103 protein-coding genes and 4 tRNA genes (2 of these 107 only partly in view) are annotated in these 114841 nt (G+C 63.0%); 75 read left to right on the top strand and 32 right to left on the bottom strand.

Annotated features, from left to right (window positions below; all coding sequences use genetic code 11):
* On the bottom strand, positions 1-368 hold the beginning of the coding sequence (locus ACDH77_RS13170) for a M13 family metallopeptidase (RefSeq protein ID WP_218488694.1). 1729 nt of this gene lie to the left of the window's left edge; the window shows 368 of its 2097 coding nt (coding positions 1-368); it begins with the start codon at positions 366-368; its stop codon lies off the left edge, out of view.
* A gap of 384 nt (positions 369-752) precedes the next feature.
* Positions 753-2855 (bottom strand): M13 family metallopeptidase, encoded by a 2103-nt coding sequence (locus tag ACDH77_RS13165; RefSeq protein WP_031423362.1) that lies wholly within the window; start codon positions 2853-2855, stop codon positions 753-755.
* A gap of 448 nt (positions 2856-3303) precedes the next feature.
* Here ACDH77_RS13165 and ACDH77_RS13160 point away from each other — a divergent pair, with 448 nt between their 5' ends.
* Positions 3304-4899, top strand: coding sequence for a phytoene desaturase family protein (locus ACDH77_RS13160; protein WP_031423360.1), 1596 nt, complete (start codon positions 3304-3306; stop codon positions 4897-4899).
* A 107-nt stretch (positions 4900-5006) separates the two neighbouring features.
* On the opposite strand, the gene ACDH77_RS13155 is transcribed toward ACDH77_RS13160, so the two are convergent.
* Entirely contained in the window at positions 5007-8099 is a 3093-nt protein-coding gene (locus tag ACDH77_RS13155) for a TonB-dependent receptor plug domain-containing protein (RefSeq protein WP_014090548.1), read from the bottom strand.
* Positions 8100-8460: 361 nt separating this feature from the next.
* The gene (locus ACDH77_RS13150; RefSeq protein WP_218488692.1) at positions 8461-11451 is read right to left on the bottom strand and encodes a TonB-dependent siderophore receptor; all 2991 of its coding nucleotides are present in this window, start codon (positions 11449-11451) and stop codon (positions 8461-8463) included.
* A gap of 335 nt (positions 11452-11786) precedes the next feature.
* On the opposite strand from ACDH77_RS13150, the gene apbC reads away from it, so the two are divergent.
* A complete protein-coding gene (gene apbC, locus ACDH77_RS13145) occupies positions 11787-12638 on the top strand; it encodes an iron-sulfur cluster carrier protein ApbC (protein WP_031423356.1) in 852 nt (283 codons plus the stop codon).
* A gap of 91 nt (positions 12639-12729) precedes the next feature.
* Complete coding sequence (dcd, locus tag ACDH77_RS13140; RefSeq protein ID WP_008577495.1) at positions 12730-13299, top strand: dCTP deaminase; 570 nt, start codon at positions 12730-12732, stop codon at positions 13297-13299.
* A 22-nt stretch (positions 13300-13321) separates the two neighbouring features.
* Here the strand turns inward: dcd and ACDH77_RS13135 are convergent, their stop codons facing one another.
* The 4 genes from ACDH77_RS13135 to ACDH77_RS13120 all read right to left on the bottom strand — a co-directional run bounded on the left by ACDH77_RS13135 (position 13322) and on the right by ACDH77_RS13120 (position 14950).
* Complete coding sequence (locus ACDH77_RS13135) at positions 13322-13507, bottom strand: LiaI-LiaF-like domain-containing protein (protein ID WP_029819764.1); 186 nt, start codon at positions 13505-13507, stop codon at positions 13322-13324.
* Positions 13508-13661: 154 nt separating this feature from the next.
* Positions 13662-13829 (bottom strand): LiaI-LiaF-like domain-containing protein, encoded by a 168-nt coding sequence (locus ACDH77_RS13130; RefSeq protein WP_008577498.1) that lies wholly within the window; start codon positions 13827-13829, stop codon positions 13662-13664.
* A 27-nt stretch (positions 13830-13856) separates the two neighbouring features.
* A complete protein-coding gene (locus ACDH77_RS13125) occupies positions 13857-14291 on the bottom strand; it encodes an HIT domain-containing protein (protein ID WP_008577500.1) in 435 nt (144 codons plus the stop codon).
* Positions 14288-14950: a dienelactone hydrolase family protein gene (locus ACDH77_RS13120; RefSeq protein WP_011347964.1), complete on the bottom strand. Its 663-nt coding sequence runs from the start codon at positions 14948-14950 to the stop codon at positions 14288-14290. Before ACDH77_RS13120 ends, ACDH77_RS13125 begins: the two co-directional genes overlap by 4 nt.
* 180 nt (positions 14951-15130) lie before the next feature.
* Between ACDH77_RS13120 and rimO the strand changes: the two genes are divergently transcribed.
* Positions 15131-16507: a 30S ribosomal protein S12 methylthiotransferase RimO gene (gene rimO, locus ACDH77_RS13115; RefSeq protein ID WP_008577504.1), complete on the top strand. Its 1377-nt coding sequence runs from the start codon at positions 15131-15133 to the stop codon at positions 16505-16507.
* 323 nt (positions 16508-16830) lie between these two features.
* Here the strand turns inward: rimO and greB are convergent, their stop codons facing one another.
* Positions 16831-17337, bottom strand: coding sequence for a transcription elongation factor GreB (gene greB / locus ACDH77_RS13110; protein ID WP_011347962.1), 507 nt, complete (start codon positions 17335-17337; stop codon positions 16831-16833).
* A gap of 111 nt (positions 17338-17448) precedes the next feature.
* Here greB and ACDH77_RS13105 point away from each other — a divergent pair, with 111 nt between their 5' ends.
* Positions 17449-18915: a rhomboid family intramembrane serine protease gene (locus ACDH77_RS13105; protein ID WP_008577508.1), complete on the top strand. Its 1467-nt coding sequence runs from the start codon at positions 17449-17451 to the stop codon at positions 18913-18915.
* Between the two features lie 137 nt (positions 18916-19052).
* On the opposite strand, the gene ACDH77_RS13100 is transcribed toward ACDH77_RS13105, so the two are convergent.
* Positions 19053-20327, bottom strand: coding sequence for a DUF4013 domain-containing protein (locus ACDH77_RS13100; RefSeq protein ID WP_008577509.1), 1275 nt, complete (start codon positions 20325-20327; stop codon positions 19053-19055).
* Positions 20328-20679: 352 nt separating this feature from the next.
* Here ACDH77_RS13100 and nudK point away from each other — a divergent pair, with 352 nt between their 5' ends.
* A complete protein-coding gene (gene nudK, locus ACDH77_RS13095; protein ID WP_014090544.1) occupies positions 20680-21300 on the top strand; it encodes a GDP-mannose pyrophosphatase NudK in 621 nt (206 codons plus the stop codon).
* A gap of 50 nt (positions 21301-21350) precedes the next feature.
* On the opposite strand, the gene ACDH77_RS13090 is transcribed toward nudK, so the two are convergent.
* Complete coding sequence (locus ACDH77_RS13090; protein ID WP_031423349.1) at positions 21351-22856, bottom strand: helicase HerA-like domain-containing protein; 1506 nt, start codon at positions 22854-22856, stop codon at positions 21351-21353.
* Between the two features lie 292 nt (positions 22857-23148).
* Here ACDH77_RS13090 and ACDH77_RS13085 point away from each other — a divergent pair, with 292 nt between their 5' ends.
* Positions 23149-24732, top strand: a complete 1584-nt coding sequence (locus ACDH77_RS13085) for a transglycosylase SLT domain-containing protein (protein WP_011347957.1) — start codon at positions 23149-23151, stop codon at positions 24730-24732.
* A 411-nt stretch (positions 24733-25143) separates the two neighbouring features.
* On the opposite strand, the gene asd is transcribed toward ACDH77_RS13085, so the two are convergent.
* Positions 25144-25986, bottom strand: coding sequence for an archaetidylserine decarboxylase (gene asd, locus ACDH77_RS13080; RefSeq protein ID WP_008577516.1), 843 nt, complete (start codon positions 25984-25986; stop codon positions 25144-25146).
* A complete protein-coding gene (locus ACDH77_RS13075; RefSeq protein ID WP_008577518.1) occupies positions 25983-26633 on the bottom strand; it encodes an SCO family protein in 651 nt (216 codons plus the stop codon). Before ACDH77_RS13075 ends, asd begins: the two co-directional genes overlap by 4 nt.
* Positions 26634-26713: 80 nt before the next feature.
* On the opposite strand from ACDH77_RS13075, the gene prmB reads away from it, so the two are divergent.
* The 8 genes from prmB (at position 26714) to ACDH77_RS13035 (ending at position 35573) form a co-directional block, all read left to right on the top strand.
* Positions 26714-27640, top strand: a complete 927-nt coding sequence (gene prmB, locus ACDH77_RS13070; RefSeq protein WP_008577520.1) for a 50S ribosomal protein L3 N(5)-glutamine methyltransferase — start codon at positions 26714-26716, stop codon at positions 27638-27640.
* Positions 27641-27650: 10 nt separating this feature from the next.
* On the top strand, positions 27651-28754 hold the full coding sequence (gene aroC / locus ACDH77_RS13065; RefSeq protein ID WP_008577522.1) for a chorismate synthase: 1104 nt from the start codon (positions 27651-27653) through the stop codon (positions 28752-28754).
* The gene (locus ACDH77_RS13060; protein ID WP_014090539.1) at positions 28747-29820 is read left to right on the top strand and encodes a 2-hydroxyacid dehydrogenase; all 1074 of its coding nucleotides are present in this window, start codon (positions 28747-28749) and stop codon (positions 29818-29820) included. The genes aroC and ACDH77_RS13060 overlap by 8 nt, the downstream gene beginning before the upstream one ends.
* Positions 29821-29903: 83 nt before the next feature.
* Entirely contained in the window at positions 29904-30929 is a 1026-nt protein-coding gene (locus tag ACDH77_RS13055) for an aspartate-semialdehyde dehydrogenase (protein WP_011347954.1), read from the top strand.
* Positions 30930-31639: 710 nt separating this feature from the next.
* Complete coding sequence (locus ACDH77_RS13050) at positions 31640-33568, top strand: FimV family protein (RefSeq protein WP_218488736.1); 1929 nt, start codon at positions 31640-31642, stop codon at positions 33566-33568.
* Positions 33565-33972, top strand: coding sequence for a VOC family protein (locus ACDH77_RS13045; RefSeq protein WP_031423343.1), 408 nt, complete (start codon positions 33565-33567; stop codon positions 33970-33972). The genes ACDH77_RS13050 and ACDH77_RS13045 overlap by 4 nt, the downstream gene beginning before the upstream one ends.
* Positions 33973-34134: 162 nt before the next feature.
* Positions 34135-34908 (top strand): tRNA pseudouridine(38-40) synthase TruA, encoded by a 774-nt coding sequence (gene truA, locus ACDH77_RS13040; RefSeq protein ID WP_008570951.1) that lies wholly within the window; start codon positions 34135-34137, stop codon positions 34906-34908.
* Positions 34905-35573: a phosphoribosylanthranilate isomerase gene (locus tag ACDH77_RS13035; RefSeq protein ID WP_008570953.1), complete on the top strand. Its 669-nt coding sequence runs from the start codon at positions 34905-34907 to the stop codon at positions 35571-35573. The genes truA and ACDH77_RS13035 overlap by 4 nt, the downstream gene beginning before the upstream one ends.
* A 191-nt stretch (positions 35574-35764) precedes the next feature.
* Here ACDH77_RS13035 and ACDH77_RS13030 read toward each other — a convergent pair whose 3' ends face one another.
* A complete protein-coding gene (locus ACDH77_RS13030) occupies positions 35765-36691 on the bottom strand; it encodes a LysR family transcriptional regulator (RefSeq protein WP_031423341.1) in 927 nt (308 codons plus the stop codon).
* Between the two features lie 105 nt (positions 36692-36796).
* Between ACDH77_RS13030 and trpB the strand changes: the two genes are divergently transcribed.
* The 10 genes from trpB to ACDH77_RS12980 all read left to right on the top strand — a co-directional run bounded on the left by trpB (position 36797) and on the right by ACDH77_RS12980 (position 47354).
* Complete coding sequence (gene trpB / locus ACDH77_RS13025) at positions 36797-38014, top strand: tryptophan synthase subunit beta (protein WP_014090534.1); 1218 nt, start codon at positions 36797-36799, stop codon at positions 38012-38014.
* 42 nt (positions 38015-38056) lie between these two features.
* Positions 38057-38437: a hypothetical protein gene (locus ACDH77_RS13020; RefSeq protein ID WP_031423339.1), complete on the top strand. Its 381-nt coding sequence runs from the start codon at positions 38057-38059 to the stop codon at positions 38435-38437.
* A gap of 43 nt (positions 38438-38480) precedes the next feature.
* Positions 38481-39287: a tryptophan synthase subunit alpha gene (trpA, locus tag ACDH77_RS13015; protein ID WP_031423335.1), complete on the top strand. Its 807-nt coding sequence runs from the start codon at positions 38481-38483 to the stop codon at positions 39285-39287.
* 240 nt (positions 39288-39527) lie between these two features.
* Positions 39528-40415 (top strand): acetyl-CoA carboxylase, carboxyltransferase subunit beta, encoded by an 888-nt coding sequence (gene accD / locus ACDH77_RS13010; protein ID WP_008570957.1) that lies wholly within the window; start codon positions 39528-39530, stop codon positions 40413-40415.
* A complete protein-coding gene (gene glmM / locus ACDH77_RS13005; protein ID WP_011347948.1) occupies positions 40412-41761 on the top strand; it encodes a phosphoglucosamine mutase in 1350 nt (449 codons plus the stop codon). The genes accD and glmM overlap by 4 nt, the downstream gene beginning before the upstream one ends.
* Positions 41762-41883: 122 nt before the next feature.
* Positions 41884-42822, top strand: coding sequence for an isopenicillin N synthase family dioxygenase (locus ACDH77_RS13000; RefSeq protein WP_011347947.1), 939 nt, complete (start codon positions 41884-41886; stop codon positions 42820-42822).
* 188 nt (positions 42823-43010) lie between these two features.
* The gene (locus ACDH77_RS12995) at positions 43011-43694 is read left to right on the top strand and encodes a methylamine utilization protein (protein ID WP_011347946.1); all 684 of its coding nucleotides are present in this window, start codon (positions 43011-43013) and stop codon (positions 43692-43694) included.
* Positions 43691-46057, top strand: coding sequence for a putative bifunctional diguanylate cyclase/phosphodiesterase (locus tag ACDH77_RS12990; protein ID WP_372353491.1), 2367 nt, complete (start codon positions 43691-43693; stop codon positions 46055-46057). Before ACDH77_RS12995 ends, ACDH77_RS12990 begins: the two co-directional genes overlap by 4 nt.
* Positions 46054-46926 carry a DUF3034 family protein gene (locus ACDH77_RS12985; RefSeq protein ID WP_029819751.1) on the top strand — a complete coding sequence of 291 codons (873 nt, stop codon included), beginning with the start codon at positions 46054-46056 and terminating at the stop codon, positions 46924-46926. Before ACDH77_RS12990 ends, ACDH77_RS12985 begins: the two co-directional genes overlap by 4 nt.
* Positions 46926-47354, top strand: a complete 429-nt coding sequence (locus tag ACDH77_RS12980; RefSeq protein ID WP_008570964.1) for a group I truncated hemoglobin — start codon at positions 46926-46928, stop codon at positions 47352-47354. Before ACDH77_RS12985 ends, ACDH77_RS12980 begins: the two co-directional genes overlap by 1 nt.
* A gap of 204 nt (positions 47355-47558) precedes the next feature.
* On the opposite strand, the gene ACDH77_RS12975 is transcribed toward ACDH77_RS12980, so the two are convergent.
* On the bottom strand, positions 47559-48359 hold the full coding sequence (locus tag ACDH77_RS12975; RefSeq protein WP_008570965.1) for an SDR family NAD(P)-dependent oxidoreductase: 801 nt from the start codon (positions 48357-48359) through the stop codon (positions 47559-47561).
* Positions 48360-48471: 112 nt separating this feature from the next.
* On the opposite strand from ACDH77_RS12975, the gene tpiA reads away from it, so the two are divergent.
* The 25 genes from tpiA to pnp all read left to right on the top strand — a co-directional run bounded on the left by tpiA (position 48472) and on the right by pnp (position 74428).
* Positions 48472-49227, top strand: a complete 756-nt coding sequence (gene tpiA / locus ACDH77_RS12970; protein ID WP_031423330.1) for a triose-phosphate isomerase — start codon at positions 48472-48474, stop codon at positions 49225-49227.
* A gap of 33 nt (positions 49228-49260) precedes the next feature.
* Positions 49261-49734 (top strand): preprotein translocase subunit SecG, encoded by a 474-nt coding sequence (gene secG, locus ACDH77_RS12965; RefSeq protein ID WP_014090525.1) that lies wholly within the window; start codon positions 49261-49263, stop codon positions 49732-49734.
* Positions 49735-49783: 49 nt separating this feature from the next.
* Positions 49784-49868: transfer RNA gene (locus ACDH77_RS12960), tRNA-Leu, on the top strand.
* Positions 49869-49970: 102 nt separating this feature from the next.
* The gene (locus ACDH77_RS12955) at positions 49971-50327 is read left to right on the top strand and encodes an NADH-quinone oxidoreductase subunit A (protein ID WP_003485539.1); all 357 of its coding nucleotides are present in this window, start codon (positions 49971-49973) and stop codon (positions 50325-50327) included.
* On the top strand, positions 50318-50872 hold the full coding sequence (locus tag ACDH77_RS12950; RefSeq protein ID WP_005914280.1) for a NuoB/complex I 20 kDa subunit family protein: 555 nt from the start codon (positions 50318-50320) through the stop codon (positions 50870-50872). The genes ACDH77_RS12955 and ACDH77_RS12950 overlap by 10 nt, the downstream gene beginning before the upstream one ends.
* A gap of 36 nt (positions 50873-50908) precedes the next feature.
* Positions 50909-51661: an NADH-quinone oxidoreductase subunit C gene (locus ACDH77_RS12945; protein WP_011347939.1), complete on the top strand. Its 753-nt coding sequence runs from the start codon at positions 50909-50911 to the stop codon at positions 51659-51661.
* Entirely contained in the window at positions 51658-52965 is a 1308-nt protein-coding gene (locus ACDH77_RS12940; RefSeq protein WP_008570969.1) for an NADH-quinone oxidoreductase subunit D, read from the top strand. The genes ACDH77_RS12945 and ACDH77_RS12940 overlap by 4 nt, the downstream gene beginning before the upstream one ends.
* Positions 52962-53489 (top strand): NADH-quinone oxidoreductase subunit NuoE, encoded by a 528-nt coding sequence (gene nuoE, locus ACDH77_RS12935; protein WP_003485548.1) that lies wholly within the window; start codon positions 52962-52964, stop codon positions 53487-53489. The genes ACDH77_RS12940 and nuoE overlap by 4 nt, the downstream gene beginning before the upstream one ends.
* Positions 53490-53492: 3 nt before the next feature.
* The gene (gene nuoF / locus ACDH77_RS12930; protein ID WP_003485551.1) at positions 53493-54827 is read left to right on the top strand and encodes an NADH-quinone oxidoreductase subunit NuoF; all 1335 of its coding nucleotides are present in this window, start codon (positions 53493-53495) and stop codon (positions 54825-54827) included.
* Positions 54824-57058 carry an NADH-quinone oxidoreductase subunit NuoG gene (gene nuoG, locus ACDH77_RS12925; protein WP_372353490.1) on the top strand — a complete coding sequence of 745 codons (2235 nt, stop codon included), beginning with the start codon at positions 54824-54826 and terminating at the stop codon, positions 57056-57058. The genes nuoF and nuoG overlap by 4 nt, the downstream gene beginning before the upstream one ends.
* Positions 57055-58146 carry an NADH-quinone oxidoreductase subunit NuoH gene (nuoH, locus tag ACDH77_RS12920; RefSeq protein WP_008570972.1) on the top strand — a complete coding sequence of 364 codons (1092 nt, stop codon included), beginning with the start codon at positions 57055-57057 and terminating at the stop codon, positions 58144-58146. Before nuoG ends, nuoH begins: the two co-directional genes overlap by 4 nt.
* Before the next feature lie 3 nt (positions 58147-58149).
* Entirely contained in the window at positions 58150-58638 is a 489-nt protein-coding gene (nuoI, locus tag ACDH77_RS12915; RefSeq protein WP_003485557.1) for an NADH-quinone oxidoreductase subunit NuoI, read from the top strand.
* 4 nt (positions 58639-58642) lie between these two features.
* Complete coding sequence (locus tag ACDH77_RS12910; protein WP_008570973.1) at positions 58643-59305, top strand: NADH-quinone oxidoreductase subunit J; 663 nt, start codon at positions 58643-58645, stop codon at positions 59303-59305.
* On the top strand, positions 59302-59607 hold the full coding sequence (gene nuoK / locus ACDH77_RS12905) for an NADH-quinone oxidoreductase subunit NuoK (RefSeq protein ID WP_005914274.1): 306 nt from the start codon (positions 59302-59304) through the stop codon (positions 59605-59607). The genes ACDH77_RS12910 and nuoK overlap by 4 nt, the downstream gene beginning before the upstream one ends.
* Before the next feature lie 7 nt (positions 59608-59614).
* Positions 59615-61774 carry an NADH-quinone oxidoreductase subunit L gene (gene nuoL / locus ACDH77_RS12900; protein WP_218490030.1) on the top strand — a complete coding sequence of 720 codons (2160 nt, stop codon included), beginning with the start codon at positions 59615-59617 and terminating at the stop codon, positions 61772-61774.
* A 20-nt stretch (positions 61775-61794) separates the two neighbouring features.
* Positions 61795-63297 (top strand): NADH-quinone oxidoreductase subunit M, encoded by a 1503-nt coding sequence (locus tag ACDH77_RS12895; RefSeq protein ID WP_031423322.1) that lies wholly within the window; start codon positions 61795-61797, stop codon positions 63295-63297.
* 36 nt (positions 63298-63333) lie between these two features.
* Positions 63334-64794, top strand: coding sequence for an NADH-quinone oxidoreductase subunit NuoN (nuoN, locus tag ACDH77_RS12890; protein WP_031423320.1), 1461 nt, complete (start codon positions 63334-63336; stop codon positions 64792-64794).
* Positions 64795-64994: 200 nt separating this feature from the next.
* Positions 64995-65071, top strand: a tRNA-Met gene (locus tag ACDH77_RS12885).
* 197 nt (positions 65072-65268) lie between these two features.
* The gene (gene rimP, locus ACDH77_RS12880; protein WP_008570977.1) at positions 65269-65859 is read left to right on the top strand and encodes a ribosome maturation factor RimP; all 591 of its coding nucleotides are present in this window, start codon (positions 65269-65271) and stop codon (positions 65857-65859) included.
* A gap of 4 nt (positions 65860-65863) precedes the next feature.
* The gene (gene nusA, locus ACDH77_RS12875) at positions 65864-67375 is read left to right on the top strand and encodes a transcription termination factor NusA (protein WP_005914268.1); all 1512 of its coding nucleotides are present in this window, start codon (positions 65864-65866) and stop codon (positions 67373-67375) included.
* 95 nt (positions 67376-67470) lie between these two features.
* Entirely contained in the window at positions 67471-70185 is a 2715-nt protein-coding gene (gene infB, locus ACDH77_RS12870) for a translation initiation factor IF-2 (protein ID WP_011347934.1), read from the top strand.
* A 144-nt stretch (positions 70186-70329) separates the two neighbouring features.
* Entirely contained in the window at positions 70330-70722 is a 393-nt protein-coding gene (rbfA, locus tag ACDH77_RS12865; RefSeq protein ID WP_031423318.1) for a 30S ribosome-binding factor RbfA, read from the top strand.
* Between the two features lie 79 nt (positions 70723-70801).
* Entirely contained in the window at positions 70802-71728 is a 927-nt protein-coding gene (truB, locus tag ACDH77_RS12860) for a tRNA pseudouridine(55) synthase TruB (protein WP_031423316.1), read from the top strand.
* Positions 71729-71884: 156 nt separating this feature from the next.
* Entirely contained in the window at positions 71885-72145 is a 261-nt protein-coding gene (gene rpsO, locus ACDH77_RS12855) for a 30S ribosomal protein S15 (protein WP_003485583.1), read from the top strand.
* 168 nt (positions 72146-72313) lie between these two features.
* A complete protein-coding gene (gene pnp, locus ACDH77_RS12850) occupies positions 72314-74428 on the top strand; it encodes a polyribonucleotide nucleotidyltransferase (RefSeq protein ID WP_005914260.1) in 2115 nt (704 codons plus the stop codon).
* Between the two features lie 417 nt (positions 74429-74845).
* On the opposite strand, the gene ACDH77_RS12845 is transcribed toward pnp, so the two are convergent.
* The 3 genes from ACDH77_RS12845 to ACDH77_RS12835 form a co-directional block, all read right to left on the bottom strand.
* A complete protein-coding gene (locus ACDH77_RS12845) occupies positions 74846-75898 on the bottom strand; it encodes a DUF2272 domain-containing protein (RefSeq protein WP_218196516.1) in 1053 nt (350 codons plus the stop codon).
* A gap of 63 nt (positions 75899-75961) precedes the next feature.
* Complete coding sequence (nadC, locus tag ACDH77_RS12840; RefSeq protein ID WP_029819741.1) at positions 75962-76849, bottom strand: carboxylating nicotinate-nucleotide diphosphorylase; 888 nt, start codon at positions 76847-76849, stop codon at positions 75962-75964.
* Positions 76846-77115, bottom strand: coding sequence for a Trm112 family protein (locus ACDH77_RS12835; protein ID WP_008570984.1), 270 nt, complete (start codon positions 77113-77115; stop codon positions 76846-76848). Before ACDH77_RS12835 ends, nadC begins: the two co-directional genes overlap by 4 nt.
* Positions 77116-77173: 58 nt before the next feature.
* On the opposite strand from ACDH77_RS12835, the gene purE reads away from it, so the two are divergent.
* Positions 77174-77677 (top strand): 5-(carboxyamino)imidazole ribonucleotide mutase, encoded by a 504-nt coding sequence (gene purE, locus ACDH77_RS12830; RefSeq protein WP_031423309.1) that lies wholly within the window; start codon positions 77174-77176, stop codon positions 77675-77677.
* A complete protein-coding gene (locus tag ACDH77_RS12825; protein ID WP_031423307.1) occupies positions 77674-78819 on the top strand; it encodes a 5-(carboxyamino)imidazole ribonucleotide synthase in 1146 nt (381 codons plus the stop codon). The genes purE and ACDH77_RS12825 overlap by 4 nt, the downstream gene beginning before the upstream one ends.
* A gap of 142 nt (positions 78820-78961) precedes the next feature.
* On the opposite strand, the gene ACDH77_RS12820 is transcribed toward ACDH77_RS12825, so the two are convergent.
* Complete coding sequence (locus ACDH77_RS12820; protein ID WP_031423305.1) at positions 78962-79540, bottom strand: superoxide dismutase; 579 nt, start codon at positions 79538-79540, stop codon at positions 78962-78964.
* A 121-nt stretch (positions 79541-79661) separates the two neighbouring features.
* On the opposite strand from ACDH77_RS12820, the gene grxD reads away from it, so the two are divergent.
* The 12 genes from grxD (at position 79662) to ACDH77_RS12760 (ending at position 93812) form a co-directional block, all read left to right on the top strand.
* Entirely contained in the window at positions 79662-79982 is a 321-nt protein-coding gene (gene grxD / locus ACDH77_RS12815) for a Grx4 family monothiol glutaredoxin (RefSeq protein WP_003485599.1), read from the top strand.
* Entirely contained in the window at positions 79979-80722 is a 744-nt protein-coding gene (locus tag ACDH77_RS12810; RefSeq protein WP_031423303.1) for an SDR family NAD(P)-dependent oxidoreductase, read from the top strand. The genes grxD and ACDH77_RS12810 overlap by 4 nt, the downstream gene beginning before the upstream one ends.
* On the top strand, positions 80719-81318 hold the full coding sequence (locus ACDH77_RS12805; RefSeq protein ID WP_003485603.1) for a YhgN family NAAT transporter: 600 nt from the start codon (positions 80719-80721) through the stop codon (positions 81316-81318). Before ACDH77_RS12810 ends, ACDH77_RS12805 begins: the two co-directional genes overlap by 4 nt.
* Positions 81319-81946: 628 nt before the next feature.
* Positions 81947-85171 carry a carboxypeptidase regulatory-like domain-containing protein gene (locus tag ACDH77_RS12800; RefSeq protein WP_372371836.1) on the top strand — a complete coding sequence of 1075 codons (3225 nt, stop codon included), beginning with the start codon at positions 81947-81949 and terminating at the stop codon, positions 85169-85171.
* A gap of 106 nt (positions 85172-85277) precedes the next feature.
* On the top strand, positions 85278-86663 hold the full coding sequence (ppnN, locus tag ACDH77_RS12795) for a nucleotide 5'-monophosphate nucleosidase PpnN (protein WP_031423299.1): 1386 nt from the start codon (positions 85278-85280) through the stop codon (positions 86661-86663).
* A 124-nt stretch (positions 86664-86787) separates the two neighbouring features.
* Complete coding sequence (locus tag ACDH77_RS12790; RefSeq protein ID WP_042773913.1) at positions 86788-87306, top strand: Tfp pilus assembly protein FimT/FimU; 519 nt, start codon at positions 86788-86790, stop codon at positions 87304-87306.
* The gene (gene pilV, locus ACDH77_RS12785; RefSeq protein ID WP_011347923.1) at positions 87303-87782 is read left to right on the top strand and encodes a type IV pilus modification protein PilV; all 480 of its coding nucleotides are present in this window, start codon (positions 87303-87305) and stop codon (positions 87780-87782) included. Before ACDH77_RS12790 ends, pilV begins: the two co-directional genes overlap by 4 nt.
* Before the next feature lie 5 nt (positions 87783-87787).
* Complete coding sequence (locus ACDH77_RS12780; protein WP_080721142.1) at positions 87788-88948, top strand: PilW family protein; 1161 nt, start codon at positions 87788-87790, stop codon at positions 88946-88948.
* Positions 88949-88980: 32 nt separating this feature from the next.
* Positions 88981-89478, top strand: coding sequence for a PilX N-terminal domain-containing pilus assembly protein (locus ACDH77_RS12775; protein WP_370486285.1), 498 nt, complete (start codon positions 88981-88983; stop codon positions 89476-89478).
* Between the two features lie 10 nt (positions 89479-89488).
* Entirely contained in the window at positions 89489-93235 is a 3747-nt protein-coding gene (locus ACDH77_RS12770) for a pilus assembly protein (protein WP_031423295.1), read from the top strand.
* Between the two features lie 32 nt (positions 93236-93267).
* The gene (locus ACDH77_RS12765) at positions 93268-93675 is read left to right on the top strand and encodes a type IV pilin protein (RefSeq protein ID WP_031423294.1); all 408 of its coding nucleotides are present in this window, start codon (positions 93268-93270) and stop codon (positions 93673-93675) included.
* 60 nt (positions 93676-93735) lie between these two features.
* Positions 93736-93812: transfer RNA gene (locus ACDH77_RS12760), tRNA-Asn, on the top strand.
* 46 nt (positions 93813-93858) lie between these two features.
* On the opposite strand, the gene ACDH77_RS12755 is transcribed toward ACDH77_RS12760, so the two are convergent.
* A complete protein-coding gene (locus tag ACDH77_RS12755) occupies positions 93859-94401 on the bottom strand; it encodes a GspH/FimT family pseudopilin (protein ID WP_011347918.1) in 543 nt (180 codons plus the stop codon).
* A gap of 140 nt (positions 94402-94541) precedes the next feature.
* On the opposite strand from ACDH77_RS12755, the gene uvrB reads away from it, so the two are divergent.
* Together uvrB and ACDH77_RS12745 are read left to right on the top strand one after the other, a co-directional pair.
* Complete coding sequence (gene uvrB, locus ACDH77_RS12750) at positions 94542-96563, top strand: excinuclease ABC subunit UvrB (RefSeq protein ID WP_065627958.1); 2022 nt, start codon at positions 94542-94544, stop codon at positions 96561-96563.
* A gap of 98 nt (positions 96564-96661) precedes the next feature.
* Positions 96662-96736 (top strand) — tRNA-Val (locus ACDH77_RS12745).
* Positions 96737-97455: 719 nt separating this feature from the next.
* Here the strand turns inward: ACDH77_RS12745 and ACDH77_RS12740 are convergent.
* The 11 genes from ACDH77_RS12740 to ACDH77_RS12690 all read right to left on the bottom strand — a co-directional run bounded on the left by ACDH77_RS12740 (position 97456) and on the right by ACDH77_RS12690 (position 104292).
* Positions 97456-97935 carry a hypothetical protein gene (locus ACDH77_RS12740; RefSeq protein WP_372353489.1) on the bottom strand — a complete coding sequence of 160 codons (480 nt, stop codon included), beginning with the start codon at positions 97933-97935 and terminating at the stop codon, positions 97456-97458.
* A 14-nt stretch (positions 97936-97949) separates the two neighbouring features.
* Positions 97950-98558 (bottom strand): tail assembly protein, encoded by a 609-nt coding sequence (locus tag ACDH77_RS12735; protein ID WP_372353488.1) that lies wholly within the window; start codon positions 98556-98558, stop codon positions 97950-97952.
* Positions 98559-98560: 2 nt separating this feature from the next.
* Complete coding sequence (locus ACDH77_RS12730) at positions 98561-98863, bottom strand: hypothetical protein (RefSeq protein ID WP_372353487.1); 303 nt, start codon at positions 98861-98863, stop codon at positions 98561-98563.
* Positions 98863-100326 (bottom strand): phage portal protein, encoded by a 1464-nt coding sequence (locus ACDH77_RS12725; protein ID WP_372353486.1) that lies wholly within the window; start codon positions 100324-100326, stop codon positions 98863-98865. The genes ACDH77_RS12730 and ACDH77_RS12725 overlap by 1 nt, the downstream gene beginning before the upstream one ends.
* A complete protein-coding gene (locus ACDH77_RS12720) occupies positions 100313-100639 on the bottom strand; it encodes a hypothetical protein (protein WP_372353485.1) in 327 nt (108 codons plus the stop codon). Before ACDH77_RS12720 ends, ACDH77_RS12725 begins: the two co-directional genes overlap by 14 nt.
* The gene (locus ACDH77_RS12715) at positions 100636-101628 is read right to left on the bottom strand and encodes a hypothetical protein (RefSeq protein WP_372353484.1); all 993 of its coding nucleotides are present in this window, start codon (positions 101626-101628) and stop codon (positions 100636-100638) included. The genes ACDH77_RS12720 and ACDH77_RS12715 overlap by 4 nt, the downstream gene beginning before the upstream one ends.
* 59 nt (positions 101629-101687) lie before the next feature.
* Positions 101688-102098: a terminase small subunit gene (locus tag ACDH77_RS12710; protein WP_166764916.1), complete on the bottom strand. Its 411-nt coding sequence runs from the start codon at positions 102096-102098 to the stop codon at positions 101688-101690.
* Positions 102099-102522: 424 nt separating this feature from the next.
* A complete protein-coding gene (locus ACDH77_RS12705) occupies positions 102523-103308 on the bottom strand; it encodes a helix-turn-helix domain-containing protein (protein ID WP_372371834.1) in 786 nt (261 codons plus the stop codon).
* Between the two features lie 166 nt (positions 103309-103474).
* Positions 103475-103678 (bottom strand): hypothetical protein, encoded by a 204-nt coding sequence (locus ACDH77_RS12700; RefSeq protein WP_372353483.1) that lies wholly within the window; start codon positions 103676-103678, stop codon positions 103475-103477.
* On the bottom strand, positions 103675-104001 hold the full coding sequence (locus ACDH77_RS12695) for a hypothetical protein (RefSeq protein WP_372353482.1): 327 nt from the start codon (positions 103999-104001) through the stop codon (positions 103675-103677). The genes ACDH77_RS12700 and ACDH77_RS12695 overlap by 4 nt, the downstream gene beginning before the upstream one ends.
* 84 nt (positions 104002-104085) lie before the next feature.
* Complete coding sequence (locus ACDH77_RS12690) at positions 104086-104292, bottom strand: helix-turn-helix transcriptional regulator (RefSeq protein ID WP_371887631.1); 207 nt, start codon at positions 104290-104292, stop codon at positions 104086-104088.
* 155 nt (positions 104293-104447) lie between these two features.
* Here ACDH77_RS12690 and ACDH77_RS12685 point away from each other — a divergent pair, with 155 nt between their 5' ends.
* On the top strand, positions 104448-104858 hold the full coding sequence (locus tag ACDH77_RS12685; protein ID WP_372353481.1) for a hypothetical protein: 411 nt from the start codon (positions 104448-104450) through the stop codon (positions 104856-104858).
* Positions 104859-105302: 444 nt separating this feature from the next.
* Here ACDH77_RS12685 and ACDH77_RS12680 read toward each other — a convergent pair whose 3' ends face one another.
* Positions 105303-106448, bottom strand: coding sequence for a tyrosine-type recombinase/integrase (locus tag ACDH77_RS12680; protein ID WP_372353480.1), 1146 nt, complete (start codon positions 106446-106448; stop codon positions 105303-105305).
* Positions 106449-107152: 704 nt separating this feature from the next.
* Here ACDH77_RS12680 and ACDH77_RS12675 point away from each other — a divergent pair.
* The 8 genes from ACDH77_RS12675 to ACDH77_RS12640 form a co-directional block, all read left to right on the top strand.
* Entirely contained in the window at positions 107153-107395 is a 243-nt protein-coding gene (locus tag ACDH77_RS12675) for a hypothetical protein (protein WP_029819735.1), read from the top strand.
* A 36-nt stretch (positions 107396-107431) separates the two neighbouring features.
* The gene (locus ACDH77_RS12670; protein WP_031423289.1) at positions 107432-109105 is read left to right on the top strand and encodes a type IV secretory system conjugative DNA transfer family protein; all 1674 of its coding nucleotides are present in this window, start codon (positions 107432-107434) and stop codon (positions 109103-109105) included.
* 332 nt (positions 109106-109437) lie between these two features.
* Positions 109438-109848, top strand: a complete 411-nt coding sequence (locus ACDH77_RS12665; RefSeq protein WP_005914237.1) for a TcpQ domain-containing protein — start codon at positions 109438-109440, stop codon at positions 109846-109848.
* A 125-nt stretch (positions 109849-109973) separates the two neighbouring features.
* A complete protein-coding gene (locus tag ACDH77_RS12660) occupies positions 109974-111005 on the top strand; it encodes a virB8 family protein (protein ID WP_181388280.1) in 1032 nt (343 codons plus the stop codon).
* Entirely contained in the window at positions 111002-111769 is a 768-nt protein-coding gene (locus ACDH77_RS12655; protein WP_008571003.1) for a TrbG/VirB9 family P-type conjugative transfer protein, read from the top strand. The genes ACDH77_RS12660 and ACDH77_RS12655 overlap by 4 nt, the downstream gene beginning before the upstream one ends.
* Positions 111766-112935 (top strand): TrbI/VirB10 family protein, encoded by a 1170-nt coding sequence (locus ACDH77_RS12650; RefSeq protein WP_042773909.1) that lies wholly within the window; start codon positions 111766-111768, stop codon positions 112933-112935. Before ACDH77_RS12655 ends, ACDH77_RS12650 begins: the two co-directional genes overlap by 4 nt.
* Positions 112936-112940: 5 nt before the next feature.
* A complete protein-coding gene (gene virB11 / locus ACDH77_RS12645; RefSeq protein ID WP_031423280.1) occupies positions 112941-113990 on the top strand; it encodes a P-type DNA transfer ATPase VirB11 in 1050 nt (349 codons plus the stop codon).
* Positions 113991-114052: 62 nt separating this feature from the next.
* Positions 114053-114841, top strand: the 5' portion of a protein-coding gene (locus tag ACDH77_RS12640) for a lytic transglycosylase domain-containing protein (protein WP_031423278.1). The gene runs 42 nt beyond the window's last position; only the first 789 of its 831 coding nucleotides appear in the window; it begins with the start codon at positions 114053-114055; its stop codon lies off the right edge, out of view.

The following is a 114841-nucleotide window of genomic DNA, read 5'->3' as shown; positions in this document are numbered from 1 at the left end:
AGCATGCCGATCTTGTGGGCGACAGGATTGGTTTGGGTGTCCGCCTGCCTTGCGGCGTCTTCGGCAATCTGGCGTTGGGTGGTCAGGCTGTTCTCCACGAGCACGTCGGAGACCCCCCAACTGGTGCGGTCGGCCGGGATGGGATTGGCTTTTTTCCAACGGCCATTGACGAAATCGTCCAGGTTCTGGCACGCGTTGGTAGCTGCATCCAGTTCGCCGATGTCGAATGCAGGTTTCGCGGCCGCTGTCGCTGCAGGTGCCGAGGTCGCGGTTTTTTCCGGCGTGCTGCTGGTTTGCGCTTCGCGTTGGCAGCCTGCCAGGGCGACCAGCAGGGCAAGGGCAAGCGTGGAGGTCTTGGTGTGTGACATGGGCGCCAGTGGCTGGGATAAACGCCGAGCATAAGCGGACCCATCACCAGGGGGCGCGTGCGTTGAGTTTTGTTGAGGCTTGCATGCAGGCGCGATTGCAGATCGCACCGCATTGCAGCTGGTGTTTGCGGGTCTTGCGTCGCTGCGCTTGTGGCCAGCGCAGCGACGGCGTCGCAGCAGGATGCGCGTTCTACCCGTTGGTCGGCATCGGTCTGGCAGCGCGTGCGTGCAGGAAAGATCATCCACTGCAGGAGCATGGCCTGCCTCGGTCGTTGGTGCCGGCTGGCGGATTTGGAGGAAGGCACTGCGGTAAATACGGGGTGCACAACGAAAACGGGCGGCCATCTTTCGATGGCCGCCCGTGGTTTTACCGCGCTTGCGCAGTTACCAGATCACGACCTGCTTGTCGCCCTGACGCACCATCGCATCGCCCGCCTTGCACGAGAACGCGGCGGCGAATGCCGGCATGTTCGACGGTGCGCCGATGGCGCGGAAGTTCGCCGGTGCATGCGGGTCGGTCTTCAGGCGTACGGCCAGTTCTTCCGGGGTGAAGTTGCGACGCCACACCGTGGCCCAGTTGAGGAAGAAGCGCTGGTCGCGGGTGATGCCGTCGGTCTTGGGGTCGTCCTTGCCGGCAGTGGCGGCCTTCATGGCGTCGTAGGCGGTGTTCAGGCCACCCAGGTCGGCGATGTTTTCGCCCAGGGTCAGGTCGCCCTTGACCTTGTCGCCGGCCGGCGTGCGGTAGCCGTCGAACTGCGCCACCAGCTTGCCGGTGCGTGCCTTGAACGCGTCCAGGTCCTTCTGCGTCCACCAACCCGGATCGGGGATGAAGTTGCCATCGGCGCCGAAGCGGCTGCCCTGGTCGTCGTAACCGTGGGTCATCTCATGGCCGATCACTGCACCGATGCCGCCGTAGTTCATTTCCTCCGGCGCATTCGGGTCGAAGAACGGCGGCTGCAGGATGGCGGCCGGGAACACGATCTCGTTTTGCAGCGGGTTGTAGTAGGCGTTGACCGTCTGCGGGCTCATGCTCCATTCGGTCTTGTCCACCGGCTTGCCGATCTTGGACAGGTTCCACTTGTAGTTGAATTCCTGCGCGGCCATCACGTTGCCCAGGTAGCTGTCGCGGCCGGTGCTCAGGCCGTTCCACTCACGCCACTTTTCCGGGTAGCCGATCTTGGGCGTGAAGCTTTCCCACTTGGCGATGGCCTTGGTCTTGGTCTCCGGGCTCATCCAGTCCAGCTTTTCGATGCGGGCCTTGAGCGCGGTACGCAGATTGGTCACCAGGGTTTCCATCTTGGCCTTGGAATCGGCCGGGAAGGCAACCTTGACGTACAGCTGGCCCAGCGCTTCGCCGGCCTGGCCGTTGATGGTGGCCAGCACGCGCTTCCAACGCGGCTTGATTTCCTTCTGGCCGCGCATGGTCTTGTTGTAGAACGCGAAGTTCTCATCGACGAACGGCTGGCTCAGGAACGGCGAAGCGCCATCGACGGTGTGGAAGCGCAGGTACGCGCGCCAGATCGTCGGGTCGGTATCGGCGATCATCTTGCTCACTTCCTGATGGAAGGCGGGGATCGCCAGCGAGAACATCTCCGGTGTGGCCACGCCCTGCGACTTGAAGAACTCGGTCCACGACCAGTTCGGGGTCAGCTTGTCGGCCTCGGCGGGGGAGATCGGGTTGTAGGCCAGCGAGGCGTCGCGCGACAGCTCGGTGCTGGTCTTGGACACCTTGGCCAGGCGGGTTTCGAACGCGACCACTTGCTTGGCCTGCGCGGCGGCATCGGCCGCGGCCACGCCCGACAGCTCCAGCACCTTGGCGATGTGCGCCTGGTAGGCCTCCAGCTTGGCCTTGTTGGCGGGGCTGGTGTAGTACTCCGGGTCCGGCAGGCCCAGGCCTCCCTGCATGGCATAGGCGATGTTCTGGCTGGACTTCTTGAAGTCCGCTTCGGCGCCGAAGCCGAAAAGGACGTTGTTGCCCTTGGCCGCGCTGCTGCGCAGGTAGTCCACCAGCTTGGCCTGGTCGCTGATCGCGTCGATGGCGGCCAGTTCCGGCTTCAGCGGCTCGATGCCCTGCGCGTTGATCTTGGCTTCGTCCATGCCGGTCGACCACAGGTCGCCGACGATCTTTTCCACACCGGTGGCCTTGCTGTCGGCTGCGGCCTGTTCCACCAACTGCCGCTGGATCGCATTGGAGCGCTCGTCGAGCATCTCGAACGCGCCCCAGCTGGTGCGGTCGCTCGGCACCGGGTTGGCGGCCAGGAACTTGGCATTGGCGTAGGCGTTCAGATCGGTACAGGCGTTGCTGTTGGGGTCCAGGTCGGCCGCGGTGAACTGGTTCACTGCCGGCAGCTTGCTCTGGTCCAGGGTCAGCGTCTTGGGCGCTGCCGGGGTAGTGGCCGCGGTGTCGCCCGCAGGGGCGGCAGGTGCGGTGTCTTCGGACTTCTTGCAACCGCTCAGGGCGGTGGCCACGGCCAGGGTCAGCGTCAATAAATGAGGTGTACGAATCACAAAGGACTCCGGAAGCATCGATGGGAAGCCCCGTCGCCGGGGCCGTGGCCGGCACTCTACGCCTCGCCAGCCGGATGGCATGGTGTCGAAGGTCATGGGTGCGGGGCGTAGAGGGCCGGGGGAGGCACCAGCTTTTGGGGCGCGGGGGTACCGAACATCCAGTGAGCCGGCCCGCGATGGCCAGTAGGCAACGGCGGTACTGTCGATGTCACACAACCTGCAGCTGTCGGCTGGAGGTGTCGGCGTGGTCACCCCCGAATCACCCAGCGGGGCACTTGCTGGCAACCACTAGCGGCACTGTGCAGCGACCGTTCTTCGCCTACCACCTGCGCGCGCCGCCGCAGTGCTGCATTGTTAGCGGCGGGCAGGCTCATACGCTGCCGTTGACAGATGGTGGGCGCAGATGAGCGGTGCTATATACCAGTGCATGCCCGTCGCCTCTGAACCCCTGGATGCACTGATCATCGGCGCCGGCCACAACGGGCTGGTGTGCGCTGCCTATCTGGCCAAGGCTGGTAAAAGGGTGCTGGTGTTGGAAGCGCGCGACGTGGTTGGCGGTGCGGCGGTGACCGAGGAGTTTCATCCAGGTTTCCGCAATTCGGTGGCGGCGTACACGGTGTCGTTGCTGCAACCCAAGGTCATCGCCGATCTCGCACTGGAGCGCCATGGCCTGCACGTGGTGCCGCGACGTCTCAACAATTTTCTGCCGTTGCCGAACGGTGACTATTTGCTTGCCGGGGCAGGGCGCACGGCGCAGGAAGTTGCCAGGTTTTCAGCGCGTGATGCGGCCGCATTGCCCGCCTACGAAGCGCGGTTGGAGCAGTTGGCCGACGTATTGCGTGCGCTGGCCTTGCAGCCACCGCCTGATGTCACCGATGGCGGCTGGCTACAGGCATTGCCGCAGCTATGGCGGGCAGGCAAGCTCGGGCTGCAGTTGCAGGGCCTGCCGCTGACACTGCGCCAGGAGCTGTTGGACCTGTTTACGATTTCAGCGGCCGAATATCTGGATCGCTGGTTCGAAAGCGCGCCGATCAAGGCCTTGTTCGGCTTCGATGGCATTGTCGGCAATTACGCCAGTCCCCACACGCCGGGTACCGCATACGTGTTGTTGCACCACGTGTTCGGGCAGAGCAACGGGGTCAAGGGGGCATGGGGCCACGCCATCGGTGGCATGGGCGCGATCACTCAGGCCATGGCCGCCAGCGCGCGCGAACACGGCGTGCAAATCCGTACCGGCTGCGTGGTGGAGCGCGTGTTGGTGGAGCAGGGGCGTGCGGTCGGTGTCGTCACGACCGGCGGTGAGACGATCCACGCCCGCGCGATCGTGGCCAACGTCAACCCGAAACTGCTGTATCAGCGCCTGATGCGGCCAGGCGACGTGCCTGCGACAACGCGCGAACGTATTGCCCATTACCGCTGCGGGTCGGGCACCTTCCGCATGAATGTCGCACTCTCGCGCCTGCCGGACTTCACCGCGTTGCCCGGCGACGGCGATCACCTGACCGCCGGCATCATCCTGGCACCGAGCCTGGACTACATGGACCGCGCCTGGCATGACGCGCGCGCGTTGGGATGGTCGCGTGAGCCCGTGGTCGAACTGCTCATTCCCAGCACCCTGGACGACACCCTTGCGCCGCCTGGTCAGCATGTCGCCAGCCTGTTCTGCCAGCACGTGGCACCGCAACTGCCCGATGGCGGGCAGTGGGACGATTATCGCGACGAGGTGGCCGATCTGATGATCGCAACGGTCGAGCGCTACGCGCCCGGATTCGCGGCCTCGGTATTGGGCCGGCAGATCCTCAGCCCGCTCGATCTGGAACGCATCTTCGGCCTGGTTGGCGGCGACATCTTTCACGGCGCCCTCAGCCTCAACCAACTTTTCAGCGCGCGCCCGCTGCTGGGGCAGGGTGCCTATCGCGGCGCGGTGCCGGGGTTGTATTTGTGTGGATCCGGGACCCATCCCGGTGGAGGTGTGACGGGTGCGCCTGGACATAACGCGGCGCGGGTGATTCTCCGCGGCTGAGCCAAACCTCTACCGATCTGCAAAAAAAGCCCCGAACTAGCCGGGGCCTGGAGCAAATACCGATGACGGATCGAAGACGTCGTGACGTCTTCGATCCTCTTCTCTCATCAGAAATCGTACGAGGCGGTTAGGCGTACATAGCGTGGCGTGTTGTAGTTGTAAGGCTGCAGACCTACCCGGTAGGTGTTGGAGACGTTGAAGGGAACATCGCCTTCGTAGACGCCATCGACACGATTGACCGTTCGATCGTTGAGGACGTTGAAGATCTGCACGCCAAAAGCCAGCTTGTGATCGGCGAACGTCGGGCGGTAGGTCAAGCCCAGATCGAGGTTCTTGATCCACGGCGTACGGCCTGCGTCGCCAGGAGACGATGGTTGTAGGCCGCAATAGTGGTACGAAGAGCCGTAGCCGATCGGGTCGTAGTCGACCGCCGCCGCATCCGGGCCGCCGTAGAAGCCCAAGCAGCTGATCGGTGTGCCCGACATCACACGAAGGGTAGCGGAGGCCATCCATTCCGGGTTGATCTGGTAGGCACCGAACGCCTTGATCTGGTGGCGCCGATCATTAGCAAGGCTGCCGCCGGCGTAATACATCAGCTCGGCCGAATCCCAATCCTGCGTTTTGGATACGTCGGCCTGGCCGAGGTCGGACTTCACCTGACCTTCGGTGTTGCCGTAGCTATGCGACCAGGTGTAATCGATGCGGCCGTACCACTTCTCATCGAACGGGTGTTCCAGGAACAGGTCGACCGACACATAACTGCGCTTGGCCTTGTCGGTGAAGCCCCAGTCCGACTGCGACATGGATACTTGGGTATATCCGGAGCCATCCACGTTAGCGAGATTGTAGGTGTTGGTTTTACCTGGGTTGAACATTACGCAGCCGGGAATGTCTACCGCATCCGGGTTGCCGCCGCTAGCTTCTAACTTGTCTGCAATACGTCCGGTATCGCAAACATCGTCGATGGCGGCCTGCAATTTGCGGTAGGTGACTTTTGCGCCCGAGTTCCAGCTTTCGCCTAACGTCTTCTCGAAGCCCAAGATGAATTCATCCTGATACTGAGACTTCAAATCGGTTGGCGCAAAGGCATTCGGATCCGGAGCCTGGCCGTATTCCCCATTGCTCGACACTGGACCAGGGCCGATTGGCCGCAGGCCCGTCGGTTCGCCGTTGGCATCGATACCGGTATAGGCGAAATACTCGTCCGTGTAGGTCGAAGCAGACGCACCGCGAATCGCGACCTGATTAGGCAGGGCGAGGTAGTAGCGTCCCAAATTGGCGAAAATCTTCAGCGAGGAGTCGCCGAACACGTCCCAGCTAGCGCCCAAGCGTGGTGCCCACTGGTCGCCGCTGTCGACATAGGGCACATGATCGCTATTGAAGTTGGTGAACTTGTCGTTGCGGATACCCAGCGTCAGCAACCAATGGTCGTTGACCTGCCAGCGGTCTTCCAGGTAGTACGCCTTCTGCTCCACCGCCATGCTGGTGGTGGTAGTGAAGATACGTCGTTGCGCGTAGTAGCCGTCGGTGCCCGGGCCGGTGGCGCCCACGCCCAGCGTTCCGCGAACTGGCGAAACTTCGTCACCCGCGCTGCCGTAGATCCACTGATATCCTGGACCAGTCGTGCGCACGCCTTCGTCGTAAGCGTTGAAGTACATGTTGTCCACACCAGCGGTCAGGTCGTGGTCGCCTAGCCGGTAGTTCAACTCCAGACGCAGATTGCGGGTCTTGTTAATCGGGTCATCCGCTTTGGAGCGGTTGGTCGCCTGATTGTTGGAGATCGGCGTGCCACCGGTGATGGCCGGATTTTGCAAATTCAAGCCAGCGATGAAGGGCAGCGAAGATACCAGCGGGTTGAACTGTTGGTTGTGCTGCGTGCTGCGGCCCCAGGTAGCGTTCACCGTTAGGTCGTCGGTGATGTAGCCGGTGTACTTGAAGATGTCGTAGCTATCTTTGATTTTGTAAGTATCCGCGTAGAGGCCGGACGGACCACCATCGGATCGTGTCTCGTAGTCATAGTTGCTGTAAGCGCCAGCACGACGATCCGTGTTCTCGATACGGGTGTACTCAAGAATATTGTTGTCGTTAATGTTCCAGTCGATCTTTCCGTAGAATTTTGGCGAGCTGTACTCGTAATGATTGCGTCCTTGCGCGGTAGCCGCAGTCGCTGTGTTGGTTGCCGCACCGTCGGTCTTGTCGGTTTCGCCAGCAACGAAGATAAACAGTTTGTCTTCAATCAGCGGGCCACCGGCATAGGCGCTATAGACCGTGCGGCTTTGCACGTCGCCCTTGCCGCTGCGATAGATCGTGCCCGGCAGATCAGGATCCTCATACTTGTAGCGCGGATTGGAGTTGAGTGTATTGCTTGGGTACCAAACATCGCCGACCGAACTCGCTAGGTTCTTCGGCTCCCACACCGCCTGTGCACCGAAGTGCCATTCGTTGGTGCCGCGTTTACCGACCTGGCTGATCACGCCGCCCGTAGAACGGCCGTACTTGGCGCTGTAACCGCCGGTATAAGTTTCCTGCTGGTCGATGGCGCCATATGGCAAGCTCACGCCGCCGAGGTTGCTCAATGGGTTGCTAACGTTGAAGCCGTTAATGTAGTAAGCGTTTTCGGTGACGCCCGAGCCACCGAAAGACACCACCGAGCGCGAGCCATTGTTGAATGCGCCTGCACCAGCCACCGCACCCGGCGCAAGCAACGCAATCGCTTCGGCGCTACGCCCCAGCGGCAAGGTGGCCAGCTGCTCGGAGGTAATGACCGAGCGCGAGCTGGTCGAGCTGACATCGATCTTCGGTGCGTTGGCGGCGGTGACGGTGATCGCACCGAGCGTGGTTGCATCGGCATTGCTGCCCGATGCGGCCGTGCCGGCGAAGGAGACTTCAGTGCCCGAGCCAACGCGCAGCTGCACGTTCTTGCGGGTGTCGACGACCTGGTCGCCGCGCTTCAGGGTGACGGTGTAGGCACCCACCGGCAGCGAGCCGAGGTTGTAGCGGCCATTGGCATCCACCGTAATGGTGCGGCTGAGCCCGGTGTCGCTCTGCACGACGATCGTGCTGCCGGCTTCAGACGGGGCGCTGCCGTAAATGCTGCCCGTGGTGCTTTGCGCGTAGACCGCGCCGTTGGTTAGGCAAGCACCGAGCACGACGGCGAGAGCGGTGCGTTTGAGGACTTGGCGACGAAACTGATTGCTCATTCCTGACCTTTCAACTGGAGTTCGGATAGGGCGGTCATCGGGGAGTCAGATGGCCTTAACCCGAACGTAATGAATGCCTGCTACCGAGTGCAAGCATCTGACATGATTTGTTAATGAAATAGCCCAAATCCGCATCGAAAATGAGGAATTCGGCACAAAGTGGCGTTATGTTGCACACCTGGGCAAACGACCTGGAGCGGCGCTCGTGAGTTAATGGTTACGTTCGATACAGATTGCCTGATGTAATCGGCGTGTTCGAAGGTTGTTGGGTGGTCTGCGCAGCGAGTAATGATCCATCGCGTTGCCAAACCACAAAAAAAAAGCCCCGACAAGCGGGGCTCTTTCTACACGCGTGAGGCCATCAGAATCGCACTGTCGTGCCCAGGTAGAAGAACCGGCCCACGTTGTCATACAGCGCAGAGGTGAAATCCGAGCCGAAGTAGTTGCGCGGCGGATCCTTGTCGAAGGCGTTGTCGATGCCCAGGTATACGTCGATCTTCGAGCCGGGGAATTGATAGCCGAACTGGAAGTTGTGATAGACGTACGAGCCGTTCTTGATCGGGCTGGCCGAGCCAGGGTTGCTGTTATAGCTCTCCGGGGTCACCCGCAGATTGCCGTCCACATAGTTCATGTCCCACGATGCGCGCCACTCGTTCCAGTTGTACTTGGTCTGGAACTGCGCACGCCAGCGCGGGTCGGTCACGTAGGTCACGTACTCGTCGTATTCGGCCGGGAAGTCCTGGAATACCCATTCGCGCGACTGGATCAGGCGGGTGCCGACGAACCGCAGCACGGTATTGCCTCCGCCGATCTGGAAGCGGTAGTCCATTTCCAGATCCACGCCTACGCGACGCGAACGGGCAAGATTTTCGTTGAGCGCCTGCCACCCGATGATGCTGTGTTCGGGATAGATGCGCCCCTGCGGATCGGTGAAGCCACCCAATGGTGCGCGTTGCACGAAGCCGCAAAAACTGTTGCCGATACCGCCGGGGTTGTCCACGCAACGGGTGGCGTTGGTTTCGGCGGTCACCGTGCCGATGGCATCGCGCAGGTCGATGCGCCAATAGTCGATCGACATGCCGAATCCTTCGAAGAATTCCGGCTGCCACACCAAACCGTACGAGAGGCTACGCGCGCGCTCCGGCTTGAGCTCCGGATTGCCGCCGCTCACGCCGGGACGCGTGGAGGTAAAGGTGTCGATCCAGCCCACCGGAATCCCCAGCGCGCTGCAGTTGGCCTGACGCAACGCCACATCGCCGGCGGTGCCGGGACGGTTGATATTGGTGGGCAGGTAATTGCAGGGGTCGTTGATGGTGGCGAAGTTTTCGCTCTGCGAGTCGTACAGCTCGCCAATGCTGGGTGCGCGCACGGCCTGTGCCAGCGTGCCACGCAACCGCAGCGACGGGATAATGGTCCAGTCAAGACCGATATTCCAAGTCTTGGTCGAGCCGATACTGCTGTAGTCCGAATAGCGCCCTGCAACGTCCAGCGCCAAGCGATCCACGCCCGGCAGGCCGGCCAGCAACGGGATGGTGCTTTCGACGAACACTTCCTTGACGCTGTAGTCGCCGCCACTGTTCGGGATGGCGTTGAGGAAGGTCGCGCCCGACGCAGCCAACGGGTCGGTGACTTCCTCGCTCTGTTCCTTGCGGTATTCCACGCCGCCAGCGAAACCGATGTCGCCCGCCGGCAGCGACAGCATGTTGCTGTTGGCCACCGAGGCGCTGAATACGGTCTGCTGGATCTTGGCTTGCGAGCGCGCGGTGGTGTTGAACCATGCAGCCGCTTCCGGAGTGACCGCGCCGTTACCGAAGACACTGAAGGGCACGCAACCTTCGCGGGCCAGCGCCGAGTACACGCGGCCGGTGTTGGGGTTGACCGCAGTCGGATCCAGCGTGGTGCGGCAGACGATGTTGCCGCTGGCATCGCGTGCGGCGTCGATGCCAGCCTGCCAACGTTCATTGATGCGGTTGTTGAGGTTGAGGCGGTCCACCGTGGTCTTGCCGTAATTGGCAGACACATCGTAGGTCCAGTTGTCGGTCAGGTTGCCTTCGGCGCCGAGAACCGCGCGGTAGGTCTTGCGTTCGATGTTTTCGCCGCGGCGGCCGGCATCGACGTTGAAGCGGTTCATCAGGATCTGCGTGGCGCCGCGCGAATCCATCAGGGCGCCGAGCTCGGGGCTGACGTACGGGTTCTGGCGGCGCACGCGCAGCGAGCTGTCGAATGCCGGTTGGCCGAAGAATTCCGAATCGGTTTCGCTGTACTTGCCTTCGAAGAACACGCGATGGTTTTCGCTGATCTCGAAGTTGACCATGGTGTTGACGCTTTTGCGGTCGAAGCCCGGCTGCAGGTCGGCTACCGCATTGAGGTCGACGAAATCGCAGTCCACGCACGAGGTGTTGCTCACCACGGTGCCGTCGTAACGGTTGCGCCGGAAGCTGCCGTCGTCGTTGAACAGATAGCGGTTGCCGTAGCTTGCCGGGTTACGGAAATCGAACGTGCCCAGATTGAAGGTGCCGCCGTAGGAGGTCGAATGATTGCCACCGGGGCCGCTGAGCACGTTTTGCGGATTGCTTTCGCTCGGCGGACGGGTGGGGTCGAAACCGGGGTTGGGCACACTCACCAGATACTCGCGGCCGATGGCGCGGTTGCCGCGACCGAAACGATCTTGTTTGCTGTATTCGCCGGACACCGCGATGTTGCCGCGACCGCCTGCGAAATCGGTACCGGCAGAAAAGCTGGCAAATGAGCGGTTGTAGTTGCCTTCGTCGGCCAGGCCGGTCTGCGCGCGCGTTTCGAAACCGGTGAAGGATTTCTTGAGGATGAAGTTGACCACGCCGGCCACCGCGTCGGCGCCATACACCGCCGATGCGCCGCCGGTGATGACTTCCACGCGCTCGACCCATTCCACCGGAATGGTGTTGACGTCCACCGCAGTCGAGCCTGGGCTTGAGCCTACGTGGCGACGCCCGTTGACCAGCACCAGCGTGCGATCCACGCCCATGCCGCGCAGGTCGAGCAGGCCCAGGCCGGCGGTGCCGATGAAGCGGGTGGAATTGCCCAGCGTGTAGCTCGGTGCCAGTGCCGGCATACGCGCCATCAGGTCGCTGATGGTGGTCGCACCGGTGGCGCGGATTTCTTCGGCGCTGATGGCCGTCACGGGCGAGGGCGTGACAAAGCCGGTACGCGCAATGCGCGATCCGGTGACGGTGACCTTGTCCAGATCGGTCGTATCAGGCGCGACGCCATTTTCGGATTGGGCGGCAGCATTGCCCGCAGAGGCGGCTAGTACGCCGAAAAGTGCAGTGCTGAGGCGATGGCGACGGGTGCGTTGCGAGGTACGGCTCGACATGATTTCGCGGATTCCTTGCTGGGATTCGACTTGCACAGTTGGGTTCGCTGAGCGCCAGCTGAACCGATTTTCGACCGTAACAATTCTTTAATCTTGTGTCCATCTCTGCGAAATTTGCCAGTGAATGTCACGTGCGAGCTACACGTGCGTCTGTGTCGCGTTGGCAAACAGGGCGGCTGCGTCTGATCGAGCCGGTACACTCACGCCCTCTTCGATGCGGCGCAAGGCGATGCTTGAGTCGCTCGCGGTAGCACACGACAACCCGGGTAGGCGATGAACACGATGGCGAAAAGTGGTTTCTTGGCGACGCGCGCGGTTGCGCAGGCGGTTGGCGCATGACGGGCGAACGCAGAATCGCCGCGCACGCGGTGCAGGGCACGTTGGCGCCGCATCCGCGCATCCGCAATGTGATTGCGGTGGGGTCGGGCAAGGGCGGCGTGGGCAAGTCCACCACTGCGGTGAATCTGGCACTGGCGCTGCATCGGTTGGGCGCGCGCGTCGGCGTGCTGGATGCCGATATCTACGGCCCCAGCGTGCCGGCAATGCTGGGCCTGAGCGGGCGGCCGGATAGCCCGGACAATAAGTCGATCGAACCGCTGCGTGCGTTCGGGATCGAGGCGATGTCGATCGGCCTGTTGGTCGACCAGGACACCCCCATGATCTGGCGCGGGCCGATGGCGACGTCCGCGCTGACCCAGTTGTTCAACGACACCCTGTGGGACGACCTGGACTATCTGCTGATCGACCTGCCGCCGGGCACCGGCGACATCCAGTTGACCCTGTCGCAGAAGATTCCGGTGGCCGGTGCGGTCATCGTCACCACGCCGCAGGACATCGCCACGCTGGACGCGCGCAAGGCCTTGAAGATGTTCGAAAAGGTCGAGGTGCCGGTGCTCGGCATCGTCGAGAACATGGCGGTGCATACCTGCGGCAACTGCGGCCACCGCGAGCATCTGTTCGGCGAAGGCGGCGGTGAGCGCATGGCGGCGCAGTACGGCGTGCCGTTGCTGGGGTCGTTGCCGCTGGAGATCGCAATCCGTGAGCAAGGCGATGCCGGCCAGCCGGTTGTGGTGGCCGCGCCAGAGTCGGTGGCAGCCAAGGCCTACCTAGCGGCGGCGACGCGGCTTGCCGAGGAACTGGGCAAGCGCCCACGCGCCAGCATCCCGATCTCTGCATCCCTGCTGTAGCGCATCGGGCCGGCGATGCCGGCCGCTGGTAGAATTCGCCGTCTTCGCGCGGGCCGCTCGGCCCGCCGCCTTCCGTCTTCAAGGAACACGCATGAGCATCAAGAGCGACCGCTGGATCAAGCGCATGGCCGAACAGCACGCGATGATCGAGCCGTTCGAACCCGGCCAGGTCAAGCACGATGCTGCCGGGCAGCGCATCGTCAGCTTCGGCACTTCCAGCTACGGGTACGACGTACGCTGCTCGCGCGAGTTCAAGGTCTTTACCAACATCAACTCGACGATCGTCGATCCGAAGCACTTCGATCCCGGCAGCTTTGTCGATATCGAATCGGATGTCTGCATCATTCCGCCGAACAGCTTCGCGCTGGCGCGTACGGTGGAATATTTCCGCATCCCGCGCGACACGCTGGTGGTATGCCTGGGCAAGAGCACCTACGCACGTTGCGGCATCATCGTCAACGTGACCCCGCTGGAGCCGGAGTGGGAAGGCCACGTGACCCTGGAATTCAGCAATACCACGCCGCTGCCGGCGCGCATCTATGCCAACGAAGGCGTGGCGCAGATGCTGTTTTTCCAGTCCGACGAAGTGTGCGAAACCTCGTACAAGGACCGCGGCGGCAAGTACCAGGGCCAGACCGGCGTGACCCTGCCGCGGACCTGATGAGGTGGCGCGGCCGTGGCCTTCAGCAGGTCGCGGCCGCCTTCTCGCGGTAGCGCAGCAATTGGCGCACACCGGCGGCGATCAGGAACACCGGCCACCAGGTCGCGATCAGGTTGCCCACATCCATATGCGCCAATCCCAGATTGTCCAGCAGAAACAACGCGCCCAGGACGATCAGGAACAGGGCAGGAATCAGACGGTAGTTCATGGCGACATCCTCGGTTGGTGTGAGGCCATGCTGCGCTCGATGCGCCCGTCAATCAGGTGCCGGAAGTCAACAGTTGCGGATGACAGTCGTCATGTTGCATCGCCAGTGAGTGCCTCAAGTGCGGTGATGCCCGACTCCCGAATCCCCGCCCGACCTACTTCCCGCGCCCGAACAGCATGCCAATTCCGCACGCAACCAGTGCGGCCGGCCACCAGGTGGCGATCAAGCGACCGATACTGAGATTGGTCCAGCCCAGGTTATTGGCCAGGAACAGCAGGCCGACGAGGATCAGGATCAGCGCGGCGACGACATTGGATTTCATGCGGGAGACTGGTTGAAAGACAGGTGCCTATCGTAGCCGTTGCGCCCACGCCGCGACATGCTGCTGCAACGCCTCGGCCGCAAAGCGCTGCGCACTGCCGCTGCCCCAGACGGGCCCGGGCCAGGCGGCATCGCCGGGGTGGCGGCCGACCAGATGCACATGCAGCTGCCGCACGATGTTGCCCAGCGCGCCGATATTGAGCTTGCCCACCCCGGGTTCGGCGCGCAGCAACTGCGAGAGCTGGTTGATTTCGGCCAGCAACAAACGCTGCTGGCCGCCATCCAGATCGATCCATTCACTGACATCGGCCACCCGTGGCACCAGCACCAGCCACGGGAAGCGGGTGTCGTCCATCAGCCGCACCTGCGACAGCGGCCCGTCGGCCACGAACACACTATCGGCCGCCAGGCGCGGGTCGAGCTGGAAGTCGCCCGCAGGCCTGTCCGGTGCGGTGTCGCTCATCCCAGGTGCGCCGCGAAGAAGCCCAGGGTGCGCTCCAGTGCGCGCTCGGCACTGTCGGCGTCGTAGTGGGTGGGGTCGATGCTGCGGTTGAAGGCGTGCCCGGCCGGGTAAACGAAGGTTTCCATCTGCGGCAGCTTCTCGCGATGGGCCTGGATCGCCTCGGGCGGAATGCTGGCATCGCGCTCGCCGAAGTGGAACATCACCGGCGCCTTGGGGGTTTCGTCCAGCAGCTGGGTGTTGCGGCCGCCGTAGTAGCTGACCGACGGCAGCCCCAGGCGAATGGCCGACAGCAGCGCGACGGAGCCGCCCCAGCAGTAGCCCACCGTACCGACCTTGCCGGCGCGGGTGAGCAGGGTGGCGGCAGATTTCACCACCTCCACGGCGCGCTCCAGGCCGACCGCGTTGGCCAGCGCCAGGCCCCGCTGCAGGCTCTGCTGGTCGTACGGCAACTGCACGTCCTTTTCTTCCAGGTCGAAAAAGGCCGGTGCCAGCACCTCATAGCCGCGTGCGGCGTAGTCGTCGGCCACTGCGCGGATATGTTCGTTGACGCCGAAGATTTCTTGAATCACCACCAGGCCGCCGCGCGGGCTGGAAGCGGGTGTGGCGTGCCAGGCGGCGACCTGGCCGTCGGGGGTGTCGAGCGTGGTCCAGTGACCCATGGAAACTCCTGCTGCAGTCCGGGGAGGCGCGCATTATCGAACGGATCGGCGGGGGCGAAGGTGAGGGTTCCGCTAAGATGACCCCGCTTGCGCGGCATGCGGTTCAGAGCGTCGCCCCCGCGCCGCTATAATTGGCCCGCTCAGGCCCCAGGCCGCTCCGCTTCCCAGGCTCCTGCTTCCATGTCCCAGCTGAACCCTAAAGTCGGCTTCGTCAGCCTTGGCTGCCCGAAGGCGCTCGTCGATTCCGAACGCATCCTCACCCAGCTGCGCGTGGAGGGGTACGACATCGTGCCCAGCTACGACGCTGCCGATGTGGTGGTGGTCAATACCTGCGGCTTCATCGATTCGGCAGTGACCGAATCGCTGGACGCAATCGGCGAAGCGATGAACGCCAACGGCAAGGTCATCGTCACCGGCTGCCTGGGCAAGCGCCCGGAGCAGATTCGTGAGGCGTATCCGCAGGTGCTGGCAGTATCCGGCCCGCAGGACTACCAGAGCGTCATGGAGGCAGTGCACGCCGCATTGCCGCCGCGTCACGACCCGTTCGTGGATCTGGTGCCGGACTACGGCATCAAGCTGACCCCGCGCCATTACGCTTACTTGAAGATTTCCGAAGGCTGCAATCACCGGTGCAGCTTCTGCATCATTCCCTCGATGCGCGGCGATCTGGTCTCGCGTCCGGTCGATGAGGTGCTGCGCGAAGCCGAGCGGTTGGTGCGCGGTGGCGTCAAGGAATTGCTGGTGGTGTCGCAGGACACCTCGGCCTACGGCGTGGACCTGAAGTACGCCGAGCGTCCGTGGCGCGACCGCATGTACCAGACCCGCATGAAGGCGCTGTGCGAGGGGTTGTCGGAGCTGGGCGTGTGGACGCGCCTGCATTACGTGTACCCGTATCCGCACGTGGACGATGTGATTGGGCTGATGGCCGAAGGCAAGCTGTTGCCGTATCTGGACATCCCGTTCCAGCACGCCAGCCCGCGCATCCTCAAGTTGATGAAGCGCCCGGGCGCGGTGGAAAAAACCCTGGAGCGCGTGCAGCGCTGGAAGGCGATGTGCCCGGAGATCACCGTGCGCTCGACCTTCATCGTTGGTTTCCCCGGCGAAACCGATGCCGAATTCGAATCCTTGCTGGACTTCCTGGATCAGGCGCAGCTGGACCGCGTCGGTGCGTTTGCGTATTCGCCGGTCGATGGCGCCAGCGCCAACGCATTGCCGGATCAGGTGCCCGAAGAAGTGAAACACGAGCGCCTGGCGCGCTTCATGGCCAAGCAGGCGCAAATCTCTGCGTTGCGCCTGGAATCCAAGATCGGCAGCGTGCAGCAGTGCCTGGTGGATGTGATCGAAGACGACATCGCGGTGGCCCGCTCGCGTGCCGATGCGCCGGAAATCGATGGGCTGGTGCATATCCAGAACGGCGGCGAGCTCGGCTTGAAGGTGGGCGATCTGGTCGATGTGGAAATCACCGACAGCGACGAGCACGATCTGTTTGGCGATGCATTGCCGTCTGGCCCTGCGGTGCAGCAGCCAGGGCGGACATTGAACCTGCAGATCGTTTAGCCGCAGCAGGATGCCGGCTGGCCGATGGCGTCGGCGCTCCCGACTGTGCCGAACCGTCGGCGTACATGCCGCGGTGGGCACGCCAAGCCGTAGGAGCGTGCCTGAGCGCGACGAGGCTGGCGACGCGCAGCCGCCCCCGGCACGACGCGCTGCGCACCAACATCGCCTGTGGGCATGACATCGCCGCATGAGGGTGGCCGGGGCGCGAGCGTATCAGCAGGTCACGCGGCAGTCCTGGGGCACTGGGTGTTCGGTTCTCTGTGCCTCGATCACCGCCGTTGCCGATACACGGCGCCAGAATCGCTTCGCGCGCTGTATATCCCTTACAGCGGCACGTACTGCACCGACACCACCACAAACGTGTGCTTGCCGGCCGGCAAGTGCGCGTCGAATTCGTCGTCCACGCGCTTTTTCAGCAGTGCGCGCGCCAGCGGCGAATCGATGCTGATCCAGCCGCGTCCGGCATCGGTTTCGTCCGGGCCGACGATGCGGTAGCGCAGTAACTCGCCGCTGTCGGCATCTTCCAGTTCCACCTGTGCGCCGAAGAACACCGCGTTCGCGTCGGTGGGTGCGGTGTCCACCACGCGCAGCGCTTCCAGCCGCTTGCTCAGATAGCGTACACGCCGATCGATTTCACCGAGCTGCTTCTTGCGATAGGTGTATTCCGCATTTTCAGAGCGGTCGCCTTCGGCGGCGGCCGCCGCAAGGGCACGGACCACTTCGGGCCGCCGCACGCGCCACAAGTCGTCCAGCTCGGCCTTGAGGCGGGCATGGCCTTCGGGCGTGATCAGCGCAGTGCTTTTCTCGGCAGGCGGGCGCCAGCGGCTCATGGGGCAGGCAGTTTCCAACGGCGGGGCCGCGATGCTAGCGCGCATGACGTGCTTGCGCATCTGCCGCCGCACAGCGAAGCTTTGCGCCATTCTTAAGACACGGATGTTGTCATGCTGATCATGCCGCTGCACAAACCCTGGTCGCGACAGAACATCCCCTGGGTGACGCTGCTGCTGGTGCTGATCAATGTGGCGGTCTACCTGGGCTACCAGCGCAAGGACGACAGCCTGGTCGAGAGCGCCGTGCACTACTACGTGCACTCCGGCTTGGGCGCGCTGGAGGCCGATGCGCATGCGCGCTACCTGCAGCAGACCGCCAACGCCAAGCTGCGCGCGGCACGCCAGGCAAAGCTGGACAGCGTGCCTAAACCGCAACGCATCGCGTATCTGGCGCACCTGACGATGCACGATGTCGCCTTCGAACACGCCCTGCGCAGCGGCACGTTGTTCAACGACGACGCGCGTCTGCGCGAGTGGCGCGCATTGCGTGCGCCTTACGACACGCGGCTGTCCAGGATATTTACGCTGCGCCATGTGCAGCGCAGTTCCGAATGGTCGCCAGCGCGCATGCTGACTGCCACGTTCCTGCACGGCAGCTTCGATCATTTGCTGGGCAACATGCTGTTCCTGCTTGCCTTGGGTACCTTGCTGGAAGGCGCCATCGGCAGTGGCTGGTTCCTGGTGCTGTATCTGCTCGGCGGATTCGGCGCCAGCCTGGCCAGCTTGTGGTGGCGCTGGGGCGAGCCCGGTGGCGGTCTGGGTGCCTCCGGTGCCATCGCCGCGCTGATGGGTGCGTTCTGCGTGGTCTGGGGCAGGCGCAGGGTGCGTTTTTTCTATTGGTTTTTCGTCGTCTTCAATTACGTGCGCGGGCCTGCGATCCTGCTGTTGCCGCTGTGGCTGGGCTGGGAGTTGTATAGCCTGGCATCCAGCGACGACGGCGCAGTCGCCTTCGAGGCGCATGCCGGCGGACTGGTGAGCGGTGCGTTGCTGGGCGCCTTGCTAGTGGTGCTGCGGCAAACTCGGCCAGAATTTATGCAGGAGGGCGACGCGGTTGCGGTGGACGATCGCTGGGAGCGTGCGCAGCGCCATCTGGGCCGGATGGAAAACGCCGAGGCCGAACATTTGCTGGCGGAGTTGGCGAGCGAGCAGCCGCACAATCTGGAGGTTGCGCTTGCGCGCTATCGCGCTGCGCGTCATGCAGGGCGCAGCCAGGACAGCCTGCGCCATGCCGAGACGCTGCTGGCCCTGCAGACCCATAGCGCCGAACAGACACGCATCCAGCTGGCAGTTGCCGCCGAACTCAGTAAGGCCAGGATTGCCTGCAGCCCGACGGCGCGCAGGGCGCTGATCGCTGCGTGCATGCGTAACGGCCTGTTGGCCGATGCCGAGCGTCTATTGAAGGAAAGCGAATTGAGTACGCCGCGCGATGAATTGGCCCAACAATGGTTCGTGCTTGCCTTGCGTCACGGTGAGCTGCAGGACGGTGCGCAGCGCACGCGCTTGCTGCGCCAGCTGCTGGATCAGTTTCCAGAGCAGGGACAGGCCAACAAAGCGCGCTTTTTGCTCGAAAACGGTTGAGCGGTTTCTGCCCAACGCATGCTCTTTGACCGCGCGGCGCCGGGCGGGCAAGGGCCGGTCGCGCTGGCTGGCATGCATGGGTCGGAGCTTGATGGGAATCTGTCTACCTGGAACCTGCAGAACGGTTCCTCAGCCGATCACGCCGGCTGAATCGTCACCGCTTTCAGTGCCGCGTCCAGCTTCGCGCGCAGTGCTTCGTCGTCGCAGCGATCCTTTGCGTTCTGCAATACGGCGCGCGCCTGATCATCGCGCCCGAAGCGCTCGGCCAGCAGCACGCCGGCGTCCAGCGACCAGGCAGGCAGCATCGGGTCGCGCGGCCACGCAGCAATGGCGGCCAGCAGGCCATCGGTGACCAGTTGGAACTGCCCGGCCATCCTTGCGCGCTCGGCCAGCAGGTTGGCCTGCTCGGGCGTCAGCGGCGTAAACGTGGGGTCGATGTCCAGCGCTTCGCGCTGCAGCGCGAGTGCACGCCGTTCCTGCTTTTCCTGCAACAGGCGATTGATGTATTGGCGAGTGTGTTCGCGCAGCTCGTCGTTGCGATGGTGTTGGCGCAACAGGCGCTGATACAGCTCGTGCACCGCCAGGCTCACCGCGCGCGAGCGCACCGCACCGCGCAGGGCCTGAAAGGCTTCGTCGGAATGCCCGTCGCGCACGTACTGTTCCGCTTCGTCGAGCAGGCGCTGGTCCGGGTCGCTACGTTCGTGCGCATCCGCGCCACTGGGCACATAGCCCAGCTCCTCGTGGTACTGGTACACCAGATACCCGAGCAGGTGAAAGCTGGCGAACAGCGTCCAGATCGAGGTCACCATGACCGTCGCTTCGCGCACGAGCGGCGGTAGGTATTTGGTAGCGAAGAAGACCGCTGCCGTGCCGCTGCCCTGGATCACGTAGAGCAGGCCGTAGGCGGCCAGATACGGCCAGCCGATCCGTAGCGCCATGTCGATGGAGACGGCGGGGTTGAGCGCGCGGCGCAGGCTGCCGTCGATGGCCAGCGAGATCAGCATGCCAGGCAGCAGCAGCATGGTGCCCAGATAGGCGATGGTCAGGCCGAACGGGCCGGCGATCACGGCTCCTACGCCGATCACGATGCCCAGCGCGACGGCCAGCAGGATCAGGCGCAGTACCGCGCTGTCGAAGCTGTTATAGCCCAGGCGTGGCGCATCGGTCTGGCCATCGGCGGTGTGGCGCAGAATGTCGAAGGCATAGGTATAGGTCGCCATGCCCAGCACACCGGCAATCACCAGTTTCAGGATGCCCGGCAGCACCAGCAAGGCGCTGCACAGCGTCAATGCGATCAGCGCATACAGCGCCGAGCCACGCAGCGGGTAGGTGGCGATGGCGGGAATGCGGGTCCAGAACGGTGCAGGCGCAGCCAGCGCGGCCACCTTGCGTGCGCGAAAACGGTCTTCCATGACGCTCCCCAGGCGTGTGATGTGAAGGGATTGTGCGGGGCCGTGCGCCGCCACGCAATTGGGGGAGGGCAAGCCGGCGAACCCGGATCGCCAGCGACCGGCGACGTGTTGCGGGCATGGTCTGGATACTGCTGGCCAGGCCGTGCGTCAGTGCCGGCCCTACATCGAAGCATGCTGTGTCAGACATCACCCTAAGCGCATCGGCAGACCGCCGACGCGGTGCGTGCGTGACTGCCTGAGGTGCCAGCTGAGCGACAGGTAAAATGGTGGCCCGCCGCACTCTCGCGGCCCTACGAGCGACCGTGCGCGCCGCAACCGTGGCACTGCTCGCTTGCACCACAAGGAGTGTCGCTTGATTCCCTCTGCCACCGGCAACCCGCAGGTCCGCATCCGCAGCATCGATGTGCTCTCGGACAATTGGTATGTGCTGCGCAAGGTCACGTTCGATTTCCAGCGCAAGGACGGCCGCTGGCAGACCTTGTCGCGCGAGGCCTACGATCGTGGCAATGGCGCCACCATTCTGCTGTACAGCCGCGCCAAGCAGACGGTGATGCTCACCCGCCAGTTCCGCCTGCCGACGCTGCTCAATGGCAACCCGGATGGCATGTTGATCGAAGCCTGTGCCGGCCTGCTCGACCAGGACGATGCGCTGACCTGCATCCGCAAGGAAACCGAAGAGGAAACCGGCTACCGGATCGACAACGTGCGCAAGGTATTCGAGGCCTTCATGAGCCCTGGCTCGGTCACCGAGCGCCTGTACTTTTTCGTCGGCGAATACGTCGACGGCGACAAGGTCAGCGGCGGCGGTGGACTCGAAGAAGACGGCGAAGAGATCGAAGTGCTGGAGCTGTCACTGGATGCAGCGCTGGCGATGATCGGCTCAGGGGAGATCGCCGATGCCAAGACCATCATGCTGTTGCAGTACGCCAAGTTGCATGGCGTGTTGGAGTCCGTTCACGCCAACACGCGGTAGCCCTTCACGGCGGCGGTGCCATCGAGACGTGGCAGCGGCGATCAAGCAGATCATCGCTTCCCGCCAAAAATGCTACCGAAGATGCCGCGCACGATCTGCTGCCCGATCTTGTTGCCCACCGTGCGCGAGGTCTGCTTGGCCATCGCTTCCAGCATGCCCTGGCGGCGGCGGGTGCCGAAGATCGCGTCCTTGACCGCCTGACCGAAGCCGCTGTCGTGCGCGTCGTCATCTTCGCGAGTGCGGGCAGGTGGGGCTGCGTTGTGTTCGGCGGCCTGTTCGACGCGGCGCGCCAGCAGTTCGGCAGCCGATTCGCGGTTGATCGCGGTGTCGTAGCGGGTGCCGACCGGGCTTGCCGCGCGCACCTGCGCGCGTTCGGTTTCGCTGATGGCGCCCATGCGGCAGCGCGGCGGTGCGATCAACGTCTGCTGTACCGGCGCCGGCACGCCCTTGCCCTGCAGCGGCGACACCAGCGCCTCGCCGGTGCCCAGGCTGGAGATGGCGGTGGCGACATCGAGCTTGGGATTGCCGACGAAGGTCTGCGCGGCAGTCTTGACCGCCTTCTGGTCGCGCGGCGTGTAGGCGCGCAACGCGTGCTGCACGCGGTTGCCGAGCTGGCCAAGGATATTGTCGGGAATGTCGTCGGGAAACTGCGAGCAGAAATACACGCCCACGCCCTTGGAACGAATCAGGCGCACCACCTGCTCGATGCGCTGCACCAGCGCCGCCGGCGCATCGTCGAACAGCAGGTGCGCCTCGTCGAAGACGAACACCAGTTTGGGTTGTTCCAGGTCGCCCACTTCGGGCAAGCGTTCGAACAGTTCCGACAGCAGCCACAGCAGAAAGGTGGAATACAGCTTCGGCTTGAGCACCAATTGGTTGGCAGCCAGGATGCCGATCACGCCACGGCCATCCGGCGCGACGCGCATCAGTTCGGCCAGCTCCAGCGCAGGCTCACCGAAGAACTGTTCGCCGCCGTCCTGGGACAAACGCAGCAAGGCGCGCTGGATGGCGGCAACCGATTGGCTGGACACCAGTCCGTAACTGGTGGAGAGCTCCTTGCGCTCTTCGACCACCAGCGCGAGCAGCGCGCGCAGGTCGTCCAGGTCCAGCAGCAGCAAGCCGCGGTCGTCGGCCAGCTTGAACACGATGTCGAGTACGCCGGACTGGGTGTCGTTGAGTTCCAGAATCCGGGCGAGCAGGGTGGGGCCCATCTCGCTGACCGTCGTACGTACCGGGTGCCCCATCTGGCCATACAGGTCCCAGAACACCACCGGGTTGGCGGCCGGGGCGTAGTCGGTCATGCCCAAATCGTTGGCGCGCTGCAGCACGCCGGGCGCGCCATCGCCAGCCACGGCCAGGCCGGCGACATCGCCTTTCACGTCCGCCAGGAACACCGGAACGCCCAGCCGCGAGAAGCCTTCGGCCAGCGTCATCAAGCTCACGGTCTTGCCGGTCCCGGTGGCGCCGGCCACCAGCCCGTGGCGGTTGCCGAAGCGTCCTTCCAGCACTACAGGGATGTCGTCGGTGACGCCTTTGCCGAGCAGGAACGAGGCCATTGCGCTGATCCGGTAGGAAAGGGCCGATTCTAGCGGGCAATCCCAGCGGGCAATGCCAACCGGCAACGCGGCAGATCCTGGCAGGCAGGCTGGGTCGAACGGGCGACGCACGCACGCCGCGCGGCAGCCGCAGACGCACTCGATCGTTCGCGTCGGTGCGCCGGTTTGCAGGTACTGCACGCATCGACCGCGCCCACCAAGCTAACGGCCCACTGACCCCGGTGGCCTCGCTGCCTTGCCCCGATGTTGCCCCGGCAGCTACCCTGCCTGCCTTTCCGCTGTACTGCCTACGATGCCGCTCGCTCATTTTGGTTTGCGCCCATGGCCTGTCCTGGCTGTGGTGGCGCTGATGTCTGTCGTCCCCGCCGCCCACGCCATCTCCAAACGCGACACGGAGAAGGCCGCCGCGCTCGATGCGCGCATGGCCGCCGCCGAAAAGCGCTATCGCGATGCGCTGGTGCTGGTGAACAACTCCGACCCCAAGGGCACTGCCGAAGGCGATGCTGCGCTGGAGGACATGGAAGACATCATCGACGCCTGCATCAAGCAGCGTGGTTGCCTGGTGTCCAATCAGTTGGCCACCTACAAGCGCCTGCTCAAGGCGCGCGCCGATGCCGAGGCGCCGGCCGCCGAAGATCCGGAAGACGACGACACGCTGCTGCAAGCCGACCCGGACCATCTGGGTCCGGCGTCGAACGGCGTGCCCGAGGCCGCGCGTGCCGCCACGCTGCTCAACGACCAGCGCCACGAATTCGACAAGATGGTGCAGTACAACCCGGCCGTGCAGGCCGGTATCCGGCGCTGGCTCACCGATATGCGCCCGGCGCTGCTGACCAGCTACGAGAACTACAGCAACCTGCGCGGCGTGATGTGGCCGGAATGGCAGAAGCGCGGCCTTCCAGAAGCGCTGCTGTTCGGCATCATGGCCAAGGAATCCAACGGCAAGGTGCATGCCAGCTCGCGCGCTGGTGCCGCCGGGTTGATGCAGTTCATGCCCGCCACCGGACGTCGCTTCGGGCTGGGCCCGGACGGCACCGGCTTCGACACCCGCTTCGATGCACGCAGCGCCGCCGAAGCCAGCGCCGCCTACCTCAACGAACGCATGGCCGGACTCAACCGCAGCATCGAACTGGCACTGGCCGCCTACAACGGTGGCGAAGGCCGTGCCGCGCGCGTGTTCGCGCAGAGCGGCGGGCGCGGCTTCTGGGACCAGGACGTCTATAACCAGTTCCCGGCCGAAACCAAGGACTACGTGCCAATGGTGATCGCGGCGGCGTGGATCTTCCTGCACCCGCGTCAATACGGGGTGGACTTTCCCAAGCTCGATGCGCAGCCGGCCACGCTCAAGCTGGCCAAGTCGACCACCATCTACGAACTCACCATCTGCCTAGGCAGCATGGGCACACGCGACGGCTACATGCGTGCGTTGCGCAATCTCAACCCACGTTACGAATCCGATGGCTGGATTCCGGCCGGCACGGTCATCAATGCCACCAACCGCATCGTCAACCTCTACACCCGTTACTGCGTCAATGGCCCGCGTGCGGATCTGGCGCGCACCCTGATCACTGCCGATCTCAACAGCGCGATCGTGCGTAGCAGCAGCGCGCCCGAGTACGTGCCCAGCGTGGCGGTGGGCGATGTCAGCCAGATGGCCGGCGTCCCGACCACCGTCGCCACCGGTCAGCCGGCAGTGGCCAAGCCCAAGGCAAAGCAGGTGCGCAGCTACACCATCGCCAAGGGCGACACGCTCGGTCGCGTCGCGCAGAAGTACCAATGCGAGATCAAGGAGCTGGCCAAGGCCAACGGCTTGAAAGCGCCGTCGTATGCGCTCAAGCCGGGGCAGAGCATCAGGTTGGCGGGGTGCGATCGCTGAACCGGGCGCTGGTGGAGCGTTGCTGATGTCCGCACCCTTCAAACGGCGGTGCGCATCGGCCTGAACCCGCTGGCGTGGGGCAGGCCAGGCTGTGCCAAAGCCGTTCCGGTAGCCCCGGCACGCGCAGCGTGTCGTCAGTCGAAGGTTGGAAAACGGTGCGCGGGGGTGCGAGGCATTGTGGGGAAGGCCTCGTCGCGGCCAGGTTCGCTGCTACGTTGGCAGCGAGCGCACGACAAGCCTGGTGGTTGCCGTGGGAGCGGACCCGGTCGCAACCAAACCATCCAAACAGCCCGTTTTATGCCGGATGTTCTTCATCCGAGGCTGAGCAGGATGGCGTGCGCGTAGGGGCGGCGTATCACCGGAAACGCCTGGTCGCGGCCAGGTCCGCTCCTACGAGGGCAGCGTTGCACTTCACTGACGACGCGCGAGTGCCTGGCCAAGACGAACCGATGCTTCGGCCGCAAGTCTGCCATCGAGCGTGGCCACACCCGGCGGCAGCAACACGATGACGGTCGAGCCGTAATTGAACCTGGCCATCTCCGCGAACTTCTCCAGCACGATGCCCTTGCCGCGGTAGTCCTTGCGCGTGATGCGGTCGCCATAGCGCGGAATCTCCACGCCGCTCCAGACCGTCTCCACGCCGGAGACCAGCAGTGCCCCCACCATCACCGAGGCCATCGGGCCGAAATCGGTGTCGAAGTGGCAGACCAGCCGCTCGTTGCGCGCGAACAGGCGCGGCACGTTGCGTACGGCGTCCGGGCCCACGCTGAACAGCCGCCCTGGCACGTGCACGGTCTCGCGCAGGGTGCCGGTCCACGGCATATGCACGCGGTGGTAGTCCTTGGGCGACAGATACACGGTGGCGAACAGGCCGTCGTTGAACGGCGCCGCCGCGGCCTCGTCGCCAAGCAATTCTGCAGCAGTGAACGACTGCCCCTTGGCCTGGAAAATGCGGCCGTTCTCGATCGGGCCGAGCTGGCTGATGCGGCCGTCGGCGGGCATCAGCAACGCAGCCGGGTCGGCATCCGGCACGCGTGCGCCGGGCTTCAAGGCGCGGGTAAAGAACGCATTGAAGGTGGGATAGGCGCGCGGATCCGGCTCCTGTGCCTCGCTCAGGTCCACGCCGAACTTGCGTGTGACCGTGTCGATCAACCACTGCTTGGTGGCGGGTCTATCCGAGTAGGCCAGCGCGCGCGCCAGCGAGGACAGCAACCGGTGCGGCAGCACGTAGGTCAGGGAAGTGACAAGACTCACGGAGCGGTTACCTTGGTCAGCTGTTGGAGGTCGGCGGCAATCGCCTTCGGATCGAGCGGGGGGCGGATCAGCCCGGCCAGGCGGCCTTGCGGATCGAGCACGGCAATGCCGGCGGAGTGGTCCATGCTGTAGTCGTTGGGATTTTGCGCATAGCCTTTGCCCGGGACCTTCTGGAACACGAAGCCCAGCGCGGTGGCGAAGCGCTCCAACGCCGGCACGTCCGCCGTGGCGGCCAGGGTGTCCTTGTGGAAGGCATGTGCGTACTCGCCCAGGCGCGCGGGCGGATCGCGCTGCGGGTCCACCGACACGAACAGCACGCGCGGGCGCAGGCCATCGGGAATGCTTTCCCATTGCTGTTGCGCCACTGCCAGATCGGTCAAGGTGGTGGGGCAGACATCGGGGCAGAACGTGAAGCCCAGAAACACCAGCGTCCAATGCCCCTTGAGTTCGCCGGGCACCAGCTGGGTGCCGTCGGACTGGCGCAGGCTGAATTGCGGCAGCGGGCGCGGCTGCGGATAAAAGGTGATGGTCTTGGTGGGCGGCCATGGCGAACTGGGCGCGCCGCCAAGGAACTTCTGGCCCAGCAACATCCCCAGGCCAGCGGCCAGGGCCACCAGCAGCACGATGCCGGTATTGCGATTGAACATGGCGGTTTCCAGTGCAACGGACGCTCATGATACCGATCCGACCTCTATAATCGGGGGCCGATTCCTCTTTAGTTGTTGCCATGACTGCCGCCGCGGCCGACGAACTGCACACCATCATCGACCTGATCCGCTACGGCACCAGCCGTTTCAACGCAGCCGGTCTGACCTTCGGCCACAGCTACGACAATGCGTTGGACGAAGCCACCCAGCTGGTCCTGCACAGCCTGCATCTGCCGCACGATCTGGGCCCGGCCTACGGCCAGGCGCGCTTGCTGCGCTCGGAAAAAGAGCAGGTGCTTGGTCTGTTCGAGCGCCGCATCACCGAGCGCGTGCCGGCCGCTTACCTCACCGGCGAGGCCTGGTTTGCAGGCCTGAGTTTCAAGAGCGATGCGCGCGCCCTGGTGCCGCGTTCGCCGATCGCCGAATTGATCGAAGCCGGCTTCGAGCCCTGGCTGGGCGGGCGCGAAGTGACCCGCGCGCTGGACCTGTGCACCGGTTCGGGCTGCATCGCCATCGCGATGGGCCACTACAACCCGCAGTGGGATGTGGACGGCGTGGACATCAGCGACGATGCGCTGGCGCTGGCCGCAGAAAACAAGGCGCGCCTGCATGCCGACAATGTCACCTTGCTCAAGTCGGACCTGTTCAACGGTCTGGGCGGTCGCCAGTACGACCTGATCGTCACCAACCCGCCGTACGTCACCAACGAGGAAACCGACGCGCTGCCGCAGGAGTATTCCTACGAGCCCGAACTCGGCCTGCGCGCCGGCGACGATGGCCTGGACCTGGTGTTGAAGATCCTGCGCGATGCGCCGCAGCACCTGAGCGAAGACGGCTTGCTGATCTGCGAAGTGGGCGAGTCCGAGCAGCACCTGGTCAAGCTGCTGCCGGAAGTGGATCTGGCCTGGGTCGAGTTCAAGGTCGGGCAGATGGGCATCTTCGCCGTGGAATGCCGCGAATTGATCGCCCACGGTGCCCGCATCGCCGAGCTGGCCGCGCAGCGATGAGCCTGCGCGCATGAGTGCCAATTCGTTCGGCAAGCTGTTCACTGTCACCACCTTCGGCGAGTCGCACGGGCCGGCGATCGGTTGCGTCGTCGACGGCTGCCCTCCCGGCCTGGAGCTCGCGCCGGAAGAGTTCACCCACGATCTGCAGCGCCGCGCCAGCGGCAAGAGCCGGCACACCTCGGCGCGCCGCGAGGCCGACGAGATCGAGATCCTGTCCGGCGTGTACGAAGGCCGTACCACCGGCACGCCGATCGGCTTGCTGATCCGCAATACCGATCAGCGCAGCAAGGACTACAGCAACATCGCCCAGCAGTTCCGTCCCGGCCATGCCGATTACACCTACTGGCAGAAGTACGGCATTCGCGATCCGCGCGGCGGCGGGCGTTCGTCGGCGCGCGAAACCACCATGCGCGTGGCCGCCGGCGTGATCGCCAAGAAGTGGCTCAAGCAGCGCTATGGCGTGCTGGTGCGCGGTTTCCTGTCGCAGCTGGGCCAGATCCGTCCCGCTGGTTTCGATTGGGATGCGGTGGAAGACAACCCGTTCTTCTGGCCGCATGCGGCGCAGGTGCCGGAGCTGGAAACCTACATGGACGCGCTGCGCAAATCCGGCGACTCGGTCGGTGCGCGCGTGGACGTGGTGGCCGGCGGCGTGCCTGCGGGCTGGGGCGAGCCGATCTACGGCAAGCTCGATGCCGAACTTGCGGCGGCGTTGATGAGCATCAATGCGGTCAAGGGCGTGGAGATCGGCGACGGCTTCGCCAGCGCGGCGCAGAAGGGTACCGAACACCGCGACCTGATCACCCCGGAAGGCTTTCTCAGCAACCATGCCGGCGGCATCCTGGGCGGTATTTCCACTGGCCAGGCGGTCACTGCTTCGATGGTGCTCAAGCCCACTTCCAGCCTGCGCCTGCCCGGCGCGACGGTGGATGCCGATGGCAGCGTGGTCGATGTCATCACCACCGGCCGGCACGACCCGTGCGTGGGCATCCGCGCTACCCCGATCGCCGAGGCGATGATGGCGCTGGTGCTGATGGACCAGGCGTTGCGCCATCGTGCCCAGTGCGGCGATGTGGGCGAGGTGTCGCCGCGCATTCCCGGTCAGGTCGATGTCTGACGGACGTCGTCCCAGGGTGTGGGTGAGCCAGCCGCTGTTCGACGATGTCGTCGCGCAGCTGGGCGAGCATTTCGAGCTGACCACCACGCAGCGCGTCAGCGCATATTCGCCGGCCGAGCTGGCCGCGCAACTGGCACCGTTGGACGGCGCCCTGATCACCCTCAACGAGCGCATCGGCGCGGCCGAAATCGCCGCCGCGCCGCAGCTGCGCGCCATCGCCAATGTCGGCGTGGGCTACAACAATCTCGACATCGAGGCCTTGAGCGCGGCCGGCATCCTGGCCAGCAACACGCCGGACGTGCTTACCGAAACCACGGCCGATCTCGGCTTTGCGTTGCTGATGGCCACCGCGCGCCGCATCACCGAATCCGAGCGCTGGCTGCGCGACGGGCAGTGGGGGCAATGGTCGTTCAAGACCATGCTCGGCGCCGATATCCACGGCAGCACGCTCGGCATCCTGGGCATGGGCCGCATTGGCCAAGGCATCGCCCGGCGCGGTGCGCACGGTTTCGGCATGCGCGTGCTGTACCACAACCGCAGCCCGTTGCCGGCCGCTACCGAACAGGCGCTGGGCGCACGGTATGTGGATTTCGAGACGTTGCTGGCGCAGTCCGATCACCTGGTGCTGGTATTGCCGTACACCAGGGACTCTCACCACATCATCGATGCCGCGGCGTTGGGCAAGATGCGCGCCACCGCCACGCTGGTGAACATCGCCCGCGGTGGCATCGTCGATGAGCTGGCATTGGCCGATGCGCTGGCCAACGGCCGCCTGGCCGGTGCCGGCCTGGATGTCTACGAAGGCGAGCCGCATGTGCGTCCGGAGCTGCTGGCGCTGAACAACGTGGTGCTCACCCCGCACATCGGCAGCGCCAGCCTGGCCACGCGCCGCGCGATGGTGCAACTGGCGGTGGACAACCTGATCGCTGCGCTGGGCAAGGGCCCGCATGCCGGCAACCCGCCGAGCGCCCTCAACGCCGATGCAGTTGCCGCTACCAAACGTGGCGGCACCGGCGTGGACGCGAAAAAAAACGGCGTCACCGGCAGCATTTCGACCAAACGATAGGGAACCTCCGCGGCCAGCGTTGGAGGTTCCCCGAACCCAGCGCGCAGTGCTTCCTCATTTCCCCTTTCGATAAAGACAAACTCATGAGCAACGAAAACCGTCGTTTCAACGTCGCCGTCGTGGGCGCCACCGGCGCTGTCGGCGAGACCATGCTGAGCATCCTGGCCGAGCGCAACTTCCCGGTCGCCACCCTGTACGCGCTGGCGTCGTCGCGCTCGGCGGGCGGGCAGGTGGAGTTCAATGGCGGCAAGGTCGATGTGCTGGACCTGGCCGAGTTCGACCCCGCCGGCGTGGACATCGCGCTGTTCTCCGCCGGCGGCAGCGTGTCCAAGGAATACGGCCCCAAGTTCGCCGCGGCCGGTGCGGTGGTGATCGATAACTCCTCGGCCTTCCGCTATGACGACGACGTGCCGCTGGTGGTGTCCGAGGTCAACCCGGAAGCGCTCAAGCAGCGCCCGCGCGGCATCATCGCCAATCCCAATTGCTCGACCATGCAAATGCTGGTGGCACTGGGCCCAATCCACCGCCAGTACGGCATCGAGCGTATCAACGTGGCGACCTACCAGTCGGTCTCCGGCGGCGGGCGTTCGGCGATGGAAGAACTGGGCAAGCAGACCAGCGAGTTGTTGAGCTTTCAGGACATCGACCCGCAGCGGTTCCCGGTGCAGATCGCCTTCAACCTGATCCCGCACATCGACGACTTCCAGGACAACGGCTACACCAAGGAAGAGATGAAGCTGGTCTGGGAGACCCGCAAGATCCTCGGCGACGACAGCATCCAGGTGAACCCCACCGCGGTGCGCGTGCCGGTGTTCTACGGCCATTCCGAAGCGGTGGCGATCGAGACCCGCGACAAGATCACCGTGGAGCAGGCGCGCGCGCTGCTGGCAGCGTCGCCTGGCGTGGAAGTGGTGGACGAGCGCAAGCCCGGCGGCTACCCGACGCCGGTCACGCATGCTTCCGGCAAGGATGCGGTGTTCGTCGGCCGCATCCGTGAAGACTTTTCGCATCCGCGCGGCCTGAACTTGTGGATCGTCTCCGACAATATCCGCAAGGGCGCTGCGCTCAACGCCGTGCAGCTGGCCGAACTGGTCGCACAGGAAGGCTAAGCAGCACGACAAAGACGACCGCGCAGCCGCCATGCGTGCGCGCGGCCGGCGCCTGGTGCAGCAGGCGTCACCCGGCCACTGCGATGCTGAGCGCGCCGTTCGCGCCTGCATGGGGACGGCTCGCGACGTGCGGTTGGCGCTCTCAACCGCCGTGCACGTGCTGGAGCATCCCGGCGCGCGGTGATGCTTCCCAGAGAGGCGCACCGCGCGCAAGCGCTCCGGCAGGGTGCGCACCGACACATGGAACGTCGGCTCGATTCTCAACCGAATTCCACCTCAACCGAATTCCACCTGCAGGCGCGCTGCCCATCGCGCGTCTGCGGGCATGCGCACGTGCGCGTATCGCCTCATGTGGCATTGGAGGACCTTGCAGCTTGCAGTGCGCAGACCTGTCGCCAGCCGCTCGCACACACTCCGTGCCTGCTCAGGCGACACGCCATTGGCGCCATGTCATGGCATCCCGCAGCGCGTGACTTTGCACCACGCAATCTGCCGACAGGCCGTTGCGCGCTTGAGACCTCGCGCAGTGAGAGCGCCCATCAGCACTTGCCGGTTTGCATTGGCCACGCATGCATGCCGCACTGCGGCAGTGTCGCTGGCACAGCGCTCTGCATCACGGCGCCGACTTTTTCGCTCATCCAGCGGCTATATTGATGCCCATGAAACATAGGGGCGGGGGCGCGATGCGTCCGATACAAGGGATAGGTGCGTTGCTGCTGATGGCCTGCAGCGGCGCTGCAATGGCGTTGGGACTGGGCGATATCCGGGTGCTGTCCAAGCCCGGGCAACCGCTGGTGGCCGAGATTCCGGTCATCTCCAACGAGCCGGGCGAACTCGACAACGCGCGCGTGGCATTGGCATCGGCCACCACGTTTGCGCGCGTCGGCCTGGAGCGCCCGCAAGGGCTGGTCAGCAATCTGCAGTTCCAGTTCGCGCAGGACGCACGCGGGCGTGCGGTGATCCGCGTGACCAGCAGCCAGGCGGTGGACCAGCCGGCGATCAACTTCCTGATCGAGGTGGAGTGGGGCCAGGGCCGGCTGGTGCGCGAATATTCCGCCTTGGTCGATGCGCCCAACACCGCGGCCGCCATCGCCGAGCCGGCCATCGAAGCGCCGCGTGCCGGTTCCAGCAATGCGATTGCACGCGAGCCGGCGCCGGTCGCCGCGCCCGCCGCGCAGGACAACGCCAGGGCCGAACCGGCTGCGCGTGCAGCTGGCAGTGCGTCTGCTGCGTCTGCGACGCAGGCCGGCGACACGTTGCCGGCCGTGCGCGCGGGCCAGACCTTGTCGGAGATCGCCGCGGCGGTGGCGCGTTCCAGCGGGCACTCGCTGGACCAGACCATGCTGGCGTTGCTGCGCACCAATCCGGACGCCTTCATCAACGGCAACATCAATCGCCTGAAGCAGGGCGCGGTGCTGCGCACGCCGCAGGAAGACGCGCTTGCCCAGGTCGGTGCGGCCGAAGCGGCGGTCATGGTGCGCGAGCAGGCCGCCCAGTGGCGGCAGGCGCGATCGGCGGTGCCGCAACCGGCCGAGGCCGGCGCCGCCGCTGCCGCAACGCCGCCGCCCGCCACACCTGCCGCAGCGGCTGGCAACGGCGCGCGGCTCGAAATCGCCCCTGCAGTGGCGAGTCAGACCAACAAGGCCGGCGTCACGTCCGGCACCAGTGCCGAAGGCGAGGGCGAGATGGCGGCCAATCAACAGTTGCAACAGGCCAAGGAAGACATCGCCACCCGCGATGCGGAATTGCAGGACCTGCGGACCCGCGTGGCGGATCTGGAAAAGCTCAAGCAGCAACAGCAAGCGCTGATCGCCATGAAGGACAGCGACCTGGCGGCTGCACAGAAGCGTCTGTCGGAAACCCCGGCGGCCGCACAACAGGGTGGCGGTTTTCCGCTGTGGTTGATCGGCGGGCTGGTGTTGATCGTCGCGGCCGTGGTGGCGTGGCTGGCCGCGCGCCGTCGCAAACCCTCGCCGCTGCCGCCGTTGCCGCGTCGGCAGTTCGACTTCGTCCTGCCTGGCGCGCCGGTGCAGGCCGCCGAGCCGCAAGAGGCGACGCAAGCCACTGAGCCCAGCGAGCGCGATGTGGTGCACGAGACCGAATTCGAGCAGGCCGATCTGCGCGACGAAGAGCGCGCCCATGACGCGCAGCAACCATTGTCGGACGTGCTGCGTCGCGAGCCGCTGCCGTCCGAGCCGGCTGCTGCGCCCATGGCGGTCAACAGCGACGATTGGCGTGCGCTGCGGGCCGCACCGCCGGTGGTGGCAACGCCGCCGCAGGACGGCGCCCCCGTCGACGCGGCGCAGGCTCCGCCGCACCCAGCGTTCGAGGCCGTGGAGGCGAGCCACGCAGATGTCGCACCCACGATCGGTGATGTCCCGTCTACGGCTTCCCCGGTAGCGGCGGCCACGCAAGACAGCCTGGATTTCGAGCGTCCGCCTGCGGCGCCGAGCGCTGCGCCCAGCCCCTCGGCCAGCCGTGACGTCGCCTCGGCCGGGCGCGATCGCCTGGAACTGGCGGTGGCTTACATGGACCTGGGCGACAAGGACACCGCGCGCGGCCTGCTGCTGGAAGTTGCCGCCACCGGCGACGACGCCACGCGCGCCGAAGCCGCCGAGCTGCTGGAACGCCTGGCATGAGCCCGGCGATCGATCGCCTTGCCGCGCAGGAAAGTGACGTACGCGAGCGCCGGATCGACTATGTGGAGTTCGCCTCCATCGATCCGGATGCCAGCCGTGCGTTCTTCGAAGCGGTGTTCGGTTGGCAATTCCAGGCCTACGGTCCGGATTACCTGGCCTTCAACGATGGACGCCTGGACGGCGGCTTCTACCGTGCAGCCGCGCCGGCGCCGGACGAGGGTGGGCCGCTTGTGGTGTTGTATGCCGACGCGTTGGCCCCGGTGATCGAGCGCGTGCGTGGCGCAGGCGGGGTGATCGTCAAACCGGTCTTCGGCTTTCCCGGCGGCAGCCGGTTTCATTTCCGCGAGCCCGGCGGCACCACGTTGGCCGTGTGGTCCGAGCGCAGCGTCGCGTCCGACGACTGACTGCGCGCTGGTCGCACGCGCGTCCCGCGGCTCGGCACCAGCCAATGCGGCTCGTACACTTCACCTTCTTTGCAGCGACGGGGCTGTGCTGGCAATCGCCTGCGAGGGCGGCGGCATGACCGGCGCGCCGATTTCATCGATTCACTCATAGGGCAGGTACCGATGCGTTACGCGCTGGGCGTGGAATACGACGGCAGCGAGTTCCAGGGCTGGCAGCAGTTGGGCGAGCATGGCGGGCCGAGCGTGCAGGCCAGCCTGCAGGCGGCCTTGTCGTCGGTCGCCGATGCGCCGGTGCAGGTGGTCTGCGCCGGGCGCACCGACGCGGGCGTGCATGGCGAATGCCAGGTGGTGCATTTCGATAGCGACGCACGCCGCGAGCCGCGTGGCTGGATGCTGGGCACCACTGCGCGCCTGCCGCCGTCGATCGCCGTGCGCTGGTGCGTGCCGGCAGCCGATGACTTCCACGCGCGCTTTTCCGCACGCGCGCGTCGTTACCGCTATCGCCTGCTCAATCGGCAGATTCGCCCAGCCCTGTATCGGCAGACCCTGAGCTGGGAGCGTCGCCCGCTCGACGCCGATGCCATGCATGCGGCGGCGCAGGCCTTATTGGGCGAGAACGATTTCAGCGCGTTCCGCAGCGTGCAATGTCAGGCCTTGCACGCGCGCCGTCACCTGCAGGCCATCCACGTGCAGCGTATCGGCGAGGTGGTGGAGGTGCAGGTCCAGGCCAATGCATTCCTTCATCACATGGTGCGGAATATTGTGGGTTCGCTGATTTTGGTCGGTACCGGCGAGCAGCCGGCCGACTGGATCGCGACGTTGCTCGCCGGACGCGACCGCACTGTGGCCGGCCCGACAGCGCCGCCACAAGGTCTGGTATTTATCGGACCTCTGTATCCTGCAGAGTGGCATCTGCCTGCTGAGGTGACCCAATGAATCGATCGCTGTACCGCACCCGTATCAAGTTTTGTGGCATGACCCGCGCCGGCGATATCCGGCTGGCCGGCGAGCTGGGTGTGGACGCGGTAGGTTTCATCTTTGCGCATGGCAGCCCCCGGCGCGTGGCGCCGGCCGAGGCGCGCGCGATGCGCCAGGCCACTGCGCCGATGGTCGATGTGGTGGCGTTGTTCCGCAACAATTCTAAGGAAGAAGTGCGCGAAGTGGTGCGCACCGTGCGCCCGACCTTGTTGCAGTTCCATGGCGAGGAAGACGACGCGTTCTGCCGTAGCTTCAACCTGCCGTATCTCAAGGCGGTGCCGATGGGCAGCAGCGGCGTGAATGGCGAGGACGCCAACGCGCGCACGCTGCAGTTGTCGTATCCCAATACCGCTGGCTTTCTGTTCGACAGCCATGCGCCCGGCGCGGGCGGCGGCACCGGCAAGACCTTCGACTGGTCGCGCTTGCCCACCGGCTTGCACCGTCCGTTTCTGCTGGCCGGTGGCATCAACGCCGACAACGTGTTCGACGCCATCGTGGCCACGTTGCCTTGGGGCGTGGACGTTTCCAGTGGCGTGGAGTTGGCGCCCGGCATCAAGGACGGCCACAAGATGCGCAAGTTCGTCGAGGAAGTGCGGCGGGCGGATTGTCACGACATGTCGTGAGGGTGATTGGGGTTCGGGATTCGTGGCAGCGGCTATGCCGAGGCATCTCAAGCGCTGCTTCTTGCCTGCAACACCGCTGCGTCAGGATCCACTGGACAGTCGCCTGATCCTTGCGCCTTTTCGCTTGCACGTGTTCGCGATGCGCCAGCAGCTGGCGAAGTGCTCATGTGGTGATCGCGCGCGATGGCTGCTCAGTTCTCCGCTGCCTGCAGGGTTGAAGAGGTGTGCTGGTCTGTCGCCAGCGCTTTGCCTAGCCAGCCGGCCAGCCGTTCGATGCGTGGATCGGGGTTGCGCTTGGCCGCGCACAAGACCCAGCGCCCTCGCGTGGCGGTGAAGCCCCATGGCGCCAGCAGGCGCCCGGCTGCCAGGTCCGCGGCGACCAACGGCTGCGGCGCAATCGCGATCCCAAGACCAGCGGCAGCGGCTTCCAACAGATACACCAGGTGTTCGAATTCGGTACCGAAGCGCAGCCCCTCAGGTGCCAGCCCGTGCGCCTGGGCCCATTCCGGCCAGGCTTGCGGGCGCGAGCGGGTGTGCAGCAGCGCGTGATCGCCGAGCGCGGCCGGGTTGCTCCCCTCGATCTGCAGGGTCGATGCGAGCTGAGGGCTCAGCACCGGCCCAATCCACTCCACGCCGAGGGTGTGCACCTGCCACTCGCTGGGCCAGGGCGGGGTGTCCAGCAGCAGGGCGGCATCCAGGCCGTCCAGCTCCGGACCAGGTGGCTGTTCGCTGGCCGACAGATGCAGGCGCACGTCAGGCAGCTCTTGCTGCAGCAGTCCCAGGCGCGGAATCACCCAGCGCGCCAGCAAGCTGCCCGAACACCCCAGCACCAGCGGCGCTTCGGCGGCCGGGCGTTGTAATGCCGCCCAGGCCTGACCAATCACGCCAAAGCCTTCGCCGGTGGCATCGCGAAGCCGAACGCCCGCTGCGGTCAGCACCAGGCCGCGGCCCTGGCGCGCAAACAGCGCCGCGCCCAACGCCTGTTCCAGCGAACGCACGTGCCGGCTGATGGCGCCATGGGTCACGTGCAATTCCTGCGCAGCACGGCTGATGCTCTGCAGGCGCGCGGCAGCTTCGAACGCACGCAGCGCCGCCAATGGAGGAAGCAAGGCGCTCATATGTGATTCCAGCTCACAGGTTGCGGCAATCTTATCGATTTATCGCGCGCCGCGGCTGCGCTAGAGTGATGCCTCTCGTATGACGCATCGCTGCAGAGGATTCCCATGTCGGCCCAGCCCATCAGTGACTTTTACGCCTATCCGGATGCTGCCGGTCACTTCGGCAAGTTCGGTGGCCGTTTCGTCGCCGAAACCTTGATCGGCCCACTGCAGGAATTGTCCGCCGCTTACGATCAGGCGCGGCAGGACCCGAGTTTCATTGCCGAATACGACAAGGACCTCAAGCATTACGTCGGCCGGCCCAGCCCGATCTACCACGCCGAGCGGCTCAGCCGTGAAGTGGGTGGGGCGCAGATCCTGCTCAAGCGCGAAGACCTGAACCACACCGGCGCGCACAAGATCAACAACACCATCGGCCAGGCGCTGTTGGCCAGCCGCATGGGCAAGACCCGCATCATCGCCGAGACCGGCGCCGGCCAGCACGGCGTCGCCAGTGCCACCGTGGCGGCACGCCTGGGCCTGGAATGCGTGGTCTACATGGGCGCCACCGACATCGAGCGGCAAAAGATCAACGTCTACCGCATGAAGCTGCTCGGCGCCACGGTGATCCCGGTGACTTCCGGCTCGGCCACGCTCAAGGACGCGCTCAACGAAGCCATGCGCGACTGGGTGACCAACGTGCGCGACACCTTCTACATCATCGGCACCGTGGCTGGCCCGGACCCATACCCGCGCATGGTGCGCGACTTCAATGCGATTGTCGGTCGCGAGGCGCGCGAACAGATGCTGCAGGAGTATGGCCGGCTGCCGGATGCGATCAGTGCCTGCGTGGGTGGCGGCAGCAATGCGATCGGTTTGTTCCATGCCTTCCTCAATGATCCGGGCGTCAAGATCTATGGCGCCGAAGCGGCCGGCGATGGCATCGCCACCGGCCGCCACGCCGCCTCCATCGCCGCAGGTCGCCCGGGCGTGCTGCACGGCAACCGCACCTACGTGATCTGCGACGACGACGGCCAGATCACCGAGACCCATTCGATTTCCGCCGGCCTGGATTACCCGGGTGTGGGCCCGGAGCATTCGTTCCTGTCCGACAGCGGTCGCGCGGTGTACCAGGGCATCACCGACGACGAGGCGATGGCCGCCTTCCATCTGCTGGCGCATACCGAAGGCATTCTTGCCGCGCTCGAGTCCAGCCATGCGGTGGCGCAGTCGATCAAGCTTGCGCGCGAGCTGCCCAGGGATGCGCTGGTGTTGTGCAATCTGTCCGGGCGTGGCGATAAGGATGTGCATACCATCGCAGCGCGCGAGGGGATCGCTCTTTAAGAGTGGTGGCGGCTGACGCTATCCGGATGCAGGGACGCGGCGATGCTCGAAGGAATGCTCCAGTTGGTGGCCGAGGTGCTGCTGCAGGCCTTGGCCGAGCTGCTGATCGAACTTGGCCTGCACTCTGTCGCCGAGTCGTTCGAGCGCAGGCCCTCGCCCTGGCTGGCGGCAGTGGGCTACGCAATCCTGGGCGCGTTACTTGGCGGTGTCAGTCTCTGCCTGCTGCCGCAGCACCTCACTGCGACCTTGGGCGCGCGACTGGCAGCGCTGCTGATCGCGCCGCTGGTCGCTGGTGGGCTGATGGCCGCGCTTGGTGCGTGGCGTGCGCGTCGCGGCGACCCGGTGCTGCGCATCGATCGATTTTCCTACGGCTACCTGTTTGCGCTGTGCTTTGCGCTGATGCGGTATTTCTTTGCCACCTGAGGTTAGATGGCAGCTGGCTTTCCTCCCTTGTTCGAGTGATTTCATGCGTCGTATCGATTCCTGCTTCGCCGAGCTGCGTGCCAATGGGCGCAAGGCACTGATCCCCTTCATCACCGCCGGCGACCCATCGCTGGAAGCCACCGTGCCGGTGATGCACGCGCTGGTGCGCGCCGGTGCCGATGTGATCGAGCTGGGTGTGCCGTTCTCCGACCCCATGGCCGACGGTCCCACCATCCAGCGCAGCTCCGAGCGCGCGCTGGCACGCGGCGCCGGCCTGGCGTATGTGCTCGAAGCGGTGCACGAATTCCGTCGCGAAGATGCCACCACTCCGGTGGTGTTGATGGGCTACCTCAACCCGATCGAGATCCATGGCACGCGACGCTTCGCCGAAGCCGCGGTCGCCGCGGGCGTGGATGGTGTGCTGCTGGTCGACCTGCCGCCGGAAGAAGCCGGCGAAACGCGCGCCATCTTTACCGAGGTCGGCTTGGCGCTGATCGCACTGGCTTCGCCCACCACCAGCGAGCAGCGCCTGGACATGCTGTGCAGCACCGCGCAGGGCTATCTGTACTACGTCAGCTTTGCCGGCGTCACCGGCGCCTCCAATCTGCTCGACACCCATGCCGCCAGCGATCGCCTGCGCCAGCTGCGCCAGCGTGCCGGCGCGCCGGTGGTGGCCGGCTTCGGCATCAAGGATGCGGCCAGCGCCGCTGCCATGGCCGTGGATGCCGACGGCGTGGTGGTGGGCAGTGCCCTGGTCGCCGCATTGGCGGACGCAGGCGAGGTCCGCAGCGCCCGTGAGCGCGCCGAAGCGTTCCTGGCCCCGTTGCGCCAGGCGCTCGACCAGAAATGAGAACCGAACGTCTCTCTCAGCGCTAGGGAGTGGGGCGAGGGGGCGGGCGCAGCCACGTGCAGCCAATCCATTGCGCCGCATCGCGCCATCCTGCGCAGAGACATCACGCCGCCCAAGACCGCAAGTCTCTGCGCCAGATCCCGCATTCATGACCCCGGCTACCTTGGCATTCCCACGGCGCGTTAGACTGTCGCCCCTCTGCGGCCCGCCAGGCCGCCCTGCATGGATTGTCATACACGCATGAGCTGGCTCAGCAAATTGATGCCCTCCGGCATCCGCACCGAAAACACCCCGGCCAAGAAGCGCAGTGTCCCCGAGGGCCTGTGGGAAAAGTGCAGCAATTGCGGGAGCGCGCTGTACGGCCCGGAACTCGAAGAAAACCTCGAGGTGTGCCCGAAATGCGATCACCACATGGCCATCCGCGCCCGCGCGCGCCTGAATTCGCTGTTCGACCCGGACACCGCCACCACTGAAATCGCCGCTCAGCTCGGGCCGGTCGACGCGCTCAAGTTCAAGGACCAGAAGCGCTACGGCGAGCGCATCAAGGCCAGCCAGAAGGCCAGCGGCGAATACGACGCGCTGATCGCCATGCGCGGCACGCTCAAGGGCAATCCGCTGGTCGCCGCAGCGTTCGATTTCGCCTTCATGGGCGGCTCGATGGGATCGGTGGTCGGCGAGCGCTTTGCGCGTGCGGCCGAAGTGGCGCTGGAAGTTGGCTGCCCATTCGTGTGCTTTTCCGCCAGCGGCGGCGCACGCATGCAGGAAGGCCTGTTCTCGCTGATGCAGATGGCCAAGACCTCGGCCGCGCTCGGCCGCCTGCGCGAAGCCGGCCTGCCGTATATCTCGGTGCTCACCCATCCCACCACCGGTGGCGTGTCGGCCTCGTTCGCGATGCTCGGCGATATCAACATCGCCGAGCCGCATGCGCTGATCGGCTTTGCCGGCCCGCGCGTGATCGAACAGACCGTGCGCGAAACGCTGCCGGAAGGTTTCCAGCGCTCGGAGTTCCTGCTCGACCACGGCGCCATCGACCAGATCTGCGACCGCCGCCAGCTGCGCGACCGCATCGCCGAGCTCACCGCGATGATGATGCGGCAGCCGCATCCGCAAGACGCCGACGCCGCATGAGCGCACGCAAGTATTTCGGCACCGACGGCATCCGCGGCCGGGTCGGGCAGGGTGTGATCTCGGCCGACTTCGTGCTGCGCCTGGGCAATGCGCTTGGCCGTGTACTGACCCAGGGCCGCAGCAAGCGGCCATTGGTGCTGATCGGCAAGGACACCCGCATTTCCGGCTACATGTTCGAAGCGGCGCTGGAAGCAGGCCTGGTTGCCGCCGGAGCCGACGTGCAGCTGATCGGGCCGATGCCGACCCCGGCCATCGCCTTTTTGACCAGCACGCTGCGCGCCGATGCGGGGGTGGTGATCAGTGCCTCGCACAATCCGCATTACGACAACGGCATCAAGTTCTTCTCCGCCGAAGGCGAGAAGCTCGACGACGCCACCGAAGCGGCGATCGAAGCGGCGTTGGACGAGCCGTTCCACACGGTGGAATCGGAGCGATTGGGCAAGGCCATTCGCACCCGTGACGCGATCGGCCGCTATATCGAATTCTGCAAGGCCAGCGTGGCGCGCGGTTTCACCCTGCACGGGCTGAAGATGGTGCTGGATTGCGCGCATGGCGCCACTTATCACATCGCACCCATGCTGTTCCGCGAGCTGGGCGCCGAGGTGGTGGTCATCGGCGCCGCGCCGGACGGGCTCAACATCAACGCCGGCGTGGGCTCGACCCATATCGACAATCTCGCAGCCAAGGTGCGCGAGTGCGGGGCGCATCTGGGCATCGCCTTCGATGGCGACGGCGACCGCGTGCTGATGGCCGACGACCAGGGCAACCCGGTCGATGGCGACGATCTGCTGTATGTGCTGGCCCGCTCGTGGCAGGCCAGCGGCCGGCTGACGGGTACCGTGGTCGGCACCTTGATGACCAATTACGGTCTGGAACAGGCATTGGCTGCACTGCACATCCCATTCCAGCGCGCCAAGGTCGGCGACCGCTACGTGCATCAGGCCCTGGTCGAAGGCGGCGGCACGTTGGGCGGCGAAACGTCCGGTCACCTGTTGTGCCTGGACCGTGCCAGCACTGGCGATGGCATCGTCAGTGCGCTGCAGGTGCTCGAAGCGCTGGGCCGCGATGGGCAGAGCCTGCGCGAGGCGCTGGCCAGCCTGAGCAAGGTGCCGCAGAAGACCGTCAACGTGCGCCTGGATGGCGGCACCGCCAAGGCCATTGTGGAAGCGGTCAACGTGCAGCAGGCATTGCAGCAGGCGCAGGCCGCCGTGCAAGGGCGCGGCCGCGCGTTCCTGCGCCCGTCGGGCACCGAACCGGTGGTACGGGTGACCGTGGAGGCTGACGACGCCGGCCTGATGCAGGACACGCTCGACCGGCTCTCGGGTGCAGTGCGTGACGCGGCGTGAGTCGATCGTCATTGGCGTGTGCGTGGTCATCGCCAAGGCCGCCACGTTTTACCTGTTGTATCGCCTGCTGATCTGATCAGCAGGTTTCTCTGGACCTTTCGACCTTGACTGCAGACATCCGTATGAGCGCGCGCATCCCCACGCTGGACATCACCCGTTTCGACACCGATCGCGACGCCTTCGTCGCCGAGCTCGGAGCGGCTTATCGGCAGTGGGGTTTTGCCGGCATCCGCAACCACGGCATCGCCCAGGCCGACATCGACGCCGCCTACGACGTGTTCAAGGCGTTCTTCGCGTTGCCCGAAGCGACCAAGCGCCGTTATCACGTGGAAGGCAGCGGTGGCGCGCGCGGCTACACCGCGTTCGGCGTGGAAACCGCCAAGGATTCCAAGCACTTCGACCTGAAGGAGTTCTGGCACATCGGCCGCGAGATTCCGGACGATTCGCCGTACCGCGCAGTGATGCCGCCGAACCTGTGGCCCAGCGAAGTGCCGGGCTTCCGCGAGCGCGGCTACCAGCTGTACCAGCAGCTCGATCAACTGGGTTCGCGCGTGCTGTCGGCGCTGGCGCTGCATATCGGCCTGCCGCAGGACTACTTCGTCGACAAGACCAACAACGGCAATTCGATCCTGCGGCCGATCCATTACCCGCCGATCACCAGCGACGACATTCCCAACGTGCGTGCCGGTGCGCATGGCGATATCAATTTCATCACCTTGCTGGTGGGTGCCAGTGCCGCCGGCCTGGAAGTGCGTTCCCACGATGGCGAGTGGGTGCCGTTCACTGCCGACGCCGACACCATCGTGGTCAACATCGGCGACATGCTGCAGCGCCTGACCAACCATGTATATCCGTCCACCATCCACCGCGTGGTCAATCCGCCCGGAGAGCAGGCGCGCCAGCCGCGCTATTCGGTGCCGTTCTTCCTGCATCCCAATCCGGATTTCCTCATCGACGTGCTGCCCTCGTGCATCAGCGCCGACAATCCCAGCCGTTATCCGGAGCCGATCACGGCGCATGGCTTCCTGGAAGAGCGTCTGCGCGAGATCAAGCTGAAGTGATCTGCGCCTGCGCAACAGCCGCGCTCGCAACACCACCGGTGACCGGTGCCGCACTTCTGTTCAGAAGATTCCGCTCGCGTCTGGTTAAAGTTTGCGTTCACTCGGGCCGATAACCGAGGCTAATCGCTAGCGCGACGTCGGACTCGCCTGGCGCCCGCTGCCGATTGCACAGGGCTGGGGGCGTGCGCATGCGATGGATCAAATGGCTGGGTGTCGTGTCGGTGCTGGCGGCCTGTGCCGGCGCAGGATCGGTGTCGGCGACAGCGGTCAATGTGACCGTCGCCGATGCCGGCGGCGTGCTGGTCGATGCGGTCGTGAGCCTGGAGCCGGCGCGGCCGGCTCCGCCAGCCGCGGCCAAGACTGCGGAGATGGATCAGGTCAATTCGCAGTTCGTGCCTGCCGTGCTCGCAGTGCGCACCGGCACCCTGGTGCGCTTTCCGAACAACGATCAGATTCGCCACCAGGTGTATTCGTTCTCTCCGGCCAAGCGCTTCGAGCTGCCGCTGTTTCAAGGCACCACCGCAACGCCGGTGCGTTTCGACCAGGCGGGTCTGGTCACCATCGGCTGCAACATCCACGATTGGATGCTGGGGTACATCGTGGTGCTGGACACGCCGTATTTCGGCAAGACCGGCAGCGATGGCCGCGCCCAGCTGGAGGCGCCTGCGGGCAATTACACGCTGCGGGTCTGGCACCCGCGCATCAAGGGCGCGGCCAGCAGCGAGCCGTTGGTGATCGCACGCGAACCAGTACAGCGCCGCGTGACCCTGCAGACCACCGGCGCCGCGCCGGCCGTGGCGCCACCGGATGCGCGCGTGCGCGCCCTGCAGGACAAGTTCCGTAACGCCGACCCGAAGAAGCCGCGCCCATGAGGTCGATGCGCCTGCATACCCGCATCGCGGCCTTGCTCGTGCTGGTCGTGCTTGCCACCCAGGCGCTGACCTTCCTTGCCGTTCAGGTGGCGACCGAGCGCAGCGTCAAGGCGCAACTTGGCGAAGAGCTGGAGATCGGGCAGCGGGTCTGGCAACGCATCAACGTGCGCCGCGACGAACAGCTGCTGCAGTCGGCGTCGGTGCTGGCCGACGATTTCGGGTTTCGTGCGGCCGTTGCAAGCGGCGATGTGCCGACCATGCAGTCGGCCTTGCGTAACCACGCCGCGCGCATGTCGGCGCAAACCGCGCTCTTGCTGTCGCCCGATGGCCAATTCTTGACCGGCCTGGCCGACGTGCCGCAGGCCGAACAATTGCGTGCGGTGCAGGCCTTGCTGCAGCAAGCGCAGCGCGATGGACGCGCGGTCGGTGTGGTGGCGCTGAATCAGCACATCGTGCGGTTGGCGGTGGTGCAGGTGCTGGCGCCGAACCGGGTCGGCTGGATTGGGATCGGCAACGAATCCGGCGATGGCCTGGCGCAGGATTTCCGCACCACCACCGGGCTGGATGCGACCTTCTTTACCGATGGCCCGCCGGTGCGCGTGCTGGCCTCCACCCTGGAGCCCTCGGCGCGCGCCCAATTCGCGCAGCAGCTGCCCCTGGCCGAGAAGGTGCAGGCTGCATCGATCCCGCTGACGCTGGATGAGTCGCGTTATCTGGTCAGGCTGCAATCGATCCAGGGCGACAGCCAGGTGCGGGTGGCCTTGCAGGCATCGCTGGATGGCGCCGTGGCGCCGTACCGCATCCTCAAGCTGCGGATCCTGCTGCTGGCAGGCTTGGCCACGGTCGCTGCACTGGGCGTGGCGATTTTTCTTGCGCGCAGCGTGAGCAAACCCGTGGCGCAACTGGTGCAGGCCGCACGGCGCATTCAGCGCGGCGATTACCGCACCGCCGTGCAGGTGCCGCCGGGCCGCGAACTCGCCGAACTGGCCGACAGTTTCGGGCGCATGCAGCACCAGATCGCCAGCCGCGAACAGCACATCCTGCATCAGGCCCGCCATGACGCCCTGACCGGGTTGCCTAACCGGATCTGGTTGCTGGAACGCTTGAAGGACGTGGTGGATCAGACCGTGGCATCCGGTGGCACCGCCGCGGTGCTGATCCTGGATCTGGAGCGCTTCAAGGAACTCAACGACAGCCTGGGCCACGACTTCGCCGACCAGGTATTGGTGGAAGCCGGGCGTCGGTTGGTGGAGGTCGTGCAGGAGCCCAACCTGGTGGGCCGGCTGGGAAGCGATGAATTCATGGTGGTGGTGGCGCAAGCCGATGCGGCCAGCGTGCAGCAGGATGCGCAGCGCCTGCTGCTGCAGTTGCGCCGCCCGCTGGTGTTGCCGCAGGCGCGCATCCAGCTCGAAGCCAGCATCGGCATCGCCTTGATTCCCGAGCACGGCGCCGACCCGGACACCTTGTTGCGCCGGGCCGACATTGCACGGCGGCAGGTCGGTACGACGGCCGCCTTCGGCGCCAGCGTCTACCGCATGGGCCAGGACGAACAGCATTTGCGGCGTTTGCGCCTCACCGGCGATCTGCGTCAGGCCATCGGCGCCAACGAACTCACCTTGCGCTTCCAGCCCAAGATTTGTCTGCGCACCGATCATGTCGAACAGGTCGAAGTGCTGGTGCGCTGGCATCACCCGGTGCTAGGGCCGATCGGCCCGGACGAATTCATCCCGCTTGCCGAGCACTCCGGCGTGATCCATCCGCTCACCCGCTTCGTGCTGGACCAAGCGCTGCGCTGCCAGGCGCAATGGCGCAAGCAGGGGTTGGAACTGGGCATGGCCATCAACCTGTCCGCACTGGATCTGTCCGATCCCGGATTGCCCGACTTCGTCCGCGGCTGCCTGGAGCATCATGCTGTGCCAGCGCAGTCGGTCACACTGGAATTGACCGAAAGTGCCCTGATGCGCGATGTCGAATTCGCGCTGCACATGCTGCATCAGTTGCGCAGTGTCGGCGTGCGCCTGTCCATCGACGACTTCGGTACCGGCTATTCCTCGTTGGCACAACTCAAGCGCATGCCGGTGAACGAATTGAAGATCGACAAGAGTTTCGTCATGCAGTTGGCCGAAGGCACCGACGATGCCTTCATCGTCCGCAGCACGATCGATCTGGGGCACAACCTAGGGCTGAGTGTGATTGCCGAAGGCGTCGAGAACACCGCGGCCCTCGCGTTGCTGCGCGGCTACGGCTGCGACATGGTGCAGGGCTATCTGTATTCGCCACCGCTGGAAGAAGCGCCGCTGGTGGCCTGGTGCATGCGCCAACTCGGCATCACCACGCCAGCGCATGCAGGAGTGCAGCGATGAGCGGGCATCTGCGTGTTGCGCTTGTTGCTGCTGCGGTGGCCGGCGTGTTCGCGCCGCTGCATGCCCTGGCCGGTGACGGGCGCCTGCTCGCCACCGGCGGCGTGTCGATGATCGAAGGCAGTAGCGGCGGCGGCATCGTGCCGTGGGCCACGTTGTCCGGGTACGGCACGCGCGACGAGCTTGGCACCGTCGCGTTCGCAACCCATGTCGACAGCGGCGATTACCGTCTCGACGTGCAGGGCGCCGCGCTCACGGTCGGCAATCGGCTGGAACTGTCGCTTGCCCGCCAGCGCCTGGATCTGGGCACCTTGCAGGACCGGCTCGGCTTGCCATGGAATGCGCTTGGCCAGGACGTGTTCGGTGCCAAGGTGCGCGTGGCCGGCGACCTTGTGTACGGACATGCGCCACAAGTCAGCCTGGGCGTGCAGTACAAACGCCTGCGCAACGGCACCTTGCCGTTGGCGATCGGTGCGCGTGACGATCACGGCACCGACATCTATGTCAGCACAAGCCGCCTGTTGCTGCAGGGCGCTGCTGGATATCAGCTGCTGCTCAACGGCACCTTGCGCGCTACCCGCGCCAACCAGGCAGGCTTGCTCGGCTTCGGCGGCGATCGCCGCAACAGCTATCGCCTGGTTCCGGAGGTCAGCGCCGCCGTCGTGCTGTCGCCGTCCTGGGCAGTGGGTGTGGAATATCGCGACAAACCCAATAACCTCGGCTTTGCGCGCGAGCAAGCGTGGGCAGATGCATTCGTTGCCTGGTTCCCGAGCAAGCATGTCTCGTTGACCGCTGCATTCGCCGATCTTGGCGACATCGCCACGCTTGCCGATCAGCGCGGCCCTTATCTCTCCTTGCAGGTGGCGTTCTGATGAACCGATGGCTGCGCTGGTCGCTGCTCTGCGTGCTGGGCCTGACGAGCGCCTGCGCCAGCACGCAATCGCGGCAGACGCTGTACGACGAACTCGGCGGGCAGGCCGGCATCGAAGCGCTGGTGGAAACCATGCTCTCGCGCATCGCCGACGATCCACGCATCGTCGATAAATTCGCGCGCGTCAATATCGTCATGCTCAACGAGCGCCTGGTGCAGAAGTTCTGCCATGTCGCCGACGGCCCATGCCCGGACACCGCCAAATCGATGCAGCAGGCGCACGCGCACCTGGCCATCCGCGAAGGCGACTTCAATGCCCTGGTCGAGGATCTGAACTGGGCCATGGATCAGCGCAAGATTCCGCGTCGCACGCAAAACCGCCTGCTGGCGCGTCTGGCGGCCATGCACGGCGAGATCGTCAATCACTGAAGCAAGCGGGTGGTTTAGCGTTGGCGGGAAGGTGCGTGAGCTGATGCCGACTTGCGCTGGCATGCGCGTGCATCCAAATCATCTGACGCTCGATACATGCGCTTGCGTGGTCGTCGCAAGCCCTCCGGTCGCCCGGGTCGAAGGCGGGCACGAAGCGCTGCCGAGCACAGGCGATATGGCCCGCACACGCAGCCTGCCGATGCATCATTCCAGCGGCCGCACCCGATGCGAGCCGCGCGCCATCAGGCGTAGGGCAAACGCATGCGGCAACAGCCGCAGTGCTGCGTTGACCAGCCGATAGCGCCAGCCCGGTACCGCCAGCACCTGGCCGCGCTCCAGTGCGGCGATTCCATATTCGGCCACTGCATCGGCCTGCAGCCAGGCCCAGGCGGGCAGGGTGGACATCGCCTCGCGGGTGCCGGTCACGTCGTGGAATTCGGACCAGGCAAAGCCCGGACACAGCGCGCAGACCTTGACCGCGCAATCGGCGTTTTCCAGCGCCAGCGATTCGCTGAAGCGCAGCATGAAGCTCTTGCTGGCCGCATACAGGGTCTGCCCATCGGCGCTGGGCGTCAGTGCGGCGAACGAGGCCACGTTGAGAATGCGGCCCTGGCCGCTGGCACGTATCATCGGCAGCAGTCGCCAGGTCAGTTCGCACACCGCGCCCACCATCACCTGCAGGAAGCGCGCATGCGTGGCCCAGTCGTGATGCAGGTAGCGGCCCGGCACGCCGTAACCGGCGTTGTTGACCAGCGTGCCCACGGTCCAGCCGTTGCGCTGGATCTGCGTTGCCAGCGCCTCGGCCGCGGCAGGGTCGGCCAGATCGGCCGGCAGCACTTCCACCCGAACCGTGCTGCGCAATTCCTCGGCCAATGCCTGCAGCCGGTCCACCCGTCGTGCGGTCAGGATCAACGGCACGCCGCGCCTGGCGTATGCGCGCGCAATCTCGCGGCCAATGCCGCTGGAGGCGCCGGTGATCAAGGCGAAGACAGGCGAAACGGACATGGCAGGTTCCTGTAAGGGGAGGGGAAGGACATCTGGCGGACAGAAGTGTGCCGGTTGCTGCCAGCCCTTGGGCTATTCTGTCGCCTGTCTTCAACTCAGGAACCTGCGCCTGATGCGTCGAAAGATCGTTGCCGGAAATTGGAAGCTGCATGGCAGCCGCGCCTTCGCCACCGAACTGGTGGCCAAGGTGGCCGCGCACATGCCCCTGGAGGGTGTCGAAGTCGTCATCCTGCCGCCACTGCCTTACCTCGGCGACCTGATCGAGGATTTCGAGGCCCATCACCTGTCGTTCGGAGCCCAGGACGTCAGCAGTAATGAGAAGGGCGCCTACACCGGCGAGGTCTCGGCCTCCATGCTGGTCGATGTCGGTGCCGGCTACGGGCTGGTCGGCCACTCCGAGCGCCGCCAGTATCACCATGAGAGCAGCGAGCTGGTGGCACGCAAGTTTGCCGCCGCCATCCATGCTGGACTGATTCCAGTGCTGTGCGTGGGCGAATCGCTGGAACAGCGTGAAGCCGGTCAGACCGAGGCAATCCTACGTGCCCAGCTCGACCCGGTCCTGGCGCTGGTCGGCAGCGCCGGTTTCGCAGGCTCGGTGCTGGCCTACGAACCGATCTGGGCCATTGGCACCGGCCGCACTGCGACCCCGGAGCAGGCCCAGGCCGTACACGCCTTCCTGCGTGGCGAAGTCGCGAAGGCGGATGCTAGAATCGCCGATTCGCTGCCCATCCTGTACGGGGGCAGTGTCAAGCCCGACAACGCCGGCGAGCTGTTCGCGCAGCCTGACGTCGATGGCGGGCTAGTCGGAGGCGCGTCACTGGTCGCCGAAGATTTCCTGGCCATCGCACGCGCGGCGGCCGCGTGCTAACCCATTAAGTTTTGTCCGGGGACGGATTTCGAAATGCTGATGTTGATCCTCAATGTGGTCTACGTGCTGGTCGCCCTGGCGATGATTGCGCTGATCCTGATGCAGCGTGGCGCAGGTGCGGCGGCCGGCTCCGGCTTCGGCGCCGGCGCGTCCGGCACCGTGTTCGGTTCGCAGGGTGCGTCGAACTTCCTGTCCAAGTCGACCAAGTGGCTGGCGGTGGTGTTCTTCAGCATCAGCCTGTTCATGGCGTGGTACGCCACGCACGGCGCACGTCCTACGGATCAGAACCTGGGTGTGATGTCGCAGTCGGCAACCCCGGCTCCGGCCGCCGCCGGCGAGCTCACCCAGCCGTTGCCGCAGGCCCCGGCCGCAGGTGCGGTGCCGACCGCTCCGTCGCAGCCGGCTCCGGCCGCCGCCCCGGCAGTGGCGCCTGCGCAGTCCGCACCGGCGCAGCCGGCGCCTGCAGCAAGCGAAGAAAACGCTTCAGAACCAGCACAAAAACGCTGAAGCCGGTTACAATACGCTGCGCACTGGGATGCCCAGCGGCGCAACGTATGCCCAGGTGGCGGAATTGGTAGACGCACTACCTTGAGGTGGTAGCGACTTAGGTCGTAGGGGTTCGAGTCCCCTCTTGGGCACCATTGTTTGGCTGCAGTTCCTGCGCATCGCTTGTCGCGCGCGGGGTCTGCCTATACCCCATGCCGGCACGCGGCGCGTGCGGGCAGAGGCAAGAGAGAATCGCTGTGCTGGCCGAATATTTGCCGAGTCTGCTGTTTCTGATCGTCGCCACCGGTATCGGCATCGTGCTGATGTTGGTCGGTCGATTCCTCGGTCCGCGTAGCCCGGACCCGCGCAAGCTCTCGCCTTACGAGTGCGGCTTCGAAGCCTTCGAAGACGCGCGCATGAAGTTCGATGTGCGCTACTACCTGATCGCGATCCAGTTCATCGTGTTCGATCTGGAAATCATCTTCATCGTGCCGTGGACGCAGGTGTTCATGGAGATCGGCGCACGTTCGCTGGTCACCATGGGGCTGTTCGTCGGCATGTTGTTCCTCGGCTTTATCTACGTGTGGAAGAAGGGAGCGCTGGAATGGGAGTGATTCAGACCCTGGATAGTCTGATGACCAACCCGATGCCGGAAGGCCGGGTGGAAGACATCCTGCGCCCGGAAGGCGAAAACCCGTTGCTCGAAAAGGGCTACGTGACCACCAGCGTCGATGCGCTGCTCAACTGGGCGCGTACCGGCTCGATGTGGCCGATGACCTTCGGTCTGGCGTGCTGCGCCGTCGAGATGATGCACGCGGGCGCCTCGCGCCTGGATCTGGACCGCTACGGCGTGGTGTTCCGCCCGTCGCCGCGTCAGTCCGACGTGATGATCGTGGCCGGTACCCTGGTCAACAAGATGGCCCCGGCGCTGCGCAAGGTCTACGACCAGATGCCCGATCCGAAGTGGGTCATCTCGATGGGCAGCTGCGCCAACGGCGGCGGCTACTATCACTATTCGTATTCGGTGGTGCGCGGTTGCGACCGCATCGTGCCGGTGGACATCTACGTCCCGGGCTGCCCGCCGACCGCCGAGGCGCTGGTCTACGGCATCTTGCAGCTGCAGAAGAAGATCTGGCGTACCCAGACGATCGCGCGCTGACACCCGTCTTCTTCTACCGAGAGCAGCCAAGCCCCCATGGCAGAGCAAGCATCCTCCTTCACTGACCGACTTGCGGCACGTTTCGCCGGTGCGCAGATTGCCGTGGCATTGCCGCGCGGCGAAGTGACGCTGGAAGTCGCGGCCGCCGATTGGCACGCCACCTGTCTTGCACTGCGTGACGAGCTCGGTTTCGAACAGCTCAGCGACCTGTGTGGCGTCGATTACCTGGGCTACGGCAGCGACGAGTGGGATACCGCCGACGTGTCGTCGCAGGGCTTCAGTCGCGGCGTCGAAGGCAAGGCCGTCGGCCGTTTCGCCTGGGGCGAGTTCCCCAGCCAGGAAAGCTCTGCCGGCGCGCAGCCGCAGCAGCTGCCCAAGCAACGTTTTGCGGTGGTCGCACAGCTGATTTCCTACCAGCACAACCAGCGTCTGCGCGTGCGTTGCTACGCACCGGACGAGCAGGTGCCGGTGGTGGCGTCGTTGACCGATATCTGGCCGGGCGTGAACTGGTTCGAGCGCGAGGCGTTCGACCTGTTCGGCATCGTGTTCGATGGGCACCCGGACCTGCGCCGCATCCTGACCGACTACGGATTCGTCGGCCACCCGTTCCGCAAGGACTTTCCGCTGATCGGCAACGTCGAAGTGCGTTACGACGAGGAGCGCAAGCGCGTGGTGTACGAGCCGGTGACCTCGGTCGAGCCGCGCGTCGGCGTGCCGCGCGTCATTCGCGACGATGCCCGTTATGAGACTGCCGCTGGTGAAGTGGGCAAGTCGGAGACTGCCAAGTGAGTGAGTTCCGCCAGGCAACCGATGCCTTCGCGAGCAATCCTGTCGAAAGCAAGCAGGAAATCCGCAATTACACGATGAACTTCGGCCCGCAGCATCCTGCGGCGCACGGCGTGTTGCGCCTGATCCTGGAAATGGATGGCGAGACCGTGGTGCGTGCTGATCCGCATATCGGCCTGCTGCACCGTGGCACCGAGAAGCTGGCCGAGTCCAAGCCGTTCAACCAGTCGGTTCCGTACATGGATCGTCTGGATTACGTCTCGATGATGTGCAACGAGCACGCCTATGTGCGCGCGATCGAATCCCTGATGGGGATCGAAGCACCCGAGCGTGCGCAGTACATCCGCACCATGTTCGACGAGATCACCCGCATCAAGAACCATTTGATGTGGGTCGGTTCCAATGCGCTCGATCTGGGTGCGATGGCGGTGATGCTGTATGCATTCCGCGAGCGCGAAGAACTGATGGACGTCTACGAGGCGGTCAGTGGCGCGCGCATGCACGCGGCCTACTACCGTCCCGGCGGCGTCTACCGCGATCTACCCGATCGCATGCCGCAGTACAAGGAGTCGCGTTGGCACAAGGGCGGGGCGCTGAAGAAGCGCAATGCCGGTCGCGAAGGCACCATGCTGGACTTCCTCGAGGAGTTCACCAATACCTTCCCGGCACGCGTGGACGAGTACGAGACCCTGCTGACCGATAACCGCATCTGGAAGCAGCGTACCGTCGACGTCGGCATCATCAGCCCGGATCTGGCACGCGCCTGGGGTATGACCGGTCCGATGTTGCGTGGCTCGGGCATCGAGTGGGATCTGCGCAAGAAGCAGCCCTACGCCAAGTACGACGCGGTGGATTTCGATATCCCGGTCGGCACCAACGGCGACTGCTATGACCGCTACCTGGTGCGCGTGGCCGAGATGCGCGAATCCAACCGCATCATCAAACAGTGCGTGAAGTGGCTGAAGGCCAACCCAGGCCCGGTCATGGTCACCAATTTCAAGGTCGCTCCGCCCAGCCGCGAAGGCATGAAGGACGACATGGAAGCACTGATCCATCACTTCAAGCTGTTCAGTGAAGGCTATTGCGTGCCGGCCGGCGAAACCTATAGCGCGGTGGAAGCACCCAAGGGCGAGTTCGGTTGCTACTTGATGTCCGACGGCGCCAACAAGCCGTTCCGCGTGCATCTGCGCGCGCCGGGTTTTGCGCATCTGTCGTCGATGGACGCGGTGGTGCGTGGCTATTTGTTGGCCGACGTCGTGGCGATGATCGGTACTTACGATTTAGTTTTCGGTGAGGTTGACCGATGAAGGCGACGGGTAATTTCGAAGCGGCGCGCGACGTCGATCCGCAGGTGGTGCTGAGCGACAAGACGCGCGCCCACATCGATCACTGGCTGACCAAGTTCCCGCCGGACCGCAAGCGTTCGGCGGTGCTGCAGGGTCTGCACGCCGCGCAGGAGCAGAACCAGGGCTGGCTGACCGACGAATTGATCGTGGGCGTAGCCAAGTACCTGGAGCTGCCGCCGGTATGGGCTTATGAGGTCGCCAGCTTCTACTCGATGTTCGAGACCGAGCGCGTCGGCCGCCATAACGTGGCGTTCTGCACCAATATCAGCTGCTGGCTCAATGGCGCCGAGGATCTGCTGGCCCACGCGGAAAAGAAGCTGGGTTGCAAGCTGGGGCAGTCGACGGCCGATGGTCGCGTCTACCTCAAGCGCGAAGAAGAGTGCCTGGCTGCCTGCTCCGCGGCGCCGATGATGGTCATCAATGGCCACTATCACGAGCATCTGACGAAAGAAAAGGTCGACGCGCTGCTGGACGGGCTGGAGTAAGACATGGCACATCATCACGCACCCTCAGGCCCGGTCGGTCCGGCGCCGCAGCCGCATCAGGTCGTCTACACGACCCTGCACTACGACACTCCGTGGTCGTATGAGAGCTATCTGAAAACCGGTGGCTACGCCGCGCTGCGCAAGATCCTCGAAGAGAAGATCCCGCCGGCCGATGTCATCGAAATGGTCAAGGCGTCGAACCTGCGCGGCCGTGGTGGTGCGGGCTTTCCGACCGGGTTGAAATGGTCGTTCATGCCCAAGGGCACGATGCAGAAGTACATCCTGTGCAATTCGGACGAATCCGAGCCGGGCACCTGCAAAGACCGCGACATCCTGCGCTACAACCCGCATTCGGTGGTGGAGGGCATGGCGATCGCCTGCTACGCCACCGGCTCGACGGTGGGCTACAACTACCTGCGTGGCGAATTCCACCACGAGCCGTTCGAAAACTTCGAGCTGGCGCTGGCCGATGCCTACGCCAACGGTTGGTTGGGCAAGAACATTCTCGGCAGCGGCGTGGATATCGACATCTACGGTGCGCTGGGCGCTGGCGCGTACATCTGCGGCGAAGAAACCGCATTGATGGAATCGCTGGAAGGCAAGAAGGGCCAGCCGCGCTACAAGCCGCCGTTCCCCGCGAATTTCGGCCTGTACGGCAAGCCGACCACCATCAACAACACCGAGACCTATGCGTCGGTGCCGGCGATCATTCGCAACGGCCCGGAGTGGTTCCTCGGTTTGAGCAAGACCAAGAACGGCGGCCCGAAGATCTTCTCGGTGTCCGGTTGCGTGCAGAAGGGCGGCAATTTCGAGGTGCCGCTCGGCACCACCTTCGACGAACTGCTGGAAATGGCCGGCGGACTGCGCCCGGGTCGCAAGCTCAAGGGCGTGGTGCCTGGCGGCGTGTCGATGCCGGTGCTGAAGGCCGACCAGGTGGCTGGCCTGCAGATGGACTACGACACCTTGCGTGCGCTCGGCACCGGTCTGGGTTCGGGTGCCATCGTGGTGCTGGACGACAGCGTCTGCTGCGTGCGTTTCGCCTGCCGCATCTCGCAGTTCTTTCACAAGGAATCCTGCGGCCAGTGCACCCCGTGCCGCGAGGGCACCGGCTGGATGCATCGCGTGCTGGAGCGCATCGTCGCCGGCAAGGCCACGATGGAAGACCTGCATCAGCTGCGCACCGTCGCTGGCCAGATCGAAGGCCATACCATCTGTGCGTTCGGCGAAGCGGCGGCATGGCCGATTCAAGGCTTCCTGCGCCAGTTCTGGGACGAGTTCGAGTACTACATTGTCAACGGTCGTTCGATCGTCGATACGCAAGTCGGAGTGGCTGCATGAGCGCCCAACCAGTGAACCCGAACGTGCCACCGGACCATGTGACCGTCGAGATCGACGGCCAGAGTCTGGTCGTGCCGAAGGGCTCGATGATCATCCAGGCGGCCGACAAGGCCGGCATCCCGATTCCGCGCTTCTGCTACCACGAGAAGCTGCCGATCGCGGCCAACTGCCGCATGTGCCTGGTCGATGTCGAAAAGTCGCCCAAGCCGTCGCCTGCCTGCGCCACGCCGGTGATGGATGGCATGAAGGTCACCACGCGTAGCGAAAAGGCTTTGAAGTACCAGCGCAGCGTGATGGAATTCCTGCTGATCAACCACCCGCTGGACTGCCCGATCTGCGATCAGGGCGGCGAGTGCGAACTGCAGGACGTCTCGTTGGGCTACGGCCGTTCGGTCAGCCGGTTCAACGAGCGCAAGCGGGTGGTGCCGGACGAGGACATCGGTCCGCTGGTCGCCACCGAGATGACCCGCTGCATCCAGTGCACCCGTTGCGTGCGTTTCACCGCTGATATTGCCGGCACCTACGAGCTGGGTGGCATGTATCGCGGCGAGAACCTGCAGATCGGCACCTACGACGGCAAGCCGCTGACCACCGAGATTTCCGGCAACGTCATCGACGTCTGCCCGGTGGGCGCGCTGACCAACAAGGTGTTCCAGTTCCGCGCGCGTCCGTGGGAACTGATGGCGCGCGAATCGCTGGGTTACCACGATGCGATGGGTTCGAACCTGTTCCTGCACGTGCGTCGTGGCGAAGTGCTGCGCACCGTGCCGCGTGAGAACGAGGCAGTCAACGAATGCTGGCTCTCCGACCGCGACCGTTATTCGCATCAGGGCCTGTATGCCGAAGACCGTGCGGTCAAGCCGCTGAAGAAGGTTAACGGGCAGTGGACTGAAGTGAGCTGGGCCGAAGGTCTGGCCGCCGCCACGCAGATCCTGCGCGAAAACGCCGGCGATCAGCTCGGCGTGTTGGTGCATCCGTCCACGTCCAACGAAGAAGGCGCATTGCTCGCGCGTCTGGCCGAAGGTCTGGGCAGCGGCAACCTGGACCACCGTTTGCTCAACCGTGATTTCTCCGACGCTGCGGTAGCCGAAGCGTTTGCCACGCCGCTGGCGGAGATCGAACAGGCTGACGTGGTGGTGTTGTTCGGCACCAATGTGCGGCATGAGCTGCCGTTGCTGCACGCACGTCTGCGCAAGGCGCATATCCAGAACCGTACGCAGATTCACTCGGTCAACCCGGTCGACTTCGATTTCGCCTTCACCCAGGCCAGCCGCACCGTGGTGGCGCCGTCGCAGTTGGCGGGTGCACTGAGCGATGCGACGCTGCGCGATGCGGTCAAGGCTGCAAGCCGCGCCGTGATCGTGGTCGGTGCGTTGGCCGAAAATCATCCGCAGGCTGCCGCGTTGCGTGCCGCCGCACGCGACTTCGCTGCCGCAACCGGCGCATCGTTGTGCCGCATCCCGCAAGGCGCCAATGCCGTGGGTCTGGTGGCGCAGGGCGTGCTGCCGACCGCGCGCGATGTCGCCGCCATGCTGGCCCAGCCGCGTCAGGCGTACGTGCTGTACGGCATCGAGCCAGGCCTGGATTTTGCCGACGCCGCCGCTGCACGCAGCGCGCTGGCAGGCGCCAAGGTGGTTGCCTTCAGCCAGTTCGCCTGTGCGTCGACGCGCGATGTGGCCGATGTGATTCTGCCGATCGGTGCGTTGCCGGAAATCGATGCATCGCTGACCAATCTCGATGGCCGCGTGCAGACTGCACGTGCTGCTGGCCGCCTACCGGTCGAAGCGCGCGAGGGCTGGCGCGTGCTGCGTGCACTTGGCGGTGAACTGGGTCTGCCCGGTTTCGAATTCATCGACCTGATCGGCCTGCGCGCCGGCATGCAGAACCGCAACGTGACGCCAACGGCGTCGGCGCAGCCAGCGGCCGCCAGCAACGGGCTGGAAGTCGCTGCAACTGCGGCGATCTACCGCACCGATGCGGTGGTGCGTCGGGCCGCTGCGCTGCAGTCGCATCCGCTCAACATCGCGCCGTGCGTGGCGATGCATCCGGAGCAGGCGACGCAGTTGCAGGTCCAGGCTGGTCAGATGGTCAAGGTCGGTACCGATGCCGGTAAGGCAACGTTGCCGGTGGTGCTGGACAAGCGCGTCGCACCGGGCACGGTGTGGATCGAATCCGGCCATGGCGCAACCGCGCCGCTCGGTGCCGGTCGTGTAACGGTGGTGGCTGCATGAACGAATTGTTGTTGAACCTGGTCGACCCGTTGCACCAGTGGTTCCTGGGGCTGGGCGATGGCGGCGTGGTGCTGTGGTCAGTATTGAAGATCCTGCTGATCGCCGTGCCGGTGATCGTGGCGGTGGCCTTCTACGTGGTCTGGGAGCGCAAGCTGATCGGCTGGATGCACGTGCGCCATGGGCCCATGTACGTGGGTATGGGCATCTTCCAGGCCTTCGCCGACGTCTTCAAACTCCTGTTCAAGGAAATCGTGCAGCCAACCAGCTCGCACAAGGCGATGTTCGTCATCGCACCGCTGCTGACACTGGCGCCGGCTTTTGCCGCATGGTCGGTAGTGCCATTCGATGCGAAGCTGGTGTTGTCCAATGCCAACGTCGGCCTGCTGTATCTGCTGGCGATGACCTCGCTGGGCGTGTACGGCATCATCCTGGCCGGCTGGGCATCGAACTCGAAATACGCCTTCCTGGGCGCGATGCGTTCGGCCGCGCAGGTGGTCAGCTACGAAATCGCGATGGGCTTTGCGTTGGTCGGTGTGATGATTGCCTCCGGCAGCGTCAACCTGAGCCAGATCGTGTTCGCGCAGGCCGGCAACTCCGGTTTCTTCGACTGGTTCCTGATTCCGCTGTTCCCGTTGTTCATCGTGTACTGGGTTTCTGGCGTCGCCGAAACCAACCGCGCGCCGTTCGACGTGGTGGAAGGCGAATCGGAAATCGTCGCCGGTCACATGGTGGAATATTCCGGCGGTGCGTTCGCCCTGTTCTTCCTGGCCGAATACGCCAACATGATCCTGGTCAGCTTCCTGATCTCGATCTTCTTCCTCGGCGGTTGGTTGAGCCCGATTCAGGGCTGGGTCAATGCGGACGTTTCGCCGTGGATCGACTGGTTGTGGAAGGGCGGCTGGCCGTGGCTGCTGATGAAGGTGTTCTTCTTCGCCAGCGCCTATATCTGGTTCCGCGCCAGCTTCCCGCGTTACCGCTACGACCAGATCATGCGTCTGGGCTGGAAGGTCTTCATTCCGCTCACGATCGTGTGGATTGCAGTGACGGCGTTGATGGTGTTTTACGGCGTGATCCAGAAGGGCGTGTAATTGATGAACAAGATCACCCATTACTTCAAGAGCTTGCTGCTGCTCGAGCTGCTCGGCGGCTTGTGGCTGACGTTGAAATACACGTTCAAGCCCAAGTACACCGTGCTGTATCCGATGGAGAAGTTCCCGCAGTCGCCGCGCTTTCGCGGCCTGCATGCGCTGCGCCGTTATCCCAACGGCGAAGAGCGTTGCATCGCCTGCAAGCTGTGCGAAGCGGTGTGCCCGGCGCTGGCGATCACCATCGACTCGGCCAAGCGCGAAGACGGCACCCGCCGCACCACGCGCTACGACATCGACCTGTTCAAGTGCATCTTCTGCGGCTTCTGCGAAGAAAGCTGCCCGGTGGACTCGATCGTCGAAACGCACATCCTCGAGTACCACTTCGAGAAGCGTGGCGAAAACATTGTCAACAAGCCGCAGCTGCTGGCGATCGGAGACCGGTTAGAGACCGAGATCGCCGAGCGTCGCGCTGCCGATGCCGCCTTCCGTTGAGGTCATGATGGACTGGGTCACTCTTGCTTTCTACGCCTTCTCCGCCGTCGCGGTCGTGTCCGCCGGTGCGGTGATCAGCGTGCGCAACCCGGTATACGCCGTGTTGTGCCTGATCCTCACGTTCTTCTCGATGGCATGCATCTGGCTGTTGGTCGGGGCTGAATTCCTCGGCGTGACGCTGGTGCTGGTCTATGTCGGCGCGGTGATGGTGCTGTTCCTCTTCGTGGTGATGATGCTGGACATCGATACCAGCCGCCTGCGCGAGGGATGGGTCAAGTACATGCCGCTCGGCGTCATCGTGGCGGTGGCCATGCTCGCGCAGATGGTCACGTTGATCGGTGTCAAGGCGCGCAGCGCCACGCCGTTCCCGGCAGACAACGCAGCTGCGCAAGCGGCTGACAGTTCCAACCTGACCTGGTTGGCCAAGAGCCTGTACACCGAATTTCTGCTGCCTTTCGAATTTGCCGCGGTGATCCTGACGGTGGCGGTGGTGGCTGCAGTGATGCTGACCCTGCGCAAGCGCACTGGCATCAAGTTGCAGAATGCCGGCGAGCAGTCCCGGGTCAAGGCGGGCGACCGTCTGCGCATGGTCAAAATGGCGGTTGAAAAGCCGGTACAGGTTGCGCCGCAAATCGACGCGGCCGACGGACAGGAGGCGAAGTCTTGATTACCTTGGGCCACCTGCTTGGACTGGGCGCGGTGCTGTTCTGCATCTCGCTGGCCGGCATCTTCCTCAACCGCAAGAACGTCATCGTGCTGCTGATGTCGATCGAGTTGATGTTGCTGTCGGTCAACGTCAACTTCATCGCGTTCTCGCGCGAGCTTGGCGATACCGCCGGTCAGTTGTTCGTGTTCTTCATTCTGACGGTTGCCGCTGCGGAGGCTGCAATCGGCCTTGCGATCCTGGTGACTCTGTTCCGCACGCGCCGCACGATCAATGTGGCCGAAGTCGATACGTTGAAGGGCTGACCTGTAGATGGAAATCACTCTCTCCAAGAGTCTGTTGATCGCAGTGGTGCTTGCACCGCTGGTCGGCAGCATCATCGCCGGCCTGTTCGGGCGCCAGGTCGGGCGCAAGGGCGCGCAGTACGTCACCATCCTCGGTGTTGCGGTCAGCTGCGTACTGTCGTGCCTGACGCTGTATCAGCTGGTGGAGCAGGGCGCCAGCCCGTTCAACCAGAACCTCTACACATTCTTTGATGTCGGCAACTACTCGGCACATGTCGGCTTCATGGTCGACCGCCTGACTGCGATGATGATGGTGGTGGTGACCTTCGTGTCGCTGTTGGTGCACATCTACACCATCGGCTACATGGAAGAGGACCCGGGTTACCAGCGCTTCTTCAGCTACATCTCGTTGTTCACCTTCTCCATGCTCACGCTGGTGATGAGCAACAACTTCCTGCAGCTGTTCTTCGGCTGGGAAGCGGTGGGCCTGGTGTCGTACCTGCTGATCGGTTTCTGGTTCAAGCGCCCGACCGCCGTGTTCGCCAACATGAAGGCGTTTCTGGTCAACCGTGTCGGCGACTTTGGCTTCATCCTCGGTATCGCCGGCGTCCTGTTGTGGTTCGGCTCGTTGGATTACTCCACCGTGTTCGCCAACGCGACCACCATGGCCGGCGCCAAGGTGCAGCTGTTCGCGGGCCACGAATGGAGCGTGATGACGCTGATCTGCATCTGCCTGTTCATTGGTGCGATGGGCAAGTCGGCCCAGGTGCCGTTGCACGTGTGGCTGCCGGACTCGATGGAAGGCCCCACGCCGATCTCGGCGCTGATCCACGCCGCAACGATGGTGACCGCCGGCATCTTCATGGTGGCGCGTATGTCGCCGCTGTTCGAGCTGTCGGAAACAGCGCTGAACTTCATCCTGTTCATCGGTGCGACCACGGCCTTCTTCACCGGCCTGATCGGTATCGTGCAGAACGACATCAAGCGCGTGGTGGCGTATTCCACGCTGTCGCAGCTGGGTTACATGACCGTGGCATTGGGCGTGTCGGCCTATTCGGCAGCCGTGTTCCACCTGATGACCCACGCCTTCTTCAAGGCGCTGCTGTTCCTGGCGGCCGGCTCGGTGATCATCGGCATGCACCACGAGCAGGACATGCGCAAGATGGGTGGCCTGCGCAAGTACATGAAGGTGACCTACTGGACCAGCGTGATCGGTACATTGGCCTTGGTTGGTACGCCGTTCTTCTCCGGCTTCTACTCGAAGGACACCATTATCGAGGCGGCCGCGCATCATGCGCATGAGTCGCATGGCTGGATTGCAACCTATGGCTACTGGGCTGTGCTTGGCGGCGTATTGGTGACCAGTTTCTACAGCTTCCGTCTGCTGTTCCTGACCTTCCACGGCAAGGAGCGGTTCCGCGACGCCCATGCGCACGACGCGCATTCGCATCACGACAGCGCGCATACCGATGCCGAAGCGCAGGTTCACTCGCACGATGCGCATGCCCACGACACGCATGGCCACGACGATCACGGACATGGTCACCACGGTGCCCACGAGCCGCATGAATCCAAGTGGGTGGTAACGCTGCCGTTGGTCTTGTTAGCAATCCCCTCGATCGCAATCGGCTTCTTCACGATCGGTCCGATGTTGTTCGGGACCGACTGGCAGGGCCACCATGCAGCACACGCTATGCAGGGCCAGGCAGTTTCGTTCTTCACTGGCATCGTCGATTTCTACGATCCGGCACGCGATACCGTTGGTGCATTGGCCGAAGAGTTCCACGGCCCGGTTGCTTTCGCACTGCACGGCATGATGGCCGCTCCGTTCTTCCTGACGATTGCCGGCCTGCTGCTGGCTGCCCTGTTCTACCTGTGGAAGCCGGAACTGGCCACAAAGTCGCGCAAGACATTCGCGCCGATCGTGTGGTTGCTGGAAAACAAGTACGGCTTCGACAAGCTCTGGATCAATGGCTTCGCCGGTGGTGGCGTTGTTCTTGGCAAGGCGTCACGTGCAGTCGATACCCATGTGGTCGACGGCGCTGTCGTCAACGGTTCTGCCCGACTGATCGACCTGGCTGCAAATCTGCTGCGTCGCACGCAATCCGGTTTCCTCTATCACTACGCCTTCGCAATGATCATCGGTTTGATCGCCTTGTTGGCGGTACTGATGCATTTCTGGCGTTGAACTGTACGGAATAAGAAAACGTGTCGAACTGGCCTTTACTGTCTATCTTGATCTGGCTGCCGATTATCGGCGGCGCCCTGATCCTTGCGTTGCGCAACGCCGAGACTGCCCGCTGGGCGTCCCTGGCGGTAGCGGTGGCGACCTTTGCGCTGAGTCTGCCGCTGCTGGGCTACGACACTGCCAATGACGCCATGCAGTTCATCGAACTGCATGCCTGGATCCCGGCCTACAACATCGGCTACAACCTGGGCGTGGATGGCATCGCGGTCGCGTTGATCGTGCTGACCACGCTGGTGACGGTGCTGGCCCTGATCGGAGCCTGGCGCTCGATCGACAAGCGCGTCAATCAGTACGTCGCTGCCTTCCTGATTCTGGAAGGCGTCACGGTCGGCATCTTCGCCGCCACCGACGCGATGTTGTTCTACGTGTTCTTCGAAGCCATGCTGATCCCGATGTTCCTGATCATCGGCGTCTGGGGCGGCCCACGGCGCATCTACGCGGCGATGAAGTTCTTCCTCTATACCTTCCTCGGCTCGGTGCTGATGTTGGTGGGCCTGGTGTATCTGTATCTGAAGGGCGGCAGCTTCCAGCTCGCCGACCTGTATGCGCTGCAGCTGACCGCCAAGGAACAGACCTGGATCTTCTTCGCATTCCTGATCGCCTTTGCGGTCAAGGTGCCGATGTTCCCGGTGCACACCTGGTTGCCGGACGCGCACGTCGAGGCGCCGACCGCCGGTTCGGTGATCCTGGCGGCGATTGCGTTGAAGATCGGCGGCTACGGCTTCCTGCGCTTCAACCTGCCGATCGTGCCCGACGCCAGTCATGAGTTCGCCTGGCTGGTCATCACGCTGTCGCTGATTGCGGTGATCTATGTCGGCCTGGTGGCCTTGGTGCAGGACGACATGAAGAAGCTGGTGGCGTATTCGTCCATCGCGCACATGGGTTTCGTCACGCTCGGTACCTTTATCGCCTTCACCCTGGTACGCGAGTACGGCAGCACCGATGCTGCGCGTCTGGGCCTGCAGGGCGCGATGGTGCAGATGATCTCGCACGGTTTCGTGTCCGGCGCGATGTTCTCGTGCATCGGCGTGCTCTACGACCGCATGCATACCCGTCGCATCGCCGATTACGGCGGCGTGGTCAACGTGATGCCCTGGTTCGCGACCTTCGCCATGTTGTTCTTCATGGCCAATGCCGGCCTGCCGGGAACCAGTGGTTTCGTCGGCGAGTTCATGGTCATCCTGGCCAGCTTCCAGAAGCATCCGTTGGTTGCCTTCGGCGCCGCCACCACGCTGGTGATCACCGCTGCGTACACGCTGTGGCTGTACAAGCGCGTGTTCTTCGGCGAAGTGGCCAACGCACACGTGGCCGAGCTGAAAGACATCAATGGCCGCGAAGCATTCGTGCTGGGGGTGTTCGCCGCTGGCGTGCTGGCCCTGGGCCTGTACCCGAAGCCGCTGACCGATCTGATGGAACCGTCGATCGCCAAGCTGGCGACCCAGATTGCCGCGACCAAGCTCTGACCGCTTGCCGTACGTTTTGATTTCCAGGATTTAATGATGACCACGCCAACGCTCGCGCCGTTGACCACCGCTGACCTGGCTCCGCTCGTACCGGAGCTGGTGCTGATCGGCGGCGCCTTCGCTCTGCTGATGCTCGACCTGTTCGTGAGCCAGCGGAACAAGGTCTGGACCCACCTGTTCTCCGTTGCCGTGCTTGCCGTGGTGCTCGTGTTGCTTGCAACCGGCACGGGCGGGCAAGGCGATATCTTCAATGGCATGTTCGTCCGCGACACGGCAGCCGATGTCATGAAGACCGTGATCGTGCTGGTCAGCGGGTTGAGCCTGGTGTATGGCTGGACCTACCTGCGCGAGCGTAATCTCTACCAGGGCGAAATCCCGGTGCTTGTGTTGTTCGCCACTGCCGGCATGATGCTGCTGGCGTCGGCCGGTAGCCTGTTGATGGTCTATCTGGGCCTGGAGCTGCTGGCGCTGTGCTCTTACGCACTGGTCGCCTCCAACCGCGACAATGGCCTGGCCACCGAAGCGGCGATGAAGTATTTCGTGCTCGGGTCGCTGGCGTCGGGTCTGCTGCTATACGGCATGTCGCTGGTCTACGGCGCCACCGGTACGCTCAGCCTGGCCGGCATCCACGATGCGATCGAAGGCTCGAACGAACGCACGTTGCTGATGACCGGCACCATCTTCATGATCGCTGGCGTCGCCTTCAAGCTGGGAGCTGCACCCTTCCACATGTGGCTGCCCGACGTGTATCAGGGTGCGCCTGCGCCGATTGCATTGTTCATCAGCTCGGCGCCCAAGCTTGCGGCGTTCGGTATGGCCTATCGCCTGCTGGAAGTCGGTATGGGTCCGTTGTCGCCGCAGTGGCATCTGCTGATCGGCGGCTTGTCGGCGGTTTCGCTGGTGGTCGGTAACCTGATGGCGATTGCGCAGAGCAACCTCAAGCGCATGCTCGCATACTCGACGGTCTCGCATATCGGCTTCCTGCTGATGGGCGTGGCGGGCGGCGGGGAAGAGGGCTATGCGGCTGCGATGTTCTACGCGGTCAGCTACACCATCATGTCCACCGCTTCGTTCGGCGCCATCATCGCGCTGTCGCGCAACGGGTTCGAAGCGGAAAACATCGACGACTTCAAGGGACTCAACGCGCGCAATCCGTGGATGGCTGGTCTGGTGCTGTGCATCATGGCATCGCTTGCAGGTATCCCGCCGTTCCTCGGTTTCTGGACCAAGCTGGCGGTGCTGGGCGCGGCAGTGAAGGGCGACATGCTGTGGCTGGCGTTGGTCGGTGTGATCTGCGCAGTGATCGGTGCGTACTACTACCTGCGCGTCATCAAGGTCATGTACTTCGACGAGCCGGTAGGCGAGCCGTTGCCGGCTAATAACGATCGCGTGCTCGGCACCGTGCTCGGCGTCAATGCGCTGGCCCTGCTTGCACTTGGTCTGGCCTGGAGTCCGATCATGGTGTGGTGCCAGCGCGCATTCGCCGGCCTCGCCTAAGACCGCTGCGCCAGCGTTAGGTTTTGCGGCGTCGCATCCTGCATGTGGCGTCGCACTGAAATAAAACCGCGCTTACTGTTTCGTTTTTGTTGCATTGCGGGTATTATTCGCCGCGACGTTGAACAGCCGCCACGCTGTCCAACAGATGAAAAACTAGGGCTTGCAATTGCCGCTCAAGTTCTTCATAATTCCGCTTCTGCTGCGGGGTGGAGCAGTCTGGCAGCTCGTCGGGCTCATAACCCGAAGGTCGCAGGTTCAAATCCTGCCCCCGCTACCAAGTTTCGAATTGTTGCTTTATCGCAGTAATTCAGCTTCTTGGATCGTAAGGACGCATGTTCCCGTCTTTACGCCGACCCTGAGAGGTCGGGTTTTTTTCACGCAAGGGGCCCATCGGGCCCCTTGTTTTTTCCGGAACCGGAAAGTTTGCTGCCGGTTGCCGGGGTTCTACTGGCAATCATCTGATCAGGGCAGTCTGTGAGCGAAAAAGCGACCGAAATCGCGAATCTGCTGAGTCCAACGGTTGAGTCCCTGGGCTTGGAACTGCTGGGCGTGGAATATCTTCCCGCTCCAGGCGGCGCCACATTGCGCCTATATATCGACGTGCCGCTGGCCGAACAGCCCGAGCGTGTCATCAATGTCGACGACTGCGAGCGCGTGAGCCGCGAAGTCTCCGCCCAGCTCGACGTCGAAGACCCGATCAGCGGTAACTACACGTTGGAAGTGTCATCGCCGGGTGTGGATCGTCCGCTGTTCACGCTGGAACAGTTCGCGCGCCACACCGGTGAGTCGGCAAAGATCGTCTTGAAGCTGGCGCAGGATGGTCGGCGCCGCTTCCAGGGCGAGATCCTGCGCATCGATGCCGAGGCAGAGGCGGTGGTGTTCGCTGTCGATGGCAAGGACGTGCAGATCGGCTACGACAATATCGACAAAGCGCGCATCGTGCCGGATTGGGTTGCGCTGGGTCTGGCACCGCAGAAACCGAACAAGCCAGGCCCGAAAAAACCCGGGCACGAAAAGAAGAAACCATCCAACGAGTCGGCGGCTGGCAAGCCGCGCGCGGAGTGACGAAATGAGCAAGGAACTTTTGCTGGTAGTGGATGCGGTCGCCAACGAAAAGGGCGTGCCGCGCGAAGTGATCTTCGAAGCGATCGAGGCCGCGCTGGCTTCCGCGGCGAAGAAGCGCTATCCCGACCAGGACGTGCTGGCCCGCGTCACCATCGATCACAAGGACGGTACTTACGAAACCTACCGTCGCTGGGAAGTGGTTGCCGATGACGTGGTGATGGAATCCCCTGACCGCCAGGTGCGTCTGATGGATGCCATCGACGAAGCCGACGGCGTGGAAGTGGGCGATTACATCGAAGAACAGATCGAGAATCCCGACTTCGGCCGTATCGCCGCGCAGGCTGCCAAGCAGGTGATCGTGCAGCGTGTGCGCGAGGCCGAGCGTCAGCAGGTGGTGGATGCGTGGAAGGATCGTGTGGGTGAGTTGATCACCGGCGTGGTCAAGCGCGCGGAGCGCGGCAATATTTTTGTCGATCTTGGCGGCAACGCCGAAGCCTTCATTCCGAAAGACAAGGGCATTCCGCGCGACGTGCTGCGTCCCGGCGACCGCGTGCGCGGTTACCTGGCCGAGGTGCGTTCCGAGCCACGCGGCCCGCAGCTGTTCATCAGCCGTGCCGCACCTGAATTCATGATCGAACTGTTCAAGCTCGAAGTGCCTGAAGTCGGTCAGGGCCTGGTCGAGATCAAGGCTTGCGCACGCGATCCGGGCGACCGCGCCAAGATCGCCGTGATCGCGCACGACGCCCGCACCGATCCCATCGGCGCCTGCATCGGCATGCGCGGTTCGCGCGTGCAGGCGGTGTCCAACGAACTCAATGGCGAGCGCGTGGACATCGTGTTGTGGAATGAGAACCCGGCCAACTTCGTCATCAACGCAATGGCGCCTGCCGAAGTGCAGTCGATCATCGTCGACGAAGACAAGCACTCGATGGACCTGGCCGTGGCGGAAGACCGCCTGGCGCAGGCGATCGGCAAGGGCGGCCAGAACGTGCGTCTGGCCAGCCGCCTGACCGGTTGGCAGCTCAACGTGATGACCGCCGACCAGGTGGCCGCCAAGTCCGAGGCCGAGCAGGCCGCGGCACGCCAGCTGTTCATGGACCGCCTGGAAGTGGACGAGGAAATCTCCGCGATCCTGGTCTCCGAAGGTTTCAATACGGTCGAAGAAATCGCCTACGTGCCGGTCGGCGAGTTGCTGGCGGTAGAGGGCTTCGACGAAGACATCGTTGAAGAACTGCGCGCCCGTGCCCGCGATGCGTTGCTCAACGCCGCGCTGGCCGAGGAAGAAGGCCTGGAAGGAACTCAGCCCACCGAGGACCTGCTGGCGCTGGAGGGGATGGACGAGGAGACGGCTTTTGCGCTGGCCGAGCACGGCGTGCGTACCAGCGAGGACTTGTCCGACCTGGCCGCCGACGAGATCGTCGACTTCGGCATCGAGGGCATGACCCAGGAGCGCGCTGCGGCGCTGATCCTGGCGGCCCGCGCCGAGGAGATCGCCCGCTTGGAGCGCGGCGAATGAGCCGGCAATGAACCGCGCCCTGACCCCATCAGGGCTTAGAATCAGCGTATCCCTTGCTCTGGGCGAGGGGGCGCCAACCAGATCATAGGATCCGAATGTCGCAGCAAACCACCATCCGCAAGCTTGCCGAACTGGTCAATACGCCGGTCGATAAACTGCTGGTTCAACTGGCCGAGGCCGGAATGAAGTTCAGCGGTCCCGACCAGGTCGTGACCAGCACCGAGAAGATGAAACTGCTTGGCTTCCTGCGTCGCACGCATGGCAAGGCAGAAACGTCTGCCGAAGCGGCGAGCGAAGCAGCCAAGAAGATCACGCTCAACCGGCGCAAGCTGCAGGAAGTCACTGTCAACGCCGGCCGCACCAAGACCACGGTCAACGTGGAAGTGCGGCAGAAGCGCACTTACGTGAAGTCCGAGAACGAAGGCAGCGGCCGCGCCGCACCAATGACGCCGGACGAAGAACGCGCCGATATCCTGCGTAAGCTCGAGGAGTCGCGTCAGCGCAACCTCGAAGAGCAGCAGCGCCTGGCCGAAAGCGACCGCGTGCGCGACGAGGCAATTCAGCGCAAGCGCGAGGAAGAGCAGGCCGCCAAGGACCGTGCAGAAGCCGAGCGCAAGGCTGCCGAGGAAGCCGCTGCGGCTGCCAGTGCGCCGGCCCCGGTTGCTGATGCGCCGACGCCGTCCGCCGCGGCGCCAGCTGCGCGTTCGCCTTCTTCGCCGTCGTCCGCACCGCGTGCGGCACGTCCGGCGGGCGCATCTCCGGCCTCGCGTCCGGCAGCGCCGGCACGTGCGGACGACCGCAGCAATGCCGCCAAGCACAAGACGCGCGGTTCGCACGTCATGGTGGCCGGTGTTGAAGATGACGATGCGACCAAGCGCTTTGCCGGGCAGTTGCATCTGTCCGCGGCCGATCGCGCGCGGCGTTCCAATGTGCGCGGCAAGCCGACCGGCCGCCCGGGTTCGTCGTCCTCGCGCCGTGGTAATGACAACGGCCGTGGCGGCAGCCAGGCCAACAGCGGCCCGCACGGGTTCGAGCGTCCCACCGCACCGGTGGTGCGTGAAGTGGCGATCGGCGAGACCATCACCGTGGCAGACCTGGCGCAGAAGCTCGCGCTCAAGGGCGGCGACGTGGTCAAGGCGTTGTTCAAGATGGGCGTCATGGCGACCATCACCCAGAGCATCGATCACGACACCGCCGCACTGGTGACCGAAGAGCTCGGCCATAAAGCCGTGCGTGCCGACAATGCCGACTTCGAGGACGCGCTGCTGGCGCATGCCGAAGATGCGCAGGGCGAGGCCACGTCGCGTCCGCCGGTGGTCACCATCATGGGTCACGTCGATCACGGCAAGACCTCGCTGCTGGACTACATCCGCCGTACCAAGATCGCCTCCGGCGAAGCCGGCGGCATTACCCAGCACATCGGTGCGTACCACGTCGAAACCGGTCGTGGCGTCATCAGCTTCCTGGATACGCCCGGCCATGCCGCGTTTACCTCGATGCGTGCCCGTGGCGCCAAGATCACCGACATCGTGGTGCTGGTCGTTGCCGCCGACGATGGCGTGATGCCGCAGACCAAGGAAGCGGTTGCGCATGCCAAGGCGGCAGGCGTGCCGCTGATCGTGGCGGTCAACAAGATCGACAAGACCGGCGCGGATCCGCTGCGGGTCAAGAACGAGCTGCTGGCCGAAAACGTGGTGGCCGAAGAGTTCGGTGGCGATACCCAGTTCATCGAAGTGTCGGCCAAGGTCGGTACCGGCGTGGATACGCTGCTGGACGCGATTTCGCTGCAGGCCGAAGTGCTGGAGCTCAAGGCCGTGGCCGAGGGCCGCGCCAGCGGTACCGTCATCGAATCCTCGCTGGACAAGGGCCGCGGCCCGGTGGCGACGGTACTGGTGCAGCAGGGTGCGCTGAAGCGTGGCGACTATCTGGTGTGCGGCATCCAGTACGGCCGCGTGCGTGCGTTGTTCGACGAAACCGGCCATCAGCCGGCCTCGGCGGGCCCGTCGATTCCGGTGCAGGTGCTGGGTTTGTCCGGCGTGCCGGAAGCCGGCGACGACTTCGTGGTCGTCGACGACGAGCGCCTGGCCAAGGACGTGGCGCAGCAGCGCGAAACCAAGCGCCGCGAATCGCGTCTGGTGGCCTCGGCGACCAACCGCATGGAAGACATCCTGGCCCAGATGGGCAAGGGCGAAGGTCAGCAGGTACTGAACCTGGTGATCAAGGCCGACGTGCAGGGTTCGGTGGAAGCACTCAAGCAGTCGCTGGTGGCGTTGTCCAACGAGGACATCCGCATCAACGTGATCCACTCCGGCGTGGGCGGCATCACCGAATCCGACGCGAATTCGGCCGCTGCTTCCAAGGCGACGATCATCGGCTTCAACGTGCGCGCGGATGCCTCGGCGCGCAAGATCGTCGAGTCCAACGGCATTGATCTGCGTTACTTCTCGATCATCTATGACGTGATCGATCAGGTGAAGCAGGTGGCCTCCGGTCTGCTCGGCGTGGAAATCCGCGAAGAGATCATCGGTATCGCACAGGTCCGCGATGTGTTCCGCAGCTCGAAGTTCGGCGCGGTTGCAGGCTGCATGGTCATCGAAGGCGTGGTCAAGCGCAGCAAGCCGATCCGCGTGCTCCGCGACAGCGTTGTGGTGTTCGAAGGCGAGCTGGAATCGCTGCGTCGATTCAAGGAGAACGTCGACGAAGTGCGCAACGGTACCGAATGCGGTATCGGCGTGAAGGCTTACAACGACGTCAAGGCCGGCGACCAGATCGAGTGCTTCGAGCGTATCGAAGTGGCCCGTACGCTGTAACGGCTGCCGGGGCCTACCGGCCCCGGACTCCGTTCGGCGGAGTTGTCCAATGCAGGTTCTGCAAGGCGAGGGCGGCATGGCCGCCCGCGTTTGTTTTTTGGCTTCGGTGCCAACTGGCCCTCCGAATCAACCAGGTCCACGACCATGCCAACCAAATCATTCCATCGCACCGACCGCGTGTCCGCGCAGGTGCGTCGCGACCTCGGCACGATCGTGCACGCGGCCGTGCGCGACCATGGCCTGCCGTCGGTCAGCGTGTCCGACGTCGAAATCAGTCGCGACCTGGCACATGCCAAGGTCTTTGTCACCGCGCTGCAGCAGGAGCGTTCGGTCGAAGCGGTCAAGGGGCTCAAGGAAATCGCCGGCCAGCTGCGTACCCAGTTGGCGCGCGCGATGAAGCTGCGCCACGTGCCCGAGCTGCACTTCCATTACGACGATTCGGTCGATCGCGGCGAACGCATCGACAATCTGCTGCGTGACCTGGACGACGTTGGCCCCGAGGCCACGTCCAGCGATGAAGATGCCGAACAGCGCTGAGCGCTGTCACGGCCTGCCGCATCTGCCGCGGCCCTGATTCCCGCAGGCGCGCACTGCGCCTGATTCGAGCACCGATCTTTTGAAACCCCGCATCGTCTATCGCCCGTTGCACGGCATCCTGCTGCTGGACAAGCCGGCCGGGCTGAGCTCCAACAATGCACTGCAGGCCGCACGCCGGTTATTGCGCGCAGACAAGGGTGGCCATACCGGCAGCCTGGATCCGCTGGCTACCGGCCTGTTGCCGCTCTGTTTTGGCGAAGCCACCAAGATCGCCGGACTGCTGCTTGGTTCAGCCAAGGCATACGACGCCGAGATCGTGTTGGGCGTCACCACCGACACCGACGATGCCGACGGCGAGCCGCTGCGCGAGCGTGCGGTGCCGGATCTGAGCGAGGCCGATCTACAGGCGGCGCTGGCGCCTTTCATCGGCCGTATCCAGCAACAAGCGCCCATTTATTCCGCGCTCAAGCAGGGCGGCGAGCCGCTGTATGCCAAGGCGCGACGCGGCGAACGTATCGAAGCGCCGGTGCGCGAGGTGGATGTGCAGGCGATCGATGTGCTGGGCTACAGCGCCCCAGGTCTGCGGCTGCGCGTGACCTGCGGCTCGGGCACGTATATCCGCAGCCTGGCACGTGACCTGGGCGAGGTGCTGGGATGTGGAGCGCACATCGCCTCGTTGCGTCGGCTGTGGGTGGAGCCGTTTCGCGCTCCACAGATGATCACGCTGGAGGCATTGTCGGCGGCGCTGGAGGCGGGCGCCGAAGCACGGACGCTATTGCTGCCGATTGAGGCCGGCCTGGCCGATTTTGCGCGAATCGTGCTCGATCAGGCCCATGCGGCGCGTTTTCGCATGGGCCAGCGCCTGCGTGATGCCGCATTTCCACCGGGGCAAGTCGCTGTATTCGGACCTGACGGAACCCCCTCGGGGCTAGGCCTGGTCGACGCCGACGGGCGCTTGTCGCCGCAGCGATTGTTCAATGGACTGAACGAAATTACGGCCTGTTAAGATTTTGTCAACTTGTTCCCTGGGCCGGGCGACGTTACAATTTCGCGGCCCCGATCGGGGCACCTCAGCGCCAAGCGCGCTCATCCTAAGCAAACGGCGAGTCCGACGGTGCGTCACGCACGTTCCTGTCGACCACGCATCTATCGAGAAAACATCATGTCCGTCGACACCCAGAAAGTTATTGAAGACAACAAGCGCAGCGCCCAGGACACCGGTTCGCCGGAAGTGCAGGTCGCTCTGCTGACCGCCCGCATCGAGCTGCTGACCGGTCACTTCAAGACCCACAAGAAGGATCACCACAGCCGTCGTGGTCTGCTGCAGATGGTCAATCGTCGCCGCAGCCTGCTCGACTACCTGAAAAAGAAGGACAACGAGCGTTACAAGTCCTTGATCGAGAAGCTCGGCCTGCGCCGCTAATCGAGTCCTACCGCCGCGGCGCAGCGATGCGCCGCGGTTTTGTTTTGGTCAATCGCACTACGTCTTAAGCAATACGCACTCTTGGGCCGGAGCCTCCCGGCCGCCCGTTCTCGGCATGGGTCGACGACGGTCCAACGCAGACAGCAATACCTAAGGGAAAAAACCTCCGTGGCAAAAATCACCAAAACCTTCCAGTACGGCAAGCACACCGTCACTCTTGAGACGGGCGAAATCGCTCGCCAGGCAGGCGGCGCCGTGATCGTCAAGTTCGACGACACCGTACTGCTGGTCACCGCCGTCGCCGCCAAGAGCGCGCGCGAAGGGCAGGACTTCTTTCCTCTGACGGTCGATTATCAGGAGAAGTTCTACGCTGGCGGCCGTATCCCGGGCGGCTTCTTCAAGCGCGAAGGACGCGCGACCGAGAAGGAAACGTTGATCTCGCGCCTGATCGATCGTCCGATCCGTCCGCTGTTCCCGGAGGACTACAAGAACGAAGTGCAGATCATCGCCACCGTGATGTCGATGAACCCGGACATCGACGGCGACATCGCCGCGCTGATCGGCGCCTCGGCTGCACTGTCGCTGGCCGGCACCCCCTTCAAGGGCCCGATCGGCGCTGCCAAGGTCGGCTACAAGAACGGTGAATACATCCTCAACCCGACCGTGACCGAGCTGAAGGATTCGCAGCTGGAGCTGGTCGTGGCCGGTACCGCCAACGCGGTGCTGATGGTCGAGTCCGAAGCCGAGCTGCTGTCCGAAGAAGTGATGCTGGGCGCAGTGACGTTCGGTCATCGCGAGATGCAGAAGGTCATCAACGTCATCAACGAGCTGACCGTCGAAGCCGGCACCAAGCCGTCCGACTGGGTGGCCCCGGCAAAGAACGAGAGCATGATCGCCGCACTGAAGGAAGCGGTGGGCGACCAGCTCGCTTCGGCATTCCAGGTGCGCGACAAGCTGCAGCGCCGCGATGCGATTTCGGCGATCAAGAAGGACGTGCTGGGCGCACTGGCGCCGCGCGCCACCATCGAAGGCTGGGCTGCCGGTGATTTGGCCAAGGAATTCGGCGAGCTGGAATACCAGACCATGCGTGGTTCGGTGTTGAGCAGTAAGGTGCGTATCGACGGCCGTGCACTGGACACCGTGCGTCCGATCAGCGCTAAGGCCGGCGTGTTGCCGCGTACCCATGGCTCGGCGCTGTTTACCCGCGGCGAGACGCAGGCGATCGTGATCACCACCCTGGGCACCGCGCGCGACGGTCAGGTCATCGACGCAGTGTCGGGCGAGTACAAGGAAAACTTCCTGTTCCATTACAACTTTCCTCCGTACTCGGTGGGCGAGTGCGGTCGTTTCGGTGCGCCGAAGCGTCGCGAAATCGGCCACGGCCGCCTGGCCAAGCGCGGCGTGCTGGCTGTGATGCCGACCCTGGAAGAATTCCCGTACACCATTCGCGTGGTCTCGGAAATCACCGAGTCCAACGGTTCGTCCTCGATGGCATCGGTCTGCGGCAGCTCGCTGGCGCTGATGGATGCCGGCGTGCCGATCAAGGCGCCGGTCGCGGGTATCGCAATGGGTCTGGTCAAGGAAGGCAACGACTTCGTCGTGCTCTCCGACATCCTGGGTGACGAAGATCACCTCGGGGACATGGACTTCAAGGTGGCCGGTACTGCCGAAGGCGTGTCCGCGCTGCAGATGGACATCAAGATCGAAGGCATCACCGAAGAGATCATGAAGCAGGCCTTGCAGCAGGCCAAGGCTGGCCGCCTGCACATCCTGGGCGAGATGGCGCATGCGCTGACCACCCCGCGTCAGGAATTGAGCGACTACGCGCCGCGCCTGCTGACCATCAAGATCCACCCGGACAAGATCCGCGAAGTGATCGGCAAGGGTGGCTCGACCATCCAGGCCATCACCAAGGAAACCGGTACGCAGATCGACATCCAGGACGATGGCACGATCATCATCGCCTCGGTCAATGCCATTGCCGCGCAGGCTGCGAAGTCGCGCATCGAGCAGATCACCTCGGACGTGGAGCCGGGCCGCATCTACGAAGGCAAGGTCGCCAAGATCATGGACTTCGGTGCGTTCGTCACCATCCTGCCGGGCAAGGACGGCCTGGTGCACGTGTCGCAGATTTCCAGCGAGCGCGTGGAGAAGGTCGGCGACAAGTTGAAGGAAGGCGATCTGGTCCGCGTCAAGGTGCTGGAAGTGGACAAGCAGGGCCGCATCCGTCTGTCGATCAAGGCAGTGGAAGAAGGCGAAGGCGTGCAGGCGTCGGCCGAGTAATCGCGGCGTGCTGATGCAGCATGCGTGATGCATGACGAAAGAGCGGGCTTCGGCCCGCTTTTTTGTTGCGCACTTGACCCCTTCTCGCTCTGGGAGAAGGTGCCCCAAAGGGGGCGGATGAGGGTACGTGCAAGGCCTGGTGATATTCGGAACGTAAGTGGCTTGCCCGTACCCTCCCTCACCCCAACCCCTCTCCTGCAGGAGAGGGGGCTTGGATTCCTTTTCATCTCGGGAGAAGGGCGCACAGCGCTGGACGGGGGCGTACAACGCTGAATGGGGTGAAGGCGAGCAAGAGCTTCGCACCGTACCCTCACCTCAAGCCCTCTCCCGCGGGAGAGGGGCTTTGAATCCTTCTTCCATCGGGAGAAGGTGCCCCGCAGGGACCGATGAGGGTACGCCCGGCGTTACTGCTTCGATCTATCCTTGCTGCTCCGTCGGCGCTTGCTGCGTTTGCGGACGCGGCGGCACGACGCGCGGGAAGCCCGGCGGCATCGTTTGTTCTGTGGGTGCGGTGTCGGGTGTCGGCAGCGGCGCAGTGGCTGGCGGCGCAACCATCGCCGCATCAGGACGCAGCTTCAACAGCGCAGCCCAGTCGCGGCGATTGAAGTCGCACAGGTCTTCGTGCGCCGGCGTGCATTCGCTGGCGATGCCCAGGCTGTCTTCGTTCTGGTCCTGGCTGCTGTCCGATTGCGGTGTTGGCCACACCACGCGGCCGGCGCGATCCAGCGGCATCTTGCGCATCATCACCGTGTTGAATACGTTGCCGCCGATCAGATACAGCGTGCGATCGCCGCCGACGTTGGCGGCCACCACCACATCGCAATGCGACTGCCATGGCATCGGTGCGCTGCCGCCCAGCGCGGCCTTCAAGCCGGCATAGCCCAACGCGGTGCTGCGGCCGCGCAGCAGGCACAGCAGATCGCCGGGCGCCGGCTTCTCGACCGCTGGATCGGTGAACCGGTACGGTCCGGTAGTGCCGTCGTTGTAGGCGCTGCGGATGTAATCCAGATGGCGCGCGGAGCGATGAAAACCGCTCAGCCCCGACTGCGTCATCACCCAGGAGATGAAAGCGGCCGACCATGGGTTGTCGATCAGAAATGCGCGGCAGTCGCTGGCGGTGTAGCGCGTACCATCCAGTGCCGCGCAGCTCGATGCGCCGGGGCGTCCGCCCATGGACGCAAGCGTGCCACTGTCGCGCCAGTAGCCTGCAACGCGTTGCCAGGCGACCACGCCGTGATCGGCGAGATAGCCCGATTCGGCTTCGGTGACGCCCAGGCTGGCCAAGCGTCCCTTGGCATCGATAAACGGGCGTTGCCACAACCGATGCTCATTGCAGGCGCTGCGCACGATGGCGATCGCGGCGGGACTCGTTCCGAACCGTGGCGGGATATCGCACACCTCCGCAGCCGCAGCGCTACTTCCGATACCTGCCAGCAAGAAGCAGATCCACGGCCAAGGTTTGACGGTCATTGCAGGTCCTGCACGGAAACAATCGCAGCAGGCTGCCAGAGCCGGCTGCGCGCACGCGTGAAATCAGCGCGCTGGCGGTGGGCCGAGTTTGAGCGACAGATCCACTGCCTGCACATGCTTGGTGAGTCCGCCAATCGAGATGCAGTCCACCCCGTCTTCGGCAATTGCGCGAATGCCGGCCAGATCCACGCTGCCGGAGACTTCCAGCGGAATGCGTCGTTCCGGCTGTAGCGCAGCAACGAGACGCACCGCTTCTCGGCGCATGGCCTGGTCGAAGTCGTCGATCAGGATGCGCGTGCAGCCAACCTGCAGTGCTTCGTGCAGTTGCTCCAGCGTTTCCACTTCCACCACCAGCGGCAGCTGCGGTTGCTGCGCACGTGCGGCACGCACGGCCGCGCTCAGCGAACCGGCTGCGCGGATGTGGTTCTCCTTGAGCATCACCGTGTCGAACAGGCCGATGCGGTGATTGTCGCCACCGCCGCAGCGCACGGCGTATTTCTGCGCGGCGCGCAGGCCCGGCAGCGTCTTGCGCGTGTCCAGGATGCGCGCGCGCGTCCCGGCCACCGCAGCCACATACGCCGCGGTGGTGGTCGCCGTGGCAGACAGTGTCTGCATGAAATTGAGCGAGGTGCGTTCGGCACTGACCAGGCTACGGCTGCGCCCCTGCAACAGCGCGAGCACCGTGCCGGCGCCGACGTGCTGGCCCTCGTGCACGTGCCAGTCGATGCGTACCTGCGGGTCGAGCGCGCGGTGGGTGGCATCGAACCAGGGGCGGCCGGCGATGACCGCGTCCTGCTTGCACAGCAGGTAGGCGCTGTCGGCTTGGTCGGGTAGCAGTGCGGCGGTGACGTCGCCGCTGCCGATGTCTTCGGCCAAAGCACGCGCTACGTCGGCGTCGATCGATTCGGCGGGCGGCGCGGCCGGCACGTTGGTGTGCTGAGACAGGCTCACTTCTCGGGGAAGTCGGCGATTTGTGCGGTGGCGATGGCTTCTTCGGCCAGCAGCACCGGAATGCCGTCGTCGACGCGGAAGATCTGCTTGCGGTCGCGGGTGATCAGCGCTTCACGCAGCGGCTGGGTTTGTGCGGCGCCGTCGGCGCGCTGCAGGGTTCCGCCTGCGATGGCGGCATTGAGTGCTTCCAGGCCTTTGCCGTCGAGCAGCGAAAGCGGCTGGCGGGTGTCGGGCGAGCACAGCAGGTCGAGCAATTTGCGATCCATCGAAGTCTTGTCTTGCGTGGAGATTGGCTAGAATACGTCTTTACCGCAGGGCAGGGCCATGACCTCCAACCACTCCGCGCCGCTGGTCGGCATCGTGATGGGTTCCCGTTCGGATTGGGAGACCATGCAACATGCAGCTCAGAAGCTCGACGCGCTGGGCGTGCCGTACGAAGTCAAGGTGGTCTCGGCGCACCGCACCCCGGACGTCTTGTTCACCTACGCCGAGCAGGCGGGCGCACGCGGACTGCGCGCGATCATTGCCGGCGCCGGCGGCGCGGCGCACCTGCCGGGCATGCTGGCCGCCAAGACCGCAGTGCCGGTGCTTGGCGTGCCGGTGCAGTCCAAGGCGCTGAACGGCATGGATTCGCTGCTGTCGATCGTGCAGATGCCTGCAGGCATTCCGGTGGCCACCTTCGCCATCGGCAATGCGGGCGCGGCTAATGCGGCGTTGTTTGCGGCGGCCATGCTGGCGCCCGAGCAGGCGCAGGTCGGTCAGGCGCTGGCGCAGTTCCGCGCCAAGCAGACCGACGATGTCATGACCAGCGACGACCCGCGCCAATGAGCACGGTTGGCATTCTCGGTGGCGGCCAGCTGGCGCGCATGTTGGTACTGGCCGGTGCGCCGCTCGGCATACGCTTTGCGGTCTTCGATCCGGCAGCCGATGCCTGCGCAGGCCAGGTGGCACCGCTGCAGGTTGGCGCGTTCGATGACGTGGCGACCCTTGCCGCATTCGCCGGGCAGGTGGACGTGATCACCTTCGATTTCGAAAACGTGCCGGCCGCCAGCGCGCAGCAACTTGCCGCCCAGGTGCCGGTGTTTCCGAGTCCGGCGGCGCTTGCGGTTGCGCAGGACCGGCTCAGCGAAAAAACCTTGTTCCGCGAACTCGGCATTCCGGTGCCCGAGTTTGCCGCGATCGACGACCGCGTCGGCCTGGACGCAGCGCTCGCGCGGATCGGTACGCCCTGCGTGCTGAAGACGCGCCGCTTCGGCTACGACGGCAAGGGCCAGTTCCGGATCAAGACGCTCGCCGATGCCGATGCAGCGTGGGACGCGCTTGGCGCCCAGGCGGCGCACGTCGGGTTGATCGTGGAAGCGTTCGTGCCGTTCCAGCGCGAGGTCAGCGTGGTTGCAGTACGCGGCCGCGATGGCGAATTCCGCGCTTGGCCGTTGACCGAAAACTGGCATGTGGACGGTGTGCTGTCGGCCAGCCTGGCACCGGCGAGCGTGGAGGCGGCCCTTCAAGCCTCGGCCGAATCGCACGCGCGTGCCGTGGCGGAAAAGCTCGACTATGTCGGTGTATTTGCGCTGGAACTGTTCGTGCGCGACGGTGAGTTGCTGGCCAACGAAATGGCGCCGCGCGTGCATAACTCGGGGCACTGGACCATCGAAGGTGCCGAGACCTCGCAATTCGAAAATCATGTGCGGGCCGTCCTTGGCTTGCCACTGGGCAGTACTGCGATGCGCGGCCACGCCTGCATGCTCAACTGGCTGGGCGAGATGCCAGAGGCCAGGGCGTTTCTGGCGGTGCCCGGTGGGCATTGGCACGACTACGGCAAGCAAGCGCGCGATGGACGCAAGGTGGGGCACGCAACGCTGCGCGCGGAGACAGCGCAGGCGCTCGCGCTGGCGGTGAGCGATGCTGGCGCGGCGCTGCAGCGCGATGCGCAAGTTCGGCCGGTGGTTGCGCGTTTGAACGAAGGGTGAGGCGCGCGCAGCGTTTCGGTTGCGATCACGCGCGACGACACGCCCGTTTGCGCGGGCGCGTCGGACGCGGACGCGGACCCGTTCTGCGATGTGTCAGCAGATGAGCCGGTCCGCATCTGCGGCTGGAAATTGAGCGGCCAGGTCAGCCCAGCCGGCTTGCGACGAAATCCCAATTGACCAGCTTCCAGAAAGCCTCCAGATAGCGCGCACGATCCTGCTGGTAGTCCAGGTAATACGCGTGCTCCCAGATATCGCAGGCGAGCAACGGAATGTCTGGCCCGGTGAGCGGGGTGGAGGCATTGGGTGTGGCGACTACTGCCAGCGCGCCGTCCGGGCGCTGCACCAGCCACACCCAGCCCGAGCCGAACGTGCTCAGGGCCACGCGATTGAACTCCTGCTTGAAATGCACGAAGTCGCCGAACGATTTGGCGATGCCGTCGCCCAGCCGCCCAAGCGGCTCCCCGCCAGCGCGCGGACGCAGGCACTGCCAATAGAAATTGTGGTTCCACACCTGCGCGGCCAGGTGAAACAACGTGCCCTGCGCCTGCGTGATGATGTCTTCCAGCGTCAGCTCGGCAAACTCGCTGCCTTCCAGGCGTGTGTTGAGCTGTTCGACCTCAGTGCGGTGACACACGCCGTGATGCGCCTCCAGCGTCGCAGACGACAGATGCGGTTCCAGGGCGGCGCGGGAATAGGGCAGTGCAACGTGTTCGATCGGCATGATGGCAGTGGCAGCGAAGGGAGTGCGGCGACAGGTCGCGCTGAAGGCTTACAATGCGCGCCTTTGCGGAAGTCTATCCGACCCGGCGGTCGGGCCTGCCGCTCCCAGTCAGGAGAGTCCAATGCCGGTGATGGAACGGATCCAGGCCGAAGTCGAACAACACCCGATCGTGCTGTTCATGAAAGGCACCCCGCAATTTCCGATGTGCGAGTTTTCCAGTCGCGCCGTGCAGGCCCTGGTGGCCGCCGGTGCCGACCAACTGCGTACGGTCAACGTGTTGGAAGAGCCTGAAGTGCGCGCCAATCTGCCGCGCTACTCCAACTGGCCCACGTTTCCGCAGCTGTTCATCCATGGCGAGCTGATCGGCGGCTGCGACATCACGCTGGAACTGTTCGAAGCCGGCGAGCTCAAGCGCATCGTCAGCGAGGCGTACCAGCCGTGAGTTCGGTGCAGGCCCAGCCGCAGTCGGCTGCCTTGTCGGGGCGCGTCGTGCTGATCACCGGCGCCGCCGGTGGCCTGGGCGCCGCCGCGGCGCAGGCATGCGCGGCTGCAGGCGCCACGGTAGTGCTGCTTGGTCGCAAGGTGCGCCCGCTGGAGCGCGTCTACGACGCGGTTGCAGCGCTGGGTGCCGAGCCGCTGTTGTATCCGCTGGATCTGGCCGGCGCCACCCCGGACGACTACGCCGCGCTTGCGCAACGGGTGCAGACCGAGCTTGGTGGCCTGCATGGTCTGCTGCAGTGCGCTGCCGACTTTTCCGGCCTGACGCCAACCGAACTCGTCTCACCCGCAGATTTCGCACGCAGCCTGCATGTCAACCTGACCGCGCGCGCCTGGCTGACCCAGGCATGCCTGCCGCTGTTGCGGCAGCAGGACGATGCGGCAGCTGTCTTCGTTGTGGACGACCCCGCGCGCGTGGGTCAGGCCTATTGGGGGGCGTATGGCGCCGCCCAGCATGCGCAACGCGGCTTGATCGCCACCTTGCATCATGAAACCGCCGCCGGCCCGGTGCGCGTCGGCGGCATGCAGCCCGGCCCGATGCGCACCGCATTGCGCGCACGCGCTTTCACCCATCACGAAGACAACGACGCGGTCGATGCCGCACGTTACGCACCTGCATGCGTCAGCATGCTGTCAGCCGCAGGGGCGACGCATCGCGGTGCGATCTGGAGTCCGCAGGTATGACCATTCTTTCTGCGGCGCTGCTGCTGTTTCTGATTCTCGACCCGCTGGGCAACATTCCAGTGTTCCTCAGCGTGCTCAAGCCGCTGCCGCCCAAGCGCCAGCGTTTCGTGCTTGCGCGTGAACTGCTGATCGCGCTGTGCGTGTTGATGGCGTTCCTGTGGGGCGGCAAGTACGCGCTGGAGCTGATGCACCTGCGCCAGGAATCGGTGGCCATTGCCGGCGGCATCGTGCTGTTTGTGATCGGCATCCGCATGATCTTCCCGCGGCCCGAAGGCCTGATGGGCGAAATTCCCGACGGCGAACCCTTCATCGTGCCGCTGGCCATCCCGCTGGTGGCCGGCCCGTCCGGCATGGCCGCGGTGATGCTCATGGGCAGCAACGAGCCCACGCGGCTGTGGGACTGGAGCCTTGCGCTGATGATCGCCTGGATCGGCGCCTCGTCGATCCTGGCCGCCGCGCCGCTGCTGTACAAACTGCTCGGCCACCGCGCCCTGACGGCCATCGAGCGCCTGATGGGCATGCTGCTGGTCGCCATCTCGGTACAGATGTTCCTGGACGGCCTGGGCACGTACTTCAAGCTGCCGGTGTCGATCTAGCGTAGCTCCGGGCGGCTTGCCGATCGCGCCGCGTGTGTGCGTCGACACGCGTCGATGGCCCGGGGTTTCAACCCGCACTGGCCGTGGGTTACGTGCGCACGGTCCATGGTGCCGGCAACCAGCGCGCCGTCGCGTCCGGACATCTAGCGGTGCGACGCAATGGGCTCTGGACGATGAAAGGCGGCGCAGCCCTTGGCCGCTGGCGACTGTCTTGAGGTTGATCCGTCACTGACGCATGAGTGCAGGTGGAATGTCATATTCGGTGGGGCGCATCGACAGATGGCAACCCCATGTGCAGCACGCACGCCATGGCCGAATGCAAGCGTTTGGGCGATTTGCCCCAATTTGGTCACTTCGTAGCTTCAAAGGCGCGACAGGCGTCTCGCTCAAGTTGCGACCTTGCACGATCTGGCGATTACGCCTTGACCTTCGCAGTTCATGTAGCAGCGCGCGAAGTTTGTCACGCCGTCGTCACAATCAGGGCTTAGCGTGTTAATCTGTTGTTAACCGTTGCGGCAGCAACCAGTCGCGCGGCAAGGGACCCCAGATCATCGGCAGCCCACCCCCGGGAACGGTTGGGCTGACTGCGCCTTTTTGTCACTGCCCAACCTGTATCGAGGCTACCGAAATGACCCACCCCCGTTATCTCCGCATGTCCAAGCTGACGCTTGGCCTTGTTGCCGCGCTCGCCGCCGCTCCTGTGTTTGCGCAAAGCACCTCGGCTGGCGTCGCCGGCCTGGTGACCGGCAGTGGCGGCCAGCCCGTCCCGAACGCCGAAGTCACCATTACGCACGTGGAGTCCGGAACGGTCAGCCGCGCCACCACCGATGCCAGCGGACGCTATAACGCGCGCGGCTTGCGTGTGGGCGGGCCGTACACCATCACCATTACCGCTTCGGGCGCTGGCAACACCACCCGCGAAGGCGTGTATCTGAATCTGGACAAGGTCAACCAGGTCGATGCCGCTCTGGGCGGCGATCTGGCGACGCTGGGCACCGTGCAGGCAATCGCCGGCAATTACGGCTCGGCCATTTTTAGCGCCAACAAGATGGGTACCGGCACCAACGTGACCCGCGAAGAAATCGAGTCGCTGCCGTCGATCAACCGTAACCTGCAGGACTATGTGCGTCTGGATCCGCGCGTTGCGCAAACCGACAAGGCCCGCAACGAAATCTCCATCGCCGGCCAGAACCCGCGCTACAACGCAATCCGCGTCGACGGCATCAGCACCAACGACGCCTTCGGTCTGGAATCCAACAGCCTGCCGACCCCGCGCCAGCCGTTCTCGATGGACGTCATCGATGAAATCTCGGTGGACGTGGCCAACTACGACGTTACGATCAGTGGCGGCACCGGTGGCGTGATCAATGCCGTCACCAAGTCGGACACCAACGAATTCCATGGTTCGGTCTACGGCACTTATCGCGAGAACGACTGGTCGGGCAAGAATCAGAACAACATCCGCCCGCAGCTGTTCGACAACGAAGCGACGTATGGTCTGACTCTGGGCGGCCCGATCGTCAAGGACAAATTGTTCTTCTTCGCCAACTATGAGAAGTACAAGGGTAAGGGTGTGTTTACCGGTAACAGTGGCTACGGTCCAGCCGGTTCTGGTGCCAGCAATGAAGTCGGTATTACCCAGGCGCAGGTCGATCAGGTGATCGATATCTCGCGCAATGTCTATGGCTTCGACCCTGGGACCCTGGCCTTGCCGGCATTGGATTCTGATTCAGAAGAGAAGGGCTTCAAGCTGGATTGGAACATCAGCGACAAGCATCGTGGTTCGTTCCGCTATGGCAAGTCCGAGCAGAGCACGGCCAATCTCAATGGGTTCGGCAACAATCAGCTGGCGTTGAACTCGTACCACTATGTGCGCGACTTCGAACTCGAGACCTACACCGGTCAGTTGTTCAGCGACTGGACCGACACTTTTTCGACCGAAGCCAAGGTGTCTTATCGCGATTACTCGGCAGTTCGTACTGCGGCATCGCAGTTGCCGGCCATCGCCGTGCGTTTCGGCAACAACACTTTAAATCTGGGTACTGAAGCCAATACTCAGGCTAACGAGTTGCGCACCGAAACCTGGAACGCCTTCTTCGCCGGCACGCTGTTCTTGAATGACCACACGGTCAAGTTCGGGTTCGACTACGAAGACAACGACATCTACAACTTATATGGTCCGCGTGTTTTCGGTAGCTACACCTTCAACTCGGTTGCCAATTACCAGGCAAATTTGCCGAACGCGTATCGTTACTCGTATTCGCCCACCGGTATCGACAATATCGCTGCGAAGTGGGGCATGCGGAACGTGGGCGTGTTCTTGCAGGATTCTTGGGCCGTCAATAGCAACCTGACACTGAACTTCGGCCTGCGTTATGACGAGCCGATGGTGAAGAACTCGCCGCAGTTCAACCAGGCTGCGTTTAACGCATTCGGTCTTCGCAATGATGAAACCATTGACGGCAACGGCTTGTGGCAGCCGCGCTTTGGTTTCAACTACACCTTCGATGCAGATCGTCCGACCCAGCTGCGTGGCGGCGTTGGCCTGTTCCAGGGTGCTGCCGCGTCGGTTTGGTTGTCCAATCCGTATTCCAATACTGGTTTGGCTTATACCGATTACAACTTCAACAACGCGTCCAACAGTGGTATCCGCTTCACGCCGGATATCAACAACCAGCCGCGCGGAACATCGGGCGCCACGCAGTCGGTCGACTTTGTTGACAAGGATCTGAGCCAGCCGTCCGTTTGGAAAGCAAACCTCGCCTTCGATACCGAGTTGCCGTGGTACGGCATCGTCGCCTCGATGGAAGGTGTGGTGACCAAGGTCAAGGAAGCGATTTATTACCAGCAGCTCAATCTCGGTAATCCGACGGCAGTTGGCCAGGATGGTCGTGATATCTACTGGAATGCCAATGGCCGCAATCCGGCTAACTGGAATTCCCTGGATAATGCATGTCTCCGCGAAACGGGTGTGGCGGCTGGTTCGTCATGTGTGAACAGCGGTACCGATATCCGTGCTGGTCGCAACATGAGCTTCAACGATGCCATCATTGCGCGCCCCACCGATCAGGGTGGCTCGCAAAGTTTCACTGTCGGCTTGAACAAGCCGTTCAACGACAGCGACTGGTCGTGGAGCTTGGCTTACACCTACTCGAACGCGAAGGAAGTCAGCGGTCTGACCAGTTCCACTTCGGGGTCGCAGCTGCTCAACACCGCAACCTTCCAGGCGAATGAAGAGGTCAATGCAACCTCGGCATACGAAATCAAGGACAGTTTCCTGGGTACGCTGCAGTGGAAGCATAATTTCTTCGGCGATTTTGCAACGAAGGTGGGTCTGGTGTATCAAGGCCGCAGCGGTCGTCCCTACAGCTATACGTTCGACAACGATGCCAATGGCGACGGTCGCTCCAATGACCTGTTGTACATCCCGGCGGCGCGCGGCGATGTGCTGTTCCGTAACGCGGCCGAAGAAAACGCGTTCTGGAACTACGTCAACAATGACCAGTACTTGTCCACGCACAAGGGCCAGGTTGCTGGCCGCAATGCGGTACGTAATTCCTGGGTCAACCAGTTCGATCTACACATCGAGCAGGAGCTTCCTGGCTTCTTCGATGGCAACAAGGCGCAGATCTGGGTCGACGTCATGAACGTGGGCAACCTGCTCAACAAGAAGTGGGGCCGCGTCGATGAGTACGCATTCCCGGGCTTCAAGGGTGTTGCTGAATACGGCGGTATCGACGCGGCGACTGGCAAGTATGTTTACCGCTTCAATGAGCCGGATGCCGCGACCGTCTACGACGACAAGGGCATCTCCCGCTGGGCGCTGCAGCTGGGCTTCCGCTACCAGTTCTAAAGCCGGCTAGCGTGTCGATGTTTGCAAAAACGGCCGGGGTCTCCCGGCCGTTTTCTTTTGTGCGGGTGAGTACGCTAAAGTTCCGTGCATACGACAGGAGCATGCTATGGAACTCAGCAGTACGGCAGCACGGGCGCTGCCGGTGGTGGATGCGCGGATCTACCCGCGTGGTGGTCTGGATGTGTTGTCCAAGGCAGAAGTGGCCCGGTTGCGCGATGCATCCAGCGGTGGCATGCATGAGCTGTTGCGCCGCTGTGCGCTGGCCGTGCTGACCAGCGGAAGCGCATCGGACGACCCGCGCGCTGCGCGCGATCTCTACCCGGATTTCGACATCCAGGTGAATCAGCAGGATCGCGGCATCCGCATCGATCTGATCAACGCACCGGCAATGGCTTTCGTCGATGGCGAGATCATCCGCGGCGTGGCCGAACTGTTGTTTGCCGTCGTCCGCGATCTCGCTTACATGGCCATCGAGCTCGAAGCGCAACGCGCGGATCTCGACACCAGCGAAGGCATCACCAATGCCGTGTTCGGCCAGCTGCGTAATGCGCGCATCCTGCAGCCCTTGGATCCGAACCTGGTCGTGTGCTGGGGCGGCCATTCCATCTCGCGCGATGAATACCTTTACACCAAGCAGGTCGGCTACGAGCTTGGCTTGCGCGGGCTGGATATCTGCACCGGCTGCGGCCCGGGCGCCATGAAGGGGCCGATGAAGGGCGCCACCATCGCGCATGCCAAGCAGCGCAAGCACAATACCCGCTACATCGGCGTCACCGAGCCAGGCATCATCGCCGCCGAATCGCCGAACCCGATCGTCAACCATCTGGTGATCATGCCGGACATCGAGAAGCGCCTTGAGGCCTTCGTCCGCATCGGACATGGCATCCTAGTGTTCCCGGGCGGTGTCGGCACCGCGGAGGAAATTCTCTACCTGCTCGGCATCCTGCTACGCGAAGAAAACGCGGACGTGCCGTTCCCGCTGATCCTCACCGGCCCGACCATCGCCGCGCCGTACTTCGAGCAGATCGACCGTTTCATTCGCCTCACCCTGGGCGACGCTGCCGCCTCGCGCTACGAGATCATCGTCGGCGACCCGGTCGCCGTCGCGCGCCGTATGGCCGAAGGGGTCCACGGAGTGCGCGCGCACCGCAAGGACCAGAAAGACTCGTATTACTTCAACTGGTCCGTGCACATCCCGCTCGAGTACCAGCAGCCCTTCGAGCCCAGCCACGAAGCGATGGCCGCGCTCGACCTGCACCACGGCCGCCCGGCGCCGGCCCTGGCCGCCGACCTGCGCCGCGCCTTCTCCGGCATCGTCGCCGGCAACGTCAAGGAAGACGGCATGCGCCGCATCGAGGAATTCGGCCCCTTCGAAATCCACGGCGATCCCGAGATCATGCAGGCCCTGGATGCGCTGCTGCGCGGCTTCGTTGAGCAGCGCCGGATGAAGATCTCGGGGGACTATCGGCCTTGTTATCGGGTGGTGACTTAAAGGTTGGTGGGGATCTGGGAAAGGCCGGCGTCGTTTGTCGGCCATTCCTACCGTTTGTCTGCAGTAGATTGCGTTAGGCCTGAAGCTTGACGATGCTGTCAAAACCAACGCTGGGGAGCGTCTAATGTTAGTTGTCCGTTCGCGTGGGTTCACCCTGATTGAGCTCATGGTAACCGTGGCCGTGCTCGCGATCGTAGCTGCCATTGGTTACCCGAGTTTCCAAGGAGTCCTGCGATCAAATCGGGCTGCGGCCGCCAATAACGAGCTAATGGCTTTGTTGAATCTCTCCAGGACCGAGGCCATCCGGAACGGTCAGGGTGGAGGCGTGTGTGGTAGCTCCAATGGGACCAGCTGCGACAGTAGCTGGAGTGGGGGAGTCATGGCCTGGAGTGACTCCAACGGCAACGGCACCTTTGACTCAGGAGAAGCAGTGCTACGCTACTCCACCGGCAATCCTCGGCTTGTTGTCCAGGGACCCACCACTGGGACGGTGATCGCGTTTGATGCGCGTGGGCGCCGCCGCGCAGCTGCAGACCAGAAAGTCACTCTTCAGCCGGATCAGTGCGGGGGGCAGCCCCTGAGAAGATCATTGACCGTGAATGCATCCGGTCAAATCCGTAGCAAAAAAGAGGCTTGTGTATGAAGAAGGTCCCTCACACTAGTGCACGGTCGTCGCGAGGCTTCACTTTGATCGAAGTGTTGATCGCGATCCTCGTGCTGGCCTTCGGTTTACTTGGGTTCGCACTGCTGCAAACCATGAATGTCCGCTTTGTACAAAGCGCCAATTATCGTACGCAGGCAACCAATCTTGCATACGATCTGATTGATCAAATGCGGTCAAATCGGTACTTGGTGACCCAATACACCGCAGCGAGTTTCGCTGCAGGTTCTGTTACTCAAGCAGGTGCTTGTATATATCCCACCGGCGAGGCGGTGGCGATCACGCAAAACATCGCGCGCTGGCAGTGTCAAGTCGCGAAAGCATTGGGAGATAAGGCTGCTGCTACAGTCACCTATGCCAATGGGGTTGCGACAGTCTCGATCAGCTGGGGTGATCAGCGCTGGGACAAGGATAATCCGGATGCCGTTACGAGTTTTGCTTTGCGGACGGAGATTTAATAGCGATGAGTGTGTATAGACGCAACGCAGGTCTGTCCCTGATTGAACTCATGATTGCTATGGTGATCGGACTGGTGCTGTTGTTAGGCGTCATCCAGGTTTTCTCCGCATCGCGTACTGCGGCTCAGCTATCCGAAGGTGCCTCGCGTGCCCAAGAAAATGGGCGATTTGCGCTGGACTATTTGGCGCGTGATATCCGTATGGCAGGACATTTTGGATGCGTCAACGATCAGGCGCAGTTCGTTAAGGGGCAAGGCGACCCGCGGGTCAATCTTTCCGCCACCACGGGGAGCGGCAGTCCACTGGACTTTTCGGTGTCGATTCAGGGTTACGAGGCGCCAGGTACTTCGCCAGGGCAAACGGTAACAGTTGGGGCAACCGCAGGTTCGATTACCGGGCTGCCTGCTGCGATCCAGAACCTGAGCCCGGCGCCGCGGGCTGGGAGCGACATCATCGTCTTACGGTTTCTTTCCGCTGAGGGGGTTCCTGCCACGGGCATTGCGGCGGCGGGCTCTAATACGACGTTGACGATGGACGCTACCCGCTGGGCGAGGTTGACGGATGATGGCGTCGCAGCACCGACGCTGTTCGGAATCGCGGACTGCGCGCACGCCGATGTGTTTGCAGGCACGACCACTGCTGGAACAGTGGTGGCCTCAGGAGTAAACCTTGCCGGTCGATATGTTGTACAGCCCACTGGCCAGACCATGGTGTATCGCGCCGAATCGCTTGTGTATTACGTCGCAAACAATCCAGATACAGGGGAACCCGCATTGCGGCGTGCCAGAGCAGGAGGTAACGGCCAGTACACCAGCGAGGAACTGGTAGAGGGCATCGAAAGCCTGCAATTCCTTTATGGACTGGACAGCACCGAAACCATTGCAACGCAAACCCCACCCGTTGGAAACATTACGGAGCAGAGGGTTGCGAGCAGTGTTGCAACAGCAACTGGCGCAGCAGCTGCCAATCAATGGCGGCGGGTCGGTCAAGTGCAGGTTGGAGTGCTTGTGCGTAGTCCGACTCCAGCTGCTGCTGCTGCTCCGATTGAGGCCAATCGTCTTGGTGTGCTCGGAGTAACGGTGGTTCCACCTACGACTAGCGATGGGCGGTATCGGGCCACCTATGAGTTGTCAGTCGCTCTCCGTAACCGACTGTTCGGTAACTGATAATGTCAATGGTGCCCCTATTGAAAACGCGCATGAATTTGAAAATCGGAGCTGGCCGGCAAACGGGTGCCGTTCTCTATGTCGCTCTGATCATCCTGGTGCTCTTGGCATTGATTGGTATCGCGGGCATCCAAGTCTCCGGCATGCAGGAGAAGATGGCATCCAATTACCGAGCAGTGAATCGTGCCTTCGAGGAGGCGGAGGGGACTGTTAGAAATGCCGAAAATTCAGTGGAAAAAATTTCCAATAGAACCACCTCATCGACTGATACTACCAGCCTGGTGGCATCAGGTGACATAAAGCGGGTTTGCGACGACGGCTTTGATCCGATGCAATGGGCACAGGCGCAGACATCCAATCGAGCCGTCAACGTTCGTCAAATCGATCAATGTATTCAAGGCGAAGCAAATATCGGAATGGGCCAGCCCGTCGATCCGGCATCTCCTGTTTTCCAAATCACGGGTGTTGCAGCCGATGACCAGAACAACCCTAGTTCCGAAGCCGCAGTAGACACCGTCTTCAAACTTTGAAGAAACGCACATGACAGCTAACAAAAAGAAAGTAATCCTTGCTTCTGCGTTGACCGGCGCAGTCGGATTGGGGTTCTTCATCTATACATTGATTGCTGCGCAGGGACAGGGCGTACTGGCTCAGGCGCCGATGAACGACCAGGTGCAGACGCCTCCCGCGTTCATCATGGCGGTGGATGACTCGGGCTCGATGACATTTCAGACTCAGTTTCCGGGACAGGACGGTCAAGGATGCTGGAGCACGGCTAGGCAGAGCTTCTTTTCTGCTCAAGGCGCATTGAACACAGAGGATTCGCCGAGCGTGACGTGTAGTTACAACCATGTCCTGCCCGGCGTTCGTATCGACGAAAACCGTCGCGGCGTCCCACCCCTGGACAGTCTTGGGTTTGCGCGCTCTTCTGCCTACAACCCCACCTATTACGATCCTGTTGTCAAATATGATCCGTGGATAAATAACGATGGGAATCCCTTCCCTCAGGCAGATTTGGTCAATACGCGGATCAACCCGCTCCAGGCAGGCGCCACTGTGGCGCTTGCTTCCAACTATATGGGGGATGATTTCAGCAGCAGTTTCAGAATTCAGAATGGAATGGTGCTACCTCGCGGTACGGGATACAGGCAGCGTTTCCAGGATAACAATGGCAATCTCTACTTCGGAATTGAACAGGTAACGACTTCCGACGTAACCTGGAATGGTGGTTCGCAGACGCTACTGATCAGGTTCTGGCCGGCGACCTTCTTTGTGCCTTATACAAGCGACACGGATGCCAGGCCGCTTCTCGCTGGCGCCGCCGCTTACGATGCGGTCCAGCGCGATCGGGTACGCAATGTATGTGGTACCGGCTGCGATATGTGGAAGTACACAATAAAGGCGGCAAATACTGATGCCCTTCAGAACTTTGCAAATTGGTTTTCATTCTATGGAAATCGAAACCGAGCCATCATTGCCGGCATGACTAGGTCGTTGGCTAACGTCAATAATATGCGGGTTGGTTTTTTCAGGATCAACCAGAACGCAAGTTACGACTCGGTCAATGAAAAATTGCCCATGCGCAACATGGGTACGCAAAGCGAGAAAACGGCCCTGTATAATTCGATTCTGGCCTTGCCCGCTAGTGGCGGCACGCCGAATCGGCAGGCAGTCAACGCGGCTGGTATCCAGTTTCAGCGGACCGATAGTGCAGCTCCTGTCCAGTTGGCATGTCAAAAAAATGCGGTCATGCTGTTTACGGATGGATACAGTAACCAGGATGGCCCATCCGTAAGTAACGCGAGCGGCGACGGGAATATGGGGATTCCTTTTGCCGACACCTATGACAACACCATGGGCGACATTGCTGCCAAGTATTATAATAATATCAATGGTGGTTCTCCCATTCGAGCGGATATGCCATCTGGTTTGGTGCCCGTTCCAAGCTCATGCAACACCGCTAATGCAAGTGTCAGACTGGATTGTCAGAAGAATCTGCATGTTAACTTCTATGGCATCACGCTAGGTGCGCGCGGTAATCTTTTCAATCCAGATGTTGTACAAGACGCGTACACGACACCGGCGATTTATCAAAACTGGCCGCCGCGCGAGAACGATGAGAGAAGTACTGTCGACGATATCTGGCATGCGGCTACGAACACGCGTGGGCAGTACATCAATGCCCGGACGCCGGCTGAAATCACTCAAGCAATGCGACGTGTACTTTCCTCGGTGACGGCGGGTTCTTCGCCTTCAGGTACGCTGGCTCAAAGTGGTGCCCGTATCGGCGTAGGATCCTTCTCGGTTGCCCCAAACTATGAAATTGCAAATGAGGGCACTGACTGGTTTGGGCGGCTCACCGGATACACTGTCTCGGTCAACCCGCAGACCCGCGTGGCGGTCAGCACTGCTGCATGGGAAGCTAGTGCGCGCATGCCGTCCGCGGCGGCTCGTAATGTGTTGGTGAGCAAGGCCGGGGTGGTTTCAGCGTTCAACGAGACGAATATCTCTTTGTCGGATCTGTGCACCAAGTCGACTGCGCTTTACCCGGGTATGTCCTTGTGCACTGCTTTGGATCTTGCAACTCTTGGGGCGAATGCAGCCACGGCGACCGCTTATCTGCGCGGGGACGCGTCTGGAGAAGTGCGAAGCGGAGGTCGCTTGCGTGACCGAACGACCGTTCTGGGCGACATCGTCAACTCGACTCCTGTGATCAGTTCTCCACTGGATGATTATGGTTACGGCAGTCTGCCGGGCAACCCGGGGGCTACCTATCAGGCCTATTTGAATACGAAAAAGGCCGGCCGTAACTATATGGTCTATGTGGGGGCCAATGATGGAATGCTGCATGGCTTTGACGGTGGTATGAATGGCGATGGCGTTATGGCCTCCAACGGCGGGGTCGAGCGTTTCGCATATATCCCGTCGACCGCACTGGGCCATATGGGTAATCTGCTCTTGCCATATGACCCGGCCAATCAAAGCGATCAGAAATTCGGTCATCGCTACTATGTCGATGGGCCCTTGGCCATATCCGACACGTACTACGGCGGCGCATGGAAGACCAGTCTAGTCGGCACTGCTGGCGCTGGCGGCCGAAGCGTTTTTGCGATGGACGTTACGACGCCTACCAGTGTGACTGCGGCCAGCCGGCTTTGGGAGATCAGCGATCTCGACAGCTCATTGTCCGCTGCGATACGTGCCAATATCGGATTTGTGCTCGGCAAGCCAGTCATCGTGCCGGTGTTGAGTTCGAATGGTACGGTGACCTGGAAGGCGGTCTTCGGCAACGGCTACAACAGCGCTAGCGGGAAAGCTGTCCTGTTTCTTGTAGATATCAAGGCGGGTACGCCCACCGTAACGATGATCGAAGCTGCCGAGAGCGGCAGTACTGTCTCCGGTAGCAACGGTTTGGGCAATATCGTGGTTGTTGATCGGTGGGGCGGCACGGGCCAGTCGGAAAGGGTGCGTGATGGCTATGCAGATACTGTCTATGCTGCCGATCAAAAGGGAGCTATTTGGAAATTCGATTTGCGCAACACCACGGCTGCGCTTACGGTCCCGCTGTTCACCAGTCGTACGTCTGTGGAGAATGGCGCGACATACCGGCAGCCGATCACGGGTGGCCTGGTGGCCAGTGCCGGTGAAAATGGTGGTGTGACGTTGTTCTTCGGTACTGGCAGCTTCTCTTTCCAGAACGACCCGTTCGATACAGCGATCCAGTCCCTGTACGGCATCAACGACGTCGCTGCGGGGAGCGTCACCAGCACGATTACGCGTTCGAACCTTCAGGCCAATTCGATCGCCACTTCTGGTACATCTCGCAGTCTGGTTATGGGCTCCAGTGTGGCAGGCGGGCAGGGGTGGTATGTGGATCTACCGGCTGGCGAGCGTATGGTGGGGAATCCTAGTGTCGCGTCGGGTATCGTTTTCATACCCACTTATGTCCCCAATCCCAACAGTGTGGGCTGTGCATCCCAGGGGAGCAACTGGCTGTTTGGGCTGAACACCCGCACAGGTGGTGCGGCGCTGGATGTTGCAAGAAACGGCTCTCCCTCAGGGGCAGCTTTTGCTTCCGGGACTGCGGCGACGTCATTGACCACGCAGGGGACGACACCCGTGAAAGACGTGGGTGTTTCAGCGATTCCACGCTTGACTCCCTCCGAAACGGGCGGGTCTCTGCCACCCGGTGGTAGCTCTTGCTGGATGGTGATCAGTGTGGCGGGCGCGCAGCCGATGTATGTTCCTTATCCCTGCGGAAGACAGTCGTGGAGGCAAATTCAGTGACGATGCTATTCGAACACTCTCGTGCAAGAGCGATGACTCGCACTGTGGCGCAGATGCGTGGGTTTACGCTAATTGAGCTGATGATTGTCGTTGCCGTGGTTGCGATCTTGTCTGCGATCGCGTATCCGAGCTATACCGAACACGTGCGGAAGTCGAGGCGCGCGCAGGCAAAAGTTGATTTGGTCGAATATGGCCAGCTAGCGGAGCGATTTCACACAGTGCAGAACACTTACGTTGGTTTCAGTTTGCCGTCGACGGTGTCACCACGCGAGGGGGGAACCGCGGCTTACAGTCTTGCCCTGTCACAGCAGACGCAGTCGGGATATGTCATCACAGCAACGCCGGGCGCTGCTCAGGTCGCGGACAAGTGCGGAACCTTGAGTATCGATCAGGCCTCTCGTAAGACCAATTCAAAGGGGCTCAAGTCAGATTGCTGGTAGCGGATGAAAAAAGTCTTGAGGTGTTGCATTGCCTCAGGATCTTGCTACAATGCCCACCCCGCCCGAATAGCTCAGCCGGTTAGAGCACTTGACTGTTAATCAGGGGGTCGTTGGTTCGAGTCCAACTTCGGGCGCCAAGATGTTCAAGAAGCCGCGACGTGTCGCGGCTTTTTGTTTGCCTGGTCATCGGGCTGCGCAGCTGGTAGGGCTGGTGTAGCGCACAGTGCGTGCTCTTCCGGAGTTGTTGACCACCACGTCAGCGAGTCGCCTAGCGTTGCTGCAGAGGCTGATGGTGATGTTCGTGCCGCTGCTGCGGCCGTTCGGCAGGAAGCGAACGATTGATCGTCCAGCTGTGCTGACGATATCGATGCCGCCGGTGGCGGAGTCTTGCTCCACTCGGACCACGGATGCAGCGTTTGGCGGCTGCCCATCGCGCCCTGGATCCTTAAAGAGAATCCATCCCTGGCTCCAGATGCGATCTGTTCGGCAACGTGTGCCATCCATGGAGGGGCAAAGGCTGACAGGCCCGCCTTGGGTGACGGCAAGGCTTCTGGCCATTGCAAGGTGCGCAGTTAGCAGGTGCACGCGCGTGGTCGCTCGCTGCCACTCGATGAGGCTTTTGAAGCTGGGCATGCCGATGGCTGCGCCGATTCCGATGATCGCCATCACGATGAGCAACTGGACTGCGGTGTACCCTCTCGCGCTCGAATAGCCTGCTGCGTCCATTGCGCGTCTCCTTGAAGTGGAGCAAGCAGTCTCAACATTGGTTGCTTGCCAGGTAACCCTGCCTTTCCTTGCGTGGCTGTCAGGGTTCTACCGATGCTGGCCTCCGTAAATTCGTGCAGCCTCCCCCCGAGATCCGCTCCATGACCGACCGTTTTCAGCTCGTATCCCCATACTCGCCAGCGGGCGACCAGCCTGCCGCCATCGACAAGTTGGTGGCCAACTTCGAGGCTGGGCTGGCCAAGCAGACCTTGTTGGGTGTAACGGGCTCGGGCAAGACCTACACCATTGCCAATGTGGTCCAGCAGGTGCAGAAGCCGACGCTGGTGATGGCGCCGAACAAGACGTTGGCGGCACAGCTTTATGGCGAGTTCAAGTCGTTCTTCCCGCATAACGCGGTCGAGTACTTCGTCAGCTACTACGACTACTACCAGCCGGAGGCCTATGTGCCGTCGTCGGACACCTTCATCGAGAAGGACAGTTCGATCAATGAACACATCGAGCAGATGCGCTTGTCGGCGACCAAGACCTTGCTGTCTCGGCGCGATTCGCTGGTGGTGGCGACGGTGTCGGCAATCTACGGCCTCGGCGCGCCGGAAGACTACCTATCGCTGCGCCTGATCCTGTCGGTTGGCGAGCACATCGATCAGCGCCAGTTGATCCGCCATCTCACCGATCTGCAATACACCCGCAACGAGTTCGAACTGACGCGTGGTGCCTTTCGCGTGCGCGGCGAGGTGTTGGATGTGTTCCCGGCTGAGTCGGATACCGAAGCCTTGCGCATCGAGTTGTTCGATGGCGACATCGAGCAGCTGACGTTGTTCGATCCACTCACTGGCGAAACCTTGCGCAAGTTGCAGCGCTACACCGTGTACCCGAAGACCCATTACGCCACGACGCGTGAGCGCACGTTGAGTGCGGTGGACACCATCAAGGAAGAGCTGAAAGAACGCCTGGAGCAGCTCTATGCGCAGAACAAGCTGGTCGAGGCGCAACGTCTGGCGCAGCGCACGCAATTCGACCTGGAAATGATGGTCGAGGTGGGTTTTTGCAACGGTATCGAAAACTACTCGCGTCATCTCACCGGCAAGGCGCCCGGCGAGCCGCCGCCGACCCTGTTCGACTACCTGCCGCCGGACGCGCTGCTGGTCATCGATGAGTCGCATGTGACCATTCCGCAGATCGGCGCGATGTACAAGGGCGACCGTTCGCGCAAGGAAACGCTGGTGGAGTTCGGTTTTCGATTGCCGTCTGCCTTGGACAACCGCCCCTTGCGTTTCGAAGAGTGGGAGGCGCGTTCGCCACGCAGCATCTATGTCTCGGCAACGCCGGGGCCTTATGAGGTGCGCGAGTCTGCCGGCGAAGTCACGGAACTGGTGGTGCGCCCAACCGGTCTGATCGACCCGGTGGTGGAAATCCGTCCGGTTGGTACGCAGGTCGACGACCTCATGTCCGAGGTCCACGAGCGCATCAAGCTCGGCGATCGCGTGTTGGTGACCACGTTGACCAAGCGCATGGCCGAGAACCTCACCGAGTATCTGGGCGAGCACGGGATTCGGGTGCGCTACCTGCACTCGGATATCGACACCGTCGAGCGCGTGGAGATCATCCGCGACCTGCGCCTGGGCAAGTTCGATGTGCTCGTGGGCATCAACCTGCTGCGCGAGGGTTTGGACATGCCGGAAGTCTCGCTGGTGGCCATCCTGGATGCCGACAAGGAGGGCTTCCTGCGATCGACCGGATCGCTGATCCAGACCATTGGCCGTGCCGCACGCAATCTGCGCGGCAAGGCCATTCTGTATGCCGACAAGATAACGCGCTCGATGCAGGCGGCAATCGACGAGACCGATCGTCGCCGCGAGAAGCAGGTCGAGTACAACCTGGAACATGGCATCACACCGAAATCCGTCGAGCGGCCGATCGCCGACATCATGGAAGGCGCGCGCGACGATGCGGCCGAGAAGAAGTCGGGCAAGGGCCGTTCGAAATCGCGCCAGGTTGCAGAGGAGACGCCCGATTACCGTGCCATGAAGCCTGCGGAAATCGCTGGCAAGCTCAAGAGTCTGGAACAGAAGATGTACCAGCACGCCAAGGATCTGGAGTTCGAGGCCGCAGCCCAGATTCGCGACCAGATCCAGAAGTTGAAGGCTGCCAGCTTGGGATAGGGCGGATGGCTCGCCCTGCAGACACGATAGGACTTGTGGTCGGTAAAACCCTGCGCTAGAATGCGCGCCCTGCACAGCGCAATGCTGACGCAGGATTCGGGCGGTTAGCTCAGCGGTAGAGCACTACCTTGACATGGTAGGGGTCACAGGTTCGAACCCTGTACCGCCCACCACTCAAGCCCCTGAAAAGAGGGCAGAAAGTGGAGACGAAGAAAGCCGGCCAGTGGTCGGCTTTTTTGTTGTCCTGCAACCGTCCTGCAAGAGGAACGAGACTGTCAGCTGGCCTTTGCCTATCCCGAGATGATGTGACAGAGCTGTGCCGCACGCCTCAGCGCGCGGGAAGACAGATATGCGGCCTCAACTATTCGTACTTCCGCATTCTTCCCTTTGCAGGCCTATTGGTAGCTGAGTGATCAATCTCTGCATAAAGGATGGGCGCCCTGGTCAAGAGTCTGGTCGCTTCCATGTGTTCGAAGCTACGCGTCCACACAGTTCCGGGCTTCAGCTCGTAGGGGAGCGAAAATGCATCCTGTGGATCAGGTATCACCACTGCTGCGTCTCTGCGCTTAAGCAGTGCGTTCCGATAATTGGTATAGCTGGAAAACCCCAGGCCGGTGAGTGTTGTTGATCTGTCTCCTCGGTTGAGGACCGTGACGTGCATTACAAACGATCTATTGCCTGCACTGGCGCGTAAATTTAGGGAGGCCTTTACAACCAATTGGGGCCCGGTTGTCTTCCACTTGTACACGTCCCATGCCAAAACAACCGTTGCAATGCTTGCGCCCCACCATGCTGCTGCGTCTGAAGGAGACATCAAATTCACATTGTTCTTGGCTGGCTCTTAGCGTATGTCAGAGTACTGCAGACGGCCACCCCCGGCGCTCGCTGCCGATCAGCCGGACTTTGCCAACTTCTTCACCGCTTCCTGGATCCTTGCGTTGAGGTCAGCGGTGATGACATCAATCACCTTAGGTGCCTCAGTCGCGACTGAGGGTCTAAGCCAGGGCGTCGCCGGCTGGTGTGCCGATCCGTACTCCAGCAGGTTTGCAGTCATGCGGGTACTGGTGCGCTCGCCGTGTGCGTTGGCGAAGGTCTTTTGCTTGACTCGGACCAATTGGCGCTCACCCTTCATGCCGGTCGGCGCCTTGCCGCGGCTGGCAACCACTGCCTTGACCGTGGTGCCGGTGCTGTCTGATCCACGGATATCGATTGATCGCTGCAAGTTCTGCCGCGCTTTGTCTCTCAGTGCACGTGCGCCCTTTGCAAGCGCTAGCTTCACCGGTCCGCCGCGCTTACTCACGACCTCAGCCGGTAGCGACTGCAATACGCCCAGCACGCCGTCAATGCCTTGAAGTTTCATTTCCGCTTTCATGTATCTCTCCTGATTTACACCTGATCCTCAGCGAAGATGCCGCCACTGATGACAGCCGAGCCAGTCCAGGTGTCGCCGTAGGCAACCGGTACCGGGTTGCCCTGCGCCTGGGTGTTCATGGGCCCGTTGAAGGCATAGCTCGGTCGGTTGTCCGGGCTGTCCTGCGTGCCGAGACCTTTTGGCGTTGGCGAGAGCATCTGCACTACACCACCGATGACCATGGCTACACCGGCGTTGATCAGCGGCGTGCCGATTATTGCCAGTGACCCGCCTGAGATGATGTTCACCGCTGCGCCCACTACGATGAGAGCAGCGCCCATGATTGTCTGGAGCGTGCCGCCTCGCTTGGAACCTTGCAGTACAGGTGCAAACCGGATGTCGTCATCGCCCGGCGGATCATGTAACTGATCTTGCGTGAGGTTGCGGCGGCCGTTGAAGACCGCGAAGGTGAGGCCGCGATCCTTCGCGCCCATCAGGAATGCCTGAAACCCTGGCAGCTGCACCGACAGCGCGCGGATGGCCTCGGCCGGCGATGCCACTGCCAGCTGGAACTCCTTGCCGAACTTCGCCCGCAACACGCCGTAGAGGCGAACAGTGCGGACCTTTGGGATAGCAGTGGCCAAGGTCAATTCCTCGTTTCGGAGAGTGCAAGCAGGCCGAGTGCGGCGTGCTGAGTGACTTGCTGGTCAGCAGCGACCGACAGCACCCTCAGCGCGCTATCTGCCGTGTCCAAGTCGATCGCGACCATCAGGCGTTCACCGCGCTCGATCGCCAGTGCGAGGGATGTTGCAGCAGCCTCATCGTTGCGCATCAAGTGCATCGCCACTTTCTGGGCCAAATTGCGGCACGCGGTATGGACGTCGCTTGCCTGGCTCCTCAGCGCGGCGGGCAATTCGTGCCTGGAACGTCCGCTACCTTTCGTTTCCATCAGCCAACGCTCCTCATGTTCTCGATTTGGTGAGAGCTCACGCGATGCAGCCAGCGATTGGGAGCAATCTCAACATCCCAGCTGCCGTCGTCGTGGTTGAATTTGGCTCGCTGCTTGGCGCGGCCGCCCGGCAAATCTCTGGTCAGCAGACGAGCGGGGCTCAGGCCGCGCTCACCGGTGGCGCCAGTGGCGAACGGATCCGGGGAGCTGTCGCGGCGTGCGAGGGCCTCCAAGCTGTAGTTCTGCTGCTGCAGGTAGACGCTGTCGCCGCCAGTGAGCGGAGAGAGTCCGAAGCGGCGGCGTGCTTCGTTGGGCGCTTCGATGCCAGCGCCGGTGAGCGCTGCATGCACTTCCGCCTGCTTGCCGAGATCCATGCGCAGTAGCGGCTCCAGGTTGAGCTCCACGCCGATCTCATCACCCAGGCCCAACGCCTGGTCCAGACAGTCCTCCATCGCCTCGATACGCGCCTGCAGAGCGTCGGCGTAATACATCTGGTTGAGGTCGTCGACCTTCATGCCGGCGGGGATACTGCCGATGCCCACCTTGAACGGGGGAATGCCGAAAGCATGCGCAATCTGCTCATCGGAGTAGCGCAGCTGCTCCACCATCTGCGAGTCGATCGCCTTGAACGCGAAGGACGTGAACTTCATGTCCGCGCCGATTACCGCGACCTTCCCGGCATTCGCTCCTTGGAAGTTGGTGTTCCAGTATTCCTTGACCGCCTGTGCGTCGGTTTCCGTCATGCCCGCGGGTGCCGTCAGGATGCCGCCCGGGTTCGCTCCGTTCGTGAAAAATTTGGTGGCGTCTTGCTGGATGCGGATGTTCTTGTTCGCAGCCAGGGTGGCAGCATCCAACGGGCCCACACCAATCAGCTGATGGAAAAGCGCCATCTCTCGATCGTGGATGATCTCGGTGGCCGGGACGATCAGCTCATCGCCCGAGTACTGCATCGGCAGTAGGTTCTCCGGGCGGCCATAGCGTAGCCGATAGTAAACGTCGCCCGATGGGGCGATCAATGATTCCACGCGACTCGGGTCCAGCACCCACAGATGCGTAACAGCACCGCTGCTGTTCCGGCCTTTCAGCACGTAGGTATTGCCGTGGCTGAGCTTAGACAGGATCCAGGCCTCGCGGAATTGCGCGGGCGTCTGGTAGACATTCTGCCGCCGGAGCAGCGGGGTGATGGTCTGGTGCCGGTCAGCGCCCCAAAGGCCGTTTGCATCGCGCCGCTTGAGCGTGAAAGGCAGCTTGCCGATATCGCTGGAAATGCGCGACATGCATGCATACACCGTGCTGTACGTCTCCAGCTCTCTGGGTGTGGCGATCGATTGGTTGCGCTGCCAAGCGCCGGTGAACGGTTCGAGGATGTTCCGCCAACCACCACCGCCAGGAGACTCGACCGCTGTTGCAGCTGCCGGCGCGCGGCGAGTAACCAGCGACATCAGTCGATCAGCGATACCCATCGAGCACCCCAAGCATGTACTGCCGAACGATGTAAGCAACGCCCTCTTCGATGCTGAGCCGCTGCGAGATCACTGCCTGCGCATCGTGTTCGATGCGCACGCGCCTCTCATCCGTCCAGGGATCGCCGCCCAAAGCCAGTGGCACCCAGCACTCGGTGCCGGTTGCATCAAACGTGGCAGTGACCGCGATCATGGTATTGCCTTGAATCAGTCCTGCGGACACGTGGAAGCTGCAGCAGTCCTCGCGGTATGCGCGGGCAACCTGCTCAGCCAACGCTTTCAGCGCCTCCTGGTAGGCGGTCCCGACGCTCATGGGTTCGGATCCTCACCAACAACCACCATGGGCGAAGCGGCCGCCAGGTGGAAATTTCGCTCTGCGAGCAGGCCAATGCTGTTGGTCTGGAACAGCGACACCAATTGCGAGGGGCCGGTGGGCGTATCGACCATGTTGACCGTTGCATGCCCTGCGCTGCGCACCTCGAGCCCCTGATCGCGGACGGCAATGCGCGAAGCGGGGATGACGTACATGTCCGAGATTTCGTCCAGGGCGACAACTTGAACTCCTGGGATGAAGGTGCCGCCGCGCAGGCCCATGCCGCCCCGATTTTCCAGACGCGTGGCCAGGTCCATGACGTCGACCGCCGGCGCGGCAACTACGTACCCTTCGGATGGTCCAGCAGCAAACATGCCGGCACGGAGGTTGGCCAGAGCGTCGGCGCTCGGCGCGACATACTTCGGCGCGCTGTCCAGCAACTGGGCGAGGACCGATGAATTGACAGCGCGCGTGACGCTCTTGCGGAGCTCGCTCTCGAAAATGGCCTGCCCGCCGATTGCGCGAACAAGCTCCTGCGTCATCACCACGATCGCAGCGGCCTTGTGCAGCTCCACGTCGGTCGTGCTGAGCTCCAAGTTCTTGACGACCTTCGGGTCGCCTTCCTTGGTGACGTTGGCGCTGTAACCGCTGCCGACCAGCACACCGGGGACGTTGAGCGGTAGCAAGGAGCCATAGGCGATGATCTGGTCGAGCAGCGAGCCCTCGGCGATGCTGCCGATGTAGCTGGCCGCTAGCGCCGCAGCATTTGGGGTCTGCCACACCTCGCCGAAGGTGGATTCCGCTACAGCCTTCTGGACCAGCGCAGATGGGTGAGAGGCGATGGCGGCGCGGAAGTTCTTGCCGTTGAGCATCATGCCCAGCGCAATTTCAACGAAAGCCTTCGCCTTGGCAGAGCTGCATTCGTTGGCTACCGCCACGTCGAGAGCAGTGCGGGCGCGGGAAAGTGCAGCGTGCTGCATGGGGTCCATCTGGGGCGTCTCCGGTGGGTTGATGGGGACACCGTACCGAGACCGCCTAAAATCAATCGCTATCGTGCGATTTTACGGAGCTGCTCGATTTCGTCCGGCACTACGGCCAGTTCCGGCACTGCGGGGCAGCGCTCGCGCAGGTGATCCAGCACAGCGTTGGTCGCCACGTACCAGGTCGCCGCCTGCACCCCTGCGAGCCGTTTCTTGTCGATCCCGTTGGCGAGGCGCATCGAATCGCATGCCGCGTGCGCGATCACGGTGGGTACCGCGCTCGCGAGCTCAAGGTAGACCTGCTGGCGCGCGCCGGCCTGCCGCCATTGCAGCACCTCTGCGGGATCGACCAGCGCCGCATGGCCGCGCCCGCGGTGCCCCCGGTGGACCACCGGACAGCCTTGCCGCACCCAGCGCCGTAGCGTTCCAGTAGGAACGCCCAGCTCCGCGGCGGCCCGATCAAGCGGAACCCCATGCATGGTGGGCCTGTCAGGGTCCAAAGTGCCTCCCGATATTTTCAAAAGCTAATTTTGACGGTGCGAAAATTTCGCTGAGCGGCCGGTGTCCGGTGGGGGCGATTTGAATTTTTCGCACGCCCCCCCGGGGCCGCTCGGCTGTCATCGATCAGGTCCGCACGCGGCGACCTTGCCGGCGCGCTGCTGGCCGAGCGCAGCAGGCAGGCTCCGCATAAGCCAGTGGGCGGCTGGTGGCCGTCCATGACCCACACAGCGTGCTCGGAACTCCGCTGGCGTGGGTGGCATTGGGTCAGCACCCAGCATGCACTTTGTGAGCCCAGCCTCGATCTCCGTCTGCGTGAGGTCAGCAACCTGTCGCGTCCACGCCACTGATCGGCTGCCTGCTGGCCGTGCGCCCCAGCGCTGTACCCAATGAGGTCCGTAGATCTCAGTCATCGTTACCCACAGCTCGGAAATTGCCCTCGATGACATTGCCGAGGCGCGTTTCCCGCTCTCGCTGGATCGCCTCGTCACAGAGCCTGCGTGTGCGCTCGGATGCGCTCTCCGCGCGATTGTTTCCATTCCTGATTGCTCCGGTTGAAGTGCTCGCCGCCTGGACGGTAAGCAGGTAGTTCATCGGCTTGCCAGGGTGGGCTGCTGCCAGCCCCATGAGACGCTGCGTGTGATCTTCCACGACTGCAGCGATCGATCGGGCTAGCTCGGGGTTTGCCTTGGCTGCCGGTATGCCTGCGGACTGCAGCCGCTGCGCTGCATGCACAACTGCATCGGCATCCCTACCGCCTCTGTCTGGACCGTCTCCAGTAGATGGTTGGCTGAGGCGGTGTGTGGGCGCCTGTTTATCTTTATGTTTAGATTTCTGTTTTGTAGGTCTGTCAGACCCCACGGTGGGGTCTGTGCGCTCCCACCGTGGGGTCTGCCTGCACCCGGTGGGGTCTGTCTGACTCCACCCCCCAATGTGCAGGTCGTACTGATTCGGCAGGCTGACATCACCATCCCACCTTCTTCTGATGGTGAGCAGACCCCGCTCGGCTAACGCTCGAATCGAACGTTTCACACTCTCAGGGCTCATGCCGCAGTCGCTTGCCAGCTTCTGATGCGTAGGGTCACACCGTCCGTGATCAGGGTTGGTCCTGTTGGCGAGCATCAGCAGAACCATTTTTTGTTGCACCGGCAGCTGTTGCTGCACGGCCCATGTCAACGCCTGAAAACTCATCGTTTGGTGTCTCCGTTGCGCAGCTGCTGGATGCGACGTGCGAAGGGGCTATCCGGATCGGCGGCCAATCGCTCTAGCGCCTCCACCAGCAAATCCATGCGACTGGGAGGGCGCGGCGGGAGCTGACGCACAACGCGCTTAGACGGAAAGGGCAGCACGGTGACGCTCATGCATCACCGCCGGTCACCGAGTCATAGACGGCCTTGTAACGGTAGGCAGTGGCGCGACTCATGCCCCAGCGTTCCATCATGTCGCTGACGGTCGCCTGCCGCCGGCGCGACTGCATCCACTGGGTGAAGCGCAGGGCGAACTCCACCTGTGATTGCCGGCCAGGGCAGTCGCGAAAGGATGGCTGCTTTTGAGCGCTCATGCCTGCCACCCCAGCTGCGCCTGCACGGCCTCGCGGAACTGCTGACCGAAGCGACCAGCGCGCGTGAGCATCCAGCCGAGCTTGACCGGGCGGTCTTCAAAGTCCTCCACGCGGTTGCACTGGGGGCACAGGACGTAATGCAGCGTCCCGAAGGGGAATGTGCACATTGACCGGCGCGCTTCCTGCCAGCCGATCGAGCGGTGGCAGCAGTCGCATGCGATGGGGTCCAGCTTGGTCGGCCTGGTGGCGTAGGTGTTGCCTGACAGCAGGGCGGGGTGGCTGCCGGTTGCAGCAGCGCGCGGATGATGTAGAGTTGTGCTCATGGCTTGGTCGTTCCTTGGTAGGGTTCGGGCTTGTCTTCTACGGCTCGGGCGTTGGCGCGCTCGGGCCGTTTCTATTTGCGGGGGTCAAGCAAGACTCCGTGGGGATGCTTCGCTCTCCTGCGCCTCGATGAATTGCTGCAGCGCGCGCGCCGACACCATGCGTCGCTTGCCGAACTTGAACGATTGGATCTGGCCTGACTGCAGTGCGCGGTAGAACGCGCTGCGGTTGAGACCTGTAGCTGCCAAGGCCTCGTCGACGTTGTAGCTAAGGCGTTCGTTGGGGTTGGTCATGTGTTTCCCTGCGTTTGGATATGAAGCACCGTGCTTCAATCCAAATGTAGCACCGTGCTTTATGGCGTGCAAGCACCGTGCTGTGTCATTGTTTCCGGATGGCTAGAAACGACCCACAGGTAAACATCAGGCTTCCCGCTAGCCTCAAGACGGGCTTGGACGAGGCGGCCGAGAAGGCCGGGCGATCGCTCACCGCCGAGATCGTTTACCGGTTGGAGCAATCGTTGGCGGGCCAAGCCGGCGTGCCGATGCAGGTTGATCCCCAGCGCGTTGTCCACGACGCTTATCGGGCTGCCGTTGAGATGGCAGAAATGCTCGAGCGGTATCAGGCAGAGAACAAGGCGCGGCTGGCCAAGATCAAACCTCGATCTGAGGAGGCAACGGTCTTGCGCGCGCAGGTGGAGCGCGGCGACGAGGCTTTGCAGCACTATCAGCTGGATCGCCAAAGGCTTTTCACGTTGCTCGGTGAAATCGCCATCGAGAAAGCCCGCGGGGCTGATCCGGATGGAAAGTGGATCAAGCGCCGCGCGCGCGAGTTGGAGCTTGGCTTGTTCGAACTGATCTAGACCTTCTCCACCAATGGCGGGAAAGCTGCAAGCTGTTGATTTCTTCGGAATCCGCCAATGGCGGTGCTCCGGGTGTGGCGGATAGGCTGGGATTCGAACCCTGGGCGAGCTTCTCCACCGGTGGTGGGAAAGCGGCAACTGCCGGGATTCCGGCAGTTGATCCGCCTCAAGCGCCTGATTCTTTCAGCATCCACCATTGGTGGATGCAGGATTCCCTGCTTTGGCGTCCGTCCCCCATTGGGGGTTGCACCCTTCTCCTCACGGTGAGGAAAAGCCCTGCACGCCGAATGTCCTCAAATTGAGGAGATCCCCGCCAACGGTGGAAATTCCACCGTTGGTGGAGATTCCCTGCGGTGCAGTAAAAGCCGGGATACCGGGGATTCCCGGTATCGCCGATAGCGGATTTCCCCTATCGGTCCGTCCGCCGCTGGCGGTTGGATGCGGTCAGAGCCTGGCCACGGCCTCGGCCAGCTTGTCCGGCGCCAGGTGGGCATAGCGCAGCGTCATGCGAATGTCGGAGTGCCCCAGCAGCTCACGCACGGTGTTGAGGTCGACGCCGGCCATGACCAGGCGACTGGCGAACGTGTGCCGCAGGTCGTGGAAGCGGAAGCCGGGCAGGGCGATCGTGTCGCACAGCTCCTCCCAGCTGCTGCTGATGTTGTCCATGCGCCGGCCTGTCCTGGGCGACGGGAACACCAGCCCGATGCCGGCCCCCTGCTGGCCCCAGCGCGCGAGGGTGTCGTGCGCCTCGCTGTTGAGCGGAATGTGGCGGGCCTTGCGGCTCTTGGCGTTGGCCACCGTCACGGTGACGAGTTTGCCCGGCAGGTTGACGTCTGCCCAGTCCAGGCCGAGTAGCTCGCCGCGGCGCATGCCGGTGTTCAGCGCCACCAGCACCATCGGCAGCAGGTGAGGCGCGCGGCGATCCTGCCCGCGCTGCTGCAGGCCGGCGCGCAGCTGGCGCTCCTCCTCGTGAGTCAGGTACCGCACGCGGCTGTCGTCGGCCCCCTTGGCCTGCTTCACGGTGCGCATCGGATGCTGCTCGAGCATTCCCCAATCGACCGCGCGCGATAGCGCCCCGCGGATCCTGGAGAGATCTCGGTTCACCGTCGACGGCTTGATGCCGGCCTTCAGGCGCTGCGCCTTGAACCGCTCCAGGTCGAACGCGCAGATGGCGGCGAGCGGCTTGTCGACGATCTCGGTGAAGTGGGCGGCGAGCGCATCCACCGTCGCCTGGCCGGCCTTCTGGTTGGCCTTGGCCCATGGGCCGTAGTGGTCCCGCACGAAGGAGCCCAGGGTGGCCGGCTTGGGCCTGGCCGCCTCGATCACCGCCAGCGGCGCGCCATGCGCGGCGATCTCGCCGGCGAGCCTCCTGGCGCGTTCGCGTGCTGCTTCCAGCGGCAGAGCGGGGTAGTCGCCGAAGGTGCGTTCCTGACCGCGGCCCCAGACGATGGCCCAGCAGCGCGCACCAGTGGCAGAGACACGCAGCACCAGGCCGGGCACGGTCGCATCGCGCATCCGGTAGGCTTTGCCTGTTGCCTTCGCGCCATCGACGGAACGCCGCGTCAGCGGCTCGCGGGTGATCTTCGGCATGGCTTCCTGCAACGCTCCTGCAAAAAAGCAAACGTATATGGACGCACTCGCATCCACTGAGACGTTTAATCAATGCCTTGCAGGCTATCCCCTTGCTGCGACTACCCCTAGAATCCCGTTGACATGGTAGGGGTCACAGGTTCGAACCCTGTACCGCCCACCACTCTAAGTCCAGACGGTACAGAGGCTTGAGTGGTTTCAAGATCGGCAGCGACGTCTGCCATTGACCCCCAAAGTGACCCAACGCAAAAGCTCTTGCAGCTTTGGCATGTGTCAGTTTCGGGTCTGCGATACTGGAATCACGGCCTTCCTGTGCTTTCATCTCTGCCCGCCTGCCTGCGCGTTGCGTATCGATTGGCAATGTTGAAGCATGTCGCTCGCATATGGATGTTGGCTGTCTTTGGTCAAAACGTCCCCAGCCAGGTACGCGGCGATGCCGAAAGGTGCCGCGCCCTCTGTCTGATCTGCACGTTTCGGACGATGCGCGATGCCATGGGCGTATCGCCCCCAGATGGACGAACTCCCAATGCCGCTCTCTTCCTCCCAAGCGCACCGAAAGTGCCTCGGGTGTGGGAAATAAGTGTTCAGTGCGGCTGTTTTGCGGGTCAGCGCGGCCCACCGCCGCCCAGTTAGCCGATACCGCTTTCACCATCACACGTCTTGCTTTAGCATCGCCACCGCGCTGACGGAAAGGAAGGCTGGCGATGGACGAATACCAGCACACCGTGCTGACCAGGGGCGGATATCGTGTTGTGGCGATTACGCGTGACGAGGTGTACGCACCCGACGCCGTCGTGGCATACGCCGTCGTGACCGATGCGGGTACGCGGATCACGCCGGATTTGTCCCTGGACCAGGCCACCGTCTGGATCGATTCGCTGGTGGAGAGCGAGAGCGGCGGGCGCAAGTCCGAGCTTGTCGACCATAAGCCGGTCGTGCGTCGCTAGCCCGCCATCGTGATGCAAGCCTAAGGAGAAGGGCGCATGTCCAAACCCAAAATCATCGCAATTGCCACGCTGGTGGCGGTGCTAGTCGGATACTGCCTGTCTGGCTATCTCACCCTGCTGTTGCTGCGGCTCGACACCGGTCTGTACGGGTGGGACACCTACTACCGCTATTTCAGCGCGCTTGGGTTGCCCCAAGTGGCGCCTTACGCGACCAAGATCAAGATTGCGGGCGCGCTTGGATTCAGCCTGCCGGTGCTGGTCTGGGCGATTGTCGTTGTGCTCATCGTCAAGCCCAAGGCGCGCGCCCTGCACGGTGACGCGCGCTTCGCTGGCGCCGCCGACCTCTCCAAGCATGGGCTGTTCAAGCCCAGCGGAAACGGCATTGTCGTCGGCAAGTTCAATGGCAAGCTGGTGCGACTGAGCGGCCAGCAATTCGTGATTCTTGCTGCGCCGACGCGCTCGGGCAAGGGTGTCGGTGTCGTCATTCCTAACCTCTTGGAGTATCAAGAATCGATCGTCGTCCTGGACATCAAGCAGGAGAACTTCGACCTGACCAGCGGGTGGCGCGCCAGTCAGGGCCACGAAGTCTTCCTGTTCAACCCGTTCGCCGAAGACCGTCGCACGCATCGCTGGAATCCGTTGACCTATGTGTCGAACGACCCCGCATTCCGCGTTTCGGATCTGATGAGCATCGCGGCGATGCTGTACCCGGACGGCTCCGACGACCAGAAGTTCTGGGTCAGCCAAGCGCGCAACGCGTTCATGGCATTCGCGCTGTACCTGTTCGAGAACTGGGACGAGGAGCTGTCGCTCGGTTTCCCGGGTGGGGCAGGGGCGCCCACGCTAGGCGGGATCTATCGCTTGTCCTCGGGCGACGGTACCGATCTCAAGAAATATCTGAAGTCGCTGTCCGAGCGGCGGTTCCTCAGCAGCAACGCCAAGTCGGCCTTTGCCAACATGCTCTCCCAGGCGGATGAGACCTTCGCCTCGATCATGGGCACCTTGAAGGAGCCGCTCAATGCATGGATCAATCCGGTGCTGGACGCCGCCACCAGTGCGGACGACTTCCTGCTCACGGACCTTCGCAAGAAGAAGATGACCATCTACATCGGCATCCAGCCCAACAAGCTGGCCGAAAGCCGCCTGATCATCAATCTGCTCTTCAGCCAGATCATCAACCTCAATACCCGCGAACTGCCCAAGTCCAACCCTGAGCTCAAATATCAGTGCCTGTTGCTGATGGACGAATTCACCTCGATCGGCAAGGTGGACATCATCGCGACCGCGGTAGCCTACATGGCCGGCTACAACATCCGCCTGCTGCCCATCATCCAGAGCATGGCGCAGTTGGACGCAACCTACGGCAAAGATCTGTCACGCACCATCATCACCAACCACGCCCTGCAGATCCTCTACGCGCCGCGCGAACAGCAGGACGCCAACGACTACTCCGAGATGCTGGGTTACACCACCATCAAGAAGAAGAACGTCACCCGAGGGCGGGAGACCACCCATAGCGTGTCAGAAGAGCGGCGGGCTCTGATGTTGCCCCAGGAGCTCAAGGCCATGGGCAACGAGAAGGAAGTGTTCCTGTACGAAGGGATCCCGCATCCGGTGAAGTGCGACAAAATTCGCTACTACGAGGATCGCTACTTCACTGCGCGCCTGCTGCCAAAAACTGAAGTGAAAACGCTTACGATCAAAGTGTGATTGATGTCGCATTTGCAGTGCCGTGCCTGGTGCGCAATTCTTGACGGATCTGTTTGTTAAGGGCAAAGTTAGCAAGAATCTGCGGTTTAGATAGATGGTCGTGGGGGAGCGGCGCCGGATGGGCCGTACTGGAGTAAGGCTATGGATGGTTTATCAGCGTATTCATTTTTCTCGGCAGCACGCACTCGCAACTGGGGCGACCCAGCGGGTGGTAGAGCTGCGAGAAACGCATCAATAACACGTTTCCTCCGGTACCCACTGGTGCGCGGAGGCTTAGTGCTGTCCGTCTTAAGCCCGAAATTTCATGAGTTGGAGAAGTCAGAGTGAATCCGATGTATGTGTCCAAGCTGTCGTTGGTGCTAGTGGCTGCAGCATTGGTAGGCGCGTGCGCGACCAAGCCTGCTCCTGACTTTGGTGGTCGTTGGAAGCACGTCAACCACTTTGACGAGGCGCCCACCGAAATTCCGCTCTACACCTCGTACACGTATCAGGCCACGCCCATGGACGGTACGCTGAAGACCATGCTGGAGCGCTGGGCTGCGGATTCCAATATGCAGCTGTCCTACAACTTGCCATCGGACTACACCTTGATCGGGCCGGTTTCCGCAATCAGCACGACCAGCGTCCAACAGGCTGCAACCGAGCTGAGTGCCGTGTACGCAGCCCAAGGAGTTTCGGTGTCGGTTTCTGCAAACAAGTTGCTGGTCCAACCAGTGCCGGTGTCGTCTGGCGCCAAGCTCTAAGGGCTGCCTCCTGCTCGATGCCTTTCAGGCATGGGGCCGGCGGTGTTCCTACCTTCTCAAGTACCCGCGACGCGTTGCGGCAATGGTTTCAGGCCTGACAAGGCCTCACGGTGACGGATCTAGACATGTTGCGTAAGAAGGTCAGTGAAAAGGACGGTTCCGCCCAAGTAGGTGCGGCCGTTCAAAAAGCGGTGAATTATGAGGTCAGCATTGCCGACCTCGCGCGCCGCAGCGAAAAGCGTGCCTGGATCGTGGCGACGCTGTCGATGCTGGTCACCGTCATGACAGCGGGCGGCTACTACTACATGCTGCCGTTGAAGGAGAAAGTGCCATATCTCGTCATGGCAGATGCGTATTCGGGTACTAGCACCATCGCCAAGCTTGAGCCCAACTTTGGTGGTCGAACAATCAGTACCAGCGAGGCGCTGGCGCGTAGCAATATCGCGCGTTTCATTATTGCGCGTGAGTCGTTTGATCTTTCCATTATTGGCCAGCGTGACTGGAACACAGTCTCGGCAATGGGGGCAACAAACGTCGTGAGTGAATATCGCGCGCTGCATTCTGCCAACAATCCGTCGAGGCCGCTGAATACGTACGGCAAGCTCCGTGCAATTCGCGTCAATATTTTGAGTATCACCTTGATTGGTGGCAATGGGAAGGCATATACCGGGGCAACCGTGCGCTTTCAGCGAACCGTTTATGACAAGAACTCCACGGTTTCGACGCTACTGGATAACAAAATTGCCACGATGGGGTTCGTCTACCAGGATAATCTTGAGATGAGCGATAGCCTGAGGGTTGAAAATCCCCTGGGTTTCCGGGTCACTGATTACCGCGTAGATAATGATTACTCCGCGCTGCCCGTTGCCCCAGCCGCTGGTGCGGTCATCAGTGCTCAACCTCAGGCAGCAGTGCAGCAGCAGGCCATGCAGCAGCCGATGACTGGGATGACCGATCCAAATGCAGCAGGTGCCACCATTGCACCTCAAGGGGGCGTTCCGCTGCAACAAGGCATGCAGCAGCAAGGTGGCGCGCCTCAGCAACAGGCGCAGCCAGCATTTCCTGATCAAATGCAGCCGGCCGGTCAGCTGCAAGCGCAGCCTGCAATGCAACCCCAAGGGATGCCCAAGAATGTCAATGGAGCAAGTGGTCGATGAAACTTTTTAACCGATATAGGGTTGCGTTGTTGTCAGCGCTGCCACTTGCGCTGTGTGCTTTGTCAGCAGCTGCTCAGGTGGTCCAGGAATATGAGTATGCACCGGACCGTATCTATCAGGTGCGCACAGGCCTTGGCATTACCACTCAAGTGGAGCTGAGTCCGAACGAAAAAATTCTTGATTACAGCACCGGTTTCACTGGCGGATGGGAGCTTACGCGGCGAGAGAATGTATTTTATCTCAAGCCTAAAAACGTCGACGTCGATACGAACATGATGATTCGTACCGCGACGCATTCTTATATTCTTGAGCTCAAGGTAGTGGCAACAGATTGGCAACGTCTTGAGCAGGCGAAGCAAGCGGGTGTCCAATATAAGGTTGTATTTACCTACCCGAAGGACACGAGCTTCAATAATGTCGAGGATGCGGATGCTTCGAAGAACGGCCCGCTGTTGAATGCCAAAATCTTGAAGGATCGCCGTTACTACTACGATTACGATTATGCGACACGAACCAAGAAATCCTGGTTGATTCCAAGTCGTGTCTACGATGATGGTAAATTCACTTATATCAATATGGATCTGACGCGTTTTCCGACTGGAAATTTTCCTGCGGTCTTCGCTCGCGAGAAAGAGCACTCCGAAGATTTTCTCGTTAATACGACGGTAGAGGGTAATACTCTGATCGTGCACGGAACCTACCCTTTCCTGGTGGTTCGTCATGGCGATAACGTCGTCGGTCTGCGAAGGAACAAGCAAAAGTGAACTCGAATATTCCAAACAGTCCTGATGAGCGCACCCAGAACCATGGCGGGGATGAGCAGCGCAACGGCGAGCACAACGAGCGCAACAATCCTTACTTTGCGCGCCAGCAGGCCAGTGCAGAACCGGACCTGGATGCCAATGAGCCGATCTTAAGATCGAGCGACATCAAGCGCCTTAATCGCAAGGCCCTGGTGTTTCTTGCAGCCATTGCGGCTCTTTTGATTCTCGCAATCTTCTGGCTAGCGACACAAAGCGGGGAGGATTCCGCGCCTCCGAAGCCACGTACCGAGACGGTGGTCGCACCTGCGTTGCCGCAGAGCATGACGGCGCCAGTTGAGGAAGCGCCAGTCCCGCTAGCTCAGCAGCCCAGTTTGCCGCCACTGCCACCAATGCCGACCGACAATGGTGAAGAGGTCAGCTCCGCACCAGAACGTCAGCGTGGGCCGACGCTGTTGGAGCGTCGCATCCTTGCTGAGTCTGCTGCAAATAGCGGTGGGGTCCCCGGTCAACTTGGGGCACAGCCTGCGCCTGCTCAGGAAGATGGTCCGGTCACGCTGGCCAAGCCGATCAGCAACCCGGACGGTCTGTTGGTGCGTGGTACCTATATTCGCTGCATCTTGGAGACCCGCATCATCTCCGATTTCGGCGGCTACACATCGTGCATCGTCACCGAGCCGGTCTACTCCATCAATGGGCACAACCTGCTTCTTCCGAAGGGGTCCAAGATGCTGGGTCAGTACAGCGCCGGTGAGCCGACCTCTCATCGTCTCCAAGTTGTCTGGGACCGCGTTACTACGCCTACCGGTTTGGATGTCACGCTCATGGGTCCAGGCATCGATACGCTCGGGAGCTCCGGTCATCCGGGTAACTACAACGCACATTGGGGTAACAAAATTGCTTCAGCACTGTTCATCAGTCTGCTGAGCGACGCATTCAAGTATGCAGCAGCGGAATATGGCCCCGAGACCACAACGATTGGCGTGGGCTCCGGCATCATTACCCAGCAACCGTTTGAGAGTAATACCGCACGTAGCATGCAGCAGCTTGCGGAGCAGGCGGTTGAAAAATCAGGACGTCGTCCTGCCACACTGACGATCAACCAAGGAACGGTCTTGAACGTCTACGTTGCCAAGGACGTCGATTTCTCGGCTGTCCTGCCGAAGTGAATGAAATGGTTGCCATGACGATCGATGACTCCCCGACAGCGCGTATTTCCAATGACTTTCTGGATTACCAGTACTCCGTGCTGGGAATTCTGGACTATCTGAATTCGCCTGACGTGACCGAAATTTGCATCAATCGTCCTGGTGAGCTGTACCTGGAAACGATCCATGGATGGCAGCGAGTCGACGTGCCATCCCTCACCTACGACCGTGCGCGGCAGTTTTGTACGGCGGTCGTCAATGAGAGCAACACCGGGCAACGCATTACCGATGCCGATCCTGTCGTGTCGCTGACGTTTCCGACCGGACAGCGTGCGCAGTTCGTGATGCCGCCCGCCTGCGATGCGGGCAAGGTGTCCATTACGATCCGACTTCCTTCGAAGCACACAAAGTCGCTGGAGCAGTACAAGCACGACGGTTTCTTCGACGAAGTGCTTGAGCAATCGGCGGATGTCAGCGATCACGACCAGGAACTGCTTGAGCTGCGCCGCAAGCGCGACTACGCAGAGTTCTTCAAGAAGTGCGTGCTTTACAAGAAAAACGTCGTTGTTGCTGGGGCGACAGGTAGCGGCAAGACCACCTTCATGAAGGCCCTGGTCAATCACATTCCAAGCGAAGAGCGCTTGGTGACGATTGAGGACGCCCGGGAGCTATTCATTAGCCAGCCGAACGCCGTGCACCTGCTTTATTCCAAGGGCGGTCAAAGCACCAGCAACGTGACCGCTAAGAGCTGCATGGAGGCCTGCCTGCGTATGAAGCCGGACCGTATCATCCTTGCTGAGCTGCGCGGCGATGAATCGTTCTACTTCATTCGTAACTGCGCGTCGGGCCATCCCGGCTCCATCACCAGTTGCCATGCCGGAAGTGTTGAGCAGACCTGGGACCAGCTTGCGTTGATGGTGAAGGCCTCCAATGAGGGCTCCGGTCTGGAGTTCGAGGTGATCAAACGTCTGTTGAGAATGACCATCGACATCGTGGTTCACATCAAGGCGCACGCTGGACGGCGCTTCATCACGGGTATCGATTTCGATCCTCTTCGCACGCTGCGCGGTGGCTAGGGCATCGACGTCGTCGCTGATTTTGATCTGGTTTTTGAAGGAGTACTGACATGTTGCCTGGCATGGAACTGATGGGGTGCACTGGACTGGCCGTCCCCGGCGAGGTAATGCAACACGTTGTCCGTGTCGAGTCGTCGCGTAATCCCTATGCCATTGGTGTCGTTGGCGGACGCCTGGTGCGGGAGCCGCGCGGTCTGGCTGAAGCGGTCGCCACGGCGAAGATGCTGGAGCAGAAGGGGTACAACTTTTCGCTCGGTTTAGGCCAGGTCAATCGCTACAACCTGCAGAAATACGGCTTGGCGACTTATGAGATGGCATTCGACAAATGCCCCAACTTGGTCGCCGCCTCAAAGATTCTGGCCGAATGCCACTCGCGTTCTGGCGCCAATTGGGGGAAGTCGTTTAGCTGCTACTACTCCGGAAATTTTGAAACCGGCTTCAAACATGGCTACGTGCAGAAGATCTACGCCTCCATTCGGCAGTCGGTAGCGTCTTCCGGTGCCGAGCCCATCGCAGTCGTGCCAACCCGCCAGGTGCAATTGAAGCCGGCGAATCCTCTGCGACAAGCTGCAGCCGAACTGGCGGACGCGATCGTGTCTCGTCGTATTCAGGATTTTGCTGGCGCGAGCCACACGGCGGCTTCACCGCCAGGGCCTATGCTATCCCCGCCTACGACAGCGTATTCCTTGCCGAGCCGGGCGGCGCCTGTGGCTCCTGCAGCTGCTCCGGCAGAAAACGAGCTGTATGTAGTGAAGGCAACGGGGCAGGGGCGGGGGGTGGCGGTACCAGCCTCCGGTCCGCAGGCTTCGACGCTGATCGAGCAATCTGCACCCGTTTCTACGCAGCGAGCA

The sequence above is a fragment of the Xanthomonas axonopodis pv. maculifoliigardeniae genome (genome assembly GCF_041519315.1).
Taxonomy (GTDB): Bacteria; Pseudomonadota; Gammaproteobacteria; order Xanthomonadales; family Xanthomonadaceae; genus Xanthomonas; species Xanthomonas euvesicatoria.
The sequence above is the reverse complement of the archived record's forward strand: the minus strand, read 5'-3'. Positions and strand labels throughout refer to the sequence as shown.

Bases quoted from the DNA above. Each gene is read 5' to 3' on its own strand.
- tpiA (WP_031423330.1), top strand. From the start codon at position 48,472: ATGCGTCGAAAGATCGTTGCCGGAAATTGGAAGCTGCATGGCAGCCGC.
- ACDH77_RS13125 (WP_008577500.1), bottom strand. From the start codon at position 14,291: ATGAGCGACACCGCACCGGACAGGCCTGCGGGCGACTTCCAGCTCGAC.
- ACDH77_RS13160 (WP_031423360.1), top strand. From the start codon at position 3,304: ATGCCCGTCGCCTCTGAACCCCTGGATGCACTGATCATCGGCGCCGGC.
- ACDH77_RS13155 (WP_014090548.1), bottom strand. From the start codon at position 8,099: ATGAGCAATCAGTTTCGTCGCCAAGTCCTCAAACGCACCGCTCTCGCC.
- ACDH77_RS12945 (WP_011347939.1), top strand. From the start codon at position 50,909: ATGGCAGAGCAAGCATCCTCCTTCACTGACCGACTTGCGGCACGTTTC.
- ACDH77_RS13105 (WP_008577508.1), top strand. From the start codon at position 17,449: ATGCTGATCATGCCGCTGCACAAACCCTGGTCGCGACAGAACATCCCC.
- ACDH77_RS13060 (WP_014090539.1), top strand. From the start codon at position 28,747: ATGTCTGACGGACGTCGTCCCAGGGTGTGGGTGAGCCAGCCGCTGTTC.
- apbC (WP_031423356.1), top strand. From the start codon at position 11,787: ATGACGGGCGAACGCAGAATCGCCGCGCACGCGGTGCAGGGCACGTTG.
- ACDH77_RS13100 (WP_008577509.1), bottom strand. From the start codon at position 20,327: ATGGAAGACCGTTTTCGCGCACGCAAGGTGGCCGCGCTGGCTGCGCCT.
- ACDH77_RS12725 (WP_372353486.1), bottom strand. From the start codon at position 100,326: ATGGGTATCGCTGATCGACTGATGTCGCTGGTTACTCGCCGCGCGCCG.
- glmM (WP_011347948.1), top strand. From the start codon at position 40,412: ATGAGCGCACGCAAGTATTTCGGCACCGACGGCATCCGCGGCCGGGTC.
- ACDH77_RS12845 (WP_218196516.1), bottom strand. From the start codon at position 75,898: ATGACCGTCAAACCTTGGCCGTGGATCTGCTTCTTGCTGGCAGGTATC.
- ACDH77_RS12765 (WP_031423294.1), top strand. From the start codon at position 93,268: ATGACTCGCACTGTGGCGCAGATGCGTGGGTTTACGCTAATTGAGCTG.
- ACDH77_RS12980 (WP_008570964.1), top strand. From the start codon at position 46,926: ATGAACCGATGGCTGCGCTGGTCGCTGCTCTGCGTGCTGGGCCTGACG.
- ACDH77_RS12835 (WP_008570984.1), bottom strand. From the start codon at position 77,115: ATGGATCGCAAATTGCTCGACCTGCTGTGCTCGCCCGACACCCGCCAG.
- purE (WP_031423309.1), top strand. From the start codon at position 77,174: ATGACCTCCAACCACTCCGCGCCGCTGGTCGGCATCGTGATGGGTTCC.
- prmB (WP_008577520.1), top strand. From the start codon at position 26,714: ATGACTGCCGCCGCGGCCGACGAACTGCACACCATCATCGACCTGATC.
- ACDH77_RS13000 (WP_011347947.1), top strand. From the start codon at position 41,884: ATGAGCGCGCGCATCCCCACGCTGGACATCACCCGTTTCGACACCGAT.
- nuoN (WP_031423320.1), top strand. From the start codon at position 63,334: ATGACCACGCCAACGCTCGCGCCGTTGACCACCGCTGACCTGGCTCCG.
- ACDH77_RS12740 (WP_372353489.1), bottom strand. From the start codon at position 97,935: ATGAAAGCGGAAATGAAACTTCAAGGCATTGACGGCGTGCTGGGCGTA.
- ACDH77_RS13055 (WP_011347954.1), top strand. From the start codon at position 29,904: ATGAGCAACGAAAACCGTCGTTTCAACGTCGCCGTCGTGGGCGCCACC.
- ACDH77_RS12780 (WP_080721142.1), top strand. From the start codon at position 87,788: ATGAGTGTGTATAGACGCAACGCAGGTCTGTCCCTGATTGAACTCATG.
- ACDH77_RS13045 (WP_031423343.1), top strand. From the start codon at position 33,565: ATGAGCCCGGCGATCGATCGCCTTGCCGCGCAGGAAAGTGACGTACGC.
- nuoE (WP_003485548.1), top strand. From the start codon at position 52,962: ATGAAGGCGACGGGTAATTTCGAAGCGGCGCGCGACGTCGATCCGCAG.
- ACDH77_RS12720 (WP_372353485.1), bottom strand. From the start codon at position 100,639: ATGAGCGTCGGGACCGCCTACCAGGAGGCGCTGAAAGCGTTGGCTGAG.
- ACDH77_RS12710 (WP_166764916.1), bottom strand. From the start codon at position 102,098: ATGCATGGGGTTCCGCTTGATCGGGCCGCCGCGGAGCTGGGCGTTCCT.
- ACDH77_RS12705 (WP_372371834.1), bottom strand. From the start codon at position 103,308: ATGAGTTTTCAGGCGTTGACATGGGCCGTGCAGCAACAGCTGCCGGTG.
- ACDH77_RS12800 (WP_372371836.1), top strand. From the start codon at position 81,947: ATGACCCACCCCCGTTATCTCCGCATGTCCAAGCTGACGCTTGGCCTT.
- ACDH77_RS12985 (WP_029819751.1), top strand. From the start codon at position 46,054: ATGAGCGGGCATCTGCGTGTTGCGCTTGTTGCTGCTGCGGTGGCCGGC.
- ACDH77_RS12715 (WP_372353484.1), bottom strand. From the start codon at position 101,628: ATGGACCCCATGCAGCACGCTGCACTTTCCCGCGCCCGCACTGCTCTC.
- nusA (WP_005914268.1), top strand. From the start codon at position 65,864: ATGAGCAAGGAACTTTTGCTGGTAGTGGATGCGGTCGCCAACGAAAAG.
- ACDH77_RS13030 (WP_031423341.1), bottom strand. From the start codon at position 36,691: ATGAGCGCCTTGCTTCCTCCATTGGCGGCGCTGCGTGCGTTCGAAGCT.
- ACDH77_RS12700 (WP_372353483.1), bottom strand. From the start codon at position 103,678: ATGAGCGCTCAAAAGCAGCCATCCTTTCGCGACTGCCCTGGCCGGCAA.
- grxD (WP_003485599.1), top strand. From the start codon at position 79,662: ATGCCGGTGATGGAACGGATCCAGGCCGAAGTCGAACAACACCCGATC.
- ACDH77_RS12820 (WP_031423305.1), bottom strand. From the start codon at position 79,540: ATGCCGATCGAACACGTTGCACTGCCCTATTCCCGCGCCGCCCTGGAA.
- trpB (WP_014090534.1), top strand. From the start codon at position 36,797: ATGTCGGCCCAGCCCATCAGTGACTTTTACGCCTATCCGGATGCTGCC.
- ACDH77_RS12770 (WP_031423295.1), top strand. From the start codon at position 89,489: ATGACAGCTAACAAAAAGAAAGTAATCCTTGCTTCTGCGTTGACCGGC.
- secG (WP_014090525.1), top strand. From the start codon at position 49,261: ATGCTGATGTTGATCCTCAATGTGGTCTACGTGCTGGTCGCCCTGGCG.
- ACDH77_RS13020 (WP_031423339.1), top strand. From the start codon at position 38,057: ATGCTCGAAGGAATGCTCCAGTTGGTGGCCGAGGTGCTGCTGCAGGCC.
- ACDH77_RS13075 (WP_008577518.1), bottom strand. From the start codon at position 26,633: ATGTTCAATCGCAATACCGGCATCGTGCTGCTGGTGGCCCTGGCCGCT.
- greB (WP_011347962.1), bottom strand. From the start codon at position 17,337: ATGAGCCGCTGGCGCCCGCCTGCCGAGAAAAGCACTGCGCTGATCACG.
- ACDH77_RS13135 (WP_029819764.1), bottom strand. From the start codon at position 13,507: ATGAACTACCGTCTGATTCCTGCCCTGTTCCTGATCGTCCTGGGCGCG.
- ACDH77_RS12755 (WP_011347918.1), bottom strand. From the start codon at position 94,401: ATGGACGCAGCAGGCTATTCGAGCGCGAGAGGGTACACCGCAGTCCAG.
- aroC (WP_008577522.1), top strand. From the start codon at position 27,651: ATGAGTGCCAATTCGTTCGGCAAGCTGTTCACTGTCACCACCTTCGGC.
- ACDH77_RS12675 (WP_029819735.1), top strand. From the start codon at position 107,153: ATGGACGAATACCAGCACACCGTGCTGACCAGGGGCGGATATCGTGTT.
- ACDH77_RS13120 (WP_011347964.1), bottom strand. From the start codon at position 14,950: ATGGGTCACTGGACCACGCTCGACACCCCCGACGGCCAGGTCGCCGCC.
- ACDH77_RS13130 (WP_008577498.1), bottom strand. From the start codon at position 13,829: ATGAAATCCAATGTCGTCGCCGCGCTGATCCTGATCCTCGTCGGCCTG.
- trpA (WP_031423335.1), top strand. From the start codon at position 38,481: ATGCGTCGTATCGATTCCTGCTTCGCCGAGCTGCGTGCCAATGGGCGC.
- ACDH77_RS12690 (WP_371887631.1), bottom strand. From the start codon at position 104,292: ATGACCAACCCCAACGAACGCCTTAGCTACAACGTCGACGAGGCCTTG.
- pilV (WP_011347923.1), top strand. From the start codon at position 87,303: ATGAAGAAGGTCCCTCACACTAGTGCACGGTCGTCGCGAGGCTTCACT.
- ACDH77_RS12665 (WP_005914237.1), top strand. From the start codon at position 109,438: ATGTATGTGTCCAAGCTGTCGTTGGTGCTAGTGGCTGCAGCATTGGTA.
- nuoL (WP_218490030.1), top strand. From the start codon at position 59,615: ATGGAAATCACTCTCTCCAAGAGTCTGTTGATCGCAGTGGTGCTTGCA.
- ACDH77_RS13035 (WP_008570953.1), top strand. From the start codon at position 34,905: ATGAATCGATCGCTGTACCGCACCCGTATCAAGTTTTGTGGCATGACC.
- accD (WP_008570957.1), top strand. From the start codon at position 39,528: ATGAGCTGGCTCAGCAAATTGATGCCCTCCGGCATCCGCACCGAAAAC.
- ppnN (WP_031423299.1), top strand. From the start codon at position 85,278: ATGGAACTCAGCAGTACGGCAGCACGGGCGCTGCCGGTGGTGGATGCG.
- nuoG (WP_372353490.1), top strand. From the start codon at position 54,824: ATGAGCGCCCAACCAGTGAACCCGAACGTGCCACCGGACCATGTGACC.
- rpsO (WP_003485583.1), top strand. From the start codon at position 71,885: ATGTCCGTCGACACCCAGAAAGTTATTGAAGACAACAAGCGCAGCGCC.
- nuoI (WP_003485557.1), top strand. From the start codon at position 58,150: ATGAACAAGATCACCCATTACTTCAAGAGCTTGCTGCTGCTCGAGCTG.
- ACDH77_RS12995 (WP_011347946.1), top strand. From the start codon at position 43,011: ATGCGATGGATCAAATGGCTGGGTGTCGTGTCGGTGCTGGCGGCCTGT.
- ACDH77_RS13085 (WP_011347957.1), top strand. From the start codon at position 23,149: ATGCCGCTCGCTCATTTTGGTTTGCGCCCATGGCCTGTCCTGGCTGTG.
- ACDH77_RS13150 (WP_218488692.1), bottom strand. From the start codon at position 11,451: ATGTCGAGCCGTACCTCGCAACGCACCCGTCGCCATCGCCTCAGCACT.
- ACDH77_RS12975 (WP_008570965.1), bottom strand. From the start codon at position 48,359: ATGTCCGTTTCGCCTGTCTTCGCCTTGATCACCGGCGCCTCCAGCGGC.
- dcd (WP_008577495.1), top strand. From the start codon at position 12,730: ATGAGCATCAAGAGCGACCGCTGGATCAAGCGCATGGCCGAACAGCAC.
- ACDH77_RS12695 (WP_372353482.1), bottom strand. From the start codon at position 104,001: ATGAGCACAACTCTACATCATCCGCGCGCTGCTGCAACCGGCAGCCAC.
- ACDH77_RS12730 (WP_372353487.1), bottom strand. From the start codon at position 98,863: ATGGAAACGAAAGGTAGCGGACGTTCCAGGCACGAATTGCCCGCCGCG.
- truA (WP_008570951.1), top strand. From the start codon at position 34,135: ATGCGTTACGCGCTGGGCGTGGAATACGACGGCAGCGAGTTCCAGGGC.
- nuoH (WP_008570972.1), top strand. From the start codon at position 57,055: ATGAACGAATTGTTGTTGAACCTGGTCGACCCGTTGCACCAGTGGTTC.
- rbfA (WP_031423318.1), top strand. From the start codon at position 70,330: ATGCCAACCAAATCATTCCATCGCACCGACCGCGTGTCCGCGCAGGTG.
- nuoF (WP_003485551.1), top strand. From the start codon at position 53,493: ATGGCACATCATCACGCACCCTCAGGCCCGGTCGGTCCGGCGCCGCAG.
- ACDH77_RS12790 (WP_042773913.1), top strand. From the start codon at position 86,788: ATGTTAGTTGTCCGTTCGCGTGGGTTCACCCTGATTGAGCTCATGGTA.
- ACDH77_RS13090 (WP_031423349.1), bottom strand. From the start codon at position 22,856: ATGGCCTCGTTCCTGCTCGGCAAAGGCGTCACCGACGACATCCCTGTA.
- rimO (WP_008577504.1), top strand. From the start codon at position 15,131: ATGTCCCAGCTGAACCCTAAAGTCGGCTTCGTCAGCCTTGGCTGCCCG.
- ACDH77_RS12775 (WP_370486285.1), top strand. From the start codon at position 88,981: ATGAATTTGAAAATCGGAGCTGGCCGGCAAACGGGTGCCGTTCTCTAT.
- infB (WP_011347934.1), top strand. From the start codon at position 67,471: ATGTCGCAGCAAACCACCATCCGCAAGCTTGCCGAACTGGTCAATACG.
- uvrB (WP_065627958.1), top strand. From the start codon at position 94,542: ATGACCGACCGTTTTCAGCTCGTATCCCCATACTCGCCAGCGGGCGAC.
- ACDH77_RS12805 (WP_003485603.1), top strand. From the start codon at position 80,719: ATGACCATTCTTTCTGCGGCGCTGCTGCTGTTTCTGATTCTCGACCCG.
- ACDH77_RS12950 (WP_005914280.1), top strand. From the start codon at position 50,318: ATGGGAGTGATTCAGACCCTGGATAGTCTGATGACCAACCCGATGCCG.
- virB11 (WP_031423280.1), top strand. From the start codon at position 112,941: ATGGTTGCCATGACGATCGATGACTCCCCGACAGCGCGTATTTCCAAT.
- ACDH77_RS12990 (WP_372353491.1), top strand. From the start codon at position 43,691: ATGAGGTCGATGCGCCTGCATACCCGCATCGCGGCCTTGCTCGTGCTG.
- ACDH77_RS12680 (WP_372353480.1), bottom strand. From the start codon at position 106,448: ATGCCGAAGATCACCCGCGAGCCGCTGACGCGGCGTTCCGTCGATGGC.
- ACDH77_RS12825 (WP_031423307.1), top strand. From the start codon at position 77,674: ATGAGCACGGTTGGCATTCTCGGTGGCGGCCAGCTGGCGCGCATGTTG.
- ACDH77_RS12670 (WP_031423289.1), top strand. From the start codon at position 107,432: ATGTCCAAACCCAAAATCATCGCAATTGCCACGCTGGTGGCGGTGCTA.
- ACDH77_RS12655 (WP_008571003.1), top strand. From the start codon at position 111,002: ATGAAACTTTTTAACCGATATAGGGTTGCGTTGTTGTCAGCGCTGCCA.
- ACDH77_RS12660 (WP_181388280.1), top strand. From the start codon at position 109,974: ATGTTGCGTAAGAAGGTCAGTGAAAAGGACGGTTCCGCCCAAGTAGGT.
- ACDH77_RS12910 (WP_008570973.1), top strand. From the start codon at position 58,643: ATGATGGACTGGGTCACTCTTGCTTTCTACGCCTTCTCCGCCGTCGCG.